The organism is Pseudomonas sp. K8 (genome assembly GCF_014889455.1).
Lineage (GTDB): Bacteria > Pseudomonadota > Gammaproteobacteria > Pseudomonadales > Pseudomonadaceae > Aquipseudomonas > Aquipseudomonas veronii.
In genome coordinates this window covers 114661-230003 of sequence record NZ_VJWO01000003.1, presented here as the reverse complement: position 1 = coordinate 230003, position 115343 = coordinate 114661, and the positions used below count along the sequence as shown (strand labels likewise).

The window sequence follows — 115343 nt, the reverse complement described above, 5'->3', positions numbered from 1 at the left end:
TGCAGGCCGAACAGTGCGCCATGGGCGACTTCGACATTCAGCAGCTGCGCTCGGGGCAAACCGCGCGCCCGGGCCAGCAGCAGACGCATCACGCCACCGTGGCTGATCAACAACACACGCTGTCCGGCATAAGCCTGATGCAAGCGTGAGACCGCGCCGAGAACCCGATCGGAAAAGTCGCTGACACGTTCGCCGTCAGGTGGCGTGAAGCTATAGGGGTCGGCCCAGAACGCGCCCAGCCCGTCGGCGTCGGTCTCCATCAACGCCGCCGCGCTCTGCCCTTCCCAGGCGCCGAAGTGCAATTCCTGCAGGGCCTTTTCCAGGCTCACCGGCACGTTGAGTGTTGCGCCCAGTTCTTGCGCGAACCGCGCACACCGTTGCAGCGGCGAACTGATCAATCGGTCCCATGGGCCCTGTCCGGCCACCGCAGCGCGCATCTGCGCCCAGCCGTTTTCAGTGAGCGCATCGTCAAGGCTGCCGCGCAGGCCACCGCCCAACTCGGTTTCGCCGTGGCGCAACAGGTCCAGGTGCAAGGTCATGCCGGGCGGTCCGCCACGGCGGCTTCGGCGAATGTCGCCATCTGCCCGTGCAGCGCGCAGGCCAGGCGCAGCAGCGGCACCGCCAACGCCGCGCCGCTGCCTTCGCCGAGCCGCAGGCCGAGTTCGAGCAACGGTTGCGCGTCGAGGCAGTGCAGCACGTGGCGATGGCCAGGCTCGGCGCCGCGATGGCCGAACACCAGCCACTCCCGGCACGCCGGGTTCAGCCGCGTGGCGACCAACGCGGCGACGCTGCAGATAAAGCCGTCCACCAGCACCACGATGCCGTCCTGGGCGCAGGCCAGATAGGCACCGACCAACGCCGCGATCTCCAACCCGCCGAGGTTGAACAGGGTGTGCAGCGCATCACCGCGTTGTGCGGCATGCACCGCCAGTGCGCGTTCGATGACAGCGACTTTGTGGCTGACACCTTGGGCATCCAAGCCGGTACCCGGCCCGGTCAAATCACTCACCGGGCAATCAAGCAAGGCACACGCCAACGCGCTGGCGGCGGTGGTGTTGCCGATCCCCATCTCGCCGCCGATAAACAGCTGCGCGCCGCTCGCCAACGCACGGCGCGCGCTGTCGCGACCGGCCAGCAGCGCCAGCCGCCCTTGCGCCTCGGTCATCGCCGGGCCGTTGACGAAGTTGGCGGTGCCCGCTGCGATATTCAGGTGACGCACGCCGGGCAGGTTCAGCGACGGCGTCACCGTGCCGAGGTCGATCACTTCCAACTGCGCCGCCAGTTGCTGCGCCAATACGCTGATGGCCGCACCGCCGGCGACAAAGTTATGCAGCATCTGCCCGGTGACTGCCTGGGGATACGCCGACACACCTTCGGCCACCACGCCGTGGTCGCCGGCAAAGATGGCGATCCACACCTGCTCCATCGCCGGTTTGACCCGGCCTTGCAGGCCGGCCAACTGCACCGCCAACGCTTCCAGGCGACCGAGGGAGCCGGCCGGCTTGGTCAATTGCTGTTGGCGCGCCAAGGCATGCTGATACGCCGAAGCGTCGCTGGCCTTGCACGGGTTGAGCCACCAGGTTTCCGTCATAACGCAGTACCTTTCAAAGTCAGGGGCAGGCCGGCAATGGTCAGGACAACGCGCTGACACCGTTCGGCCAAGGCTTGATGCAGCCAACCGGCTTCATCCACATAGCGGCGAGTCAATTCACCCAGCGGCACGACACCCAAACCGGTCTCGTTGCTGACAAACAGGATTTCACCTGGCAATGAGGCCAGGCTTTCGAGCAATTGGTCACGCTCAAAAGCCAGGCGCTCGGGGTTATCGAGCAGCAGCAGGTTGGTCAGCCAGAGCGTGAGGCAATCCACCAGCAGGCAGCGCTCGGGCGCGGCGTTTTCGCGCAGCACCCGTGCCAGTTCGATCGGTTCTTCGATCAGGCCCCAGTGATCCGGGCGGCGCTGGCGATGCAGGGCGACACGCTGGTTCATCTCGCCGTCCAGCGGTTGGCTGGTGGCGATATAAATGACGGGCAACGCGCTGTCGCTGGCGAGCTTTTCCGCCAGGCGGCTCTTGCCGGAACGGGCGCCGCCGAGAATCAGTTGGAGCATGGGATGGCACCTCGGTATTCGAGCCGGGCTCGGTCAACGGTGGGAGCTGGCGGGCCAGCGATGCAGACACCTCGGTGTCTCAGGCAAGCCCTCAAATCCCACACAACCTGCGCAACAGCGCGGTATCCAGATGCTGTTCCACCAGGTCGGCCAACCGTTCGATGTCGCGCTCGCGCAGGGCGTGGTAATCGACCTCCTGCACCGCCTGCACACCGGCCCAGCGCAACAAGGCGCTGCACGCGGCCGGGGTTTCGAACACACCGTGCAGATAAGTCCCGAGGATTTGCCCGTCGGCGCTCTGGGCGCCGTCATGTCGGCCATCGTCCAGATGCACAGCAGGACGTTCCAGAGCCGCGCCGGACGTCACGCCCGCATGGATCTCATACCCACTGACCTCGGCGTCCTCCAGCAACAGGCGCCCACGCACATTGCGCAACTGCTTCTCTTGCGCCAGCGTCGTACTGAACGCCAGCAGCCCCAGACCGTCACTGGAGCCGGCCGGCCCCTCGAGCCCGAGCGGGTCATGCACCTGCTCGCCGAGCATCTGCAACCCGCCGCAAATTCCCAGCACCTTGCCGCCGTAGCGCAAGTGCCGCGCCACCGCGGTGTCCCAGCCATTGGCGCGCAGGTACGCGAGGTCACTGCGCACGCTTTTCGAGCCCGGCAGAATAATCAGGTCGGCGGCGGGAATCGGCTGGCCCGGGCCGACGAACTGCAAGTCCACCTGGGGATGCAGGCGCAGCGGGTCAAAGTCGGTGTGGTTGCTGATGCGCGGCAACACCGGCACGACCACCTTGAGCACCTCGGCCGCCTTGTCGATCTGACGCTGGTCGATGCCGTCTTCGGCCTCCAGGTGCAGGTCCATCACGTAGGGCAATACGCCGACCACCGGTTTGCCGGTGCGCGCTTCCAGCCAATCCAGCCCTGGCTGCAACAAGGCGATATCGCCGCGAAAACGGTTGATGATGAAGCCTTTGACCCGCGCCTGTTCGGTCGGCGAAAGCAATTCAAGGGTGCCCACCAGATGCGCGAACACGCCGCCGCGATTGATGTCGGCGATCAGCAGCACCGGGCAATCCACGGCCTCGGCGAAGCCCATGTTGGCGATGTCATTGGCGCGCAGGTTGATCTCCGCCGGGGAGCCTGCGCCTTCCACCATCACCACCGGGTAGGCGTCGCTCAAACGCGTGTGGGACGCCAGCACCGCCTGCATCGCGATGGCTTTGTAGTCGTGATAGGCCACTGCGTTCATGCTGGTCACGGCGCGGCCATGGATGATCACTTGGGCACCGGTGTCGCTGTTGGGTTTGAGCAGCACCGGGTTCATGTCGGTGTGCGGCGCCAGGTTGGCGGCCTGCGCCTGCACCGCCTGGGCGCGGCCGATTTCGCCGCCTTCGGCCGTCACCGCGCTGTTGAGCGCCATGTTCTGCGGCTTGAACGGCACCACCGCCACGCCCTGGCGCACCAGCCAGCGGCACAAGGCGGTGACCAGGGTGCTTTTACCGGCATCGGACGTCGTGCCTTGCACCATCAGCGTACTCATACCGCGTCCTTGTAGGCGATCAGGGCCTGTTCCAGGCGCTGCCAATCGGCGTCGGTGTCGGGCAGGCCGAAACGCAGGCTGCTGTCGTGAACAAACAGGCGCAGCAGAATGCCGCGCTGGGCCATGAAGTTGTGCATGCGTTCGGCGTGAGGGGTGATCAGCCATTGAAACAGGGCGCAGCCGCCCTGGGGTTGGAAGCCTTGGCGCTCGAGCAAATCGAACAAGCGCTGGCCGGCTTCCAGGCAACGGTTGCGTTGCCGGGTGTGCCCGGCGGTATCGCGCAGACACGCTTGGCCGATCACCCGCGTCGGCCCGCTGACCGCCCACGGCCCGACCTGTTCGGCCAACAGTTTGAGCAACTTGCGCTCCGCCAGCACAAACCCCAGGCGCACACCGGCCAGGCCGAAGAACTTGCCGAACGAACGCAGCACGATCAGGCCGACCTGATGGGCCTGGCCGGCCAGGCTCAGGTGCGGCGTGACGTCCATGAACGCTTCGTCCACCACCAGCCAACCGCCGCGCTGGGCCAGCCGCGCATGCCAGTCGAGCAGCCGTTGCGGGGTCAGGCTCAGGCCCGTGGGGTTATTCGGGTTGACCACCACCAGCACATCCAGGCTGTCGAGAAAGAAGTCGACCTCCTGCTCCTGCACTTCGCGCACCACGTAGCCGGCGCGACGCCAGGCCTCGGCGTGCTCGGCATAGCAAGGTGACAGCACACCGACCTTGCCGCCCCGGCGCAAGCGCGGTAGCAGTTGGATCGCCGCCTGGGAACCCGGCACCGGCAATAAATGCGCGGTGCCGTAGTATTCGCTGGCGGCTTGCTCCAGACCGTCGTCGGTTTCCGGTAGACGCGCCCAGGCGCGCAACGGAATCTCGGGGACCGGCCACGGCCAGGGCGCCAGGCCGCTGGACAGGTCGAGCCATTCGGCCTCGGCAATCCCATATTCAATCGCCGCCTTACGCAGCCGGCCACCGTGCTCAAGCATACAATTGCCCCCCGACGCATAGGATCAGCAGCCACAACCATACGCCGCGCTGCACCAGTTGCCAGCCGCGGTCGATGGCGTCCGCATCCGCCGCCGGGCCTTCGCCCAGTGGCGGACGCTGGTGCAGCTCACCGTGATAGATCGCGGCACCGCCCAACTCGACGCCCAAGGCACCTGCCCCCGCCGCCATCACCGGGCCGGCGTTGGGGCTGTCCCAGGTCGGGCCCTGACGGCGCCAGCATTTGATGGCCAGCCTGGTTTTACCGAGTACGGCGTAGGTCAACGCCACCAGGCGTGCCGGAATATAGTTCAGTACATCGTCGATCCTGGCCGCCGCCCATCCGAAACGCTCGAAGCGTTCGTTGCGATAGCCCCACATGGCGTCGAGGGTGTTGCTCAAGCGGTACAGCACCACGCCCGGCACACCCGCGACGACAAACCAGAACAGTGCGGCAAACACCGCGTCGCTGCCGTTTTCCAGCACCGATTCGGTGGCGGCACGAGCGACTTCAGTGCGATCCAGTTCACTGGTCTGGCGACTCACCAGGTAACTCACGCGCCGCCGGGCTTCGTCCAGGTCATCGCGGCGCAGGGCCTGGGCCACCGGGATCACGTGCTCGCCGAGACTGCGCATGCCGAGGGCACAGTACAACGCGAGGATCTCCAGCACCCAGCCGATGTAAGGCGCCCACGACAACGCGGTGGCCAACAGCGTCAACGGCACCACCGCAATAAACCAGGCGGTCACGCCGTGGCTACGCCAGCCACGGCCACCGCTGTTGAAACGCTGCTCGATGCGCGCGGCGAAGTTGCCGAACGCCACCAGCGGATGCCAGCGCCTGGGTTCGCCCAGCAGCGCATCCAGCGCCACCGCAGCGACACACAGCAAGGCCACACTCATTGACGCACTCCCCAGGTATTTTCATACAACATGTCACTCAGCGGGCGCGGTTCGGCCCAGCCTTCGAGCTGCAACATCGGTGCCGGATAGAACGCTTCGACCGGCCCCAGGCACAACACCGCCAAGGGTTTCGCGCCGGGCGGCAAGCCCAGCAGGTCGGCCAGGGCCTGCGGTTCGAACAGCGACACCCAGCCCATGCCCAGGCCTTCGACCCGCGCGGCCAGCCACAGATTCTGGATCGCGCAGGACAGCGAGGCCATGTCCATTTCCGGCAAGGTACGCCGGCCGAAGATATGTCGCTCGCGCTCATCCATCAGCGCCGCCACCAGCACTTCGGCGCAGTCGTGGATGCCTTCGACCTTGAGTTTCATGAACGTATCGGAACGCTCGCCCAAGGCCTCGGCGGTGCGTATGCGTTCTTCCTCCACCAACTGTTGAATCCGCCCACGCAATGGGCGATCGCTGATGCGGATAAAACGCCACGGCTGCATCAAGCCGACGCTCGGCGCCTGGTGTGCGGCCTGGAGCAAGCGCTGCAGCAGTTCGGGAGCCACGTCACCGCCGCTGAAGTGACGCATGTCGCGGCGTTCGGCGATGGCACGGTAGACGGCGTCGCGCTCGGCCTGGGGGAAAGCGTTGTCGGTCATGAGCCTATCGCGGGCAAGCCCGCTCCCACCGTGGATTCGTGCTGTGGCGCAGCGTGCGGTGCGACTCGCTCAGGCGCAAACAGCGCGGCCACGGCCCGGGGGTTGGAGGGGAAGTAGAAGTGAACGTAGGAAGCGGTCAGCCGCCCCTGTCGATACACCGCCTCGGCCCCGCGCCCGCCATTGGGGCTCACGCCACGGGCAATGGGCACCCAGTCGGTGCTGGTCAGCGAGTGGTGATAGGTGTGCCCACGCAACACGCCCTCGGGCAATTCGACGCTTTGCAGAGCCAGCGCCGCGAGCTTCTTTTGCATCACCGCAGCGCCCTGCAGCAGGCCGACCAGTCCGGCGCGGAGGCCGTCGACATCGGTGAGCGAATCCAGCAGATAGAGCATGCCGCCACACTCGGCGAGCAGCGGTTTGCCGGCAGCGTGATGGGCACGGATCGCCTCCAGCATCGCGGTGTTTTCCGACAGTGCCTGGTGATGCAATTCCGGGTAACCACCGGGCAGATAGAGGCTGTCGGCGTCTGGCAATTGGCGATCATGGATCGGCGAGAAGAAGCTCAACTCGGCGCCCATCGCCCGCAGCAGATCGAGGCTGGCACCGTAAGTGAAGGCGAAGGCTTCGTCACGCGCGACGGCGATCCGCACGCCAGCCAGCAACGGTTCGGTGCGGGTTACCGGCGGTGCGGCAAAGGTGACCGGCGGCGGCAACGCAACCTCGCAACTGCTGCCCAACGCTTGGGCGGCGGCGTCCAGGCGCAGGTCGAGGTCATTCAGTTCGCTGGCTTGCACCAGGCCCAGGTGGCGGCTGGGCAATTCGATAGCAGTCTCGCGGGACAGCGCGCCATACCAGCGCAGGCCTTCGGTGAGGCTGCCTTCGAGCAATTGTGCATGGCGCAGGGTGCCGACGCGGTTGGCCAGCACGCCGGCGAACGGCAAGTCCGGCTGATAGCGTGCCAGGCCGAGGGCCAGGGCGCCGAAGGTCTGCGCCATGGCCGTGCCATCGATCACGCCGAGCACCGGCACACCGAAGTGCCGCGCCAGGTCGGCGCTGGAAGGTGTGCCGTCGAACAGCCCCATCACGCCTTCGATCAGGATCAGGTCCGCCTCCCCCGCCGCTTCCCACAGTAGGCGGCGACTTTCCTGCTCGCCCACCATCCACATGTCCAATTGATACACCGGCGCACCGCTGGCGCGCTCGTGGATCATCGGGTCGAGGAAGTCCGGGCCGCATTTGAACACACGCACCTTGCGCCCCAGGTTGCGGTGCAAGCGCGCCAGCGCGGCGGTGACCGTGGTTTTGCCCTGGCCGGACGCCGGTGCGGCGATCAAGACAGCCGGGCAATGGCGGGGCTGATTCAAAGTTCGACGCCTTTCTGTGCCTTGATACCGGCCTGGAACGCATGCTTGAGCATGCCCCTGTCGGTGACGGTGTCGCCCATTTCGATCAGTTCAGGCTTGGCGCCACGGCCGGTGACCACCACGTGCTGCATCGGCGGGCGGGCCTGCAGGTCGCTGAGGACCTGATCGAGGTCGAGGTAGCCGTGCTTGAGCGCGATGTTCAGCTCATCCAGCACCACCAGGCCGATGCTCGGGTCTTGCAGCAATTGGCGGGACACCGCCCAGGCGGCCTCGGCGGCCGCGATGTCGCGCTGGCGGTCCTGGGTTTCCCAGGTAAAGCCCTCGCCCATTACATGGAAACGCACTTGCTCGGGGAAACGGCGGAAGAACAGTTCTTCGCCGGTGCTGTTGCGCCCCTTGATGAACTGCACCACGCCGCACTGCATGCCGTGGCCCATGGCGCGGGCCAGCATGCCAAACGCCGAGCTACTCTTGCCTTTGCCGTTGCCGGTCAGCACCAGCAGCAAGCCGCATTCGTTCGGGGAATTGGCGATGCGTTCATCGATCACGGCTTTTTTGCGCAGCATGCGCGCCAGATGGCGTTCGTCACGCTCGGGGGAATCGGTCATGGCAGCTCTCCGTTGGGGCTGGACAAAAAACGGCGGGCAGGAAAAAACAACAACAGACAGCCAAGCATCGCCCACCGTGATGCTGTTGGATGATCCAGGCCGGTCTCCGGGCTCATGAGTGGCGCGCTAGAGCGCACGCCGACGGCGCGCCTTCCCATATCGCGAGCGATACAGTGGCAAACAGCACCGTCTTGACTCATTTACCGTTGCGGGGGCAGCGCCGGAATCGCGGCAGCACTGTGTACAAGTGCGCTCACTCACCGGCTTCCCTGTTTCACTCAGTCGACCCGTGGGTCACAGAGCACCTGGAACAAGCGGCGAAGGTTAGTGGGTTGGGGGTGGAGCGTCAATTAAAGCTGGCCTTGCACTTGAACCATCGCCGCATCGGGCGCCTCTACCCTTACAGGCATCCAGGAGAAAACCATGCATAAAACAAGACTCGCCTTACTGATCATGCTCGCGGGCACCCTCGCCGCCTGCGGCGAAAGCTCGACCCTGAAGGTATCCGACGGCACCGGGCCCTCGCCGCAATTGCCGGAGCCGAACAAGACCCTGATCCCCACCGTGAACATCGCCCCGGCCATCGGCTGGCCGGCGGGCACCCAGCCCACGGCCGCCGCCGGCACCCAGGTGGCGGCGTTCGCCGAAGGCCTGGACCACCCGCGCTGGCTGTATGTACTGCCCAATGGCGATGTGCTGGTGGCGGAAACCAACGCGCCGCCCAAGCCGGACGACGCCAAAGGCCTGCGGGGTTGGGTGATGCAGAAAGTCATGGGCCGCGCCGGTGCCGGCGTGCCGAGCCCGAATCGCATCACCCTGCTGCGCGATGCCGACCATGACGGGGTCGCGGAGACCCGCACCGTGTTCCTGGAAAACCTCAACTCGCCCTTCGGCATGACGCTGGTGGGCAATGACCTGTACGTGGCCGATTCGGACAAGCTGTTGCGCTTTCCCTATCAGACCGGCGAAACCGCGATCAAGGCCGCCGGCAGCAAGGTCATCGACCTGCCAGCGGGCAGCATCAACCATCACTGGACGAAAAACGTGGTGGCCAGCAAGGACGGCAGCAAGTTGTATGTGAGCGTCGGCTCCAACAGCAACGTCGCCGAGAACGGCCTGGAAGCGGAACAAGGCCGCGCGGCGATCTGGGAAGTCGACCGCGCCAGCGGCCAGCACCGTCTCTTCGCCTCCGGCCTGCGCAACCCGAACGGCATGGCCTGGGAACCGCAGAGCGGCAAGCTGTGGACGGCAGTGAACGAGCGCGACGAGATCGGCAGCGACCTGGTGCCGGACTACATCACCTCGGTCCAGGATGGCGCCTTTTATGGCTGGCCCTTCAGCTATTACGGGCAGCACGTGGATGTACGCGTCACACCGCAGAACCCGGACCTGGTGGCCAAAGCCATTGCGCCGGACTACGCCGTAGGCCCACATACCGCCTCGCTGGGCCTGACCTTCGCCGAGGGCAGCAAACTCCCGGCGCCCTTTATCAACGGTGCGTTTATCGGCCAGCACGGCTCGTGGAACCGCAAGCCGCACAGCGGCTACAAGGTGATCTTCGTACCGTTCGAGGGCGGCAAGCCGAAGGGGCCGCCAGTGGACGTGCTGACCGGGTTCCTCAACAGTGAAGAACAAGCCATGGGACGACCGGTTGGCGTGGTCATCGACAAGCAGGGCGACTTGCTGGTGGCGGACGATGTGGGGAATAAGGTGTGGCGGGTTTCTGCGGCTAAGTAACTATTACAAATGTGGGAGGGGCGGTGCGACGATTCGACTTGCCCACGATAGCGGCGGGTCAGTCACTGAATGCATGGACTGACACGCCCTCATCGGGAGCAAGCTCCCTCCCACATTTGGATCCTGGTTTGGCTTAGGGGTTGCGGGCCAAGTGCTCAGCCGGCAACACGCGCTTGGCGCTCAGGTAGGCGTTCTGCCAGTAGGCTTTGGACAAGGTGTCCAGCTTCACCGTACCGCCCGTCTGCGGCGCATGCACAAAGCGCCCTTCGCCGACATAGATCCCGGCATGGCTGACCTGCGAGCCGCCACCCGTGGCGAAGAACAGCAGGTCACCGGTTTGCAGGTTCTGTGCGCTGACGTCCTGGGCGCGCATCACGATCAGTTCGCGCGTGGTGCGCGGCAGGGAGATGCCCGCAGCATCACGGTAGACAAACCCGATCAACCCGCTGCAATCGAAACCGGAGTCCGGCGTATTGCCGCCCCAACGATAAGGCGTACCGACCAGGCCCAGCGCGCGGAACAGCACGTCTTCAGCGACCGGCGAACTCTGGCTGGAATAGTTGAACACTGGTTTAGGCTTGGCCGCTACGGGCGCAGGCTGCGGGCGGCTTGCGCAGGCGCTGAGCAGCGCGGCGCAAACAATGAGAATCAGGCGGGCCGAGGTCGACATGTGCAGAACAATCCTGGTCTGGATGCGGCTTTCGCTGCCGAACGCTGAAAACCAGAACGCGCAAGCATGGCTTGCGCGAACGGATTACAACAATGTCCAGAGATTCTAGCGCTTACACGTCAAACTTCAAGTATCACTTTAACTTTACTTGCTAGCGGTAATCGTCGTCGGGGCCATGGCGAGTGCGCGCTTGGCTTCGATGAAGGTTTTGCTCCAGTAGCTGTCGCCCAGGCTGTCGACTCGAACACCACCGCTGCGGCGGCTGCTGGAGTGGATAAACTGGTTATCGCCCAGGTAGATACCGGCGTGACTGACGCGACCGCGGCCACTGGTACTGAAGAAAAGCAGATCCCCAGGCTTGAGGTTGTTACGCGCGACCAACGGTGCATTCACGTTGATCATTTCGCGAGTGGAGCGTGGCAGGTTCATGCCAGCTTCTTCACGAAACAGGTAACCGATAAAACCGCTGCAATCAAAACCGGCTTCAGAGGTACCGCCGAAACGGTAACGGGTCCCGATCAGGGACATGCCGCGTTCGAGGATGCTGTCGGCCAGAACGGGAAGCTGATAAGGCTTGTTGCCAGCGAAGGCGGCCAGTTCTTTTTCGGTTGCCAGCTCTTCCTCATAAACAGTGGAAGACTGCGCAGCAACGAATTTTGCCTGATTTTTATACTGTTGATTGTGCTGCTCGGCCACTTGTTGAGGGTGGGAGGCGCAACCAAACAACAGAGCGACAAGTGCGAGAGGCACGAGGGGTGCGAAGCGATTTAGCATGGGCACGACCGTGGCTGATGTGTAAAGAAGTCGAGACTATGCCTTCTATCACATCGATTTGCAAATTCAATCGTGATCCATGTGACTTACTGTTTGCGTTATGACATCTAAGCCCTTAATACCCTTTGCGCGTGTTTTGCGTGGTCAAGCCGGCCAAAACGCAGGTTTCCTGGCGCCTGAAATTTGCCGAAGCCCCGAAATACAAGGGCCGGCTACCAGCCGAGGGTTTCCTTGAGGAAGGGAATCGTCAGCTTGCGCTGGGCCTGCAAAGAGGCCTGATCGAGCTGCTCGAGCAAATCGAACAATGCGCTCATGCTGCGGGTGCCGCGGGTGAGGATAAAGTGCCCGACCTCGTCGGTGAGGTGCAGGCCGCGACGGGATGCACGCAATTGCAGGGCACGCAATTTGTCCTCGTCGGACAGCGGGCGCATCTGGAAGATCAGCGCCAGGGTCAGGCGCGACTTGAGGTCGGCCAGCTTGACCGGCAACTCACGGGGCGAGGTCGAAGCCGCGATCAACAGGCGGCGCCCGCTGTCGCGCAGGCGGTTGAACAGATGAAACAGCGCCTCTTCCCAATCCGCCTTGCCGGCGACGGCCTGCAGATCATCCAGGCACACCAGTTCGTATTGTTCGAGGTTGTCGAAAATCCCGATCCCGCGGTCCATCAACTCCGCCAACGGCAGGTAAACCGCCGGTTCGCCCATCTGCTCGAAGCGCAGGCACGCGGCCTGCAACAGGTGGGTGCGCCCCACGCCTTGCTTGCCCCACAGGTAGATCAGGCTTTCAGTCCACCCGGCGTCGGCTTCGCAGAGCCGCTCGACATAGCCGAGTGCTGCGGCGTTGGCGCCTGGGTAGTAATTGATAAAGGTGGCGTCGTCACGCAGACGCACACCTAAGGGCAGCTGAATCGGTTTCATGCTGACTGAACGGCTCCGATCGAACCGTTAGTGGCCTCTGTGAAAAGTTTGCAAAGTTTATACCCGTGACGCCGGGCGCACAATGCAGCAGACCATAAGCAAAATCAAAGGTTTGCGTTAACTTGTTGGATTTACGCAAATTGTTTGACGCCACAGCGCCAGAAACAACAAACCCGGCCTGGGCCGGGTTTGTGACACTGCGATTACAAATCGGGGTCTTCAACGCCCCCGTACATATCCGAATCCTTGTACAGATCGTGGACATGACGCACCAGCACCATGATCACCGCCGCCACCGGCAGCGCGAGCAGGATGCCGGTAAAGCCGAACAACTCACCGCCAGCCAGGATCGCAAAGATCACCGCGACCGGGTGCAGGCCGATGCGATCACCCACCAGCAACGGGGTCAGCACCATGCCTTCGAGGGCCTGGCCGACCATGAACACCGCGACAATCCCGAGCATCGGGTACAGGTCACCGCCAAACTGGAACAGCCCGGCCACCAACGCCGCACCGATACCGATCACAAAGCCCATGTACGGCACGATTGCGGCCAGACCGGCAATCAAGCCGATCAACAGGCCCAGCTCCAGGCCGATCGCCATCAAGCCGGCGGCATAGATAATCCCCAGGGCCAGCATCACCAGCAGTTGGCCGCGCACGAACGCCCCCAAGACCTCATGACACTCCCCGGCCAGGGACACGATGCGCGCTTCACGGTCACGCGGCAGCAGGCTGCGGATCTTGGCCATCATGATGTCCCAGTCCCGCAACAGGTAGAACGCCACCACCGGGATCAACACCAGATTGGTCAACCAGCCGATCAGCGCCAGGCTGGATGCCGTGGCCTGGCTGAGAACCACGCCGACGATGTCGGTGGTCTGGCCCATATGCTCGCTGATCGCAGCCTTGACCTTGTCGAACTTCCAGAAGCCATCCGCCAGCCCCAGCTTGGCCTGGGCCCACGGCATCGCCGTGTGCTGCAGCCAGTCGAGCATCTGCGGCGCCAGTTCATACAGACGGAACAGCTGCTTGGCCAGCATCGGTACCAGCACCAGCACCAACGCCGTGATGATCAGCGTAAACAGCGCAAACACCGTGACCACACCCAAAGTCCGCGACAGGCCGGCTTTCTCCAGGCGATCCACCACGGGATCGAACAGATAGGCGAGCAACAGCGCAACCAGGAACGGCGTCAGGATCGAATGCAGCAAGAACACAAAAACGCACAGCAGGACGATCCCGCCAAGCCACACCCAACGACGCGTATCCGCCATACACCACTCCATCTTTTATCGGCTGCTATATAAAGCAGAACATTTACCAGCGAAAACGCAGTTGCGCCTGCGGCTCAGGGGCGACGACCGGCTGCGTGCCGTCCACTGGCGGTTGCGCAGCCAGTGCTTCACCCGCAGGAATCTCCTGCAACCTGGCCAGGCTCAGTTGAGTACGCAACTGATCGGCGCTGCCATTGACGCGATACACAATACGATTGCCATCCACGCGCTGCGGCTGGCCGCCAAACGGCTCGAGCAAGTGGCCCAACGCGGCGTAGCGCTCCAGGGTCATGCCCTGCACTTCGAGCAATTGCTCGGTGCTCGCGCCCGGCTTGACCACAAAGCGCGGCGCCAGTTTCTGGCTGACCGCCAGCATCACGGCATCGGCCACGGCGGCGGTGTCGGCGCCTTGCGCGGTGCCCTGCTCGCTCTTGTCGCCCAACCACAGGCGCCATTTGGCCTGCCATTGGCTGCCTTCCTGGCGCGCATGCACTGCGAGCATCGCATCGGCGCCGTAGCGTTCCGAGGCTGCACGCAACGGCGTGGCGTCCGCGCTTTCGAGGTTGGGCGCGGTGGCGACCACCTGTTCATCCAAATCCCCCAACGGCAGGCGCAGCGGCAAGCCGCGATGTTGCGCCGCACGGCGCAGCGCCTGCGCGACGGTCTGGCCATCCCCGACCAGGTTGCTGCCGTCGGTGGAGTCATTCAGCCACCAACCCAGGATCGACGGCCGATTGCTGCCCCAGATCGACAAGCCGGCCTCACGCAAGGCGCGATCGGTGCTGACGGGGTCGAAATCCACTTGCAGGCTTTCCGGCGGGCCGGCGTCGTAGCCGTATTGCGTGATGATTTGTTGCGGGTCCTTGCGCACCGCCGCCAGGCCGGGGCCTTCGGCGGCCTTGGCGTCGCCAGTGAGGCGGATCACCAGGGTCTGTACGGCGCGCTGGGTCGCCTGGTCGCGTTCTTGCGGTGACTGGCTGCTGACCGGCTCCAGTACTTGATAAAGACCATTGAGGGTTTCGGCATGACTCGCCAGGCTGACCAACGACAAGCAGCCTACAAAAAACACATTACACAGACGCATGGAAGATTCCCGAACGACAAAATTAGCGGCTGGAACAGACCGCGTGATCTCGGTTTGCCAAGGCTGTGACCACAGCAATCGGTAAAACATTCACGGGGTCTCGGTAAGTTTTCCTACTGTCATAACGATAGCGGGTTCAAGGCTATACCTTAATACGGAGCTGGGCAGACCCGATTAGCATTTTTTTAACCGGCTTTTTTATCTATGTGGCTCTGCCCGTCGGCCCGAGGATGGCCGCTGACCCTCAAGCCTGATAAAATCGCGCGCCTTCGCAGACCGTCAATGGCTGGGCCTTTTCACAAGAGCCCTTGCCCAATCGGTCGTTACCCCTGAATCCCCCCTAAAGGCCTGGATCATGAGCAAGCAACCCTCCCTGAGCTACAAGGACGCCGGTGTAGACATCGACGCCGGTGAAGCATTGGTCGAACGCATCAAGAGCGTCGCCAAGCGCACTGCGCGCCCCGAAGTCATGGGTGGCCTGGGCGGTTTTGGCGCCCTCTGTGAAATCCCGGCCGGCTACAAACAGCCCGTGCTGGTTTCCGGCACCGACGGCGTGGGCACCAAACTGCGCCTGGCCCTGAACCTGAACAAACACGACAGCATCGGCATCGACCTGGTCGCCATGTGCGTCAACGACCTGGTGGTGTGCGGCGCCGAGCCGTTGTTCTTCCTGGACTACTACGCCACCGGCAAGCTCAACGTCGAAACCGCGACCCAAGTGGTCACCGGCATCGGCGCCGGCTGCGAATTGTCGGGTTGCTCCCTGGTCGGCGGCGAAACCGCTGAAATGCCAGGCATGTACGAAGGCGAAGACTACGACCTGGCCGGCTTCTGCGTCGGCGTGGTCGAAAAAGCCGAGATCATCGACGGCTCCAAAGTGGCTGCCGGCGACGCCCTGCTCGCCCTGCCGTCGTCCGGCCCGCACTCCAACGGCTACTCGCTGATCCGCAAGATCATCGAAGTGTCCGGTGCCGACATCGAAAACATCCAGCTCGACGGCAAGCCCCTGACCGACCTGCTGATGGCGCCGACACGCATCTACGTCAAGCCACTGCTCAAGCTGATCAAGGACACCGGCGCGGTCAAAGCCATGGCCCACATCACCGGCGGCGGCCTGCTGGACAACATCCCGCGCGTCCTGCCCAAAGGCGCCCAGGCGATTGTCGACGTGGCCAGCTGGCAGCGTCCTGCGGTATTCGACTGGCTGCAAGAGAAAGGCAACGTCAACGAAACCGAAATGCACCGCGTGCTGAACTGCGGCGTGGGCATGGTGATCTGCGTGGCGCAAGAGCACGTGGAAAGCGCGTTGAACGTGCTGCGCGAAGCCGGCGAACAGCCTTGGGTCATCGGCCAGATCGCCGCTGCCGCCGAAGGCGCGGCTCAGGTTGAACTGAAGAACCTTAAGGCGCACTGATGTCTGCAACCTGTGATGTCGTGGTGCTGCTCTCCGGCACCGGCAGTAACTTGCAGGCCCTGATCGACAGCACGCGCACCGGCGACAGCCCGGCGCGCATCGCTGCGGTGATCTCCAACCGCAGCGACGCCTATGGCCTGCAACGCGCCAGGGAGGCAGGCATTGCCACGCGCACCCTGGATCACAAGGCTTTCGAAGGTCGCGAGGCCTTCGACAGCGCCCTGGTCGAACTGATCGACGCCTTCAACCCCAAACTCGTGGTACTGGCCGGCTTCATGCGTATCCTCAGCGCTGATTTCGTGCGGCACTACGCTGGGCGGCTGTTGAATATCCACCCTTCCCTGCTGCCCAAGTACAAAGGCATGCACACCCATCAGCGCGCCCTCGACGCGGGCGACAGCGAGCATGGCTGCAGCGTGCATTTTGTCACCGAGGAACTCGACGGCGGGCCTCTGGTCGTACAGGCAGTGGTTCCGGTAGAGTCTGACGACTCGGCGCAGACGCTTGCGCAACGGGTTCATACACAGGAACACAGGATTTACCCGCTGGCTGTTCGCTGGTTTGCCGAGGGGCGGTTGATTCTTGGTAAACAGGGTGCATTATTGGACGGTCAGTTACTCGCGGCCAGCGGCCACTTGATTCGAACCTAGGAGATTTTATGCGTCGCGCCTTGCTCTTCGCTTTTGCGCTGTTCGCCTTGCCTGCGGTGCAAGCAGCAGATTTACATCCTTTCTCCGCCAGCTACACCGCCGACTGGAAACAGTTGCCCATGAGCGGTTCGGCCGAGCGTAGCCTGACCCACAATGGCGATGGCACCTGGACCTTGAACTTCAAGGCTTCCATGATGATTGCCAGCCTCACCGAAACCAGCGTGATCCAATTCGACAAGGACGCCCTGCAGCCGAAGAGCTACACCTTCGAACGCGGCGGCCTGGGCAAGGCGAAAAGGGTCAACCTGGACTTCGACCAAACCGCCAAGAAAGTCACCGGCTTTGAAAACAAAGACCCGGTCAACGTTGCCCTGCAAAGCGGCATGCTCGACAAGTCGACCTACCAGTTGGCGCTGCAGCGCGATGTCGCGGCCGGCAAGAAGAGCATGAGCTACAACGTGGTTGAAGGCACCGACGTCGACACCTACGACTTTCGCGTGATCGGCCCGGAAAAGGTCCAGACCAAAGCCGGCTCCATCGACGCGATCAAGGTCGAGCGCGTGCGTGACCCGACCCAAAGCAAGCGCATCACCCAGATGTGGTTTGCCAAGGACTGGGGCGGCATCCTGGTTGCCCTGCGTCAGGTGGAAACCGACGGCAAGGAATACAACATCATGCTGCAAGACGGTACGGTTGACGGTAAGTCTGTCAAAGGTAGCTGATTGCGCGGATGAGTCGAAGAAGAGCCTCGCACCACGCGGGGCTTTTTTTCGTCTGGATGTTGGGGAGTCAACGCCTGAGCCCGACGAGAACATGAAGCTTTTGTCATAAAACTCCGACGCCTGCGACGCAATGTCGCGGTTTACGGGGCCTGCGCGACTGTTACATGTTATGCAAAGGACTGTTACATAAACGATCGGTTTACCTAGCAAGCTAACAAAACATATAACAAAAGCCTGCGACGACTTGCCGCAGATCCACCAGAGACTGGAGCAAGCAAATGACTGTAAAAGTGACTGAACGCGACGATGAACATATGTCCCACGAAGCCTTGGGCCATGGGATTCACATCTGGGATGTACACCAACAGGACCTGCTGGTCGGCATGTTTCACAACGAGAGCGACGCTCATAATTATAAAAACGAGCTCGAACACCTTGAGATGAAACGCCAGGCACAAAGCTCCTGAAACGCTGAAATCAAGTAGACGCCAGCCCACGCAACGAGGCTATCTACACACGACAAACCCCGCCAACGAGCGGGGTTTGTCGCTTTCAACCGCGACCGTTTTCTTCTGAACTTCGACGCGTGTATTGAAAAATATACAGTTCACGCCGCGTCGGCCCACCGCCTGCACGCCAGCGGTAATCCGCTGAAGTAGCCTGATCCAGACACCTCCCCACTCTTTGACAGCGCTCTTTGGCCAGGCCGAATCGCACGCGAGCCCCTTCTCCCGCCCCTCCTGAATAAGCCTTTCAGAAAAAAGTAACAACAAATAGACAATTAGTAATGATTCTCTATACCATTCAGCCGCTTTTCATTCCGGTCCACGTATAGGGAATTCCACTAGATGCACGGGCAAAGTCGCACCCCGGAACAATCGTTGCTTGAACGCTGGGGCGAAGCACTCGCTACCCCGCCATTTCAAACTAACCACATCACTCTCGACGCTCTGATCAACACCCTGGCACCCGCTGCCGAGCGTAGCTTCCAACGCCTGATCCAAGCACTGTTTCGTGAAGGCCTGCTGGACCCCAGCACCCGCACCTACGACGAGCGAGGTCAATGCTGGCTGGTGCTGCCTGACCAGAGCCGCCTGCGTTTCGATCACCTGCTCCCCGGTCGCATGGCCAGCTGGGACCTGCGTGGCCGAGTGACGCTGCTGCGCGATGATCATCCTGACCTGAATATTCAATTCCCGTCGCAGTTATTGACGCTGCTCAACCGCCGCCTCGAATCACCTGCCGACCCGGAAGTCTTGGGCCGCCTCAACACAGAAATCGACGACAGCTTTGTCAACGATACGCTGTGCCTTGCCTTCCATGAGCAATGGACACTCAGGCTCCATGCGGCAATGGACCCGTCGCACCAGAGCAACCTGTTGAGCCACCTCAAGCATGACCCCAGCGTGACCAACCCGACTTCCACGCTTGAACAATGGGGCACGCTGGGCCATCCCTGGCACCCCAACTACAAGACCAAACTGGGTTTGAATACCGACCAGGTCATCGATTTCTCGCCTGAATTCGAAGCCCGCTTTCCGGTTTTCCTGTGCGCGTTGCATCGCCAGTTCGCCCATGTCGAAATGCTGGCTGGCACCGCCGATTACTGGCAATGGTGGCAACATCATTTCCCCCAAGCCGCTCGGCAACTGACCGCGCAACTGACCGCGCAGGGCCTTGAAGCCGGCGATTATCTGCCGTTGCCGGCTCACCCTTGGCAGGCGCGCCAAGAATTACCGCAATTGTTTGCCAACGAAATTGGCGACCGGTTGTTGGTACTGACCGATATCGTGGCGTTTACCGCCCACCCGACCATGTCGTTCAGGACCGTGCTACCTGAAGGCCGATGTGACGCACCGATGGTGAAGCTTCCGGTTTCATTGCGCCTGACCAGTGTGCAGCGGACTGTTTCACCGCGTTCTGCGCGCATGGGCCCGCGGATCAGCCACCTACTGCTGGCGATCCTGGAACGTGAGCCGGCGATCCAGCAGATCCTCAGCATCATCCCCGAGCGGATCGGCGTGCATTTCAAGCCGCAACCGGCCAATGATGAACACTCCCGCCACTTGGCCGTCCTGTACCGCGACGCCCCCCAGAGCCTGCTCCAGCCGGGCGAAATGGCCGTGCCAGTCGGCAGCCTGTTCGCCGTCGACCAGCACGGGCAGCCACTGCTGCGCCAATGGGTACGACTGAGCCAGGGCAAGGACGACGAGGACGCCCTGCTCGCCTTCTTTCGGGACTACGCCTCGATTGCCGTACCGGCACTGCTGGGCATGTATCTGCGTTATGGCGTGGCCTTCGAGGCTCATCAGCAGAACTCCTTCATGGTCATGGCCGCGGACGGGCGCCTGAGCCGCCTGCTACTGCGTGATTTCGGTGATATCCGGATCGACCGCAAGACCTTGCACGCCCATGGCCTGGATATCGAATTGCACGACCCTAAAATGACCCTGTACGACGACGCCGGCTTCGTGCGCGACAAGCTGCTGCACACCGTATTCATGTGCCACTTGGGCGAACTGGTGCTGCTCAGCGCACGCCACTTCGACATCCCCCAAGCGCGGCTCTGGAATGAACTGTCGACGCAGGTCAGCCAGTGCTTCGACGACTTGCGCAGCGAGGTCGACCCCCAACGCTGGAAGACCGAACGCGAAGCCTTACTGGAGCAGGACTGGCCCGCCAAGTCGTTTATGCGCATGCGTCTGCTGGAGAGCCATGCCGATATCGTCGGGCGTTTGCCTAACCCACTGAGCGCCGCCGCCAATGCAGGCTAACAACAGCGCACTGCGGCTGCTGGTGGTGATTCAGTTGGTGTCGATGGGCGCCATGGAGATGAGCGGCCCTTTCTGGCCGCTGCAAATCCAGAAGCTGCTCGGCGTCGCCAATGCCCAGTACACCGGCCTGCTGTCCTCGCTGGTGTATGCCGGGCCGATGATGGCGGCAATGATCCTGACGCCCATGTGGGGGCGACTGGGTGACCGCACCGGGCACAAGCCCATGATCATTCGGGCGTTGCTGGCGTTGGCGGTATGCCAGGGCCTGGCCGCCGTTACCTTCGACCCTTGGCTGCTGGTGGCAATCAGGGTTGCACAAGGGGCGCTGGCCGGGTTTATCGCAGCGGCGCAAGCCTATGCGCTGGCCTGCTGCGGCGACGGCGGGCGTGGGCACATTCTGGCTCGACTGCAATCGGCGACTGCCGTGGGCTCGCTGGCCGGACCGGTGTTGGGTGGGTGGTTGATGGATGTCTCGGGGTTCGCACTGCTGTGCTACAGCGCCACCGCAGTGTGCGTGTTGTGCGCAGTGATCAGCCTGTTCTTGCCCAACGACACGCCCCAATCACGCCCAACACACAACGCAAAACCAAGCGCCCTGCCCGAAGGCTGGCTCGGTGCAATGCTGGGGATCATCGTTTTGATCCAGGCAGCCAAGATGATGCCCCAGCCGTTTTATGCCTTGTACGTCGCCGACGTGTTACACGCCCCCGCGTGGCTGATCGGCGCCAGCTATGCCGCCAGCGCACTGACTCTGGCGCTGTCCGCGCCGCTATGGGGGCGCCTGTTCGACCGGCATCAACCGGCTCACACGTTGCGCGTCGTCGAATGGGTCACGTGGTCCTGCGCCTTGACGCTGGCATTTACGGCGCTGGCCAGCGAATGGCTCGGATTCCTCGCCAGCCGGCTGTTATGGGGCGTTTGGCAGGGTGCGTTGCTGCCGGTCGCCTACACGTTGATCGCCAACACCGTTGTGCCCAGCCAGCAGGGCTTTGCCCTGGGCCTGGGCAACAGCGCCGCCAAAGCCGGCGCGCTGTGTGGTGTGCTGATGGGCGGCATCGGCATGGGAGTCGTGGGTCTGGCGCACAGCTTCTGGCTGGTTGCACTCACATATGCATTGGCCGCCCTGGGCATCCGCACCATCCGTTCGTTCACCCGAACACCTGAGACATCCAGTTTTTCTGTCAATACTTCTAATAACTGAAAGGCAAGGTCATGAAAAAAACACAACTGGCAGTTCTGCTGCCACTTCTAGGGTCGATTAGCGCGCCTGCCTGGGCCGATGAGATCGAAGTGACTCAAGCCGCGCCCACCAACCTGCAACTACAGGCAACGGTAGTGTCGGCCACGCGCAGTGAAACCAGCATCGCGGCGATCCCAGGCTCGGTGCAGGTGATCAGCGAAGATCAGATCCGCCAGCAAGCGGGTGCCGGCCGCCGGGTCGCAGACATCCTCGGGCAACTGGTACCGGGCATCTCCCCCTCCAGCGGCGGCATGAGCAACTTCGGCCAGACACTTCGCGGACGCAACACCCTGATCCTGATCGATGGGGTGTCCCAGAACGCCACGCGCGACAACTTCCGCCAGCTCAACAGCGTCGCGCCGGAAAGTATCGAGCGTATCGAAGTCATTTCCGGCGCCAGCAGTGTCTACGGGGCGGGCGCGTCAGGCGGCATCATCAACATCATCACGAAGCGCAACAAAGGTGAAGACCTGGCGTTGAGCAGCAAGATCGGCATGACCACCGGGAACAACTTCAGCCATAAAGGTTTCTCCTACGAAGCGTTCCAAAGCGCCACGGGCCGCAACGGCCCAGTGGATTGGTATCTGTCGGCCAACACCGTGCAACGCAACGACCTGTTCGCCGGCAACGGCAAGCGCATCCCCCAGGACACGTCCCAGGGCAGCAACATGGACACCGACACCTACGACCTGCAGGGTCGCTTCGGCTACAAGCTGGATGACGACAAGAAAATCAATCTGTCGCTGCAAGACTACAAGGACGAGCAAGACACCCGTTACACCAAGAATCCCCGCATCACCAATACCGCAGTCGCTGTAAAAGGCCTGGACCTGGTCGATCAACCGTACACCCACAACCAGGCAGTGAACCTCAACTACGCCGATCAGGATTTCTACGGCCAGGGCTTGCAGGTCGAAAGTTATTGGCGGCGTGCCGACGCGTTGTTCTTCCCCGACCTGTCCCGGGGCCGCGCAGGCGTGTCCGACAACAACAGCGTGCAAGAGGTGTACGGCCTGCGAGCGGCCATCGACACGCAAATGCCGAACATCGGCGCGGCGACCGGCAACCTGGTCTGGGGTGCCGACTACGATCATGAAACCTCGCGTCAGCGTGGCGACCAATACCGGGTCAACGGCCTCACCTACACCAAGACCGGTACCACATTCGAAATGGGACCGGACATCCAGACCACCACCAAAGCCATCTTTGGCCAGTTGTCCTACGACATCGATGATTGGACCTTGCGTGGCGGCGTACGCCGCGAGTGGATCGAAAGCGACATTGCCGACAGCATCGCTTACGGCGAAATCGTCCAGACCGGTAAGCGCGCGACACTGCCAGGCGGCACGCTCAAATACGATGACACCCTCTACAACCTCGGGGCTGTGTATCACCTGAGCGAAAACCAGGATGTATTCTTCAACTTCAGCCAGGGCTTTTCCCTGCCGGACATCCAGCGCTTCCTGCGTGACGTCAACAGCACCTACGACATTCAAAAACTCAATGCCCAGGCCCTGAAGGTCGACAGCTACGAGCTGGGCTGGCGGGGTAATTGGGACAAGTGGCTGGCTAACGTCACCGCGTATGAAAACACCTCGGATGTCACTCAGTTCTACGATGCCAATGATCGTGTATTGCGCCTGGTGAACCAGAAAGAGCGTGTGCGCGGTATCGAAACCAGCCTGACGTACAACGTCACCGACCAATGGTCGGTGGGCGGTACTTATGCTTATGCCAAAGGCGAAACCCGCCAGAACGGCCAATGGATCGACTTGCCGGCGACACGTATCTCCCCCGCCAAGACGACCGCTTTTGTCGGCTATGACCACGGCGACTATAGCCTGCGCTTGCAAGGCATGCGCCTGGCCAACTACGACGCTGCGTTCAAAGACAACAACGGCCGCGATATCCAGGGTTACACGCTGGTCGACCTGCTGGGTTCAGTCCGGCTGCCGGTAGGTCGCCTGGAAGGTGCGGTCTACAACCTCAGTAACCGCAACTACCAGAACATGTTTGCCCAGGCCAACGCCCGCGCGCCCTACCCGAATGCCGAGGGTCGCACCTTCAGCATGAGTTACGCCGTGGATTGGTAACCGCCTGACACTGCCGGCCAAAACAACAAACCCCGCCTTTTGAGCGGGGTTTGTTGTTTTACAGCCTTACCACATCAGATCATCCGGGATCTGGTAGGCGGCGTAAGGATCATCCTCATCCGGCACCTGGCTTTCGGTGAGGATATTGAGCTGGACGATACGCTCCGGTGCGCGCTCCTGGATCTTCAGCGCCGCTTCGCGCGGGATCACCTCGTAACCGCCGGCGTGATGCACGATCGCCAGGGAGCCGTTGCTCAGCTTGTTGCGCATCAGCGTGTTGACCGACAGGCGCTTGACCTTCTTGTCATCCACGAAGTTGTAGTAGTCCTCGGTGGTCAGCTTGGGCAGGCGCGAGGTCTCGATCAGTTGCTTGACCTGGGCCGTGCGGGCCTTGGCCTCGGCTTTCTCCTGCTGCTGGCGGTTCAGCTCCTGATCGCGCTTGACCTTCTCGGCCATGGCTTCCTGGGCCAGGCGTGCCTGGGTGTCATCGGCCTCGGCCTGGCCTTTGTGGACCAGACGTTGATGTTTCTGTTTCTCTTTGCCGACCTGCTTGGCCTGCTTTTGGTTGACCAGACCTGCTTTGAGCAACTGGTCGCGAAGGGAAAGGCTCATGGGCTTACTCACTTAGGCAACTGCTCAACCGCAGCTGGACACGTTCTTTTCCTGGCGTTTGGCTTCGCCCCACAGGGCGTCCAACTCTTCGAGGGTGCAATCTTCCATGGATTGACGCGTATCGCGCAATGCCTGTTCGATAAATCGGAAACGTCGCTCGAATTTGGCATTGGCACCGCGCAAGGCGGTTTCCGGGTCGACCTTGAGGTGACGGGCCAGGTTGACCGCGGCAAACAGCAGGTCACCGACCTCATCGGCGATGGCCACTGCATCGTTATCGGCCATGGCTTCGAGTACTTCATCCAGCTCTTCGCGCACGTTATCCACCACCGGCAACGCAGCGGGCCAGTCGAAACCGACCTGGCTGGCGCGCTTCTGCAATTTGGCGGCACGGGACAGCGACGGCAAGGCGGTGGGCACATCGTCGAGCAGGGACAGTTGCTCGGGGGCGTCGGACTTTTCCGCGCGCTCCTCGGCCTTGATCTGCTCCCAACGCGTCTTGACCTGCTCTTCGCTCAACTGCGGGATATCCAGCGGCGCGTACAGATCGCCGGTGGGGAACACATGGGGATGACGTCGAATCAGCTTGCGGGTGATGCTGTCGATCACCCCGGCAAACTCGAAGCGCCCTTCTTCCTGTGCCAGCTGGCTGTAATACACCACTTGGAACAACAGGTCGCCCAATTCACCTTGCAGGTGATCGAAGTCGCCGCGCTCGATGGCGTCGGCGACTTCGTAGGCCTCTTCCAGGGTGTGCGGGACGATGCTCGCGTAGGTTTGCTTGATGTCCCACGGGCACCCGTATTGCGGGTCGCGCAGGCGATTCATCAGGTGCAGCAGGTCTTCAAGTGAATACATCTTTCTATTCCCGATCAGGTATGAACACCGCCGATCAACTGTGGGAGGGGGCTTGCCCCCGATTGCGGTGGATCAACCAAGAATCTGGTACCTGACACTCCGCTTTCGGGGGCAAGCCCCCTCCCACCTTTCAGACTGTGTTCATCCAGATGCTCATGGGGTACGGTTGCGCCGCGTCTCGATGATGTTCGGCAACTGGGAAATCCGCCCCAGCAACCGCCCCAACGCGTCCAGCCCCGGAATCTCGATGGTCAGGGACATCAACGCGGTGTTGTCCTCCTTGTTCGAGCGGGTGTTGACGGCCAGCACGTTGATCCGTTCGTTGAGCAGCACTTGCGACACGTCGCGCAGCAGACCGGAACGGTCGTAGGCACGGATGATGATGTCCACCGGATAGGTGAGCACCGGCACCGGGCCCCAGCTGACCTGGATGATCCGCTCCGGCTCGCGCCCGCCCAGTTGCAGCACCGAGGCGCAGTCCTGGCGGTGAATGCTCACGCCACGGCCCTGGGTGATGTAGCCGACGATGGCGTCGCCCGGCAGCGGCTGGCAGCAACCGGCCATTTGCGTCATCAGGTTGCCGACGCCCTGGATCTGGATATCGCCACGCTTGCCGGGCTTGTAGCCGGTGGCTTTGCGCGGGATCAGTTCCAGCTGTTCGTTGCCGCGCTCCGGCTCCACCAGTTGCTGGGCCAGGTTGACCAGTTGCGCCAGGCGCAGGTCGCCGGCACCGAGGGCGGCGAACATGTCTTCGGCGATCTTCATGTTGGCCTTTTCGGCCAGCTTGTCGAAGTCCACCTGAGGCAGGCCCAGGCGCGCCAGTTCGCGTTCGAGCAGGCTTTTGCCGGCGGCGACGTTCTGGTCGCGCGCCTGCAACTTGAACCAGTGGACGATCTTCGCCCGCGCCCGCGAGGTGGTGATGTAGCCCAGGTTCGGGTTCAGCCAGTCGCGGCTCGGCGTACCGTGCTTGCTGGTGATGATCTCGACCTGCTCGCCGGTCTGCAGGCTGTAGTTGAGCGGCACGATGCGCCCGTTGATCTTGGCGCCCCGGCAGTTGTGGCCGATTTCGGTGTGTACGCGGTAGGCGAAGTCCAGCGGCGTGGCGCCCTTCGGCAGGTCGATGGCGTGGCCGTCGGGGGTGAAGATGTAGACCCGGTCCGGCTCGATATCCACCCGCAGTTGTTCGGCCAGGCCGCCGATGTCGCCGAGTTCTTCGTGCCATTCCAGCACTTGGCGCAGCCAGGAGATCTTCTCTTCGTACTGGTTGGACCCGGCCTTGACGTCGGTGCCCTTGTAGCGCCAGTGCGCGCACACCCCCAGCTCCGCCTCTTCGTGCATGGCGTGGGTGCGGATCTGCACTTCCAACACCTTGCCCTCGGGGCCGATCACCGCAGTGTGCAGCGAGCGATAGCCGTTTTCCTTGGGGTTGGCGATGTAGTCGTCGAACTCCTTGGGGATGTGCCGCCACAGGGTGTGGACGATACCGAGCGCGGTGTAGCAGTCGCGCATTTCCGGCACCAGCACGCGCACGGCGCGCACGTCGTAGATCTGGCTGAAGGCCAGGCCCTTGCGCTGCATTTTGCGCCAGATCGAATAGATGTGCTTGGCGCGGCCGCTGATGTCGGCGTCGACGCCGGTAGCCTGCAACTCGGCGCGCAGCTGGCCCATCACGTCGGTGATGAAACGCTCGCGGTCGAGCCGGCGCTCATGCAGCAGCGTGGCGATCTGTTTGTATTGGTCGGGTTCGAGGTAGCGGAAGGACAAGTCCTCCAGCTCCCATTTGATATGACCGATGCCCAGGCGGTGCGCCAGCGGTGCGTAGATGTCGAAGACTTCGCGGGCCACGCGGTTGCGCTTTTCGTCGTCGGCGGTTTTCACCGCTCGGATCGCGCAGGTGCGTTCGGCCAGCTTGATCAAGGCGACGCGCACGTCGTCGACCATCGCCACCAGCATCTTGCGCAGGTTTTCCACCTGGCCCTGGGTGCCCAGCACCATGGACTGGCGCGGGCTGAGGCTGGCGCTGATGGCGGCCATGCGCAGCACGCCGTCGATCAGCTTGGCCACCACGGAGCCGAAGCGCTGGCCCACGGTGGCCAACGGGATATGCCCTTCACGCACGCCGCGATAGAGCACGGCAGCGATCAGCGAATCCTGGTCGAGCTTGAGATCGGCGAGGATCTCAGCGATTTCCAAGCCGGTGCGAAAGCTCGAAGTGCCTTCGGCCCACAGGTTCTTGGCCGCATTGTCTTGCTGTTCAGACTCACGAGCGAACTCGCAGGCTGCTTTCAAGGCTTCACGGTCCAGTGCCGGGTCGACACTGATGGCATGATCCAGCCATGCCTCGAGATTGATACTGCCGTCGGTGTTGATCGGCTGGTGTGCTCTCACCTGTACCATCTTGCTTACCTTCCCTACGACGCACCTTCGATGCGCCAAAAATCATCGCTGACCTGCTTTATCACTAAAGCTCACACACTCCCTGGCAGGTCACGGCCCAGGAGAATGCAGGCCAGTCGGATTAAACGGGCATCCTAGCCCGCCTCAAATAACGCCATCGCCTCGACATGCGCGGTTTGCGGAAACATGTCGAGGATCCCGGCACGTTTTAGCCGGTAACCCTGCTTGACCAACTCAACCGTGTCCCGCGCCAACGTCGCCGGATTGCAGGACACGTACACCAGGCGCTTGGCCCCCAGGCTGGCGAGCTTGCGCACAACCTCCTGGGCACCGTCGCGAGGTGGGTCCAAGAGTACCGCAGAAAAGCCCTGTTTGGCCCATTCCGCGTCAGTCAACGACTGGGACAAATCAGCCTGAAAAAACTGCACATTATGCAAATTATTGCTGACGGCATTCAGCGCCGCACGCTCGACCATGGCCTGCACGCCTTCCACCGCGACCACTTCGCGCACCTGGCGCGCAAGTGGCAGGGCGAAATTGCCCAGGCCGCAAAACAGGTCCAGCACGCGCTCATCGGCTTGCGGCGCCAGCCATTCGAGGGCCTGGGCCACCATCGCCGCGTTGACCCCGGCGTTGACCTGGACAAAATCGCCGGGCCGATACGCCAGCTCCAGATCCCACGGTTCCAACCGATAACCCAGGGCCTGGTCAGGCTCGACCGGCTCCGGCTGGCCCTCGCCATGCAGCCACAACTGGGCCTCATGGAAGGCGCAGAATTCTTTGAGGATCAGCAGATCGGCGTCGGACAACGGTGCCATATGGCGCAGCAATACGGCGATGGACGAACCGCTGAACAGCTCCACATGCCCCAATGCCTGCGGTTTGCTCAAGCGCCGCAGCATGTTGGGCAAACGCTGCATGATCGGTTGCAAGGCCTGTACCAGCACCGGGCAATCGTCGATGGCGACGATGTCCTGGCTGGCCACGGCGCGAAAGCCCACTTCCAGGGTCTTGGCCTTGGCGTCCCAGCGCACCGCCACGCGGGCGCGACGCCGATAGCTCAGCTCCGGGCCACTCAACGGTGCCGCCCACGCCTGCGGTTCGACCCCTGCCACACGCGACAGTTGCTCGGCGAGCATGCGCTGTTTCAGGGCAAGTTGTTCAGCATGGGGCAGGTGCTGCACGCTGCAACCGCCGCAACGGCCGAAGTGCGCGCATGGCGCCGGGCGCCGCAGTTCGCTGGGCTTGAACACACGCTCGGTGCGCGCCTCGACCACTTTGCCGTGGGCGCCCAATACCCGCGCTTCGACCTCTTCACCGGCCAGCGCTCCGTTGACGAACCAGGTGCGGCCTTCAAAGAACACGATGCCACGGCCGTCATTGGCCAGGCGCTCGATGGTCAGGCGTTGCTTCTTGCCCACCGGAATCTGTGGGGTACGGCTGCCGCCCGTCGGCTGGAAGCGCAGGCCTCTCTCGTGCTTGGCCATCAGTTGGGTTCGTCGAAAATGCCGGTCGACAAGTAACGGTCGCCACGGTCACAGATGATCGCGACGATCACCGCGTTTTCCACTTCCTTGGACAATCGCAACATGCCGGCCACGGCGCCGCCGGAGGACACACCGCAGAAGATGCCTTCTTCACGGGCCAGGCGGCGCGTGGTGTCTTCGGCTTCACGCTGGGCCATGTCGATGATGCGATCCACGCGCGTGGCGTTGTAGATCTTCGGCAAATACTCTTCGGGCCAGCGGCGAATCCCGGGGATCGACGCGCCTTCCATCGGTTGCAGGCCGACGATCTGGATCGCCGGGTTCTGCTCCTTGAGGTAGCGCGAGTTGCCCATGATGGTGCCGGTGGTGCCCATGGAGCTGACGAAATGAGTAATCGTGCCCTGGGTCTGGCGCCAGATTTCCGGGCCGGTGGTGGTGTAGTGCGCCTCGGGATTGTCGCCGTTGGCGAACTGGTCCAGCACCTGACCACGGCCTTCGGCGGCCATGCGCTCGGCGAGGTCGCGGGCGCCTTCCATGCCTTCTTCCTGGCTGACCAGGACCAATTCGGCACCGTAGGCGGTCATCGCTGCCTTACGCTCGGCGCTGCCATTGTCGGGCATGATCAGCACCATCTTGTAACCCTTGATCGCCGCGGCCATGGCCAGGGCGATCCCGGTGTTACCGGAGGTGGCTTCGATCAGGGTGTCGCCCGGCTTGATCTGCCCGCGCAGCTCGGCGCGCGTGATCATCGACAGCGCCGGACGGTCCTTGACGGAACCGGCCGGGTTGTTCCCTTCGAGCTTGAGCAACAGGGTATTGCTGGTTTCACCCGCCATGCGTTGCAAGCGGACCAGGGGCGTGTTGCCGACGCAATCGGCGATTGTAGGGTACTGCAAGGTCATGGCGTATTCGCAATCCAGACTGCGGGGCGAACATCATACCGGGAAAGCCTGGCGCGCCATATCACGCAAAGTGCGGTGCTTATGGCTTAAAGGCATAAGCACGCAATCAGCCGGTCACGAAGCGGGTCCACTCCTCGCGCGTCAGTTGCTCAATCAATTGCTCCTCGTCGTGCGCCCTCAAGGCTTGCACCTTACGCACCAGCAGCAGGTACGCGCCTTCGCTCATCTCCGCGCTTTCGACTTGCGCCTGCGCACGCTCCATTTCTCGATCGTATTGCCCAAGGCACGCGTCGAACCGCGATCGGTATTTACGCGCCAGAAACTGCCGCCAGTATTCTGCTTGCACCAATAAAGCCGGCCAGTCGAACTGAGCTTCGGCGGCCACGATCATTCCGTGCATCCTGGTGATTGAGTTCGGATTGGGGCCACCCAGTGTCCTGGCCAAACGCTCTTCGAATCCAAGGGGTAAATCCAGGCTGTGTGCCAACGCAATGCGGCTGGCAAGGATCATGCTGCTCACCACATCCCACGTTTGATGGCGGTCGAAACGCAACACCATCTCATCGATGGCCTGCAACCGTTTCAGGGCTCGAAAGTAATTCAAGAGTGGCGCCGCATCACCGTCCGTGTCGCGGGCGAGCAGTTCGATCGGCAGGAACTCAAGCTCCAGCGCATTGAGTGATAACAGCCAGCCATCCACCCCGCGATTGAGCTCGAAGCGGTGCTGAAACAGGATCACGGCCAGTTGCTCGTTATGGGTTGCACTCTCGATCAACTGCCACACGCGGCGCGTCAGGTCTTCTCGCAGCGCCCGAAAGCCGGTGGCGATGAGCGACGGATAGGCCGCGATACATGCCAGCAACTCAAAAAAACGATCAGACATCGGGCGCTGCTGCAGTTGCGCCCAAAGTGCCTGGTAGTGGGGAACCTCAGCGAAAGGCAGCACCGCCAACCATGTGTCGGGGCGTGTGGATGCCGCTGCGGGCTGGGCGCCCAGGCCAAAATCGATATCCGCCTGCCCCGGCCACTCACGGTAGCGGCGCATCATTTGCAGGGAGCCCTGTGAAAGCGGGTTGCCTTGCAAATTCATCGCTCGATGAACATTCGGGTAAATGAACAAATCGAGGCTGGTCAAGATCGATATTCGATTGTCACGCAAATCAAAGACCTCCAGTGATCGCAAGATGGCGGCGCCAAGGGGCAGGCTTTCAATTTGCGTATTGCGCAGGTTAAGCACGCGCAACTTCGTCAACCCATGCAGCTTCAAGCGCTGCCCCAGTCTCAGTGGGTTTGCCGATAAATCCAGTTTCACCAGGCTGGTCATTTCAGCGAGCAGTAGTACGTCCCCCAGTTGAAGCTTGAGCCGATTATTCGAGAGGTTGAGCAGCGATAAATAGCCCAGCTGTGCCAACCCGACGGGAAGGCGCTGCAGATGATTACCGTTGAAAAACACCCAGCGAAGCTGCGGAAAACACCTGAAAAAACTGGTTGGAATGGTTTCCAGCCGATTGTTTTTCAGGCTCAACAGTTTTACATGACCGAAATAGGCGCCCAGCGGCGGCAAATCATTTAATGCCAAGTCATCCAGGATGAGTTCATACGGTACCCCGCGAACGGAGTCTTCTTTAGCCCAGCAGCGCTGAATGCGCGCAGCCGCCTCACGTTGTGCGGGCAAGTCCTCGGGCTTACCCTGTCGGCACCATCGTTCAAGGTTGGCATTCAAGACGGCGCGCTCTCTGAACATGAAGTTGATCGCGCTTTCCCGCTCTCGGACGGAATCACTCAGGCCCTGGAGCAGCGCGAAGGCCTGCTCATCGGTTTTCGCCGGAAACAGCTGCCGCAGCTTGGCGACGTGTTCACGGTCCACCGGCCCCCAATGATCGCCGCCGCTCAACGGGTAACCCATGCGCCCATCCGCCAGGCGCCGTGGCGGGACGTACCAGGGGCGTCGCTGTGGGTCGAACAGGCTGAGGGCGCGTTGCGAACGCTGTTCGATCTCCCGGCGCAGCGCATCGTGGGTGTAGTGCAGCGCTTCACGTTCAGTCGACGGTAATGCGTCCAACAGCACCGCCAGGAACGCCCCGGGACGCCCGGTCGGTTGCCGTTCACCGTTCGCTTGAAGAATGTAGGCCTGATAATCCACGTCGACCGCTTCCAGTATCCGTCTGAGCGCGCCGTCGACCGGGCCGATGCTATCGATCAGGCGACCGCGCTCCCACACCTCGACCCGCAGGTGGTTCGGCCATCCGTCGATGTCCGGCAATGTATGCAGGATCAGTCTCGAGGTGTCTTCACTCGCTGCAGCCGGCAGATACAATCCCTCCAGCGCCCTGATCTTGCGCGCGACGCTCACCCGCCAACGCGCGGCCGACATCAGGCTCAAGGGGATGCGGCCGGCCTGCAGGCTGAGGCGCTCCTGCGCGGTGACGTCGCGCACCAGTTCTTCGGCGAGTGCCGCCGTCAAACTGGGAAAATCGCGCTGCAGCACCTGCGCCAATGGATCGCCCGATGGCTGCTGTTTTTGGCCCAGCGCCTTGAAAAACAGGCGCTCCATGTGGGGCCGGTTGCGCGCGACCTCGGCCTCGAGCACCGCGACTTGCTCGGCGCGGGTGGCCGCCGCCGGCCCCACCAACGTTTCGGTGCTGTCGGCACCGACCTCGCCGAGCAGCCTGTCGAAAAAATCCCGCCCCGTATCCACGCCGGTGTTGATCCGTTGATGCCGCATGAAGCGCTCGACGGTCTCCACCACGATTGCCGGCGCGCGCTCATTGCGCAGATGTATCCGGCGCAGGACGTCCGCTGTCACCCCGCTGATCTGCTGAATCTGCTCGATGGCATCCGCCGGCACTGCGCGGGTAAACGGCCCCAGGCGCTGGAACGCCTTGGCGCCGTCCCACGTCAGCGGGTTTTCCCATTCGTGCCGCCAGGCGCCGGCACCGTTGTGGCTCAACAGCGGGGCATACGCATCGTTCAGGGACGGGTGCAATAGGCGCCATGGCTGCTCCGCCACCTTGAAATAAGCATCGTCCAGCCACAGGTAGCGCTCCGCCCCCAGGTGGTAAAGGCCAAGGGCATCGGGCTCTGCGGCGATACGGGCGGTATCGACGTGACTGACGTAGTGCGCGATCTCGCGCCGGTCGGGATAAAACGCGCCATCCGGCGCACGATGGCGCAACAGGGCGCGAGCGACCTGACGCCGAAAGTCGGCAACGCTGTGCTCCGCGCTCAAGCCGAGTAGACGCCGGTCATCGTCGGACAGCTGGCGCATGACCGCCAGATAGAAACCGTTGGCACCACTCAGCATGGCGCCGGTGCGCGACTCACGGTGGTAATACGGCGAAAATCGCCCTTGGCCCTGATCAATGACCACCACGCTGCGGTCCTGCGCCCCCTGCGAAACATAGGGCAGCGCTTGCGTGGCCGGGCTGACGAGCAACGCCTGGGCGCTGCCGTCGCGCAGTACGCTGTGGGCGAAATGCGCGGCCCAATCCTGGGTTTGCCGGTCAAATCGGCGCGGATGAAAAAGCCCATCGACGATGGCTTCGCGGCGCGTCACCAGGCGTGCGGCGCGCAATGCGTCGTAAAGCGCCTCGGGTTGCAGTTGCGACTGCAGCAGCTGGGTTTGCTGATGCTCCGATAACGGGTGTTCGCGCAACACCTCCAGCAACCGCGCCATGCTCAGTTCGGGGTGCAAGGCCCGTAGTTGGGTAATCACCGCCGGTACGGGCTGGTCGGGGCTGACGCGCTCGGGCAACAATTTGAGTACCGATGCACTGGCGCCCACCGCGTCAGCACGGCAGGTGTCGGCAAACCGCGTGAGCGCGTCAAACAGGTCGATCCCCAAGGCCTTGGCTTTAGTCGCCAATTGCTGGCGAAGCAACTGCGCGTCACCCGAAACAAGCGTCGGCACCAACGCCACAATGGCCTGTGCCACATGGGCGGTGAAGCGGCGCGGCGTGGCATAGGCGAACTCATGATTTTCCAGCGCGGTCAGCGTAACCACTGCCGTTGTCGCACGCGTTGCCTCCTTATTGTAGCGACGCACCTCCAGGCCCTGATGGTCTTCAATGCTCAACGACATTCCCGCCGGCCAACCCTCCAACTGAGTGAGCAGCGGCGCCATGACGTCCAGCGCGTCGACGGGTGCGGGGCGGCTGGGGTCGGCGCCTGCGGCCAGCCAATCGATCAGCCGGTCGGCGCGCAACCGATGCACGGCGTCGACCAAAGACGCCGACGCCGGCGCGCCCTCCCATACCTGGTTCAAGGTCTGTGCCGAGGTCGCGCTCGTTTCGAGCAAAATCTCGATTTGCCGTGGCAATACGTCCTGGCTGCCGAGCATTCTTTCGAGCACCTGCGGGCTCGACAGATGCCGGTGTTCAGGCACGGCGCTGTAGCGCTGGGACAAGCGTTGATACAAGTGCTGATGGCGACGCAACACGCTGCGCCCCAAACGCGTATGCAATCGACCACTGATCAGTAAATCGGCAAGGTCGGCAAACCCCTGGAGCAATTCGGCAGGCTCGCCGAGCAGCGCCTGCCGCCCCCCTTCGACCAACGCTTGCTCCATCGCTATGAACATCGCAAACGCCCTCACCCGCCCCAACCCTTTTAACGCCCCCGGCACCGGGATCAGCAGCACATCAAGGATTTCACCGATCAGGGTCTGGAACAGCTCGATCATGGTGGGCATGAAACCGGGCGTCTGGTGCGCCAATTCCTGCAGATTGGCGCGACTGCGCTCGCGATAGAAATCGTTCAGGCTCAGCGCCGGGGACTTTTGCACGACGTTGCGCACATAGCCGACTTTATCGACGATATTGACGCTCGGAATGACACGGGCCAGCCAGTCGACCAGTTTTTCCAACCCCTCAAGGTCGCGACGCGGCTGCGCGGTTTTACCGATTTGCTTGAGTCGCGCACAGTCACGCAGCCACATGATCTGATACAGCCAATCGACCCGCCCCGCGCGGTAGGCCGCATGAAACTCCGCATGAAACACCTCGCAGGCTTGCCGATGGCTGGCATGATGACGCAGGGACCCGCCGGGGCGATTCGGGATAAAACTGAAAGCCCCCTTGCAACCGCTGACGGAAAAAACGATGTGGGGAATGCTCAAGCTGTCGCCGGGAGGCTGGCCGGCGTAATGCCCGACCAAGCCGATCGATTGGGGCAACCAACTGATGTTGTCCGTCCCATGGGGCACGAAAAGCAGCATTTCCTCTACGCGCTCCCAGCGCGCTTCTCCCGCCAGCGCACGTTTCACCTGCTGATATTTGTCCCGGTCGACGCGGCTGGCTTCGGTGTTTCTCAAGGCCTCGATGAGGGCGAACTCAAACTCGGCATTCGCCAACCGCATGATGCTGCTGCCCAGCGAGGCGTTGGCCTGCAGCGCCTGGTCGAGACGGCGACGCAGTTGCCCGCCGAGATCGAGCCGGCGCACCAGCGCAATGAATTGGCCGGCGGTCGCGTTGATGTTCCTGTCGAGGTAACTGGCATCGGCCAGGCCGGTGCGGCCGGGGTAGCTCCAGCCGGTCAGGCCGTCATAGTTCATACAGGCGGCGTCCCATAAGGTCACGCTAGAGATCTTGATCTCATCGCCTTTCAATTCGCGCCGGACGCGACCGGAGTGCTTGAGGTAGCGGGTATTGATCTTCGCTACCTTGGGGTCGATGTACTGGCCGGTCAGGGTTATCAACGCGCTGCGCAACGACTCCAGGGCATGTAGCTCGAACGCTTCGGTGAGTTGGCGGATGCCCTGCTCCATGGTGTGCTGCGCATCAATCCAGGCCCTTTGCAGGCGCACGTACTCACGTTTTTCGGCAAGATCGAGCCCGCCGAGAAGGCCGTCGAACTCAGCTCTCAAGCCATCCAGGGCTTGCAGGACTGACCACTCCAGGCCGGCCATCAAGGGTGCGCGCTGCTGCGCGATAAAAGCGCTCAGCGTGTCCTGCGGTGTGGGGGTAATCGGCTCGCTCATGGCTCTGCTCCTGAAAAGCTCAGCCTATCGCCTCGCCGTCAGCGTCTCAGGTAGCTATGTAGCGCCATGGATCAGCCGTGGTTCTTGTCGAAAACCGCCGGTCCCATCGCCGCAATCTGGCCCTCGATCAACGCATCGAAGGGTTTGAGTAACGGCTCGAAAGAAGTGGGCGCCTCCAGCACCTGCAACGCCTGCACAATCGCCTCCACCGTCGACAAGGCGCCGGGGCCCGGCGCCTTGCGCAGCCGGTAGCGCGAGACGGCGCCCGCGGCCAGCGTCACCCTGGGCAGCGCCGCCAGCAGCGGGTTGAGGTGCAACAGCTTGCGCGCCTTGCGCCAGGTGCCGTCGGGGACCACCAGCAACAACGGCCCGTCGCTCGGCCCATAAGCCTGCAGCGGCTGGGCATCGTCTGCCGGAAACAAGAGGCGCGCCTGATAGCCGGGCGGGTTCAGCAAGCTCGGCAGATCGTCGAATACCTCGCCCACCACCAACTGCGCATTGTTCAAACCCAACGCCGCCAACCGCGCGGTATTGAGCGCATGGTTGACCTCGCTCGGGTGCTGCAGCAGCAACACGCGGGTGCGGCTGTCGAGGCTGGGGATCAGCGCGCACAGGCAATGGGCGGCGGGCCGCAGGCAACGGGAACACTGGGGTCTGGACATGGTTTTTCAGGCCTGGTTGAGCTGGGTTTTGAGCAAGTCGCGAAACGTCTGGATCAGCGGCTCGCGGCTACGGCCACGGCGCATGATCATCGAGAACGGCGCCTGGTAGCCGAAGGTCGCCGGCAGCAGCACGCGCAGGTCGCCCTTGTCGGCCCAGGCCTGGGCGTAGTGTTCGGGCAGGTAGCCGATGTAGGCGCCGGACAGCACCAGGATCAGTTGCGCCTCCATACTTTCCACGGTGGCGGCGCTGTGCTTGAAGCCGTGGCGCGCCAGCTCCGCCTGGCTCCAGTAGCCGCGCCCGACCATGCGCTGCTGGGTGATCACCTGTTCGGGGATGCGCCGCTCATTGAACAGCGGGTGCCGGGTGCTGCAATACAACCAGTGTTGTTCACGGTACAGCGGCATGTAGATCAGCCCGCTCATGCGGTTGGAGAACGCGCCGATGGCCAGGTCCAGGCGGTTGTCCTGCACGCCCAGTTGCAGTTCGTAAGGGCTCAGCACCGACAAATGCAGGTGCACCGCCGGGTGTTCCAGGCTGTAGGCGCCGATCACCTCGGCGAACGGCAGGGCCTTGTCGCTGACGGTGGAGTCGAGCACGCCGAGCTTGAGCGTGCCGCGCAGCTCGCCTTTGAGCGCGGCGGCGTATTGCTCGAAACCTTCCAGTTCGCCCAGTAGCCGCAGAGTCTCCTGATGGAACAACTCACCCTTGCTGGTCAGGCTGAACCCGCCCCGGCCACGGTGGCACAGCACCAGGCCCAACGCCGATTCGAGCTGGCTCATATAGGTGCTGATCGCCGAGGTCGACAGGTTGAGCTCGTGCTGCGCATTGGCGAACCCCTGGTGACGCACGACGCTGACGAAGATGCGCAGGAGTTTCAGGTCAGGCAAGGCGTTGGCCATGGTCGGCTCCGGGGAGGTGATCGCAGTAGTCTACCTGCCGGCATTAGTTTAGAAAAATCTGAACTAAGTATTTGCCTCTGCCGATTCTTCCCACCCCGGGCTTTTCGCAGAATCGGCCGCTAATAAACACAACACGATGAGGCAATCCCGTGGACAAGATTTTCCACCAACCACTGGGCGGCAACGAAATGCCGCGCTTCGCCGGCATCGCCACCATGATGCGTCTTCCCCATTTGCAATCGGCCAAGGGCCTGGATGCGGCCTTTATCGGCGTGCCGCTGGACATCGGCACCTCGCTGCGCGCCGGCACCCGCTTCGGGCCCCGGGAAATCCGCGCCGAATCGGTGATGATCCGCCCGTACAACATGGCCACCGGTGCCGCGCCGTTCGATTCGCTGTCGGTGGCCGATATCGGCGACGTGGCGATCAACACCTTCAACCTGCTCGACGCCGTGCGGATCATTGAAGAAGCCTACGACGAGATCCTCGAACACAACGTCATCCCCATGACCCTGGGCGGCGACCACACCATCACCCTGCCGATCCTGCGGGCGATCCACAAAAAGCACGGCAAGGTCGGGCTGGTCCACATCGATGCCCATGCCGACGTCAACGACCACATGTTCGGCGAGAAGATCGCCCACGGCACCACCTTCCGCCGTGCGGTGGAAGAAGGCCTGCTCGATTGCGACCGCGTGGTACAGATCGGCCTGCGCGCCCAGGGCTACACCGCCGAAGACTTCAACTGGAGCCGCAAGCAAGGCTTTCGCGTGGTGCAGGCCGAAGAATGCTGGCACCACTCCCTCGCGCCGTTGATGGCCGAAGTGCGCGAAAAAGTCGGTGGCGGCCCGGTGTACCTGAGCTTTGACATCGACGGCATCGACCCGGCCTGGGCGCCCGGCACCGGCACTCCGGAAATCGGCGGGCTGACCACTATCCAGGCGATCGAAATCATCCGTGGCTGCCAGGGCCTCGACCTGATTGGTTGCGATCTGGTAGAAGTTTCGCCGCCTTACGACACCACCGGCAACACCTCGTTGCTGGGCGCCAACCTGCTGTACGAAATGCTCTGCGTACTGCCCGGCGTGGCGCACCGCTGATGAGCACCCATGAGGTGTTGAAAGCGGCGGCCGACCTAGTGTCGGCCTTCGCACGCAACGACCGCGAAGCTTACTTCGGCGCGTTCAGCGCCGATGCCAGCTTCGTGTTCTACACCCTGCCCCAGCCGCTGCTCAGTCGCGATGCCTACCAGGCATTGTGGGACAGCTGGCGCCGGGACGAGGGGTTCGAGGTGCTGTCCTGCGTCTCGAGCAACGCCGTTGTCAGCCTGCAGGGTGATGTGGCGATTTTTATGCATGACGTGGCCACCGAGCTGCGCATGAACGGGGAGCAATTCAATAGCCAGGAACGCGAGACCATTGTCTTCAGACGGCAAGGGTTGGACGTACAACAAAAACAAGGCCTGTGGCTGGCCTGTCACGAACATTTGTCCGCTATGCCGGAAGGGCTGCCGCCCCCTTAGCCAATGTGATCGGAGCTGATCATGAATAATAAAAACAACGAAAACAGTATTCGCAAGATAGAAACCAACGGGGTCGAACAGATCCCGGACCATGAACGTACCGCCGGGCCCAAGGATCTGTTTCGCCTGATCTTCGGCGGTGCCAATACCTTTGCCACAGCGGTGTTGGGTGCCTTTCCGGTGCTGTTCGGCCTGTCGTTCCAGGCCGGTGTCTGGGCGATTGTGCTGGGCGTGCTGGTGGGTGCGCTGATCCTGGCGCCCATGGGCCTGTTCGGGCCGATCAATGGCACCAACAATGCTGTGTCGTCCGGGGCGCACTTCGGTGTCCACGGGCGGATCGTCGGCTCGTTTCTGTCATTGCTGACGGCGATTGCCTTCTTCTCACTGTCGGTGTGGAGTTCGGGCGATGCGCTGGTCGGCGGTGCGAAGCGGCTGATCGGCCTGCCGGAAACCGACCTGACCCTGGGCCTGGCCTACGGCGTGTTTGCCATCCTGGTGCTGACGGTCTGTATCTACGGCTTTCGCTTCATGCTGTGGGTCAACCGCATCGCGGTGTGGGCGGCGAGCCTGCTGTTTCTGTTGGGGATCTTCGCGTTCGCGCCGACCTTCGACAGCCACTTCGCCGGCAGCGTGGCCCTCGGCCAGAGCGGCTTCTGGGCCGCGTTTATCGGTGCGGCGCTAGTGGCCATGAGCAACCCGATCTCCTTCGGCGCGTTCCTCGGTGACTGGTCGCGCTACATCCCGCGTGAAACGCCGAAAATTCGCATCATGCTGGCGGTGGTCGCGGCACAGATCGCCACCTTGATCCCGTTCCTGTTCGGCTTGGCCACCGCGACCATCGTCGCGGTCAGGGCACCGGACTACATCGCGGCCAACAACTACGTCGGCGGCCTGCTGGCGGTGGCGCCGAGCTGGTTCTTCCTGCCGGTGTGCCTGATCGCGGTGATCGGCGGCATGTCCACCGGCACCACGTCGCTGTATGGCACGGGGTTGGACATGTCCAGCGTGTTCCCGCGCCTGCTGTCGCGGGTCAAGGCCACGCTGCTGATCGGGGTGATGTCTATCGCCTTCATCTTTATCGGACGTTTCGCCGCCAACCTGGTGCAGAGCGTGTCGACCTTCGCGGTGCTGATCATCACCTGCACCACCCCGTGGATGGTGATGATGATCATCGGCCTGATCGTGCGTCGCGGCTTCTACTGCCCGGACGACCTGCAGGTATTTACCCGCGGCGAACGCGGCGGGCGCTACTGGTTCAGCCATGGCTGGAACTGGCGCGGCCTGGGGGCCTGGATTCCGAGCGCGTGGGTGGGGCTGTGCTTCGTCAACCTGCCGGGGCAGTTTGTCGGGCCATTGGGCAACCTCGCCGAGGGCATCGATATCAGCCTGCCGGTGACATTGGGGCTGGCCTCGGTGGTGTACCTGAGCTTGCTGCGCCTGTTCCCGGAACCGGCTGCCGTGTACGGCCCTACCGATCCACGCAGCGAACGCACGGACGTGCGCGCTGAACCGGCGCTGCAAAAAGCCGCCTGACTTCCATAAAAAAATAATCGGAGACCCGCCGTCATGGCTTTGGATTTATTCGTCGTCCTCATCTACGCCGCCGGCATGCTCGTGCTCGGCTATTACGGCATGCGCCGCGCCAAGACCCACGAAGACTACCTGGTCGCCGGGCGCAATCTCGGCCCGTCGCTGTACATGGGCACCATGGCCGCCACGGTATTGGGCGGCGCGTCCACCGTCGGCACCGTGCGCCTGGGGTATGTCCACGGCATCTCCGGCTTCTGGCTGTGCGCCGCGCTGGGCATGGGGATCATCGCGCTGAACCTGTTCCTGGCCAAGCCGTTGCTCAAGCTGAAAATCTTCACCGTCACCCAGGTCCTGGAAAAACGCTACAACCCCATGGCCCGCCAGGCGAGCGCAGTGATCATGCTGGCCTACGCGCTGATGATCGGTGTGACCTCGATCCTGGCCATCGGCACCGTGCTGCAGGTGCTGTTCGGCCTGCCCTTCTGGATTTCGGTGCTGCTCGGCGGTGGCGTGGTGGTGATGTACTCGACCATCGGCGGCATGTGGTCGCTGACCCTGACCGACATCGTGCAGTTCGTGATCAAGACCGTCGGCCTGATGTTTATCCTGCTGCCGATCTGCCTGTACCGCGTCGGCGGCTGGGACGAACTGGTGGCCAAGCTGCCGGCGTCGAACTTCAGCTTCACCGCGATCGGCTGGGACACGATCATCACCTACTTCATGATCTACTTTTTCGGCATCCTGATCGGCCAGGACATCTGGCAACGGGTGTTCACCGCCCGTGACGAAAAGGTCGCCCAGTACGCAGGCACTTTCGCCGGTTTCTACTGCATTCTCTACGGCCTGGCCTGTGCGTTGATCGGCATGGCGGCCCATGTGCTGATTCCCGATCTGGATAACGTCAACAACGCGTTCGCCGCGATCGTCAAAGTGTCGCTGCCCGATGGCATTCGTGGGTTGGTGATTGCGGCGGCGTTGGCGGCGATGATGTCGACGGCCAGCGCCGGCTTGCTGGCGGCGTCCACCGTGTTGACCGAGGACCTGCTGCCACGTTTGCGCGGCGGCAAGCAGTCGAGCCTGAACATCAACCGCCTGTTCACCCTGCTGACCGGTATCGCGGTGCTGGGCATCGCGCTGGTGGTGAACGATGTGATCAGTGCCCTGACCCTGGCTTACAACCTGTTGGTGGGGGGCATGCTGATCCCGCTGATCGGGGCGATTTTCTGGAAGCGCGCGACGACTTCGGGGGCGATTACGTCCATGACCCTAGGCTTCGTGACGGCGTTGGTGTTCATGTTCAAGGACGGCTTGGACGCGAACACGCCGATCTACTACAGCCTGGCGGTGGCGTTGGTGAGTTTTGTCGGGGTGAGCCTGTTGTCGCGCCGACCTGAAACGGAACCGGCGCGAGCCGCCTGAACAAGCACGCGGGAAATCAGGTTTTCTTCAGCGGGTGCGACGTCGGATGTCGCACTCGTTTTTTTTGCGTGGCGTACCACGCATCGCGAGGGCGGGTTTGCTTGCTCCCACACAAGCCCGTTCCTACATAGATTCTGCGGTGTTCCGACGACTGCGGTTCAACGCCGACGTGGACGACGCTGCTCATCATCCGTGCGAATGGGCACCGGCTGCAGCGGGGGCTCGATCAGGCCCAGCGCAACGCCAAGGTCGTGGAGCCAGGTTTGGATTTTCTCTTTCATGATTGCCCCCTTTGAGGGTAGTGCGGGTCGGCGGAAATTCTTTCGCCTCTTCCTACAAATAATAGCCCTAACTCCTACACATTGCATGAACGAAACCACAACGAACTATTACCAAATTCATGCAAATACGACAGATCGGTCAGGCGATCGCCCGGCTATCTTGCAGGAACCCTGCCTGGCCTTCGCGCTGCAGTTCGATCCATGCGTTGAGATTAGCGCCGAGCATACCCTTTCGCCACATCAGCCAGGTGGTCGCAGTGGCAAAAGGCTCAGATAGGGGATGAACGGACACGCTGTCCTTGCCTGGCAGGCTGTCGAGCATGGATTCGGACATCAAGGCCACGCCGGAACCGGCGATCACGCAGGCGAGCATGCCTTGATAAGACTCGATCTCAATGGCACGGCCCATCGCCACGTGCTCGTGGGAAAACCACGTCTCCAAACGTCGGCGATAGGAACAACTGCGTCGGAAGGTGAACACTGCGCGGCCGGCAACATCCTGAGGGCCGAGTACTGGCGGGTGGTCGGCTTCGCAAATCAGCATCAGCTTTTCGTCGCACAAGGGCACACCGTCCAGGGACGCGATAGTCAGCGGGCCGTCGACCAGCGCCGCGTCGAGACGCCCGGTGATCAAGCCTTCGAGCAGCTCGCCGCTGGGCGCCGATTGCACCTGCAGATTCACCATCGGATACGCCTTGTGATAGCGCGCCAACAGTTTCGGTAAGTGAATCGCGGCGGTGCTGTACATGCTGCCCAGCACAAAGTCACCGGCCGGTTGCCCGCCTTGCACGGCACCGTGGGCTTCGTCGTGCAGCGCCAGCAGACGGGTGCTGTAGTCCAGCAACACTTTGCCCGCAGGGGAAAGCTGCAGGCGTTGGCGTTCACGAACGAACAACTCGACGCCCAGTTGCTCCTCCATCTGCTTGAGCCGGGTCGACAGGTTCGATGGCACGCGGTGCAAGCGCTCGGCAGCGCGGGTGATGGAGCCCTCTTCCGCCACGGCCTGGAAAATGCGCAATTGACTGAACTCCATACCTTTCTCCAAAACTGAACAAGTTGCTCACTATTATTCATTTTTACAGAAAGTCAATCCACCTTAGCCTGCACGTCATTCGCTTTCCCGCAGGAAACCTTGCACATGTCGCCGTTGACTCGCCTCCTCGCCAGCTTTATCGCCCTGATGATGGCCATGGGCATTGGCCGCTTCGCCCTCACCCCGCAAATGCCACATCTGCTCAGCGAGGGGCAGATTGATCTGACCGGTGCCGGGCTGATCGCCGCCGCCAACTACCTGGGCTACTTCGTCGGCGCGGTGGATTCGATTTTCGCGCGCAGCCATCACCATGTACGCGGTCGCTTGTACGGCGGGTTGTGGTTGTGCGTGCTGCTGACCCTGGCGTCGTATTGGGCCCACGGGTTCTGGCCGCACCTGCTGTTGCGCTTCGGCACCGGCGTGGCCAGCGCCTGGGCGCTGGTGATGATCACCAGCCTCAGCCAACCGCTGGCGATTGCCGCCGGGCGGCCGCGCTTGGGCGCCCTGGTGTTTGCCGGGCCGGGGCTGGGGATTCTGTTGACCGGCCTGCTCGCGCTGGGTTCGAACCTGCTGGGACAAAGCTCCGCAACACTGTGGCTGGTCTACGGCGGGGTGGCGCTGCTGATGCTGCTGGCGATCCTGCCTTTCCTGCCTCAACCGAGCGTCACTGACACGCCCGTCAGCGACGCGAGCAGCAATGCGAGCATCGCGCACCTGGGTTGGGTTTATTTCCTCTACGGCCTCGGCTACATCATCCCGGCGACCTTTCTGTCCCAGATGGCCAGCGCGCAGTTCAAGGGCGCCTGGCAGGCAGACCTGTTCTGGCCATGCTTTGGCCTGGCGGCTGCGCTCGGGGTGGTCGTGGCGAGCCTGCGCCGCAAGGCCGCGAACACAACCCGCCGCTGGCTGATGACAACCTTATGGTTGCAAGCGGCGGGCGTATTTACCTGCTTGCTCGGCAACGGCTGGGGCCTGGCGCTGGGCGTGTTGCTCTGCGGCGCACCGTTTCTGGCGTGTATGCAGTTGGTGATGGCACGCTTGCGCGAGGTGGCGCCCCACGGCTACCAGCGCAGCACTGGGGTGCTGACCGCGAGCTTTGCCATCGGACAACTGAGCGGCCCATTGCTCGCGTCGGTGAGCAGCCACCTGAGCGGCGGCCTGCAACCGGCGCTGGTGATCGCCGGTTGCGGGTTGTTATTGGCCGGCGCGCTGTTGCTGCGCCCGGCTGCGGCAGTCAGCCAGCCATCAGCGGCGTTGGCACGCGAGCCTGTTCGCGCCGAGCGAGCACCAGGAAAAACAGCCCACCCAGGAAACAGCCGGTGAACCAGGCGAAGTTGGCCATGCCCTGCAAGGCCGGGGTGAACGTGATCGCGACACCCACCAGCGTCGCCGGCAACAGAGCCTTGACCGCCGTCCAGTTCACGCCGCCGTCGAAGTAATAACGCCCGCTCGGGCTGTCATCGAACAGCGCATCCACGTCGATCTGCTGTTTTTTGATCAGGTAGAAGTCCACCAGCAAAATCCCGAACAACGGCCCGATAAACGCGGCGAGGATGTCCAGGGTGTAGTGGATCATCAGCGGGTTGTTGAACAGGTTCCACGGGGTGATAAAGACTGAAGCCACCGCTGCAATCATGCCGCCGGCGCGCCAGCTGATTTTGCTCGGCGCAACGTTGGCGAAGTCGAACGCCGGGGACACGAAGTTGGCGACGATATTGATGCCGATCGTGGCCGTGACAAAGGCAAAGGCGCCCAGCAACACGGCCATGCTGTTGTCGATACGCGACACGGTGGCGATCGGATCGTGGAGCATTTCACCGAATACCGGCAAGGTGCCCGAGACGATCACCACGGTCACCAGGGAGAACGCCAGGAAATTCACCGGCAGCCCCCAGAAATTACCGCGACGCACATCCTGCATGCTGCGGCAGTAGCGGCTGAAATCGCCGAAGTTCAGCGTCGGCCCGGAAAAGTACGACACCACCAACGCCGTCGCCACAATCACCTGGCCGAAAGCCTGCCAGCCCGACAAGGACTTTTCCGCCAGGGTAAAGCTGATATTCGCCCAGCCCGCCTTCCACACGATCCAGCCGGCCAGGGCGAACATCACCGCGTAGACCACCGGCCCGGCCCAGTCGATAAAGCGCCGGATAGACTCCATGCCCGCCCAGAATACGGCCGCCTGCACCACCCACAAGCTGAGGAAACCAAACCAGCCCAGGTAGGACAGGCCCGCGAAGTGCGGCTCTGCATACACGGCCATCTGTGGGAAAAAGCGCAGCACCACGATGATCAGCGCACTCGACGCCAGATACGTCTGAATCCCGTACCACGCCACCGCGATCAAGCCACGTATCACCGCCGGAATATTCGCACCGAACACACCAAACGCCAGTCGGCAGATCACCGGGTACGGTACGGCCGCTTGCTGGCTCGGCCTGGCCACCAGGTTAGCGATCAATTGCACGATGCAAATGCCCGCGAGCAACGCAATCAGCACCTGCCAACTGGCCAGCCCGAGGGCGAACAGGCTGGCGGCGAAGACATAGCCGCCGACGCTGTGTACGTCGCTCATCCAGAAGGCAAAGATGTTGTACCAGGTCCACTTCTGCGGCAGTGGGCCCAGGTCCTGGTTGTACAGGCGCGGGCTGTAGCCTTTGGGCAATTGTTCGGTCATCGCTTGGCTCCTCGAAATACCCGCCTGCGCTGCCGTAACGGGATGCATACGGAAGGCGGCACGGTTTGTATACGAAAGAGTCAGCAGAATGCGTGCCAATGGCACACAATCCCCACGGGCCGGGGTGCCAAAGGATGTATCGAGAGTTAGACCGGTGTATACCGCTCAGCAACGGTGCACGCCTTAATCCTGTACACAATCACTTGCACACCCGTTGTGCACACAGGTACCTGACTGCGCAGCAAGCGGCGCTGAGGAATGTGGCCAAGTTGCTCAGGTCATCTGCGCCGTAGGCCGACAGAACAAGGATTTACGGGGCATCGGCACAGCCTCTGTAGGAGCGATTCGCTCCTACAGAAGAGCAAACCGCACTCAGCTCAGTTCAATGCGATCGGCATGAATCACAATCTGGCCCTGCTTGTAGAGCGCACCAATGGCCTTCTTGAAGTTGCCTTTGCTGACGCCGAACAAGTTGCTGATCACCGCCGGGTCGCTTTTATCGCTGACCGGCAGGCTGCCGTTGTTTTCGCGCAACTTGGCGAGGATCTTCGAGTTGAGGCTGGAAGCCGCTTCCTGGCCGACCGGTTGCAGGCTCAGGCTGATATTGCCGTCGGCGCGGATTTCCTTGATAAAGCCCTTCTCTTCCTTGCCCGGACGCAGGAACTTGAACACTTCGTTCTTGTGGATCAGGCCCCAGTGCTTGTTGTTGATGATCGCCTTGAAGCCCATGTCCGTGGCCTCGGCCACCAGCAGGTCGACTTCCTGGCCAACCTGGTAGTTGGCGGGCGTCTTGTCCAGGTAGCGGTCAAGGCGCGCGGTGGCGGTGATGCGCTTGGTGTGCTTGTCGAGATAGACATGCACCACGCAATATTCGCCAGCGGTCAATTGACGCTTTTCTTCCGAATACGGCAGCAACAGATCCTTGGGCAAACCCCAATCGAGGAAGACACCGATGCTGTTGACTTCCACAACTTTCAAACTGGCAAATTCGCCGACTTGAACTTTTGGTTTTTCAGTGGTGGCGATAAGTTTGTCATCGCTGTCCAGGTAAATGAATACGTTAAGCCAGTCTTCATCTTCACTAGGAATATCTTTGGGGATATACCGATTAGGCAAGAGGATTTCACCGTCTTGCGCACCATCCAGGTACAAACCAAAGTTAGTGTGTTTAACCACTTGCAAGCTGTTGTAGCGCCCGACTAAAGCCATTTCCAATACCCTCATTGCGTGGGCGGCATTCTACCCGAGTTGCGTCCGGCACGCGCGCACGCCTGAAAATTCGCGGGTTCGCATGGCATTCTACTGGCACCGCCCCACTCGTCTGATCAATCGGCTGAATTCCGCCGCGCCAGCGGCGCCCGACAGACCGCGTGGTTTCGAGTTAAAACAGTAAGTTAGAGGCTTATTTCGACGACGAACTTCGCTGGTTTCAGCCAGCGCACTAAATACAAGGGGATATTTACCAAGCAATTGTCAAGCATTTCCTGTACGATGCCTGGCCAAGTTAATTTTCTACAGGTTAGTGGCCGCCATGCGCGTAAAAGCATCCAACAGCAAAGCAAAGCCAGCTCCCGCCGTCGAAACCAGCGAGTCGATCAACAGCCAGATCGCTGCGTTCCTCAAGTCCGGTGGCGAAATCCAGCAGATTGCCAAGGGCGTGAGCGGCCAGACTTTCGGCCCGTCCAAGCAGATCAGCCTGGGCAAGAAGTAAGCTGACCGCGCAACACACCTGGTCCCTAAGCGTCTTGCCAGCAAGGCGCTAGGACTAGAGCCCGAAACACCCCATTGCTTCTCCCTGCAACACAAAATCGACCAACGGGCCTCACCGCCCGGCATTCGCCGGTATGCTTGCACACGTCTAGCACGGGCATCTGCACGATTCCTTCCATTACTGCTCCTCGCTTTTCATGGAGTGAAGCATGCTCAAACCCTGTATTTTCCTGCTCGCCGCCCTCGCCGCCAGCCCTTTGGCCGAAGCGCAGATTTTCCAGCGCGAATTGGGCGACTTCGATCTGAAACTGGGCACCACGCCCAGCCGCAGCATGGCCCAGGGCCTGGTCAAGCCGACATCGCCGGGCAGCGACGCCTTCCACGGCGGCCTCGACCTGAGCCACGACAGCGGCCTGTACATCGGCCAGTTCTCACCGAACATGGGCCTGTCTTCGGCGAGCAACCTTGAAATCGACTCGTACATGGGGTTCAAACACCCCTTCGACCAGACGCTCGGCTACGAAGTGGGGTTGATCCACTACAGCTATCCCTCGCTCAGCCCCCTTGACAGCCAGGAGTTCTATGGCGGCCTGAACCTGCTGGGCAATCGCTTCGGCGCGTCCTTCAGCAACGACCCCGACCGCCAGGACAGCACCCTGTTCGCCGACCTTGGCGGCACACAGCCGTTCGGCATCGGCGTCAGCATGAAGTACACCACGCATCAACTGGGCAGCCCGGTCTCGGTGGACGGCGGTTCGATCCGCAGTTTCAGCGACTGGTCGGTGCAATTCTCACGGGCGTGGATGGGCGTTGACCTTGACCTGATCTACAGCGACTCCAGCCTCAACGGCGGCGACTGCTCGGCCTACTCCGGACACAATTCGCAATGCGATGGGCTGTTGACCTTGAAGGCAGCGCGGACGTTTTATTGATGGGCTGAACTGTCGCACCCAGCGCGGGTTCACATGCATTAACCCCCTCTGCGCAAGGACCCGCCCATGCTGAGCCGGCTCAAATTTCTGCTGCCATTCGTGATCCTGAGCCTGGTGCTTGGCGGCTGCAACCGCGTGGGTTTGGCCTACCGCAATCTCGACGTGATCATCCCGTGGACCCTCAGTGACTACCTGGACATGAACGCCGGGCAGAAACGCTGGTTCAACGACACCCTCCAGCAACACCTGACCTGGCATTGCACCACGCAGTTACCGGGTTATCTGGACTGGCTCGACCGCCTGCAACAGATGGTCGACAACCATCAGGTCAGCGACAACGCCTTGCAGAGCCGTACCGACGAAGCCAAACAGGCGGTGAGCGAGATCGCGCGCGCGATCGCGCCGTCGGCGGTCCACTTGCTGCGCGGGCTGGACGACCAGCAGGTCAAGGACATGAACGACGCCCTGGCCAAAGACCTGCGCAAGCGCCAGGACGAATACCTGAAACCGCCCCTGCCGCGACAGATCCAGGCGCGTGCCGAGCGCATGAGCAAGCGCCTCCATGCGTGGATCGGGCCGCTCAGCGCCAGCCAGCAGCAACGGGTGGTGGCCTGGTCTGCGGAGCTGGGTGACCAGAACCAACAGTGGATCGACAACCGCGCCCGCTGGCAGGCGCAGTTCATCGACGCTGTGCAACAACGCCACGCCCCTGACTTTGCGCAGAAAATGCAACAATTGTTGGTGGACCGCGAACGCGCATGGACCCCGGAATATCGGCAGGCCGATGCCCAGACGGAAACAGCGGCGCGCAGCCTGATCGTGGATCTAATGGCGCAAAGCAGCGTACAACAACGCCAGAAACTGACGCACAAAATCGCGGGCGTGCGCAGCGATTTCAAGGCGCTCAAATGCCTCAACGCCGCCGCAGACTAGAACGTGGGAGCAACATCGCGCCCGCGCAGGCCCTTCAGGCAATCGCCGCCTTGGACGCCACGTCGTCGAACGTCGCCGGTTCCAGCGCATCCGCCTGCTCATCGAGCACCTGACGCGGGTGAGCGTGGCCCGGTATCGAGCTGTCGATCAACGCCAGCAATTGGGCCCCTCGTGGCGTCAGGATAAAGTTTTCACCACTACCACCCTCGTCCTCGGGCCGCGACTCGATAAACCCGCGCTTGAGCAACAGCGCCTCGTAATCCGCAGCGGTTGTTTTCAACACATCCAGATTGCCGGTGGACTCGCCCGCCATGACCTTCTCGGCGGCCTCCTGCTCGGCGTACTTACGCGGGGCAAAGCTGCCCTCGCCATTCTGCACTTCATGCAACAGCCGTTCGATCAGATCCCAGTTGTAAGTCGTCATCCTGATTCCTCCTGCGGGCCAAAAGGAAAAGCAGCCCGTTCAGAGTTGGGACACGTCTCGTCAGCGGCCGTTCAGCCGAATGGACAGGCGTCACTTCTGTGTACTTTCCAGACGTTCGCCGCCTCAACTGGGCGGAAAGAAGCTGCGGCCAAAGCAAAAAATCGCAGGCAAAAAAAACCGGACAGCGTCCGGTTTTTTTATCGCGGCCCAGCCTTATTCGGCAGCCGGTGCTTCTGGCTTGCGGCGCTTGAGCGGCGCCATGCCGTCCTTGCTGACCAACGACAGGTTGTCGGTCTTCGGCCGGTTGGCGATCTTGCGCTTGGTCGGCGACTTGGCGCCGGCCTTCTTCTTGTCACCCTTGCCGTCGACTTTCTTCTTCTTCACGCCTACGGCCTTGCCCGAAGCCTTGACCTTCTTCGGCCCGGTGTAGGTGCCTTTGACTTCCTTGATGGTGCGGCGCTCGAACGACTGCTTGAGATAGCGCTCGATGCTCGACATCAGGTTCCAGTCGCCGTGGCAGATCAGTGAGATCGCCAGGCCATCGTTGCCAGCACGCCCGGTGCGACCGATACGGTGAACGTATTCGTCGCCGCTGCGAGGCATGTCGAAGTTGATGACCATGTCCAGGCCGTCGACGTCCAGGCCGCGCGCGGCGACGTCGGTGGCGACCAGGATCTTCACCCCGCCTTGCTTGAGGCGGTCGATTGCCAGCTTGCGGTCCTTCTGGTCTTTCTCGCCGTGCAGGACGAACGCCTTGTAGTCCTGCGCCACCAGGCGGCCGTAGATGCGATCAGCCGCAGCGCGGGTGTTGGTGAACACGATGGCCTTCTGATAGGTCTCGTTGGCCAACAGCCAGTTGAGGATCTGCTCTTTGTGGACGTTATGGTCAGCGGTGATGATCTGCTGGCGCGTGGTCGCGTTCAGGTCGCTGACGTTGTTGACCTGCAGGTGCTCGGGGTTGTTCAGGACCTTGGCAACCATGTCGCGCAGGGTCGAACCGCCGGTGGTGGCGGAGAACAGCATGGTCTGCTGACGATTCACGCACTCGGCCACCAGGCGCTGCACGTCATCGGCAAAGCCCATGTCGAGCATGCGGTCGGCTTCGTCGAGCACCAGCACTTCGACTTCCTTGAGGTCGAGGTTGCCGGCGTTGAGTTGCTCGATCATGCGGCCCGGGGTGCCGATGAGGATGTCCGGGACCTTGCGCAGCATGGCGGCCTGGACCTTGAAGTCTTCGCCGCCGGTGATCAGGCCGGACTTGATGAAGGTGAACTGCGAGAAACGTTCGACTTCTTTCAGGGTCTGCTGGGCCAGCTCGCGGGTCGGCAGCAGGATCAGGGTCTTGATGCTGACGCGGACTTTGGCCGGGCCGATCAGGCGGTTAAGAATAGGCAGGACGAAAGCGGCCGTCTTGCCACTCCCGGTTTGAGCCGTCACCCGCAGGTCACGCCCTTCGAGCGCGAGCGGGATGGCCGCTGCCTGCACAGGCGTAGGCTCGACAAATTTAAGCTCGGCCACGGCTTTGAGCAGGCGTTCGTGCAGGGCGAATTGGGAAAACACGGGTGCTACCTCGAAGAAATACAAAATATCAGCTGCATAGGGTAACGGTTTCGAGCGTCCAAACCGAGTTTCTTTACGCGAACAGGGCTAATCAGCTGCTTTTTTGTTAAGGCGTTTGTCTGTAACGCCAATGTAGCTGCTCTTAAATGCTCTAATCGACCGGTCTTGTCTTACAGAAGAATCGGTTTCACCCATGGATATCAAACAGCTCTGGCTCAACGTCAAAGACCTTTGGAACGCCCTCGATGAACACCCGCTGCTGCATTCCAGCCTGGGCTTGCTGGTGTTGTTGGTGGTGGCGCTGTTGCTCGGACGGGTGGCGCGTTACCTCATCCTGCATGCGGTCAAATTGCTCGGCCGGCAACCGGCCCTGCACTGGCTCAACGACTTGCGCCACAACAAAGTCTTCCACCGCCTGGCGCAGATGACGCCGTCGCTGGTGATCCAGTTCGGCCTGCACCTGGTGCCGGACCTGAGCAAGACCGCAACGCTGTTCATCGGCAACGTGGCGTTGGCGTTCACCATCCTGTTCGTGGTGCTGGCCATCAGTGCGCTGCTCAACGCCCTGCTGGACATCTATGCGCGCACCGAACATGCACGTACCCGCTCGATCAAGGGCTATGTGCAGTTGGCGAAGATGATTCTGTTCGTGTTTGGCGCGATCATCATCGTCGCCACCCTGATCGACCGCTCGCCGCTGTTGCTGCTGTCCGGCCTGGGTGCGATGTCGGCGGTTATCTTGTTGGTCTACAAGGACACCTTGTTGTCGTTCGTCGCCAGCGTGCAGTTGACCAGCAACGACATGCTGCGGGTCGGCGACTGGATCGAAATGCCCCAGGTCGGCGCGGACGGTGACGTGGTGGACATCACCTTGCACACGGTCAAGGTGCAGAATTTCGACAAGACCATCGTCTCGATTCCGACCTGGCGCCTGATGTCCGAGTCGTTCAAGAACTGGCGCGGCATGCAGGCGTCAGGCGGGCGTCGGATCAAGCGCAGCCTGTTTATCGATGCCAGTGCCGTGCGCTTCCTGCGCGACGATGAAGAAGTCCGCATGACCCAGGTCCACCTGCTCACCGACTACATCAGCCGCAAGCAGGCCGAACTCAAGGCCTGGAACGAAGCCCAGGGCCAAAGCGCGCAGTTGTCGGCCAACCGCCGGCGCATGACCAACCTCGGCACCTTCCGCGCGTATGCCCTGGCTTACCTGAAAAGCCACCCGGACATCCAGCCGAACATGACCTGCATGGTGCGTCAGATGCAAACCACCGCCCAGGGCGTGCCGCTGGAAATCTACTGCTTCACCCGCACCACGGCATGGTCGGATTACGAGCGGATTCAAGGGGATATCTTCGACTACCTGCTGGCGGTGCTGCCGGAATTCGGCTTGAGCCTGTATCAACAGCCGAGCGGCACGGACCTGCGCAGCGGGCTGTTCGCAATGACGCAGAACACCACGACCGCCCAAGCGCTGGAGCGCTGACAAGGCAGACGGCGCGGGGCTCGCGTGCCCCTCGCCGGTCGAATCACCACACGCCCCCGCGCCCAGTCAGGCCTTGCGTTACAGGCCAGGCCAACTCGGTAAATAACCGAGGAACATGTCTAGTTGCCGCACGCGGCAAAATCAAACCGACGCCGCAACTAAGAAAACTCTACCTATACGTTTAGTGAATTTCACTATTCAGGCACCCGGTTTTTAATCTGTTTTTAGAAAAACCAAAGCTATAGCATCTGGCCATCGAACAACTCTGTGAGAAGGCGTTACTTATGTTATGGACAACTAAGCTTTCAGATGATGCGGCACACTTTGTATTAAGTTCGGATGCGGAAGCATTGACTCATTACTGCGGTGCAACTGCCTTTTCTCAACCTCGCGACTTTTATACCGACAGCCCCTACCAGCGGCCTTCAAGGCCGCAGGACGTGACCGATTCGATTATCAGCAGTTGCCTGACAAGCGAGCAACTCTCACACAGCCAGCATCTTTTGGCGCAACGTTTATTATTGAATATCTATGAGCAAGACTTGGTCTTTTTACCCAAGCCGCCCATGGCGCTGGACCTCAAGGTATTCAAGGACTTTTATGACCCATTGCATGCCGCGTCGGGTAAAAAGATTCGTCCGTTATTGGAGCACTACCTCTACAACTGGCTCAAGGAAGAGGTGCACATCAACGGCCCCTGGTGCCTGGACGCCTTTGTCGCCCACACCGACAAGGTCTTGGACGATGTGGCCCGCTCCGACTCAACACTCCATGAGGTCCTGACCACCAGCCGCCATCCCGAACGTGCCGCGCGGTTCTTCATGACGCAATGCGCCGGCGACTTCCTCAGTGAAGCCTCGGCCATGGCGCGCAATGTGCTGGGCAACAGCGGCGTGTACACCAGCGAGCTGTTCAAGATCCTGATCGACGAATACGGCTACGGCATCGACAAGAAAAAGCACAGCACCATTTTTGAAGACATGCTCAAAGACATGGACATGTCCCCTCACGTGCATCACTACTGGCAGTTCTATACCCCGGCCTCGCTGTCGCTCACCAACTACTTCCACTACGTGTCGGCCAACCATGGCGAGCTGTTCCGCTATATCGGCGCCATGTACTACACCGAAGCCACGCTGGCCCTGACCACCCAGCATCAGTCGCGCGCCATCAAGACCATCTTCAACGGCACGGTCTCCACCGAATACTTCGACGAGCACTCACACATCGATGTGCATCACGGAAGAATGGCCCTGCAACGCCTGATCCTGCCGATGATCAAGCAGTTCGGCAACGCGATCATCCCCGACCTTATCCGCGGTTTCGAGGAGTTCCGCTTACTGCAGGACATCGCCGACGAAGAGCTGTATGCCCATATCAAGTGGCATGACGAGCTGGACGAACACCGTGCCCAAGCCAGCGCCCTCCAAGGCCGCAAGCCGGTGGACCTGACGATCACCGAGCCTGAACACGAGCTTTCGGTGCTGCACACCCACCCCAACGACGAGCTGTTCTGGGTCGAGTCCGGCGAGCTGGATTTCGTCGCCAGCCCAGAACTGAGCGTGCGCCTCAAGGCCGGGGAAGGCGTGGTGATTCCCAAGGGCATGCTGCATGGCACCCGCATCGTCAGCCCGTCCTGCACTTACACCGTCACGGCCATTTGAGGACGCCGCCCCATGAAAGCCATCAGCCTGAACCTCAGCCACACCCACTATGTGGCGGTGGAAGGGAAAACCTACTTTCTCAAGCGCCATGCACATTCGACTCAACTGCTGCCGACCGCCTGCCCCCATCGCGGCGGCCCACTGCACATGGGGGAAGTGACGGGTGACGGGCAAAGCGTGATCTGCCCCTGGCACGACAACGCCTACAAGGTCTGCAACCTGGAAAAGAAGTCGCTGCCCACCGTTCGCGTCAGAAACCAGATCAGCACCGTTATTGGTGACACCGAGCGGTGCGTGCCTCTCCTTAAACTCTCTCGTTACGACTGATGGTGCCCATGAATAATAAATCGACCCTTGCTGCGTTTTACTCGATCGTGACCCTCTTCACCGGCCTGGACATGGCGATTGTGATTGCCATGGTCTGGTTCGGCCTGGAGACCACCGGCTCGACCTTCCTGGTGGGCGCCACCTTATGCGTGGCGACCGTGGTGCCGTATCTGTGCGAGCAGTACATCGGCCGGTTCTTCACCATTGAACTGAGCATGAAACGGCTGTTGTACATTCGCCTGACCGCGTTCGCCGCCGTGCTGGGGCTGTCGTTTACCGACGCGGCGCTGTTGCCGATCGGTTTCCTGGCGATTGCCTTCGTGGTGGGGGTCACCGACTACTTCACCATCAGTACCCTGGAATCGAAAAACACCAAGCTGGTGCTGGCCGGGCTGACCAACAGCGACACCTCGGCGCGCTTGATGCAAACCTCCATCCAGATCGGGGCCTTTGGCGGTGCGCTGCTGGGCGGGGTGATTGTGGATGTGTTCACGGTCAACCAGACCCTGCAGATCATCAGCCTGGGGGCGATCCTGTCGTTGGCGGCGATTCTTTTTGTCGCGGCCACGCCCACCGCCGACGCCACCGAGCAAGTCGCCGACACCCACACGGCGCAGTCTCTACAGTTGCCGCGCAACCTGTACATCCTGATCATCGTGTTGAGCATGATCGGCTTCCATATCGGCGCCTTCAACAGCCTGGTGCCGATCGTGTTCCAGAAGCTCAACGAATGGAACGCCACCCTGTTTGGCGTCGCCAGCGGCCTGGCGGGCCTCGGTGCGTTCATTGCCGCGGTGCTGCCACGGATCAAGCTCAACAGCTACAGCGCGATCCTGCTGGTGCTCCTGGCCGACGTGGCAATCGTCTATTTCCATAACCTCTACGTGATGATGGCCGCCGCTTTCCTGCTGGGTTTCTGCATCAACAGCCTGCGCATCCAATTGCGTAAAACCCTGATCGAGTCGGCGCCCAACGCACGGATCGCCGACGTGATCGCCGCCAAAAGCTCGCTCTACTACCTGCTGGTCAGTGGCTCGGCGCCGATGATCCTGACGTTCTTCACCACCACAGGCTTCCTCGGCCTCGAAGGTGCGCGCGTGCTGATGATCGTCTCCGCCGCGCTGTTGGCCGCTGCCGTACTGGCATGGAACCTCACCCCTGCCGTCGCGGCCACCGCCACCACAAAATAGGAGTACCTGCTTTGGAAACCGTACTGATCGTTGACCCGTTCTCCACAGGTAAACTCTACGCGCCCTTGCTCAAGGCTCAGGGCGTGAGGTGCTTTGCCGTGATTTCCACCGACAGCTTGCCCGCGCATTTCACCGATGACCTGATCAGGGAAAACTTCGAGGCGGTCTACCACTGGGAAGAGGGTTTGCTGGAGATCCTCGAACCGCTGTCACTGAGCGCCGTGATCGCCGGTTGCGAAACCGCGATCTACCTGACCGACTACCTCACCGAAGTCCTGCGCGTTCCCGGCAACAGCCGCGTCACCAGCGACCTGCGTCGCAACAAGTTTTCCATGCAGCACGCCCTGAAAAAACACGGGCTGGCGAACATCGAATCGCAACTGCTGAGCTCGCCGACGCGCATTGCAGAGGTGGTTGCCACGCTGGATGACAAGACCACCTACGTGGTCAAGCCGCTCAATTCCGCCGCCACCGAAGGCGTGGTGTTTGCCCAAGGCCGGGCCGGCGTCAAGAGCGCCTTGGACACTGCGGCCTGGCAGCGCAAAAACGACCTGGGGGAAATCAACCTCGGTTTCATCGTGCAGCCGTTCGTGTCGGGCCCGGAATATGTGGTGGATATGGTCGCCTTTGACGGCGTGTACATCATTGCCTCGGTGTGCAGGTACACCAAGGTCCAGAGAAACGGCAGCATGTTTGTCTACGAAAGCCTGGACACCCTCGACCCCCGCGCCGAAGACCTGCAACCGCTGACCGACTATGCCCGCCAGGCGGCCGCGGCGCTGAGCATCGAGGTCGGCCCGATTCATATGGAGATCATCTGGTCTGCCCACGGCCCGGTGATGATTGAAGCCGGCGGCCGCTTGCATGGCGGCATCGCACCGCTGCTGTTTCAACAGGTGTATCACCCGGATTTGCTCTCGCTGGCCATCGACAGCTACCTCGGCCGCCCACGCCCGCGCGCCGATGCAGTCAGCCAGATCAGCCACGGTCGGATCGGGTTCTTCTGCTCCGACGAACAACGCACCTTCGCCACGCCCTCGCCGCAGGCCCTGCAGAGCGTAATGGAGGACGAGGCCTATTGCGGCCACCGCTACTTCATCCGCCCGGGCGACACCACGCCGGTCACGATCGATTTTGCCACCTGCCCGGGGCTGTTCTGGCTGCAACACCTCTCGGCGCCGCAACTGGACATCAGCAGCGCCAATCTACGTAAACAGCTGTGGTGTTAAGACCATGAAAAGTCGTTTGATCATCCGAAAGTCAGCCAGTGATCTGGGCATCAACAACGCGTGCGCGGCGGTTATCGAAGACATTACCGTGTCGGACGACCAGAGCTTCGTCAGTGTCCTGCAAAGCAACCTGAATCACGTTGCGTCCCACCTCAACGAGCTGGACTCCAACGTCATTTACGAAGGCTTTGCCAAGCAACTCAAGAAGCTCGGCTACGAAAACACCGTCAGCGCCAACGAGAAACTGTTGCGGCGCTTCATCGCCAAGGGCGTATACCCCATCAACAACATCGTCGATGCCTATAACGCCGTGGCGATCCGGCATGGGGTCAGCATCGGCGTACACACCTACCATCGGCGGGATGACATCTACGTCATGCGCTCGGAGGCGCCCAGGGCTTTCCGCCCGCTGTTCGCCAAGAAGGAGATTACGATTCCAGCGGGCGATATCGTCTATACCTGCGGTGACGTGCCCCTGGCGAGCATCGGCAAGGTCGACGCCGACGCCCATGACTTCAGGCTGACGAAGGACTCGTCGAGCCTGCTGGTGGTGGTGCTGGGTCACGACGATACGCCGTTGGCCTTCAACCAGGCCGTCATCGAAGAGTTCGTCGACACCCTGCGCCAGCGAATGCCGGCCTTGAGTCATCACTTTCTCGAGACCGTACACGATCACGCCTGAGGCTGGAACCGCGTCGCCGCTGCCGGAACAGCAGCGGCTACCGCCAGGCCTTGAGCACCGGGTTGACCACCACCTCGCGCACATGCTCGATCTTCAGCAGGTTGTCCTTGAACACCATCAGCTCTTCAAAGTTGCGGTATTTGACCTCGAGCATCATGTCGACGTCGCCGAACAGCGAATAAGCCTGAACCACTTCACGGAACTGGTAGATCTTCGGAAACACCAGGTGGCAGTTGCTGCCATTGAGCGTGAGCATCAAAAACGCCGATTGCTGGGCTTCTTCATCGGCGGCGACGTTGATGGTGAAGCCGAGGATAATGCCCTTCTCGATCAGTTTCTGAACCCGCGATTCCACGGCGGTTCGCGACTTGTGAACTTGTCGCGCCAGCTGCGCCAGGCTGACCCGGGAGTCGTCCTTCAAGGCAGCAATGATCTGTTCGTCAACCTTGTCCACTCTGCCGCCCCCACACTTTTCTCTTCTATAACAGACTTTCATTCCCGCTCACGCCTGCCCTGGGCCTATCACCTCGCAGACTGTACGCCAGGCCCGGGCTTTATGCCCAACCGACTGATCCACACTGCCGCCAGAATCACCAAACCGCCCAGGGCCAGACGGCCCAACGGCTCGTGCTGGTTCCAGATCAACAGGTTCAATAACAGCCCCACCGGCACATGCAGGTTGTTCATCACTGCCAGGGTTCCGCCGTTGACCAGGCACGCGCCCTTGTTCCACCAGTACATGCCCAGGGCCGTGCTGACCAGCCCGAGGAACACCAGCACGCCCCATTGCAGCGGCGCTTCGGGGAGCAAATCAGCCTTGCCGAACACCAGGAATGCCGGCAACACCACCAGCAGCGCACCGAGGTAGAAATAACCGAAGCGCCGGTAGTGCGGCAGATCACTGGGGTAGCGCGCCACCAACTGCTTGTACATGACTTGCCCGGCGGCGTAGGTGAAGTTGGCCAGTTGCAGCAGCAGGAAGCCCCCAAGGAAGTGCGGGGTGACTTGATCGAAGCGGATGACCGCCGCACCCGCCACCGCGACCAGCGCGGCGACCAGGGCCCAGGGGTTGAAGCGTCGGTTGAGGGCGTCTTCGATCAGGGTCACATGCAGCGGCGTGAGGATAGTGAACAGCAGCACCTCGGGCACCGTGAGCACGCGAAAGCTCAGGTACAGGCAAACGTAGGTCACGCCAAATTGCAGCGCACCGATGACCAGCATGCCGCGCATGAAGGTCGGCTGCACCGAACGCCAGCGCGTCAGCGGAATGAACACCAGCCCGGCCAGCAGCACGCGCACCAGCACCGCGAAGTAGCTGTCGACGTGACCGGCAAGGTATTCGCCGATCAAGCTGAAGGAAAATGCCTGTATCAGGGTGACAACCAGTAAGTAGCCCATGCGCGCCTCGTATCGAATGGGCGGGACATTAAAGGTTTTCGGCGGCTCACGAAACTCGGCGCAAAAAAAACCCGACCTCGCGATAGCGGCAGTCGGGCAGGAGCACTCAGGAGCAACAAGTGCAAAGGGAGGTTTTTACGCGGACTTGAAGGGTTTGCGTGGTGAGATATAAACACCGCGCGATTATGTGACGATTAAAGGATCACGCGACTTGCGCCAGCAACGCCTTGGCGTGGTTGATGCCTTTTTCCTGGAAGTCGCCGCTCAGGTTCACCCCTTCGGCGTGAATGAACGTCACGTCATGAATCCCGATGAATGCCATCACCTGACGCAGGTAAGGTTCCTGGTGATCGGAGCTTGCGCCGGTGTGAATCCCGCCCCGGGCGGTGAGCACGATGGCCCGCTTACCGATCAACAAACCCTGGGGGCCGGTGGCGGTGTACTTGAAGCTCACACCTGCGCGCAACACGTGATCCAGCCAGGCTTTGAGGGTGCTGGGGATGGCGAAGTTGTACATCGGCGCCGCCATCACCAACACGTCGGCGGCGAGCAATTCGTCGGTCAAGGTGTTGGAGCGATCCAGGGATGCCTGTTCGCTGGCGCTGCGCTGATCCGCCGGTTTCATCCAGCCGCCGAGCAGGTTGGCGTCCAGGTGCGGAAGCGGGTTGAGCGCCACGTCGCGCACGGTGATCTGATCCGCCGGGTGCGCAGCCTGCCATTGGCTGATGAACTGCCGGGTCAGTTGGCGGGAGATCGAATCCTGCTGGCGGGCGCTGCTTTCGATGATCAGTACGTTGGACATGGCTGCGTAGGCTCCATCTGTAATTGCTGTAAGTCGATGGAGAAAAGATTAACCAGAGCCAATTCGATAAAAAAGCGCAAAAAACTGCTACAACCCATCTAGAAATTTGTTTATAAGCGGAGTATTGCTGTAGGCATGCTCCGCTGTCGCTTTATTTCGGTGCACATTCCAGTGCGATACGCATCTTGATGATCGCGCGGTTGAACTTGACGGTGGTGTTGGTGCTTTTGCCCGCCGGCACGCTGACAGTACGGCGACGGGGTGATTCCGGGCCATTGGTGAAAGTCACCGAACACAGCGCGTCGCGCGTGCCGTAGTTGTTCAGTTGGATCGAACTGATGTCACCGTCCACGTCGGACGCGGTGTAATCCACGCTCACGCCGTCGATCTTTTTTGTCACATCGATGGGGTAGGCAAACGCACTGAGCGGCAGCAGTGCCAGCACCACACAACACAATTTTCTCATTCGGCAGTCTCCAATAAGGACTGTCAGCTTAGGACAAGAGGAGCTCATCTTGAAAGCGCCCCGCGTTACCCTCGATCAATGGCGCACGCTGCAAGCCGTGGTCGACCATGGCGGCTTCGCCCAGGCGGCCGAAGCGCTGCACCGTTCGCAGTCCTCGGTGAGCTACACCGTGGCCCGCATGCAAGACCAGCTCGGGGTGCCGCTGCTGCGCATCGACGGGCGCAAGGCCGTGCTCACCGACGCTGGCGAAGTGCTGTTGCGCCGCTCCCGGCAGTTGGTGAAAAACGCCAGCCAACTCGAAGACCTCGCCCACCATATGGAACAGGGCTGGGAAGCCGAAGTACGCCTGGTGGTCGATGCCGCCTACCCGAATGCACGCCTGGTGCGCGCCCTGACCGCCTTTATGCCGCAAAGTCGCGGCTGCCGCGTGCGCCTGCGCGAAGAGGTGTTGTCGGGGGTTGAAGAGCTGTTGATCGAAGGCGTGGCCGACCTGGCGATCAGCAGCTTCAACATCCCCGGCTATCTCGGCACGGAGATGAGCAACGTGGAGTTTATCGCCGTCGCTCACCCCGAGCATGCCCTGCACCGCATGAACCGCGAACTGAGCTTCCAGGACCTGGAAAGCCAGATGCAAGTGGTGATCCGCGACTCCGGGCGCCAGCAGCCGCGCGATGTCGGCTGGCTCGGCGCCGAACAGCGCTGGACCGTCGGCAGCCTCGCCACGGCCGCCAGTTTCGTCGGCAGCGGCCTGGGCTTTGCCTGGTTGCCCCGGCACATGATCGAGCGCGAACTCGCCGAAGGCGTGCTCAAGCAGCTACCCTTGGAGCAGGGTGGCAGCCGTCACCCTACGTTCTACCTGTACTCGAACAAGGACAAACCCTTGGGGCCAGCGACGCAGATCCTCGTGGAGCTGCTGCGCACATTTGACACCGCCCCCCTGGATGCGCCTTTCGCCGCACCGCAGCAAGCCTGAAACGGAGTTCATGCATGGCCTGGTTCGAACATGAAGGGTGCAGCCTGCATTACGAGGAATATGGCCACGGCACCCCGCTGATTCTGATCCACGGCCTGGGCTCCAGCAGCCAGGATTGGGAACTGCAGATTCCGGTGCTGGCCCGGCATTACCGCCTGATCGTGGTGGATGTGCGCGGCCACGGGCGCTCCGACAAACCCCGGGAGCGCTACAGCATCAAAGGTTTCACCCTCGACCTGATCGCCCTGATCGAACACCTGGACCTGCCCGCCGCGCATGTGGTGGGTTTGTCCATGGGCGGCATGATCGCGTTTCAACTGGCGGTGGACGAACCGGCGCGGGTCAAGAGCCTGTGTATCGTCAACAGCGCGCCCGAGGTCAAGGTGCGCAGCGCCGACGATTACTGGCAATGGGCCAAGCGCTGGACCCTGGCACGCGTCCTCAGCCTGGCCACCATCGGCAAGGCCCTGGGCGACCGGCTGTTTCCCAAACCGCAGCAAGCCGACCTGCGCCGCAAGATGGCCGAGCGCTGGGCAAAAAACGACAAACATGCTTATCTCGCCAGCTTCGACGCAATTGTGGGCTGGGGCGTGCAGGAACGACTTTGCAGAATTGCCTGTCCAACCCTGGTCATCAGCGCCGACCACGACTACACCCCTGTGGCGCACAAAGAAATCTATGTAAAACTGCTGCCCGATGCGCGGCTGGTGGTCATCGAAGATTCCCGCCATGCCACACCCTTGGATCAACCCGATGTCTTTAACGCTACCCTGCTCGATTTTCTAAAGACAGTCGAAACCACTACCCAGGATCACTGACCCATGCTGAAAAAAATCGCCTTCTTTGCCGGTTCCGTTCTGTTCGCTGCCAACCTGATGGCCGCCGAGCCCGCCAAGGCGCCCCACGTATTGATCTCCACCACCAACGGCGACATTGAAATCGAACTGGACCCGGTCAAGGCGCCGATCAGTAGCAAGAACTTCCTGGCCTACGTCGACAAGGGCTTCTACACCAACACGATTTTCCACCGTGTGATCCCGGGCTTCATGGTCCAGGGCGGCGGGTTCACTGCGCAGATGGCGCAAAAAGACACCAACCCACCGATCAAGAACGAAGCCAGCAACGGCCTGCATAACGTGCGTGGCACGCTGTCGATGGCCCGCACCTCGAACCCGGATTCGGCCACCAGCCAATTCTTCATCAACGTCGCGGACAATGCCTTCCTCGATCCAGGCCGCGATGCCGGTTATGCCGTGTTCGCCAAAGTGGTCAAAGGCATGGACGTGGTCGACATCATCGTCAACTCGCAGACCACCACCAAACAAGGCATGCAGAACGTGCCAATCGATCCTGTCCTGATCAAGTCGGCCAAGCGCATCGACTGAGGTCCGCAGGTAGTTCCGCGCGGCGCTCACAAGGCGTCGCGCGCCTTTGAACAGGAGAGCCCGCCGGGCGGGCGTCAACCCTAATGCTCTATCGTCGTTTCGAACAACTGATCGATATTTTCCGCGACGCGCCCAGCGCCGCCCCTCCCGATAAAGTCCTGCCCTTCTACCTCTACTACCTGCGTCAGGTGTGGCCGTGTTTCGCCGCGCTGTTGGTGGTGGGCCTGATCGGCGCACTGATCGAAGTCGCGCTGTTCAGCTACCTGAGCCGCATCATCGACCTGGCCCAGGGCACGCCGCCCGCGAACTTTTTCCAGATCCACAGCACCGAGCTGATCTGGATGGGCGTGGTCGCCCTGCTGCTGCGCCCGATCTTCGGCGCCCTGCATGACCTGCTGGTCCACCAGACCATCAGCCCCGGCATGACCAGCCTGATCCGTTGGCAAAACCACAGCTACGTGCTCAAGCAGAGCCTGAACTTCTTCCAGAACGACTTCGCCGGGCGCATCGCCCAGCGCATCATGCAAACCGGCAACTCCCTGCGCGATTCCGCCGTGGCGGCCGTGGATGCGATCTGGCACGTGGCGATCTACGCCATCAGTTCCCTGGTGCTGTTTGCCGAGGCCGACTGGCGCCTGATGATCCCGCTGGTGACCTGGATCGTCTGCTACAGCCTGGCATTGCGCTACTTCGTGCCGCGGGTGAAAGCGCGTTCGGTGATTTCCTCCGAAGCGCGCTCCAAGTTGATGGGCCGCATCGTCGATGGCTACACCAACATCACCACCTTGAAGCTGTTCGCGCATACCCAATCCGAGCAGGAATACGCCAAGGAAGCGATCATCGAGCAGACCGAAAAAACCCAGTTGGCCAGCCGCGTGGTGACCAGCATGGACGTGGTGATCACCACCATGAACGGCCTGCTGATCGTCACCACCACCGGCCTGGCCCTGTGGTTGTGGACCCATTCGCTGATTTCCGTGGGCGCGATTGCCCTGGCGACCGGCCTGGTGATTCGCATCGTCAACATGTCCGGCTGGATCATGTGGGTGGTCAATGGCATTTTCGAAAACATCGGCATGGTGCAGGACGGCCTGAAAACCATCGCCCAGCCGCTGGCCGTGGTCGACCGCGACAACGCTCCACGCCTGACCGTACCCCATGGCGAAGTGCGCTTCGAGCAGGTGGATTTCCACTACGGCAAGAAGAGCGGGATCATTGGCGGCCTGAACCTGACCATCGAGGCCGGTGAAAAAATCGGCCTGATCGGCCCCTCCGGCGCAGGCAAATCGACCCTGGTCAACCTGCTGCTGCGCCTGTACGACCTGCAAGGCGGGCGCATCCTGATCGACGGTCAGAACATCGCCGAGGTCGCCCAGGAAAGCCTGCGCGAACAGATCGGCATGATCACGCAGGACACGTCGCTGCTGCACCGCTCGATCCGCGAGAACCTGTTGTATGGCAAACCGGACGCCAGCGACGAAGAACTCTGGGCGGCCATACGCAAGGCGCGTGCCGATGAGTTCATCCCGCAGCTGTCGGACGCCGAAGGCCGCACCGGGCTGGATGCCCATGTGGGCGAGCGCGGCGTGAAACTGTCCGGCGGGCAACGCCAGCGCATCGCCATCGCGCGGGTGCTGCTCAAGGATGCGCCGATCCTGATCATGGACGAAGCCACCTCGGCGCTGGATTCGGAAGTCGAAGCGGCGATCCAGGAAAGCCTGGAAACCCTGATGCAAGGCAAGACGGTGATTGCGATTGCGCACCGCTTGTCGACCATTGCGCGGATGGACCGCCTGGTGGTGCTGGAGAAAGGCCAGATCGCCGAGACCGGCAGCCATGCCCAGTTGCTCGCCCACGGCGGGCTGTATGCGCGGCTGTGGCAGCACCAGACCGGGGGCTTCGTCGGCATCGACTGAAACTGCCGGGCCTATACAACTCAAAAGGTGGGAGGGGCTTGCTCCCACATGGGTGTCCTGGATTTGTGCCGCAACCGTGCTGTACTCAGTGCAGTGCCAAGACGGGCGCTGAAGTAAATCGCAGGGAGCATCACTGATTTACTGATTCGGTAGAGCGATCTATCAAGGACGGGTACATGTCTTTGTTCAAGCGTTCAGTCACAGAAGGTTTAGGTACGTTTTGGCTGGTGCTGGGCGGTTGCGGGAGTGCGGTGTTGGCCGCGGCGTTTCCCGCAGTCGGCATCGGGTTGTTGGGGGTGGCCCTGGCCTTCGGGCTCACGGTACTGACCATGGCGGTCGCCATCGGGCACATCAGCGGTTGTCACCTCAACCCGGCGGTATCGGTGGGGCTGGTCGTGGGCGGCAGGTTTCCGGCCAGGGAGTTACCGGCGTACATCGTTGCCCAGGTCATTGGCGGCATTATCGCCGCTGCGCTGTTGTATGTGATCGCCAGCGGCAAACCGGGGTTCGAACTGGCGTCAGGCCTGGCCTCCAACGGCTATGGCGAGCATTCGCCTGGCGGCTATTCAATGGCAGCGGGGTTTGTCTGTGAGCTGGTGATGACAGCGATGTTCGTGCTGATCATCCTCGGCGCCACCGACCCGCGTGCCCCGAAGGGCCTCGCCCCCATCGCCATCGGCCTGGCGCTGACCTTGATCCACCTGATCTCGATTCCCGTGACCAACACCTCGGTCAACCCGGCCCGCAGTACGGGACCGGCACTGATCGTGGGCGGGTGGGCGATCCAGCAATTGTGGATGTTCTGGCTCGCGCCGATCCTCGGCGCGGTGATCGGCGGCGTGGCCTATCGATGGTTGGGCAAGGAGGAGCCGGCCTGAGGCAAAACGGGTTCAGCCCTGCTGATACGGCAGGGCTGCCCTCGCCTCTTCGGCATACGCCAGAATCCCCACCCGCTCGCGCTCCAGGAAGTCTTCGACGGCCGTCTTCAACCCTGGATGACGCAGGTAGTGCCACGACCGGGTGATCACCGGCTCGAACCCGCGAATCAATTTATGCTCGCCCTGGGCACCGGCATCGAAGCGCTGCAAGCCGTGGGCGATGGCGTAATCCATGCCTTGGTAGAAGCAGGTTTCGAAATGCAGGCGGTCGAATTCCGCCAGGCAGCCCCAGTAACGCCCAAAGAAGCTGTCGCCGCCGATCAAGCTGAACGCCATCGCGACCGGGCGTGTGCCTTGTTTGGCCAGCACCACGCGGATCGCTTCGGGCATGCGTTCGGCTAGCAGGCTGAAAAACGCACGGGTCAGGTACGGCGCCTGGCGGCGCACCGCGTAGGTGTTGGCGTAGCAGGCGTAGACGAAATCCCACTGCGCCTCGCTCAGTTCATGGCCTTGCAACCATTCGAACTCGATGCCCTGCCCCGCCACCTGTTCGCGTTCCTTGCGCATCTGTTTGCGCTTGCGCGAACTCAAGGCGTCAAGGAAGTCCTGGAAATCCCGGTAGCCGCGGTTCTGCCAGTGAAACTGACAGCCCAGGCGCAGCAACCAGCCCGGCTGTCGGGCCAGGGCGTCATCCGCCAGCGGGTCGGTGAAGTTGATATGGGCGCTGGAGAGCCCTTCGATTTCCAGGTAACCGGGCAGGCTGCCGAGCAACTCGAAACCGTCTTCGGCGCTGGCGGCCAACAGGCGCGGGCCGCTGACCGGGCTGAACGGCACGGCGACCAACAGCTTGGGGTAGTAATCGATACCGGCCCGCTCGCAGGCCTGCGCCCAGCCGTGGTCGAAGACGTACTCGCCAGAGGAATGCCATTTGCGATAACCGGGCAATGCCGCCACCAGCCGATCACCGTCCCAGTGCAGTAAATGCTCAGGCTGCCAACCCGAATGCGGGCCGAGGCTGGCGCTGTCTTCCAGCGCGCTCAGGAACGCATGTCGCACAAAGGGCTGGGCCTGCGGCACCAGGGCGTCCCAGGCCTGCGGGGCGATTTCGGACAGGCTGTCCAGGCGTTGCAGCGGCATCGGCATCCTCACTACTTCAGGGCGTGAAAGCCTCGCGAGTATCGCTTATCGCCGCTCCCGACACACCTCCAAATCGCCGGACAAGGCTCTAAACCAATAGTTCCGTTCATAAATAATTTGTCATCTACCTGACATCAGTTCGCCACTGCGCCGTCATAAACGATCGCGATACTGACGCCTGTTTTTAGCGCGCCTGGTTCTACCCCGGCAGTTATTTTTCCGTCCGTCATCGGTCGGTTGTGTCCTGGATGGTTTGCCATCCCTCCTCACTTTCGGAGATTGATATGCGTCTTGCTTCCACTAAAACTGCGGCGGCCCTTTGTGGCGGCTTGCTGCTGGCCCTGAGCGTTCCGGCCAGCGCTGCAGTCGACGCTAAATTGCTCGACATGCTCAAGGCCAACGGTCAAATCTCGGCATCGCAGTACACTGAACTGCAAGCTGAGCTGGCCAAGGATCAGAAAGAAAAGCAGATCGCACAGCAAGCTCAACAAGAGACCAACGAACAGATCGCGGCCACCGCGAAAAAAGCCAACGACCTGAGCGTGTTCGACCAGAAACTTGCCTGGGCCGCCAAGACCCAGTTCAAGGGTGACGTGCGCTTCCGTCAGGAAACCGTGAAGATCCAGGGCGAATCCAACAACGGTGGCCGTGACAAGGACCGTCAGCGTATCCGTGCCCGTCTCGGCGCCTACACCCAGATCAACGACCAGGTCGACACCGGCATTCGTATCGCCACCGGCAGCAGCGACGATGCACGCTCCACCAACCAGGACCAGGACAACTACTTCGACAAGAAGTCGATCTGGCTGGACCTCGGCTACATCGACTACCACCCGAAGCAGATCAAGAACCTGCACGTCATCGGCGGCAAGATGCTCCAGCCATGGGTGAACATGGGCGACGTGATCTGGGATAGCGATATCAACCCGGAAGGTCTGGCCCTGACCTACAAATACCCGCTGGGTAGCAGCGCCGAGCTGTTCGGCAGCCTCGGTAACTACAACCTCAAGGACAACGTCGACGGCGACGGCGTGCAATTCCGCCACGACCTGCGCCTGACTTCCGGCCAGTTGGGCACGCGTTTCTCGGTGACCGACAACCTGAAAATGACCCTGGGCGGCAGTATCTACGCCTACCAGAACGACGAAAACAGCACCTGTACGAGCAGCACCACGCCTTGCGCACTGGCGGTCAACGGCAACTCGGCGAACGAACAGTTCCGTCTGTACGAAGGTTTTGCCCAAGCCGACATCGGTGGCCTGGCCGTGCCGCTGGCGTTCTACGGTCAGTACGTGAAGAACAACGATGCTTCCACCGATCAGGACACCGCCTGGTTGCTGGGTGCCAAGTCCAAGGTGTTCGGTTTCAACCTGGACTACAACTACCGCGATACACAACGTAACGCTGTGGTAGGCGCCTTCACCGATTCGGACTTCGCCAACGGCACCACCGGTTCGCGCGGTCATAAGATGAAGGTCAGCTACGACATCGACAAGAACTTCGCTGTCGGCGCCACGTACTTCCTGACCAAGGCTGACTACGCCAGCCGCACGCAGCGTGATGCCAACACCAACACCCTGCAGTTGGATGCTGAAGCCAAGTTCTAAATGTAAGTGCGACACGCCTTGGGCCAGGATGGCCCGGGGTGGCTGTAACAGCCTGGCGTGGGTGAATCGGTCCCCATCATCCGTCCGATTCCCCCATGCGAGTCTGCCTTCCCCCCGCCGTTACTGATCCTTGCGCCGCTCGGCGGCCAGCCGTTCAGCCAAGGCATCCACATCCTGTACCGGCGCCTGCGGCATGATCCGCAATGTCGCCTGCAGCAAGCGCATCTGACGGATAAAACGCCGGCAATTAGGGCAGAACATCAAGTGATGACGCACCAGCAGCCGCTCGCGAAAGGTCAACTGACCATCGAGAAAGTCACTGGAACGCGCCACTTGCTCTTTACACGTCAACATTCGCCGGTTTCCTCAAAATGCTCCACCGTGGCGAAGACTTTAAGCCGTGCGCGATGCAACAGCACCCGCACATTGGAGAGCGAAAGCGTCAGAAGATTACAAATCTCCTCCAACTCCAGGCCCTGGCGTTCACGCAGCACCAGTACGCTGCTTTGCAGTTCCGACAAACTCAGCAACGTATGTTCCAGGCATTTGCGCAGTTCGTCCTCCGTGAGCAGGGCTTCCGGGGTGTCCTGGTGCCAGGCAAAAGGGGCGACAGCCCAGTGACCGTCATCCGCGCTGAAACGCTCATCGCCGATCGTGCCGTGGGGCGAGGGCAAATCATCGAGTAACACTTCGCGACGATTCTGTTTGTAGCGGCTCTTGGCGGCATTGGCGGTGATGGTCAGCAGCCAGGTCTTGAGGCTGGAGCGCCCTTCGAACTTTGGCAGGTTGCGTACCACCGACAGCCAGGCGTCCTGTACCACTTCGTCGGCATGACGCTGACCGGCAATCGCATAGGCCACCGCGCGCATGGCGCTTTGGTATTGGCTGACCAATTCCTTGTAGGCCCGCTGCTCGCCCTTGAGCAAGCGTTCAAGCAGGTGCGCGTCGTCCGCTACTGCCATTCGAGACCTCGGTTTCCAAGTGAGAACGCGATCGGTGTGGGGGCTGGCTTGCCAGCGCCCACATTTGACCGCGGCGAGCCGCGGAATCAGCGTTTGCGCAGGATCACGCTGCCGATCGAATAGCCGGCGCCAAACGAACTGAGTACCGCCACGGCGCCTTTGGGCAGGTCGTCCTGGTAAGTGTGGAACGCGATCACCGAACCCGCCGAGCTGGTGTTGGCGTAGGTGTCGAGAATCACCGGTGCTTCTTCCACCGTGGCTTCACGCCCCAGCAGCTTCTTCACGATCAGGTGGTTCATGCTCAGGTTGGCCTGGTGCAACCAGAAGCGCTTCACGTCGTTCACATTCAACTGGTTTTCCGCCAGGTGCGTGCCGATCAACTCAGCGACCATCGGGCAGACATCCCGGAAGACTTTACGGCCTTCCTGCACGAACAGCTTGTCGGGCGCGCCGATGCCCTCTTCCGCCGCGCGGTTGAGGAAGCCGAAGTTGTTGCGGATGGTATTCGAGAACTTGGTCAGCAGCTTGGTGCTCACCACGTCGAACTGGTGCTCGGAGGTCGCCAGGTCAGCGCGCTCGAGGATCACCGCAGTGGCCGCGTCACCGAAAATGAAGTGGCTGTCGCGGTCGCGGAAGTTCAAGTGGCCGGTGCAGACTTCCGGGTTGACCATCAGGATCGCCCGGGCCTGGCCCAGCTTGATGCTGTTGGCGGCGTTCTGGATGCCAAAGGTCGCCGAGGAACACGCCACGTTCATGTCGAAGCCGAAACCGGCGATGCCCAGGGCTTCCTGGACTTCGATGGCGATGGCCGGGTAGGCGCGTTGCAGGTTGGAGCAGGCGACGATCACCCCGTCGATGTCGGCGGCGGTCTTGCCGGCGCGCTGCAGGGCCTGTTCGGCGGCGCCGATGGCCATCTGGCAGAGCACCGACCATTCGTCGTTGCTGCGCTCGGGCAGGCGCGGGGTCATGCGCTGCGGGTCCAGGATGCCGTCCTTGTCCATCACAAAACGGCTCTTGATGCCCGACGCCTTCTCGATGAAGGCTGCGCTGGACTCCGTCAGCGCCTGCACGTCACCGCGTTCGATGGCGGCGGCGTTCTCCGTGTTGAACTGCTGCACATAGGTATTGAAAGACTGCACCAGCTCTTCGTTGGAGATGCTGTTGGCCGGGGTGTACAGGCCAGTGCCGCTGATGACGACGTTATGCACGGTCGTTCCTCTAAATCTGTCAGGCAGAAGATATTGGTACCGTCGTACCAAACTGTAAGTCGTTTGATTCCGTCCAGCGGGCATCAAACTGGCAACGCTTTATTCCATCGCGCCGCGGCTGCACACCAGCCCATCACGACGCTCCCGGCATTTATAACCGCGAAGTTTGCCACAAACCTGGGGATTTGGCGCCATATCCCGGATAAGCGCCATTGCCCATTGGGGTGATCACGCTTCGACCAGGCTCCATTGCTTGCTCAGGCGCTTGTCGGAAATCGGCACCCGGGTGCCCAACTGCTGGGCAAACAACGACACCCGATATTCCTCCAACCACCAGCGATAGAGCGCTAGCTGGGGGTCGTGCTTGCCTTCCTGGGCATGCTTGTTCAAACGGTTCTGGTACTGCGCCCACAGGCCCGCCAGCTCGCCGCTCCACACCCGATCTTTTTGCACCTGGCTGGGCAGTTTTTCCAGACGCAGCTCGATCGCCTTGAGGAAACGCGGCAACTCCTTGAACCACTGCGCCGGAGTTTCGCGCACAAAGCCGGGATAAACCAGATTGCTCAGTTGCAGCTTGATATCGTTCAAGGCCACCGCCTGGGCCAGGTCGATCTTGCCTTTGAAGCGCTTTTGCAGGCCGTGCCAGAGTTTCAACACGTCCAGGGTCAAGCGCGCCAGGCGCTCGGCGTGTTCGGTCCAACCGCCACGCTTGCGCTCGGCCAGCGCCGCCAGCCCGGCGCCGTCACGCGGCAGGCTGGCTTCGCCTTCCAGCACGCAGCTGTCGAGGCTGGCCAGCAAAATATCTTCCACCAGCGCCTCGATGCGCCCCAGTTCGCGGTACATCAGGCCCAGCTCGGTCAGGCCGGGCAATTTGCCGCGCAGGAATTTTGCCGGTTCGGCCAATTGCTGCATCAGCAGGCGCTGCAAGGCCCGACGGTGCTGGAACTCGGCCTCGGCGGCGGTGGAGAAACGTCCTTCCTTGACCGTACCGTTTTCTTCCACCAGCGCCGGGTACACCGTCATCGACAGCCCGGCGATCTTTTGCTGGGTCTTCTCGGCCACCGCCGCGAACACCTTGGCTTCCACCGGCTGTTGGCTTTTTGCCGTTTGCGGCACGGCCAACGCGGCCTGGCTGGCCTCGGCAAAGCGCGCGGTCAGTTCGGCCAGGTCGCGGCCTTCGCCGAGAAACTTGCCCTGGCCGTCGACCACTTCCAGGTTCATCTTCAGGTGGCTTTCCAACTGTTGCGCGGCCTCGGCCCAGGCTTCATCGCTGACGCGCGCGCCGGTCATGCGCAGCAGTTCGCGCCCCAGCGCCTGGGGCAGCGAGCCCTGGGCGAATTCGATACGTTGCAGGGCGGCCCTGACGAAGTCCGGCACCGGCACGAAATTCTTGCGCAGGGCCTTGGGCAGGTTGCGCACCAGGGCGATGCACTTGGCTTCGATCACCCCGGGCACCAGCCATTCCAGGCGTTCGGCGGGCAACGCCGGCAACAGCGGCGCCGGCACGCGCAAGGTCACGCCGTCACGCGGGTGGTTGGGTTCGAAGTGGTAACTCAAGGCCAGCGCCAGATCGCCCAGGTGCAGGGTGTCCGGGTAATGCGCGGCGGTGACTTCGCTGGCGTCGCGGGCCAGCACGTCTTCCTCGCGCATGATCAACAATTGCGGGTCTTTCTGGCTGTTGACCTTGTACCAGCTGTCGAACGTCGCGGTCTGGTGGATCTCCGCCGGCAAGCGCGCATCGTAGAACGCGTACAGCGTCTCTTCGTCGGCCAGGATGTCGCGCCGACGCGCCTTGGCTTCCAGCTCGTCGAGCTGCTCCAGCAACTGCTGATTGGCGGTCAGGCACTTGGCCCGGGACTGAATCTCGCCGCGCACCAGGCCTTCGCGGATAAACAGCTCACGCGACACCACCGGGTCGACCGGCCCGTAATGCACCGGCCGGCGCCCGACCACGATCAGCCCGAACAGGGTGATCTGCTCGAACGCCACCACTTGGCCGCGCTTCTTCTCCCAATGCGGTTCGAAGTGGTTTTTCTTGATCAGGTGCCCGGCCAGCGGTTCGATCCAGTCGGCATCGATCTTCGCCACCATGCGTGCGTACAGCTTGGTGGTTTCGACCAGCTCGGCGGTCATCAGCCACTGCGGACGTTTCTTGCCGATGCCCGACGACGGGTGAATCCAGAAGCGCCGCTGACGCGCACCGAGGTAATCGCCGTCTTCGGTTTTCTGCCCGATCTGACTGAGCAGGCCCGACAGTACGGCTTTGTGCAGTTTCGCGAAGTCGGCCGGTTCCTTGTTGACGGTCAGCTGCATGTCGCGGCAGATCAGGCTCAACTGGCGATGGGAATCGCGCCACTCGCGCAGGCGCAGGTAGTTGAGGAAGTTCTTGCGACACCAGTTGCGCAGCGGGCTGGCGGTCAGTGCCTGGCGTTGCTCTTCAAAGCCACGCCACAGATTGACCAACCCGGCGAAGTCCGAATCGGCGTCCTTCCATTGTGCGTGGGCCTGGTCGGCGGCCTGTTGGCGTTCCGGCGGGCGCTCGCGCGGGTCCTGGATCGACATGGCGCTGGCCACGATCAGCACTTCCTGCAGGCTGCCCAGCTTGGCGGCTTCGAGCAGCATGCGGCCCATGCGCGGGTCCACCGGCAGGCGCGCCAACTGGCGGCCCAGCGGGGTCAGTTGGCTGTTGCGGTCGACCGCCGACAGTTCTTGCAGCAGGTTGAAACCATCGCTGATGGCCTTGCCGTCCGGCGGTTCGATAAACGGGAAGTCGCTGATTTCGCCCAGGCGCAGGTGCAGCATCTGCAGGATCACAGCCGCCAGGTTGGTGCGCAGGATCTCCGGGTCGGTAAATTCCGGGCGGCCGATAAAGTCTTCTTCGCTGTACAGGCGGATGCAAATCCCCGGCTCGACCCGGCCGCAGCGGCCTTTACGCTGGTTGGCGCTGGCCTGGGAGATCGCCTCGATGGGCAGACGCTGCACCTTGGCGCGGTAGCTGTAGCGGCTGATGCGCGCGGTGCCGCTGTCGATCACATAGCGAATGCCCGGCACGGTCAGCGAGGTTTCGGCGACGTTGGTCGCCAGCACCACGCGCCGGCCGGGGTGGGACTGGAAAATGCGCTGCTGCTCGGCCGGTGACAGGCGCGCATACAGCGGCAAAATCTCGGTGTGCTTGAGCTGGGCCTTGCGCAGCATGTCGGCGGCATCGCGAATCTCGCGCTCGCCCGGCAGGAACACCAGCACGTCGCCAGGGCTGCGCCGCTCGCTGCGCTCGTAGGCGGCGATTTCATCGAGGGTGGCGAGGATCGCCTGGTCGACGGTCAAGTCGTCCTCGACGCGGTTGCCCTCCTCGTCCTGTTCCAGGGTCAGCGGGCGATACCAAGTGTCCACCGGGAAGGTGCGGCCCGACACTTCGACAATCGGCGCATCGTCGAAATGCTTGGAGAAGCGCTCCAGGTCGATGGTCGCCGAGGTGATGATGACTTTCAGGTCCGGGCGACGCGGCAACAGGGTTTTCAGGTAGCCGAGCAGGAAGTCGATGTTCAGGCTGCGTTCGTGGGCTTCGTCGACGATGATCGTGTCGTAGCGTTCGAGGTAGCGGTCGTTCTGGGTTTCCGCCAGCAGGATGCCGTCGGTCATCAGCTTGATCAGGGTGTTGGAATCACTCTGGTCTTCGAAGCGCACCTGATAACCGACCAGTGCGCCGAGCGGCGTGGCCAACTCTTCGGCAACCCGGCTGGCGACGCTGCGCGCTGCGATCCGACGCGGCTGGGTGTGGCCGATCAGGCCGTATTGGCCGCGACCGATCTCCAGGCAGATTTTCGGCAACTGGGTGGTCTTACCCGAACCGGTCTCGCCGGCGATGATCAGCACCTGATGCTTGAGCAACGCCGCCTTGATTTCGTCGCGCTTGGCGGCGATCGGCAGGCTGTCGTCGTAGCGGATCAGCGGCAGGCTGGCGCGCCGCGCCGTGACCTGGGCGCAGGACGCCTGCATGCGCGTCACCCACTGCGCCAGCTTCTCCTCATCGGGCTTCTTGCGCAGCTCGAGCAACTGCCGCCGCAAACGGTGGCGGTCGGCGAGCATGGCGTGATCGAGGTTTTTCAACAGTTGGTCGATAGCGGGCGCTTGGTCAGTCATCAGGTGCGTTTTGGTCGTCTATTTATGCAGGGGGCGGATTGTCGCAGAAAACCGCCGGCATGCGCGCCCCTCATTCGTTCTCACGTTCCTTGCGCCGGTACGGAAACACATCGATGACCTTTCCGGCGCGAATCGCGTCCTGCAGGCCCTTCCAGTAGTCGGCATCGTACAACTCGCCGTGCAGTTGATCGAACAGCTTGCGCTGGCCGGCGTCGGCGAACAGGAACGGCGGGAACTCTTCGGGGAACACATCCAGCGGGCCGATGGAGTACCAGGGCTCCGAGGCCATTTCATCCTCCGGCGTGCGGGGCGCGGGGATGTGGCGGAAGTTGGCTTCGGTGAGGTAGCAGATCTCGTCGTAGTCGTAGAACACCACGCGGCCGTGGCGGGTGACGCCGAAGTTCTTCAGCAGCATGTCGCCGGGGAAAATGTTCGCCGCCGCCAGTTGCTTGATCGCCAGGCCATAGTCTTCCAGGGCTTCGCGTTCCTGGGCGGGGCTGGCGTTGTCGAGGTAGAGGTTGAGCGGGGTCATGCGCCGTTCGGTCCAGCAGTGGCGGATCAGCACGGTGTCGCCTTCGACGGCAACGGTGCTGGCGGCCACGTCGAGCAATTCGGCCAGGCACTCGGGCTCGAACTTGCTCAACGGAAAGCGAAAATCGGCGAACTCCTGGGTATCGGCCATGCGCCCGACGCGGTCGACGCTTTTGACCAGGCGGTACTTCTCGATCACGGTGGCGCGGCTGACGTTTTTCGACGGCGAGAAGCGGTCCTTGATGATCTTGAACACCGTGTTGAAGCCCGGCAACGTAAACACGCTCATGACCATGCCGCGGATACCGGGAGCCATGATGAACTGATCGTCGGTGGTGGCCAGGTGGTTGATCAGGGCGCGATAGAATTCCGACTTGCCGTGCTTGTAGAAGCCGATCGAGGTGTACAGCTCGGCAATGTGCTTGCCCGGCAGGATGCGCTTGAGGAAGCCGATGAACTCCGCCGGCACCGGCACGTCGACCATGAAGTAGGAGCGGGTGAAGGAGAAAATGATCGACACATCGGCTTCGTCGGTGATCAGCGCGTCGATCTGGATGCCCTGCCCTTCGCGGTGCAGCAGCGGGATTACGAGGGGCCACTGCTCGTCGCGGGTGTAGATGCGCCCGACAAGGTAGGCCCCCTTGTTGCGGTAGAGCACCGAGGAAAACAGCTCGACCTTCAGTTCAGGGTCCTTGCACACCCAGTCCGGCAGGTTCTCGCGCAGTTGCACTTCGAGGCGGCGCAGGTCGGCCGGCAGGTCCGCGTAGGGCTCGCTGAAGCTGTAATCAGCGAAAATCTGCGCCAGCATGTCGGAAATTTTGCCGACTGGGGTGTAGACCCGGGTTTGCGCCGCCCTCGCCCGGCGCAGGCTCGGCCGCGTGGTGTGGACGAACATGCAGCCGTCACTGATCAGGTCATGGCTGAACAGGCCACAGAAGATCGAGTTGTACCAGGTCTCGGACAGCTCATCGTCAAAGCGCAGGTCGATCAGGCCGATGTAGGCGCTTTTCACCAACGGCCAGGCCTCGATGTCCATCAGGGTGGCGTCATCGAAGCTCGCCCGCAGGCGGCTCGTCACTTCGCTGACTTTCTCCTCATACAGGTTGATACGCGCCGCCGAAGCCGCCTGGCCCTGCTGCCACTGGGCCTTTTCGAAACGTTCACGGGCACCATCGGTGATCTGGCGGAAGTGCTCGCGGTAATCGTCGAAGCCATCGAGGATCATCTGGGCGATAGCGAGGGCGGGTGTGCGCTGCGACATGCGGGAAACCTCGGACGGGTATCTGGAAGCCCAGAGCTTAGCCAGTCAAGGGAGCCAGGAGAAGCAGTCATTTAGCATGCTAGTTTGTGGACTTTCGTTCATTTCGCAGATTTATGGGCGTTATTGGAAACACTCACTGCGGCCAATGCATAAATCGGCCAACACAGCCGATGACGCGGGTTGTCCTGTAATCAGCGATTGTGTCGAGCCAGTCGCTGGGCAACACTCGCCGCCTTATTGATGTAGGAGTTTTCCGTGAGACCTGTCGACACCCTATACCTGCTGGGGCTGGCCGCGATCTGGGGCGCGAGTTTCCTGTTCATGCGTATTATCGCCCCGGAAATCGGCACGCTGCCGACCGCGTTTTTCCGCGTGTCGATTGCCGCCGCCGGGTTGCTGGTGATGCTCGCGGTGATGCGCGTGAACTGGGACTTCCAAGGCAAGTTCAAGACCATCCTGCTGCTGGGCGTGATCAACTCCGGCATACCCGCGACCCTGTACTCCGTGGCGGCCCAGGTGTTGCCGGCGGGTTACTCGGCGATCTTCAATGCCACCACGCCGTTAATGGGCGTGCTGATTGGCGGATTGTTTTTCAGCGAACGCCTGACGCCATCGAAAGTCGCCGGGGTGTGCCTGGGCCTGTTTGGCGTGGGCGTGCTGACCCGCGCCGGGCCGGTGGCGTTTGACCTGGAATTGTTGATGGGCGCGTTGGCCTGCCTGTTGGCCACCACTTGCTACGGTTTTGCCGGGTTTCTCGCGCGCCGCTGGCTGGATCAGCGCGGCGGGCTCGACAGTCGGCTCGCGGCCCTGGGCAGCATGCTCGGCGCGACCTTGTTCCTGCTGCCGCTGTTTGCCTACAGCGCCATCGTTCATCCGCCGGCAAGCTGGGGCGGCTGGCACGTGTGGTTGTCGTTGCTCGGGTTGGGGCTGATGTGTACGGCGTTTGCCTACGTCCTGTACTTTCGCCTGCTGACAGCCATTGGCCCGGTGCGATCGATGACCACCACCTTCCTGATCCCGCCGTTCGGGGTGCTGTGGGGTGCGTTGCTGCTGGATGAGCCGCTGTCGATGGCGCATCTGTATGGCGGGATATTGATCGCGGGGGCGTTGTGGTTGGTGTTGCGGCCAGGGAAATTGGCCAAAGCGCTGTAGGAGCATGCCTGCCCCTACAGCGTGTCCGCTGGTTAGCGTTTACGGAACACAAAGACCAGGCCAATGATGATCAACCCCATCCCCAGCAGGCTCAACCACGCGAGCCGATTGCCGAAGATCAGGTAATCCATCACCGCCGTCACCGCCGGCACCAGGTAGAACAGGCTGGTGACATTGACCAGGTTGCCGCGGGCGATCAGGCGGTACAGCAACAGCGTCGCCAGCAGCGACACCACCAGGCCCATCCACAGCACCGGCAGGTAAAAACCGGCGGTGTGTTCAAAGTGGAACGGCTGGAACGGCACGAACACCGAGCACAACACCAACCCGGCCAGGTATTGCACGGGCAGCGTGCCCAACGGGTTATCGGTGATGCGCTTCTGCATGATCGAGCCGAAGGTCATGCTTGCCAGGGCCAGCAAACCGAACAGCATCCCGGCCAGGGACATCCGCGACAGCCCGATGCCCTGGTACACCACCATGATCAAGCCGGCCAACCCCAGGCCCAGGCCGAACATCCGGCGCCAGGAACGCTGGCGCTCCATCAGCACCACGGTCAGGATCGGCTGCACACCCATGATGGTCGCCATCATCCCCGGCGTGACGTTGAGGTCCAGGGCCAGCAGATAGAAAATCTGGTACGCCCCCAACAACACCAGCCCCGTCGTCGCCGCATACCACAGCGGCTTGCCGGGTTGTGGCAGTTTCAGCTTGAGGATCGGTACCAGCATCACCAGCCCCGCCAGGGCGATGGCAAAACGGATCAGCAAAAAGGCAAAGGGTGACGCATGGGCCAGGCCCAACTTGGAGAAAATCGCCCCGCTGCTCCACAGCAATACGAACAGGCTCGTCGAGGCCGCCGCGGCCACGGATTGTTTCGACATAACAGACATGGTTACCACCTGTAATCAGGCAAAAAAAGCCGATTCAGCCAAGCAAGGCTGAAACTCAGTAGGTTTTTTTCAGGCGGGCATAGGGCAACAGCAATCAGCTGATCAGCCCGAAATGCCAACACCCGGCGGTGATACGACTGCGTACACCGGCGTGCTACTGACAGGTGGGGGGTAGTGGCTGATCTGCGCAGGCTGCAGGTTCCCGCACGGCACGACCACAGCGCTGGACGCTGAATCGACTACCGCTATGCACAGGAATGCAGGCATGGGCTGATCTTTTGAGGAGGTGAAGACGCGGCGACTATAACCAACCGCCGACATATTTTGCAATCGCTCCGACATCGCCCTTTTCGCGTGACGGCATTTTCATTTTGGCGCCGGAACCCACTCGCTATACTACCGAGCAGTTTTTTCCAAGGATGTCACATGAGCGCATTGCCCTGGGTGTATCTCGTCCTCCTGTCCATCGGCTATGCACTGGCGTTGGTCTACGGCCAACTGGGTGTGCTCGCGGCCATCTCCGTGGCGCTGTTGTTGATCGCCGGGTATGCGGTACGCCAACAACGTACCCCGTGGGCGCGCTACGTCGGCCACGGGTTGTTCATCGTCTTGGCCTTGGGCCTGGCGATGCACTGGCTACCGGGGTTCTATAACGGGCGCGGTATCGCCCCCCAGCGTTTCAGCGCCGATGCCGTGCCCTTCTCGATGTACCTCAACCAGGACAAACCACTGATCGGTTTCTGGCTGCTGCTGGCCTGCCCGTGGATTGTGGCGCGGTGTTCATTGCGCCTGTCGATCTGCGTCACCGCCCTGGCGCTGGCGCTGACGGCCATCGCAGCCCTGGGCGGCGCGGCGTTGCTGGGAATCATCAGTTGGGCGCCGAAGTGGCCGGAGCAGGCGTGGCTGTGGGTGCTGAATAACCTGTTGCTGGTGACGCTGGTGGAAGAAGCGCTGTTTCGCGGCTACATTCAGGGCGGCCTGAGCCAGCGCCTCAAACACTTGCCCTACGGCGAAAACCTCGCATTGCTGCTGGCCTCGCTGCTGTTCGGCCTGGCGCACCTGAGCGCGGGCTGGCAGTGGGTGCTGCTGGCCAGCATCGCCGGGGCCGGTTATGGCCTTGCTTATCGTTTTGGCGGCCTGGGTGCGGCAATTGCCACGCATTTCGGCCTGAATTTGCTGCATTTCGGACTGTTTTCCTATCCAATGCTCGCCGGCTGATTATTACGAAAATAAGTTAAATAAATGATCGCCATCGCCGATACCCCTTGAAAGCCTTGCGGATTGAATAACCATGCGTAATAACCAACCCGTTACCCAGCGCGAACGTACTTTCCCCGCTCAGCAACGGTTGATCTCCACCACAGATGCCAAGGGTGTCATCACTTATTGCAACGACGCTTTCGTCGAAATCAGTGGTTTCTCCCGCGACGAACTGGTACGTGCCCCGCATAACCTGGTACGCCACCCGGACGTTCCGGCGGCTGTGTTCGCACACATGTGGTCCACGCTCAAGCAAGGCTTGCCATGGATGGGCATCGTCAAGAACCGCTGCAAAACCGGCGATCACTACTGGGTCAACGCCTATGTGACGCCAGTGTTCGATGGCAACCAGGTGGTCGGCTATGAATCGGTGCGCGTCAAGCCCACCGCCGAGCAGGTCCGCCGGGCCGAAGCGCTCTACCACCGCATCAATCAGGGCAAGCCCGCCATTCCCCGGCGGGACAAGTGGCTGCCGGTGCTGCAGGACTGGCTGCCATTTATTCTGGTCAGCCAGTTGAGCTTCATGATTGGCGCATCGCTCAATTCTCAATGGGGCTTTGCCCTCGCGGCAGGGTTGTCGGTGCCGCTGGGCCTGCTGGGCCTGAGCTGGCAACAGCGCGGCCTCAAGCGTCTGCTGCGCCTGGCCGAACAGACCACCTCCGACCCGTTGATCGCGCAGATGTATACCGACAGCCGTGGCGCCCAGGCGCGACTGGAAATGTCGATCCTAAGCCAAGAGGCACGTCTGAAGACCTGTCTCACGCGCTTGCAGGACACCGCCGAACACCTCAACGAGCAGGCGGCGCAGTCCAACACCCTGGCGCACAATAGCTCCAGCGGCCTGGAACGCCAGCGTGTGGAAACCGAACAAGTGGCTACCGCGGTCAACCAGATGGCGGCGACCACCCAGGAAGTCGCCAGCCATGTGCAGCGCACGGCCGATGCCACCCAGGAAGCCAATCGCCTGACCGGGCGCGGCCGCGATATCGCCGGGGAAACCCGCGAGGCGATTCAGCGGCTGGCGGCCGCGGTTGGCGAGACCGGCGTGACGGTCACCCAACTGGCCAAGGACAGCGATGAAATCGGCGGCGTGGTCGACGTGATCAAAGGCATCGCCGACCAGACCAACCTGCTGGCCTTGAACGCCGCGATCGAAGCAGCGCGTGCCGGTGAGATGGGCCGTGGTTTTGCGGTGGTTGCCGATGAAGTCCGCCAATTGGCGCAGCGTACCGCTGAATCGACCGGGCAGATCCACACCCTGATCGCCAAGCTGCAGCAGACCGCCGCCGCTGCCGTACAAACCATGGACGCCGGGCATCGCCAGGCCGAAGAAGGCGTGGCGCGGGTGATGGAAGCGGACCAGGCACTGGTGGGCATCAGCGAAGCGGTGGCCAACATCACCGACATGACCACACAGATCGCCGCCGCCACGGAAGAGCAAAGTTCGGTGGCCGAAGAGATCAGCCGCAATATCAGCACCATCGCGCTGTTGGCGGACCAGACCTCGGAACAGGCATTGAACTCGGCGCAGTTGAGTGAAGAGCTTACTGTTACCGCCAATACCCAGTATTCGCTGGTAGAGCGTTTTAACCGTTAAACCGCTATCGGGGGCAAGTCGAATCGTCGCACCGCCCCTCCCACATTTAACCGCGTACACGCCTTGGAATGCAGTCGAATGTGGGAGAGGGCTTGTTTCCTCCCACATTTAACCGCGTACACCTCATGTGGGAGGGGGCTTGCCCCCGATAGGGCCCTAACAGGCGCCGATAAACTGAGCCACTCGCACCGCCGCCGCCTCCAAATGCTGCTCATGGCTGAACCCTGAAGCCTTCAACGGTTTCAAATCATGATCCCCCGCCGCCAGCCACAGCACCTCGATGCTCGGTGACAAGTCGTACCCCTGCACCGCGGCCCGATTACCCAAGGCATCGCGTTCGCCCTGCACAATCAATGCCGGCGTGTTCAACCCGGCCAAATGCGCGACTCGCGGCTTTTCCGGCTTGCCCACCGCATAGAACGGATAGCCCAGGCACACCAAGGCATCGGCCTCCAATTCATCGGCGAGCAAACTGGCCATGCGCCCGCCCATGGACTTGCCACCGATGGCCAGTTTCCCAGCGGCATGGCGTCGCACCTCGGCATACACCTCGCGCCAGCTTTCCAGCAGTTTCGGCACGGGGTTGGGCGGGCGCTTGCCCCCGTCCAACCGGCGCTGGGCCATGTAGGGAAACTCAAAGCGCACCACATTGACGCCATGCCTGGCAAGGCGCGCAGCCATGTCGTTCATGAAAGATGAGTCCATCGGTGCGCCGGCGCCGTGGGCCAGGATCAGCGTCACAGGCGTATGCGCTGACGCACCCGAGGCGATATCCCACAGCCAGCCATGCTCCTGCACACACCGTGCCCATTGATCCCCGTCAATACTGGCCTTGTGCTCTTTGCCCATGCTTACCTCGCTTTTTAGTCTGCCTATAACTCCAGCCCAAGTGTCGCATCTGCTTGGGTTGAACCGTGGATGGGGAACCATGAACACTACTTTAAGTACCGCCTATAACTACAAGGTGGTCCGCCAATTCGCGATTATGACGGTGGTGTGGGGCATCGTCGGCATGGGGCTCGGGGTTTTTCTCGCGGCTCAATTGGTGTGGCCTGCACTCAACTTCGACTTGCCTTGGACCAGCTTCGGCCGCTTGCGCCCGCTGCACACCAACGCGGTGATCTTCGCCTTCGGGGGTTGTGCGCTGTTTGCCAGCTCCTTCTACTCGGTGCAGCGCACCTGCCAAACCCAGCTGTTCGCGCCGAAAGTCGCGCAGTTCTGCTTTTGGGGCTGGCAACTGGTCATTGTCCTGGCAGCGATCACCTTGCCACTGGGTTACACCAGTTCCAAGGAATACGCCGAGCTGGAATGGCCGATCGACATCCTGATCACTATCGTCTGGGTGGCTTATGCCATTGTGTTCTTCGGCACTGTGGCCAAGCGCAATACCAAGCACATCTATGTCGGTAACTGGTTCTTCGGTGCGTTCATCATCACCGTGGCAATCCTGCATATCGTCAACAACCTGGAAATCCCGGTCAGCCTGACCAAGTCCTACTCGCTGTACGGCGGTGCGACGGATGCCATGGTGCAGTGGTGGTATGGGCATAACGCAGTAGGTTTCTTCCTGACTGCCGGCTTCCTCGGGATGATGTACTACTTCGTACCCAAGCAAGCCGAACGTCCGGTGTATTCCTATCGCCTGTCCATCGTCCACTTCTGGGCGCTGATCACCCTGTACATCTGGGCCGGTCCGCACCACCTGCACTACACCGCGTTGCCGGACTGGGCACAGTCGTTGGGCATGGTGATGTCCCTGGTGCTGCTGGCACCAAGCTGGGGCGGCATGATCAACGGCATGATGACCCTCTCGGGCGCCTGGCATAAGCTGCGCAGCGACCCGATCCTGCGCTTCCTGGTCGTCTCGCTGGCGTTCTACGGCATGTCGACGTTCGAAGGGCCGATGATGGCCATCAAGACCGTCAACTCGCTGTCGCACTACACCGACTGGACCATCGGCCACGTACACGCCGGCGCGCTCGGCTGGGTGGCGATGATCTCCATCGGCGCGCTGTATCACATGATCCCGAAAGTCTTCGGCCGCGAGCAGATGTACAGCGTCGGCCTGATCAACGCGCACTTCTGGCTGGCCACCATCGGCACCGTGCTCTACATCGCCTCGATGTGGGTCAACGGCATCGCCCAGGGCCTGATGTGGCGTGCGATCAACGAAGACGGCACCTTGACCTACTCCTTCGTCGAAACCCTGGTGGCCAGCCACCCTGGCTTCGTCGTGCGACTGGTGGGCGGTGCGGTGTTCCTCAGCGGCATGTTGCTGATGGCTTACAACACATGGCGCACCGTGCGCTCGGCACAACCTGTCGAAGCCACCCCTGCCGCGCAGACGGCCTGAGGAGTCAGTGATGAAACACGAAACGATTGAAAAGAACGTCGGCCTGCTGATGCTGCTGATGGTGCTTGCCGTGAGCATCGGCGGCCTGACCCAGATCGTCCCGCTGTTCTTCCAGGACGTGACCAACAAACCGGTGGAAGGCATGAAGCCCTACACCGCGCTGCAACTGGAAGGCCGCGACATCTACATCCGCGAAGGTTGCGTACAGTGCCACTCGCAGATGATCCGTCCGTTCCGTGCCGAGACCGAGCGCTACGGGCACTACTCGGTTGCGGGCGAAAGCGTCTGGGATCACCCGTTCCTGTGGGGCTCCAAGCGTACCGGGCCAGACCTGGCGCGCGTCGGCGCACGCTACTCGGACGACTGGCACCGCGCGCACTTGTACAACCCGCGCAACGTAGTGCCTGAGTCGAAAATGCCGGCCTACCCATGGCTGGTGACGGCACCGCTCGACAGCAGCCACACCGAAGCCAAGCTCAAAGTGATGCGTACCCTCGGCGTGCCCTACACCGACGACGACATCAACGGCGCAGTGGCCAGCCTCAAGGGCAAGACCGAGATCGACGCGCTGGTTTCGTACCTGCAAGTCCTCGGCACCGCCATCAAGAGCAAGAGGTGAGCCATGGGATTTGAATTCGATGCGGGCACCATCCGCGGCCTCGGCACGCTAGTCGTCGCCATCGCCTTTATCGGCCTCTCGCTGTGGGTATTCAACAACCGACGCAATGCGGAATTCGAGCAGGCACGCCTGCTGCCGTTTGCCGACGAACCCACCGCCACCCCATCCGACGCTCAAGAAGCGCCTGCAACAAGGAGCAATCGGCCATGACTACCTTCTGGAGTACATGGATCTGCGTACTGACCATCGGCAGCCTGATCGGCCTGACCTGGCTGCTGTTCGGCACCCGCAAGGGCGAGACCAAGGGCAGTGTCGACCAGACCATGGGCCACGCCTTCGACGGCATTGAGGAATACGACAACCCGCTGCCTCAGTGGTGGTTCATGCTGTTCGCCGGCACCCTGCTGTTCGCCGTCGGCTACTTGATCCTCTACCCGGGCCTGGGCAACTGGAAAGGCGTCCTGCCGGGCTATGAAGGTGGCTGGACCTCGACCAAGGAATGGGACAAGGAAATGGCCAAGGCCGACGCCAAGTTCGGGCCGATCTTCGCCAAATTCTCGGCCATGCCAGTGGAAGAAGTCGCTAAAGACCCACAAGCGCTGAAAATGGGCGGGCGCCTGTTCGCCTCCAACTGCGCGGTGTGCCACGGCTCGGATGCCAAGGGCGCGTATGGCTTCCCGAACCTGGCGGACAATAACTGGCGCTGGGGCGGCTCCGCCGAGGCGATCAAGACCACCATCATGGGCGGTCGCCACGCGGCGATGCCGGCCTGGGGCGAAGTGCTGGGCGAAGACGGTGTGAAAAACGTCGCCGCCTATGTGCGTCACGACCTGGCCAAGCTGCCACTGCCAGCCGACAGCGGCGCCGACCTGGTCGCCGGCCAAGCCACGTTCAACACCACCTGCGTGGCCTGCCACGGTCCGCAAGGCCACGGTGTCGAAGCCATGGGCGCGCCGAACCTGACCGCGCCAAGCGGCTTTATCTACGGCACCAGCCTGGCGCAGTTGCAGCAAACCATTCGCCACGGCCGCCAAGGCCAGATGCCGGCGCAGGAAGTGCTGCAAGGCAATGACAAGGTTCACCTGCTCGCCGCTTATGTTTACAGCCTCTCCCACAACGCTGACGGCGCAACGCCGCAACGCCAGGCAGAGTAACGCTCCACCCCTGAACTGCCGCCCCTGATCCGGGGGCGGTAGCTCAACCTTCCTACGCGACCAAGTGTCGCACCCTTCCAAAGCACTGCTTTCCCCTCCTGCCATTCGGGTCTACGCTTGTCTGCACAGCGGATCGGTACAGACCGGTCGACGGTCGACTTGCACGCGCTGGGTTGCACACTTCTGCAGAGATGACAGGCGCAAAGGCTGGCAGCGACCGGCTGTCGTGCCACTGACCGTTCATCGCTTCAGCAGCGTGTCGACACACAGCGAGTCACCCGCCGACGCGTCACGCAAAAATTCCTGTCCGATCGATCAGTTTTTGATTTCGGATTTTGTCCTTACATCAAACATGGAAAGGGCGCAGAATCTGGCGTGGCACGCATTGACACAGGTCACCCTTGCGTTGCAATGGCACCTCGGTTTCTACATACTTGCGACCGATTTTTACCTATAAAAAAACCTAAACCGTGGAACCTTAGAATGAGCACAGCAATCAGTCCGACTGCTTATAACTATAAGGTAGTCCGCCAGTTCGCCATCATGACGGTGGTCTGGGGGATCCTTGGCATGGGGCTCGGGGTCTTCATCGCCTCGCAACTGGTCTGGCCGGAATTGAATTTCGGCCTGCCATGGACGACCTTTGGCCGCCTACGCCCGCTGCACACTAACCTGGTGATTTTCGCCTTCGGCGGATGTGCATTATTTGCCACCTCCTACTATGTCGTGCAGCGAACCTGCCAGACGCGACTGATTTCCGATGGCCTCGCCGCCTTCACCTTCTGGGGATGGCAAGCCGTGATCGTCGGGGCCGGCATCTCGTTGCCGCTGGGCTACACCACCACCAAGGAATACGCCGAGCTGGAATGGCCCATCGCCATTTTGCTCGCGATTGTCTGGGTGATCTACGCGGTGGTGTTCTTCGGCACCATCGCCAAGCGCAAGACCAAGCACATCTATGTGGGTAACTGGTTCTACGGTGCCTTCATCCTGGTGACGGCGATGCTGCACATCGTCAACCATGCGTCGTTGCCGGTCACCCTGTTCAAGTCCTATTCAGCCTACGCCGGAGCGACGGATGCGATGATCCAGTGGTGGTACGGCCACAACGCCGTGGGGTTCTTCCTCACCACCGGTTTCCTGGGGATGATGTACTACTTCGTGCCGAAACAGGCCGAACGTCCCATCTACTCTTACCGTCTGTCCATCGTCCACTTCTGGGCGCTGATCACCCTGTACATCTGGGCCGGTCCGCACCACCTGCACTACACCGCACTGCCGGATTGGGCACAGTCGTTGGGCATGGCGATGTCGATCATCCTGCTGGCGCCAAGCTGGGGCGGCATGATCAACGGCATGATGACCCTCTCGGGCGCCTGGCATAAGCTGCGCACCGACCCGATCCTGCGCTTCCTGGTGGTTTCGCTGGCGTTCTACGGCATGTCGACCTTCGAAGGGCCGATGATGGCGATCAAGACCGTCAACTCGCTGTCGCACTACACCGACTGGACCATCGGCCACGTACACGCCGGCGCGCTCGGCTGGGTAGCGATGATCTCCATCGGCGCGCTGTACCACATGATCCCGAAAATCTTCGGGCGTGCGCAGATGCACAGCGTTGGGTTGATCAATACGCACTTCTGGCTGGCCACCATCGGCACCGTGCTCTACATCGCCTCGATGTGGGTCAACGGCATTACCCAAGGCCTGATGTGGCGTGCGATCAACGATGACGGCACCCTCACCTACTCCTTCGTCGAAGCGCTGCAAGCCAGCCACCCGGGCTACATCGTCCGTGCCCTGGGCGGCGCGTTCTTTGCCTCCGGCATGCTGTTCATGGCCTACAACGTCTGGCGCACCGTGCGTGCCTCCGACCCAGCAGAAGCCGAAGCCGCCGCCAAGATCGCCGTTGTGGGAGCCCACTGATGAAGCACGAAGTAGTCGAGAAGAATATCGGCCTGCTGGCCTTCTTCATGGTCATCGCCGTGAGTATCGGCGGCCTGACCCAGATCGTTCCGCTGTTCTTCCAGGACGTGACCAACAAGCCGGTCGAAGGCATGAAGCCGCGTACCGCCCTTGAACTGGAAGGCCGCGACATCTACATCGCCAACGGCTGTGTCGGCTGCCACTCGCAGATGATCCGTCCGTTCCGCGCTGAAACCGAACGTTATGGCCACTACTCCGTGGCCGGTGAAAGCGTGTGGGACCACCCGTTCCTGTGGGGTTCCAAGCGCACCGGGCCGGACCTGGCCCGTGTCGGCGGACGCTACTCCGATGACTGGCAACGCGCGCACTTGTACAACCCGCGCAACGTTGTGCCTGAGTCGAAAATGCCGGCGTACCCGTTCCTCGTGGAAAACAAGCTCGACGGCAAGGACACCGCGAAGAAGATGGAAGTCTTGCGCACCCTGGGCGTGCCCTACACCGACGAAGACATCGCCGGTGCAGCCGCAGCCGTGAAGGGCAAGACCGAAATGGACGCATTGGTGGCCTACCTGCAAGGCCTTGGCACCATCATCAAAAGCAAACGGTGATTCTTCATGGATATCGGGATGATTCGTGGCCTGGGCACCGTTGTCGTGATGGTGGCCTTTATCGGCCTGGCGCTGTGGGTGTTCAGCCCCAAGCGCAAGTCGGAGTTTGACGACGCAACCATGCTGCCCTTTGCGGATGACCCCGAAGCCATCAAGCACGTCGAGCAAGCTTCTAGGAGTAACAAAGAATGACTACGTTCTGGAGTCTGTACGTCACAGTCCTCAGTCTGGGTACCATTTTCGCCCTGACCTGGCTGCTGCTGTCGACCCGCAAGGGCCAGCGCGCCGAGCAAACGGACGAGACCGTCGGCCACTCGTTCGACGGTATCGAGGAGTACGACAACCCACTGCCGAAATGGTGGTTCATGCTGTTCGTCGGCACCATCGTCTTCGCCCTCGGCTACCTGGTGCTATACCCCGGCCTGGGCAATTGGAAAGGCCTGCTGCCGGGCTACAACTACCTCGACAACGACAAGCAGACCGCCTTCGCCAACGGCCAGACCGGCTGGACCGGCGTGCATGAGTGGGAAAAGGAAATGGCCAGGTCGGACGCCAAGTTCGGGCCGATCTTCGCCAAATTCGCCGCGATGCCGATTGAAGAGGTTGCCAAAGACCCGCAGGCCCTGAAGATGGGCGGCCGTCTGTTCGCCTCCAACTGCTCGGTATGCCACGGTTCGGACGCCAAGGGAGCCTACGGCTTCCCCAACCTGACCGACGCCGACTGGCGCTGGGGCGGCGAGCCCGCGACCATCAAGGAAACCATCATGAAAGGCCGCCACGCGGTGATGCCGGCCTGGGCCGAAGTCATCGGCGAACAAGGCGTGGCCGACGTGGCGGGCTTCGTGGTGACCAACCTTGACGGCCGCAAACTGCCGGAAGGCGCCAAGGCCGACGTGGCCAACGGCGGGAAACTCTTCGCCGCCAACTGCGTGGCCTGCCACGGCCCGGCCGGTAAAGGCACACCCGCCATGGGCGCACCCGACCTGACTCACCCGGGCGCGTTCATCTACGGTTCAAGCTTCGCCCAACTGCAGCAGACCATCCGCTACGGCCGCCAGGGCCAGATGCCTGCACAGGAACTACTGCAAGGTAACGACAAGGTGCATTTACTGGCCGCATATGTTTACAGCTTGTCCCATGGGGATAAGAAGGCTCAAGAGCAGTAAGCTTCATCAGAAACACAAAAGCCCCGTACAGTACAAACTGGCGGGGCTTTTTTCTGGCAGCTATACGGGCCAATGAAATCGATGCGTTGATCGCCGCTACTGCTCTGGTTCATGGGTTAACCCATGGGACGAATGACCGCTCCACGCGCAAAAACCGTCCATACTTCACAAGTCAATTGATCCACGTCACCTACACCATCAATTGATTTCCCCCAACGCGACCAAAGGTCGCACCCTTTGCGCGTCATCGGGGGCGTATCATTACGCCACTGCAAGACCCTTCATTTGACCCCGACCGGCACGTACTGGCCGAGGCAAATCTCCACCGCCGTGGGATGCAATGATGAGCAAGCAAATACCGGTACAAGACGTTACTCCACCTGCCAAAAACTCCAACAACGGTGTCGACCTCTACGCGTCGCGAGAGAAAATCTACACCCGCGCCTTCACGGGCCTGTTCCGCAACCTGCGCATGCTTGGCGGCGCCGGTCTGTTCCTGCTCTACTTCGGCACGGTGTGGCTGAACTGGGGTGGCCACCAGGCCGTGTGGTGGGACCTGCCGGAACGTAAGTTCTTCATTTTCGGTGCGACCTTCTGGCCCCAGGACTTCATCCTCCTCTCGGGCATCCTGATCGTCGCGGCCTTTGGCCTGTTCTTCATCACGGTGTACGCCGGGCGCATCTGGTGCGGGTATACCTGCCCGCAAAGCGTGTGGACGTGGATCTTCATGTGGTGCGAAAAAGTCACCGAAGGCGACCGTAACCAGCGCATCAAGCTGGACAAGGCGCCGATGGGCGCCAACAAGTTCCTGCGCAAGTTCAGCAAACACACGCTGTGGCTGCTGATCGGTTTTGTCACCGGCATGACCTTCGTCGGTTATTTCTCGCCGATCCGCGAACTGGTGTTCGACTTCTTCACCGGCCAGGCCGATGGCTGGTCGTATTTCTGGGTCGGTTTCTTCACCCTCGCCACCTACGGCAACGCCGGCTGGCTGCGCGAGCAGGTGTGCATCTACATGTGCCCCTATGCGCGCTTCCAAAGCGTGATGTTCGACAAAGACACCCTGATCGTCTCCTACGACCCACGTCGTGGCGAAGTGCGTGGCCCGCGTAAAAAAGGCGCCGACTACAAAGCCCAGGGCCTCGGCGATTGCATCGATTGCACAATGTGCGTGCAGGTGTGCCCGACCGGCATCGACATCCGCGATGGCCTGCAGATCGAATGCATCGGCTGCGCCGCGTGTATCGACGCCTGCGACAACATCATGGACAAGATGGATTACCCGCGCGGCCTGATCAGCTACACCACCGAGCACAACCTGTCGGGGCAGAAAACCCACAAGCTGCGTCCGCGCCTGATCGGCTATGCGCTGGTATTGCTGGCGATGATGAGCCTGTTGGCCACGGCATTTTTCATGCGTCCGCTGGTGGGTTTCGACGTCAGCAAAGACCGTGTGCTGTACCGCGAAAACGCTGAAGGACGGATCGAGAACGTCTACAGCCTGAAGATCATGAACAAAGACCAGCGCGACCACACGTATGTGCTTGATGCTGCCGGGCTGCCGGACCTCAAGCTGCAAGGCCGCCGCGAAATCAAGGTGGCTGCCGGCGACATCGTCAGCATGCCGGTCGAACTGTCGAGTGCGCCGGAACAATTGCCGTCGAGCACCAACGAGGTGAAATTCATCCTCAAGGATGCCGATGACGCCAGCGTCCACATTGAAGCCAAGAGCCGATTCATCGGCCCACAAGTTCGTTAACGAGAGAGCTGAACAATGCCCGTAGCCACTGCCGCAAGCCCCTGGTACAAGCACCTCTGGCCCTGGATCATCATTGGTATCCTGGCTTGCTCGGTGACCTTGACCTTGTCCATGGTGACCATTGCAGTGAACAACCCGGACAACCTGGTCAACGACAACTACTACGAGGCCGGTAAAGGCATCAACCGCTCCCTGGACCGCGAACGCCTGGCCCAGACCCTGCAACTGCGCGCCAAGGTGCATCTGGATGAGCTGACCGGTGAAGTCGAACTGCACCTCACCGGCTACAGCAACCCGAGCACCCTGGAACTGAACCTGATTTCGCCGACTCAGCCCGAGAAGGACCGCAAGATCAACCTGGCCCGCAGCGACAGCGAACCCAGTCGCTACATCGGCCAGGTCACCGACAAGGTCGAAGGTCGGCGCTTCGTCGAACTGCTCGGCGTGGAAGGCGACAGGACCTGGCGCTTGTTCGAAGAAGAACAGGTCAACCACGACAAGGACTTGCTGCTCGGGGATGAACCGCTGCAGGGTGCTGAAGACCTGAAGAAGTAAACAGGCTGCGCTTCACGCATCGCGGGCAAGCCCGCTCCCACATGGACACCGCGATCCACTGTGGGAGCGGGCTTGCCCGCGATGAGGCCCTACCCGCCACCAAAGATCTAACGCCATGACCACCCCAACCCCCTGCTACCACTGCGCCCTGCCCGTTCCACCCGGTAGCCGCTTCACCGCCGTGATCCTTGGCGAGCGCCGCGAACTCTGCTGCCCGGGCTGCCAGGCCGTGGCCGAAGCGATCGTGGCGGGCGGGTTGGAAAGCTATTACCAGCACCGCAGCGAAGCCTCGGCCAACCCCGAGGCACTGCCGGTGCAATTGGTCGACGAACTGGCGCTGTACGACCGCGCCGATGTGCAAAAACCCTTCGTGCGCCACGATGGCGAACTGGCCGAAGCCACGCTGTTGATGGAAGGCATCAGTTGCGCGGCCTGTGGCTGGCTGATCGAAAAACACCTGCGCAGCCTGCCCGCCGTGGCGGAGGCGCGCCTGAACCTGTCCAACCATCGCTTGCAGGTACGCTGGGCCGACGGGCAACTGCCGCTGAGCCAACTGCTCAGTGAGCTGCGCCATATCGGTTACGCCGCCCACCCCTATCAGGCAGACCGCGCCGCCGAGCAATTGGCCGGCGAAAACCGTCTGGCCTTGCGCCAACTCGGGGTTGCCGGGTTGCTGTGGTTCCAGGCGATGATGGCGACCATGGCCACCTGGCCGGAATTCAATATCGACCTCAGCGCCGAACTGCACGTCATCCTGCGCTGGGTCGCGATGTTTCTGACCACGCCCATCGTGTTCTACAGCTGTGCGCCGTTTTTCAAGGGCGCCATGCGCGACCTGCGCACCCGTCACCTGACCATGGACGTGTCGGTATCCCTGGCCATTGGCGGGGCTTACCTGGCCGGCATCTGGACCGCGATCACCGGCGTCGGTGAACTGTATTTCGATGCGGTGGGCATGTTCGCGCTGTTCCTGCTGGCCGGCCGCTACCTGGAGCGGCGGGCCCGCGAACGCACGGCCGCCGCTACCGCGCAGTTGGTCAACCTGCTGCCTGCCTCATGCCTGCGTTTGAACGCTGAAGGCCAGAGCGAACGCATCCTGCTCCCCGAGCTGGCCCTGGGCGACCGCGTGCTGGTTCATCCCGGTGCCGTGCTGCCGGCGGACGGGGTGATTCTCGACGGCCAGTCGAGCATCGACGAATCCCTGCTCACCGGCGAATACCTGCCGCAACCGCGTCAAGTCGGCGATGCGGTAACGGCCGGCACCCTCAACGTCGAGGGCGCGCTGACCGTCGAAGTGCGCGCCCTGGGCCATGACACGCGCCTGTCCGCCATCGTGCGCCTGCTGGAGCGGGCCCAGGCCGAGAAACCGCACCTGGCGCAAATCGCCGATCGCGCCGCACAGTGGTTCCTGCTCGGCTCGCTGGTCGCCGCCGTGCTGATCGGCCTGTTGTGGTGGCAGTTGGACGCGTCGCGGGCGTTCTGGATCGTCCTGGCAATGCTGGTGGCGACCTGCCCGTGCGCGCTGTCGCTGGCCACGCCGACCGCCCTGACGGCCGCCACCGGCACCCTGCACAAACTCGGCCTGCTGCTGACCCGCGGCCATGTGCTGGAAGGCCTGAACCAGATCGACACGGTGATTTTCGACAAGACCGGCACCCTCACCGAAGGGCGCCTGGCGCTGCGTGCGATCCGCCCCCTGGGAGCGTTGAACAGCGACCAGTGCCTGGGCCTCGCCGCCGCCCTGGAAAATCGCTCAGAACACCCGATCGCCCGCGCCTTCGGGCGCGCGCCCCTGGCCGCCGACGAAGTGCTCAGTGCCCCCGGCCTCGGCCTGGAAGGCTGGGTGGGCGAACGTCAACTGCGCATCGGCCAACCGGGCTATGTGTGTGAACTCAGCGGCTGCCCGATCCCCGCCGCGCCGGATGAAGCCGGGCAATGGCTGCTGTTGGGCGACCGCGACGGCGCCCTCGCCTGGTTCGTCCTGGATGACCGCCTGCGCAGCGACGCCCCGGCCCTGCTGGCGGCCTGCAAGGCACGCGGTTGGCGCACGCTGCTGCTGTCGGGCGACAGTTCGCCGATGGTCGCCAGCGTCGCCGCCGAACTGGGCATCGACGAAGCCCACGGCGGCCTGCGCCCCGATGACAAGCTGCAAGTGCTGCAACAACTGCACAAAGAAGGGCGCAAAGTGCTGATGCTCGGCGACGGGGTGAACGATGTGCCGGTGCTGGCCGCCGCCGATATCAGCGTGGCCATGGGCTCGGCCACCGACCTGGCAAAAACCAGCGCCGACGCGGTGCTGCTGTCCAACCGCCTCGACGCCCTGGTGCAAGCGTTTACCTTGGCGCGGCGCACCCGTCGGGTGATCATGGAGAATCTGCTGTGGGCCGGGCTGTACAATGGCCTTATGCTGCCGTTTGCCGCGCTCGGCTGGATCACGCCGATCTGGGCCGCGGTCGGCATGTCCCTCAGTTCGTTGACCGTGGTGCTCAACGCCCTGCGCCTGACTCGCCTGCCGAGCGCGCCGACCGCCAGCACCCCCTCAGTAACCCGCCCGTTGCCGGCTTGAGCCGCGCGGGCATGGAGTGCAGATGCCAGCTTTATACGTGATGATTCCGGCGGCGCTGCTGATTGTGGCCATCGCCATCTACATCTTCTTCTGGGCGGTGGACAGCGGCCAGTACGACGACCTCGACGGCCCGGCCCACAGCGTGCTGTTCGACGATCAGGACCCAAACCACCTGGCCGCCGTCGACGAGGCCAACAGCCCCGAGCCCCCGGCCGCCCCGAAAGATCCGCCCCATGCTTGATCTGGCGCCGCTGCTGGTCTCCGCGCTGATCCTTGGCCTGCTGGGGGGCGGCCATTGCCTGGGCATGTGCGGCGGCCTGATGGGTGCGCTGACGCTGGCGATCCCCAAGGAACAACGCAGCCGCAGGTTCCGCCTGCTGCTCGCGTACAACCTGGGGCGCATCCTCAGCTACGCCACCGCCGGCCTGCTGATCGGCCTGGCCGGCTGGGCCGTGGCCAACAGCCCGGCGGCGATGTTCATGCGCGTGCTGGCCGGCCTGCTGCTGATCAGCATGGGCCTGTACCTGGCCGGCTGGTGGAGCGGCCTCACCCGCATCGAAAGCCTCGGTCGCGGCCTGTGGCGGCACATCCAGCCGGTTGCCAACCGTTTGCTGCCGGTGTCCAGCCTGCCCCGCGCCCTGCTGTTGGGCGCGCTGTGGGGCTGGTTGCCGTGCGGGTTGGTCTACAGCACCCTGCTGTGGGCCGCCAGCCAAGGTAATGCGCTGGACAGTGCGGTGCTGATGCTGGCGTTCGGCCTGGGTACCTGGCCAGTGCTGCTGGCGACCGGGCTGGCCGCCGAACGCGTCACGGCATTGTTGCGCAAACGCAGTGTGCGTACCGCCGGCGGCGTGCTGGTGATTCTGTTCGGTATCTGGACCTTGCCCGGCCCCCATCAGCACTGGCTAATGGGCCACTAAAAGGCCATGTGGCATAGCGCCGCTCCCCGTTGACGCAAATCAAGATGCCATATCCGCCACGCCCCTAGACTCGGCCGACTAGTCTATCCGGGGGAACGCCCGCATGCTCGACGCCATTCGTTGGGACAGCAACCTGATTCATCGCTACGATTTGGCGGGGCCACGCTACACGTCCTACCCCACCGCAGTGCAATTCGACAGCCAGGTCGGCTCCTTCGACCTGCTCCACGCCCTGCGCGACAGCCGCAAGGCTGCACGCCCGTTGTCGCTGTATGTGCACGTGCCGTTCTGCGCCAACATCTGCTACTACTGCGCCTGCAACAAAGTCATCACCAAGGACCGCGGCCGCGCCCAGCCCTACCTGCAGCGCCTGGAACAAGAGATCCAACTGATCGCCTGCCACCTCGATCCGAAACAGACCGTGGAGCAACTGCATTTCGGCGGTGGTACCCCGACTTTTCTCAGCCATGACGAACTGCGCCAGGTGATGGCCTGCCTGCGCAAGCATTTCAACCTGCTCGATGACGATTCCGGCGACTACAGCATCGAGATCGACCCGCGCGAAGCCGACTGGGCAACCATGGGCCTGCTGCGCGAGCTGGGCTTCAACCGCGTCAGTATCGGCCTGCAAGACCTCGACCCGGAAGTGCAACGGGCGGTCAATCGCCTGCAAAGCCTGGAAGAAACCCGCGCCGTGATTGATGCCGCGCGCACCTTGCAGTACCGCTCGATCAATATCGACCTGATCTACGGCCTGCCCAAGCAAACCCCGATCAACTTCGCGCGCACCGTGGAAGAAGTGATCAAGTTGCAACCGGATCGCCTGTCGGTGTTCAACTACGCGCACTTGCCGGAACGCTTCATGCCTCAGCGGCGGATCAACGCCGATGACCTGCCGTCCCCGGCGGCAAAACTGCAGATGCTGCAAACCACCATCGAACAGTTGACCGACGCCGGCTACCGCTACATCGGCATGGACCACTTCGCGCTACCGGACGACGAATTGGCCATTGCCCAGGAAGAAGGCACCCTGCAACGCAACTTCCAGGGCTACACCACCCACGGCCATTGCGACCTGATCGGGCTCGGGGTGTCAGCCATCAGCCAGATCGGCGATCTGTATTGCCAGAACACCAGCGACCTCAATAGCTACCAGAACGCCCTGGCCGACGCGCAACTGGCGACCAACCGCGGCCTGGTCTGCACCACGGACGATCGGTTGCGGCGGGAAGTGATTCAGCAATTGATCTGTAATTTCAGCCTGACATTCGAGCAGATCGAACAGGCGTTCAATATCGATTTTCGCGGCTACTTCGACGAGATCTGGCCGCAACTCGAAACGATGGCCGACGACGGCCTGATCGAACTGGACGCACAAGGCATTCGCGTTCTACCGGCCGGGCGGCTGCTGGTGCGCTCGGTGTGCATGGTGTTCGATGCCTACCTGGAACATCAGAACCGGCAGCGCTTTTCGCGGGTGATCTGAAGGTTCTATGCCATCGCCAGGGAGGCCGCCTTCATGGCGTCTTCGCTGCTCAGGCCTTTCATGGCTTTGGCCAGCGAGGCTTGCGCGGTCACCAGGCTCGCCTGCAGTGCGCTGAGTGAGGCTTGCAGGTTGCTGGCCTTGACCCGCGCCTGGTCAGGCGTCAGGCTCGTGTCCGCCATCACTGCAGCCAGCTCGGCCTGTTTCTTGGCGATCTGCTCCTTGATCTGACGGATCATTTTCAGCGTCTGCTGAATGTTATCCGGCAAGCCACTCTCTTCGATATCGCTGTTGGCTTTCTTCGCGGTACCCGCAGCCTTCAATGCCGCTCCGGAAATAGTCACGGTCACGCCCTCGACCGCCTTGGCCGGACGCAGCGGCGCCGACGTGGCGTCCTCAAGTGCTTTGGCTGCCTTGGCTTCTTTAGCCTCCGCCACCAGGTCCTTGGGCTCGCGAACCGCCGGAACCGGCAGCTTGGCAGCAGAGTTTTCACCAATGGAAAGCATGATGTGAGCCTCCAGGCTCTAAGGGACACTGACTTGTATCGGCATCGATACAATAATCTTTATCCCGGCATCGGTTTTTCGTCCATGCTGGCCTCTTCTACCCACAGTGCGTTACCCTTATGTCTTATGTGTGTTTTCCCACAAGGATTTAAGAAATGTCCGAGCCCGTTAAGCTGCGCGCTAACAGCCAGGCCCATTGCAAGGATTGCAGCCTGGCCCCCCTCTGCTTACCACTTTCATTGAATCTGGAAGACATGGATGCGCTGGACGAAATCGTTAAACGTGGACGCCCACTGAAAAAAGGCGAGTTTCTATATCGCCAGGGCGACAAGTTCGATTCTGTCTATGCAGTACGTTCGGGTGCATTGAAGACCTTCAGCCTGAGCGACAGTGGCGAAGAGCAGATCACCGGCTTCCACCTGCCGAGCGAGCTGGTCGGGTTGTCGGGGATGGACACCGAGATTCATCCGGTGTCGGCTCAGGCACTGGAGACCACATCGGTGTGCGAAATTCCTTTCGAACGCCTGGACGAACTGGCCCTGCAATTGCCGCAACTGCGCCGCCAACTGATGCGTGTCATGAGCCGCGAGATCCGGGACGACCAGCAAATGATGCTGCTGTTGTCGAAGAAAACCGCCGACGAGCGCATCGCCACCTTCCTGGTCAACCTGTCGGCGCGGTTCCGTGCCCGTGGTTTCTCGGCCAACCAGTTCCGCCTGAGCATGTCGCGCAATGAAATCGGCAATTACCTGGGCCTGGCGGTGGAAACCGTGTCCCGGGTATTTACCCGTTTCCAGCAGAACGAACTGCTTGCCGCCGAAGGCAAGGAAGTACACATCCTCGACCCGATCCAGCTGTGTGCGTTGGCGGGCGGCTCCCTGGAGGGCTGATCCAGAGACTTGCGGCCGCGCCAATCGGCCAGGCCGCAAGGTATACTTCGAGTCCGTTTTCCGCCCCTGGACTCTGCGACGATGACCTTCGATTCGTTCGACATCAAATCCCTGATCCGCCCTGTCATCGACTTCCCCAAGCCTGGGGTGATCTTTCGTGACATCACGCCGCTGTTCCAGTCGCCCAAGGCCCTGCGCCTGGTGGCCGACACCTTCGTCCATCGCTACGTCGAAGCCGATTTCAGCCATATCGGTGCGATGGATGCCCGGGGTTTCCTGATCGGCTCGATCATCGCCTACCAATTGAACAAACCGCTGATCCTGTTCCGCAAACAGGGCAAGCTGCCGGCCGACGTGTTGGCCGAGGGTTACCAGACCGAATACGGCGAAGCCTTCCTCGAAGTGCATGCCGACAGCCTGTGTGAAGGCGACTCGGTGCTGATCTTCGATGACCTGATCGCCACCGGCGGCACGCTGATCGCCGCAGCAAACCTGGTGCGGCGCATGGGCGCGAAGGTGTTCGAAGCGGCGGCGATTATCGACCTGCCGGAACTGGGTGGCACGCAACGCCTGGAAGATATGGAGATTCCGACGTTTTGCCTGACGCAATTTGCGCTGAGCGAGCGTTGAGGATTATCACCGACACCACACAGCCCATGTGGGAGCAAGCCCCCTCCCACACTTTGTCCTGCCGCGTGGCTTAAAGCGCGATGGGTTTGCGACCGGCAAACGAATGCGCCAGGGTGCCGCCGTCCACCAACTCCAGCTCGCCACCCAGCGGCACACCGTGGGCGATCCGCGATGTGATCAGGCCTTTGTTGCTTAGCAGTTGGGCGATGTAATGCGCAGTCGCTTCACCCTCCACGGTCGGGTTGGTGGCCAGGATCACTTCAGTAAACGTGCCCTGCGCTTCGATCCGCGCCACCAGTTGCGGAATGCCGATGGCTTCCGGGCCCAGGCCGTCCAACGGCGACAGATGGCCTTTGAGCACGAAATAGCGCCCGCGATAACCGGTCTGTTCCACCGCGTACACGTCCATCGGCCCTTCCACCACGCATAACAGCGTGTCATCGCGACGCGGGTCGGCGCATTGCGGGCAGAGTTCTTCCTCGGTGAGGGTGCGGCACTGGCGACAGTGACCAACGCCCTCCATGGCCTGGCTCAAGGCCTGGGCCAACCGGGTGCCGCCGCTGCGATCACGCTCCAGCAGTTGCAGCGCCATGCGCTGGGCGGTTTTCTGGCCGACACCGGGCAAAGTGCGCAGGGCGTCGATCAGTTGGCGAATCAGGGGGCTGAAGCTCATGGGCGAAGGGTCCGACAAAACAACGAGACGCGGTTTATACCCGCGCCCCGGATTAGCGTCAAATGCTCAATCCTGCGCGACGCGCACCACCAACTTGCCGAAGTTGCGTCCTTCGAGCAAACCGATAAAGGCTTGAGGCGCGTGTTCCAGGCCGTCGACCATGTCTTCGCGGAACTTGATCTTGCCGTCGCGTACCCACGGCGCCATGGCGCTGAGGAATTCCGGCTGGCGATCGCCGTAGTCATCGAACACGATAAAGCCCTGGATACGCACGCGCTTGGTCAGCAAGGTGCGTTGCAGCGCCGGCAGTCGATCAGGGCCGCTGGGCGCTTCATGGGCGTTATAGCCGGCGATCAGCCCGCATAGCGGGATCCGCGCCTTGGGGTTGAGCAGCGGCAGCACGGCATCGAACACCTTGCCGCCGACGTTTTCAAAGTAGATATCCACGCCCTTGAAACAGGCCAGGGCCAATTCATTGGCGAAGTTCTCGCTTTTGTGGTCGATGCAGGCATCAAAGCCCAGCTCATCCACCACGTAACGGCACTTGTCGGCCCCGCCCGCGACACCCACCACGCGCAGGCCCTTGAGCTTGGCCACCTGGCCCACCACCGAGCCCACCGCACCGGACGCGGCCGCCACCACCAGGGTTTCGCCGGCCTTGGGCTGGCCGATGTCCATCAGGCCCATGTAGGCGGTCATGCCCGGCATGCCCAGCACGCCCAACGCCATCGACGGGCTGGCCAGACCGTTGGGCACCGGCATCAGGTTGCGACCGTCGCTAATGCTGTGGCTTTGCCAGCCGGTGGAGCCGACCACCAGGTCGCCCGCTTCGAATTTCGGGTTGCGCGACTGCTCGATACGGCTGACAGCGCCACCCGTCATCACTTCGTCGATTTCCACCGGAGCGGCGTAGGACGGTGCATCACTCATGCGCCCGCGCATGTAGGGGTCGAGGGACAGGTACAGCGTCTTCAACAGGACTTGGCCGTCTGCCAGTTCCGGCAGGGTCACACGTTCGAGGCGGAAGTTTTCCGCGGTTGGCGCGCCGTGAGGGCGCGAGACCAGGACAATGCGCTGGTTAAGCATCGGTTCTTGAGGCATCGGGGGGCTCCGTTATCGAGGGTCGAATTCAATGGCATCAAGTGCAGACACTGGCCAAGGCACCGAGGTTCGACAAAGTTACCCTTGCGTAGCCGCTACGCAGGGGAAAACAGCCAAAAAAAATGCCAGGCGCGATGCCTGGCATTCCAGTCTAGCTAAGGCTGGCCGATCAGAACGGCAGTTTCATGCCCGGTGGCAGTTGCATGCCAGCGGTCACGCCGGACATTTTGTCCTGGCTGTTGGCTTCGATCTTGCGCACTGCGTCATTGACGGCCGCGGCGAACAGATCTTCCAGCACTTCACGGTCGTCATCGCTGACGCCTTCGAGCAGGCTCGGGTCGATGCTCACGCGCTTGATGTCGTGACGACCGGTCATCACCACGCTGACCATATCGCCACCGGCTTTACCGGTGACTTCGGCGTTGGCCAGCTCTTCCTGCATCTTGGCCATCTTTTCCTGCATCTGCTGTGCCTGCTTCATCAGGCCGGCCATGCCACCTTTCATCATGGGAATCACCTCAAAAGTACGTGGATCAATAAGTAGCCCGGTGTCATGACGCCTGGGGCACCGGGGCTTCGACAGGTTCAATAGTATCGTGACGGACGACCGCGCCGAACTGTTGCATCAATTGTTGGATGAGCGGGTCACCGTGGATCGACTCCTCGGCCTCGCGCTGGCGATTGAGGCGTCGGCGGGTCGCGGCCTGGGCCGGGGTTTCCTGCTCGGGCTTGATCAACTCGATGGTGATGCTCAGCGTGCGCTCATGATACTGGTTGAGGGCATCGTTGAGCCGGCGCTGCTGGGTCGCGTTGAACAGGGCGCTGTGGGCCGGGTCCAGGTGCAGCAACCAGTGGTCGCCCTCGATGGCGATCAGGGTGCAGTTGGCGGCGATGCTGCCGGTCATGCCGGAAATCGGCAGTTTCGGGAACAGCTCCAGCCATTGCAGGGCCAGGCCGGTGGCCGGCGCGGCAGCGGGTTCCGCTTCGGGCTCGGGGGCCGGCTCGGCGGTGTGTTCGCTGTCCAGTTCGTCCAGGTAGCTGTAGGCCGAATCGATGTCCGGCTCGATGTAGTCTTCGTCCAGCGGCGGTTCGTCGTCCAGGTCGATGCCGGGCGTTGCGGCGTCCACCTGGGCGACGGTCGGCTCGGGGACGGGCGCACTGACCCATTCCGGCGCATCCGGCACCACGCTGTCCGGCATTGGCGTAGGCATCGGCGTCAGCTCGGGCTGCTCGCCGGCGGTTTCCAGCACGGGCTCCACGGCGGGCTGCAGCTCGACCTCGGGTTCAGCCTCTGCCGGGGCATTCCAGGGCAGGTCGACCACCGGGGCCGGTTCGGGCTCGACAACCGGCACCGGCGCGATCACCGGCGCGACAACCACCGGCTCAGGCACCGGCGCAACCGGCGCAGGCGCAGCAACCGCTGGCGCGACCACCGCCGCGCCAGCCACTGATTTGGCGGAATCAACTGTGGCCTGGCTGATCCCCACTGGCTTTAGCGGCTGTCTCGGCGCGTCCGTCGCATCGGCGGGGCGGAAGGCCAGCATGCGCAGCAGGACCATTTCGAAGCCGCCACGCGGGTCTGGTGCGAGGGGCAAGTCCCGGCGACCGATCAGGCCCATCTGGTAGTAGAACTGCACGTCTTCGGCCGGCAACGCCTGGGCCAGGGCCAACACGCGATCGCGGTCGCCGTGGCCGTTGTCGACACCTTCCGGCAATGCCTGGGCGATGGCGACGCGGTGCAGCACGTTGAGGATTTCCGAGAGCACACCGTTCCAGTCCGGGCCCTGTTCCGACAAGTGGCGCACGGCTTCGAGCAACGCCTTGGCGTCGCCTTCGATCAGCGCGTGCAGCACGTCGAACACCTGGCCGTGGTCGAGGGTGCCGAGCATGGCACGCACATCGGCGGCCATGACCTTGCCTTCACCAAAGGCAATGGCCTGGTCGGTGAGGCTCATGGCGTCACGCATCGAACCATCGGCGGCACGGCCGAGCAGCCACAGCGCGTCGTCTTCGAACGGTACGTTTTCGACACCCAGCACGTGGGTCAAGTGCTCGACCACGCGCTCCGGGGTCATATTTTTCAGGGAGAACTGCAGGCACCGCGACAAAATCGTTGCAGGGAGTTTCTGCGGGTCGGTGGTCGCCAGGATGAATTTGACGTAGGGCGGAGGCTCTTCCAGGGTTTTCAACAATGCGTTGAACGAATGACTGGAAAGCATGTGGACTTCGTCGATCAGGTAGACCTTGAAGCGGCCACGGCTCGGCGCGTACTGCACGTTATCGAGCAGCTCGCGGGTGTCTTCGACCTTGGTGCGGCTCGCGGCGTCGATCTCGATCAGGTCGACGAAACGCCCTTCGTCGATCTCGCGGCATACCGAGCAGGTACCGCAGGGCGTCGAGGTGATGCCCGTCTCACAGTTCAGGCACTTGGCAATGATTCGGGCAATGGTAGTCTTGCCGACACCGCGAGTACCGGTAAACAGGTAGGCGTGGTGCAGCCGTTGGCTGTCCAAGGCATTGATCAGAGCCTTGAGCACATGGGTCTGGCCGACCATTTCGCGGAACGAGCGCGGGCGCCATTTACGTGCAAGAACCTGATAACTCATCGAAAACCGTCGCAACTGAGAAGCGGAAGCCGGTAATGCTAGCGGAGCAAGGGGGAAATTGCATCCGGCACGCTTGCCTTATCTGCCTAAGATTGCCTGAGCGGCCCCGAAAAGGCCTGAACCCGGAGAGTGTATGCGCGTAGTCCTGGGCGCCTTATGGATGCTCACCACCGCCAGCCTTGCGGCGCCCGCGCCGTTGCGCTTCTCGGTTTCCGACAGTTGGGCGATGCCTATGGTGCAAGTGGAGGACGGCCAGCCCACCCAGGGTATTTTGTATGACCTGATGTCGAGCCTGGCCACCCAGGTCGGCCGCCCGGCCGAGTTCCACGTACTGGCGCGGGCACGCATTGCCGCGGCCATGGCCCATGGCGACATCGATGTGCGCTGTTATGTCGCCCAGGCCTGGCTCGACAACCTGTCTGGCGACTACCTCTGGAGCCTGCCGTTGCTGGTCCAGCGCAACGTATTGGTCAGCGTCCGCAACCAGCCGGTGCAATTGGCCCGGCTGGCGCCGCAGTCGATCGGAACGGTGCTCAATTACCGCTACTCCACGCTCGACCCATTGTTCGCCAAAGGCCAACTGAGGCGCGACGACGCCCGCAGCGAAGAACAAGTGCTGCACAAACTGGTGGCCGGGCGCTTCAAGTATGCGGTGAGCAATGAATGGATCGTCGACCGCTTCAACCAGCACCTGCCGATGGAACAGCGACTGCACAAAGTCGCCATCATCGAGGAGCAAAGCCTGGGCTGCGCCGTGCGCAACGACCCGGACCTGCCGGTGCAACAAATCCTGCGCACCCTGCTGCGGATGAAGATGTCAGGCGAAATCGACGACATCATCCAACTGTACACCGGCGAAGACGCCGTGCCCCCGCACGCTCCTGACAAGAACTGACAGCGCCGTCTTTTAGACTGGGCTCAACCACCCCGTCCTCAAGGAGCCTCCATGAATACCGTCGCCCATTACTTCCTGCTGTATGTCGACAGCCCCGCCACCAGCGCCAACTTCTACAGCCGCCTGCTGGACAAACCACCGGTTGAATTGAACCCGACCTTTGCCCTGTTCATTCTCGATAATGGCGTCAAGCTCGGCCTGTGGTCGCGCCACAGCGTAGAGCCAGCGGCCCAGGCCACGGGCGGCGGCGGCGAAGTGGGCTTCGCCCTGCCCGACCAGGCCGCCGTGGATGCTCTGCACGACCAATGGCTGGAACGTGGCGCCACGATCATCCAGTCACCGACCGTCGTGGACTTTGGCTACACCTTTGTCGCCCAGGACCTCGACGGTCATCGGTTGCGCGCGTTCTGCATGGGCGGCTGAGCTGCGCCGCCAGCGGCCTTCCAGGCTGATGGCCGCCACACTGGCGAGTACGATCATCGCGCCGAGCATCACCTGCCCGGCGACGTGCTCGCCCAGCAATATCGCCGCCATCGCCATGGCCACCGGCGGAATCAAGTACATCGCCACCGATGCACGGCTGACCTCGACATGCTTCAACACATAAGCCCAGGCCAGGTACGCCAAGGCACTGGGGAAAATGCCCAGCACCAGCACCGCCAGGTTTTCCGGCCAGGGCGCCTGCGCCACGGCAGCGGGCAGGCCTGGCAGGTTCACGCAGAGCATCAAGGTGCCCGACCACACCATGTAGCACGCCAGGGTCAGCGGGCTGTAGCGGTGGGCACAGTGTTTCTGGATGGCGAAATACACGCTCCATGACACCGCCGCCAGCAGGATCAACAGGCCACGCGGGTCGATGTCACCCACGCCCTGCTCACCCCAGATCACCACCAGCACGCCAAGCAACCCCAGCAATACACAGCTCCAGCGCCAGACACTGACCCGCTCCCTCAAGCAAAAAAACGCGATCAGCACACTGAACAGCGGCGCCGACTGCGCCAATACACTGGACGCCGCCGCCGTGACCCATTGCTGCCCATAGTTGAGGCAAGTGTGATGCAGGAACACCCCGAAAAAACCCAGCACCAGCAACCACGGCACATCTCGCAGGCGCGGCCGACCGATATCCAGCACCAACGCGACGCCGCCCATAAACACCGAGGCGATCAAAAATCGCAGCAACGCCAGTTGACCCGGACTGTAGCTGCGCAGCCCCATGTGTACGCCAATCGGCGAATAGGCCCAGCAGAGGATCACGCTGGCGATGACTAGCGTAAGCTTTAGGCGTGACGGGGAATTCATCAACGGCATCCAGAAACAGAGAAGGAATGCCGCCAGTCTTGGCCGGGTCACGCCGTAGGACAATTAAGCGTTTCTGACTTCTGAAATCAGTGGAACTGAGCAATGGAAATGGCCCAACTGAAGATGGTGCGAGCCGTGGCGCAAACCGGCAGCGTGGCTCAGGCCGCGGCGCAATTGCATTGCGTGCCGTCGAACATCACCACGCGCATCAAACAGCTGGAAAGCGAATTGGGCACGCCACTGTTCATCCGTGCCGGACGCGGGCTGGCGATCAGCGCCGCCGGTAAAATCTTCCTCGATTACTGCGAACGCATCCTGGCCCTGGTGGACGAATCCAAACGCGCGGTGGACGCCAACGCTATCCCGCGGGGCACCTTGCGGATCGGCGCGGTAGAGTCCAGCGCCAGCGGCCGCCTGCCACCGCTGCTGGCGGAATACCATCGACGCTACCCCGACGTCAGTCTCGAACTGGTGACCGGCGCCTGGGGCCAACTGCTCGACGACCTGCAACACCACCGCCTGGACGTGGCGCTGGTGGCCGCCGGCAACAAACGCTCCAAGCTCGAACACAGCGTGGTCTACAGCGAACGCCTGGTGCTGATCGCCAGCGCCTGCAGCGCACCGATCAAGCGTGCCGAGGACCTGGCAGGGCGTACCCTGCTCGTCTGGCCGCCTGGCTGCCCTTATCGCGCCGCCTTGGAAAACTGGGTCAAGCCCCATGACTTCAAGCCGACCATCGCCAGCTATGCCAGTTGGGGCACGATCATCGGCTGCGTCAGCGCAGGGATCGGCGTGGCGCTGGCGCCGGAGGGCATTCTGGCGCGCTATGAGCAGGCCAATCAGCTGGCGTCATACCGGTTCGAAGAACTGGCGGCCGTGGATAACCTGCTGTTCTGGCACAAAGACACCCAGCGACATCTGGCCCGGGACGCATTCGCCGGGCTGCTGCGCGAAACCTTCGGCCAACCCTGAGCGAACATCAGCTTTTCGGGGCAGCCAATCGCGCGTACTGATCCTGGCTGATCCAGCCGATGAACGACCGATCCTGAGCATTGACGAACTCGACCTGAGCCCAGCCGTCCTTGAACGCCAGCACGCCGACCACATCCCCTTTGACGATATACGCACGCTTGGCCGCCTTGGCGCGCGGGGTCTTCAGCAAGTAGGCCTTGTCGGCGGACACGGTCACCAGGCCGATCCATGGTTTGTTGGCAGTCTGGCTCAGGTCCAGGCCGGTGGCGATTTCCGGCATCAACACACTGATGCAACCGGGATGCTGGCGACCCTGTTCGACGGTCAGGGTCACGCCGTCGGACGAAGGCGCCACGCTGCCGGGGTAGGCATCGTCAAGCCAGGTGGTCAACGCGTCGGGCTGGCCTTGCAGGTAGAACGCGCAACCACGGGTCACGCCCTCGCCCAGTTCTTCGGCGTAGAAACCTTCGACCTGATGCTCGGGCGTCACCGCCAGCATCAACCCTTCGTACTTGCCCGAATGCAACACAGCGGAACCGGCGAATACCGGCGCCACCGCACACCACGACAACACACCCATCGCGAGATAACGGATCATCTTATTTTTTCCTCTCAAGTGCGTCGTAGGCTTTTTTCATGAGGTCGTCATAGTTGCCGTAGTCCTCGCCGTTATAGTTACGGGCCATGGCGGTAAAGTCTTTGGCTTTCATGGCTTTCATCAATGCCGGGCTGTGGCTGCACAAGGCGAGGAAAGCCTTTAGTTGATTACCGGCATTAACTTTTAATGCGGCAACGAACTCAAATACGCTTGTGTAACCGCATGCCGCGAAATTGAACCCCATGATCTGAAACATGCCCCATGACGCCGACATCAAGGCAGCTTCCTGATTCAGCGCAAATGCGGTGGCCATGGTTTCCCAGGCCTTGATCTGATCCTTGTTATTGACCTGCCACTGCGGCCCCGCCTTTCTGACGTAGGGGTACGACAGCAGCGGGTGCGCCTGGTCGTAGATACGCTTGGTGTACTTGCGAAACTGGTGCCCCTCAAAGGCGATCACCGGCAACTTGGCCGGGCCAAACCCGGAACGCCCACCCGATTCCACGGTGGCGAAGGCCCTGATGATATTGACGGAAATACCATTGCCCAGCTGCGTAGCGGCGTTCTGGAAGTCGCTATCGCTCAGGGTCATGCCCCCGTCGCACGTGGCCTGAAGTATCAACTGCCGATTGCGCTGCTCGGCCTCGACCATCGCGCGCATGCGGTCCAGGTACACATTGACCGTGGCCTGCACCGCATCGCCGCTGTTGTTGCCGAACACATTGAGAAAGCTCGGGATACGCATCGTCGGGAAGGCCTTCACCGGCACCTTCACCGCTTCCTCGATCAGGCTGTTGAACGTGCGACCGGTGGGGTCGATCACGCCATCGGGATGGGCGTACTTGAGATGACGGAACTGATACTGGCTGATGCACTGCACCAATTGGCCGTCGCACTTACCGTTTTCAGCCAACGGAAACCCCATCTTGGGGATGATCAAATTGAATAAATACTGAATGCACTGAACATCGGCAGGCAAGTTACGGGCTTTACCGGGCGAGCCAACTGAAGCACTGATAAGACGGGGTAACCCTTGCAGGCTTTTCATCACAGACATCCTTGTTAGTTAAAGAAGTGATAGCACTTCAATATCAAATCAGCGCCATTGTTATACTCTGAAACAAGTGGCCGGCGGAAACTAACAAGGTGGTTTGAGGTTGTCCAGCAGGGCTTTTTAACGGTGTGAAATAGCCGTCATACGCTGCGCAGTAAAACAACGGCAGATGACTGAAAAGAAGCTGGAAGGATGCGAAACAGAAGAGGTACGGCAAGGAGGAGCGTTATGGAGGCAACCCCACCAGCCACACCCCGGCACACAATGTTCCCGCTGTGGCTGCTGCCTTCCGGCTCTGACCAGGTTCACGGGTAATCGTTGCGGGGGGGACCGATGGGGTCAGGGTAACAGGCTTTTGAGATTGCCTCTAACCTTCCGTGCCAATACCCGGTGCGGACAGTTAGAAATCGGGGGTGTAGCCAGCACTGTCACACACAGCTGTCACACATCGGTGTCACACATATGGCCTACATAATCCGTCGCGGGGCTTTCTACTATCTGAATCTGCGACTACCTAAGCACCTCTTCCCAAGGTGTCACACTTTACGTCTGAGCCTGAACATCCGGCACCGGCAAAGCGCATTGTTCCTTGCTGCATTTCTGGCCCAGCGGGTGCATAAGCACTTATCAGAACACCCCCTGGATGGCTTTCAAACGCTGCGTAGGCTGTGTTCGGAGTGGCGTGATTCAGCACCCATGCCGACCATCCAAAATGCCTCACGGAAGGCTCCAGCCATCACCGTGAAGTGCAATGTGGACGGACCTACACTGACCACCCTGTCCAAGCTGTATATCGAAGAAGGAAAACGTGGTGGCACGTGGCGTGAGGTCAGCACACACGAAGTTGAACGTGCATTACGAGATTTGTTCGAGCTGATGGGCGATATGCCTGCATTTGAGTTCGATGTGCATCAGGCCCGTCTGTTGAAGGATCGTCTGAGCCGTTGCCCCCAATACTTCGCTCTGCTCCCCCAGTTCAAGGGCAAGACGCTAACTCAAGTGATTGACTCTGGCGGCACGTACAAAACCATCACCGCCGTAACCGTAAACAACCGTCTACGTAAACTCTCGGCATTTATGAATTGGTGCAAATCCAATGGTTACGTTACCGACAATCCATTGTCGGGACTCAAGATGATGACGGGTTCGGCGAAAGATGCACGACTGTCGTTTGATCAACGCGACTTGAGTATCCTTCTCGACCTAAATGCACTCAAGGAAGAATCACGTAAGCATCCATGGAGGTTCTGGCTCCCATTGCTTGGTAGGTTCACCGGCGCCCGACTGGAAGAGCTTTGCCAGTTGCACGTTACCGATTTCGTCACGCTGCAAGGATTCGAGTGCATTCGGATTGACGATGGTCACCAAGCCCAAAGCCTGAAGAACAGTAGCAGTCGCCGAACTCTCCCAATCCATCCAACGCTGATTCAGCTTGGACTGCTTGATCACCTGAATAATCTGCGTATTCAGGGGTCTGATCGTTTATTCCCAGAGCTGGAGCCTGTTCGCGGAAAGCTAGGCCACGCGCCGTCGAAGTGGTTTAGTCGATACAGGATTAGAATGGGTGTCGCCGACCCAAAGAAAACCTTTCACAGCTTCCGCCACACAATGATCGATGATCTTAGGGATGCTGGAGTACAAGACTCCTTGATCAAGCGTATTGCTGGGCATGAAGACAACAGTATTACCTTTTGCGTTTATGGAAGCAGGATACCGATAAAAGCAATGCTAAAAGCCCTGATCCACATACAGTGATGAACGCCGCGTGAAAACCGCCGTGATCTGACTGAATATCGTCGTCGGATTCTTACTATGCTTCATCCATAGCGATGCGCAATGGGTGAAGCAACTCGACAGATTAATTTTATAAAATCGTCAAAAACAACCAATTAACCAACCTCGCAAACCATCTGGCCTTTATATCATTTACCAGATCATTTACATCAAAAATTTCAAACGCAACCAGTACCCCCCACTATTAAGCTTGAAATCCACAACCATAAAAGTCGATCCAACTTTATTCAGATTGAATGTTTAGAATGGCGCCCCCGTATTGTAGAGTTGCCTCATCGAATGAGTAACAAGCACACCAAACATTCGAACGCACATTCGACAATGAAAGCCATCCTACAACCGAAACAAATCACTGGAAAACCAATGAACAGTAAAATCATTCACGTATCTATTGCAGCACCTGGCACAGGTAAAACTATGGCGGCAATTTCCGCCATCCCTGGAATGCTTGGTCATGGGAAAAAAATTCTCTACGTAGCACCAACACTTGCACTGGCAGATCAAGTTTTTAAAGACATCCGCAGAATTTGTAGTTCTCTTGAACCGATTATTATTGATTCACGATGTGAAGGATCAGCAGAGGCAAACCTGAACAAAATGCTGAACCCAAAAGAAAGTTCGCATTTAATTATCTGCCAGCATATCACCTTCCAAAAGTGCTCGACAAAACACTTGCGCGACTGGACGATCATCATTGATGAGCTGCCTATGCCCATCAGTCTTCGTCATATGGCCTTCGACCAAGTACAACTCAAGCGCTTGGACCTTATTGAGATCATTGACAACCAAATCAAAATCAAAAAAAACAAATACGAAGACATCAAAAATGAAGTAGCCACATTCAACAAATCCAAAAGCCAGAAATACAATCAAATCGATACTACATTGTCCCCTGCCGCGCAAGATATTTATAACGCGGTTTTGAGCAAGCTTCCCGTGTTCGCTGACGCATATCACTCAGCCAATGAAAAAATCGTGATTCGGATCATTGAGGAATATGGATTTTTCGAACGATTTCATATGGCACAAGAAGTACATCTTTTGTCAGCAACACTCAAGGGCTCATTGTTTGATTGGTTTGCGAGAGCCAATGGGTTTACGTATGCCCACTCAAACTTCGCCCAAAGCACCACCGACAATGTAAAAGATGTAACTATTTATCCAATGCTTTCCGACAAAAACCACTGTTCACGTGGAGTACTGGATTCAGTGGACGGCGCTTCCAATGACGGGTGCAAAGTCTTGCAATCAATGGCAAATTTGATTGACCAACAATTGACCAACCAAGAATACTGCCTGATGTTTGCGTACAAATGGGGCAAAAACACTCATAGCAGAAAATTCATTCAGTGCAAAATTGATAGCCGTGGACTTAATAGCTTTACAGACACACATTGCGCATTCACAGCATTCCATGGAAATCCTAATCCACTCGCATACAAATCTTTTGAATACATTGCAAAAAACTATAACAGATCAACAGACGAACTGCAAAACGCATGGAAATTCACATACAAACTGGAAATGACTTTGCAAAATGTTTTTCGGACGTCGTTGCGAAGCAAAACAATTGACAAGCCGGTAAAACTGTACGTTCAAGATAATGAGGTCGCCAACTTTTTGAAAAACATGTATCTTCCAAATGCAAAAATTGACGACAGCTTGGCCAAAACCTACAAAGAAAAGAAAAAACCTGGACCAACACCACATCCAGAACGTGAAAAAGCTATTACCATGCTCCAAGCCGGTATGAAACAGGCAGTAGTTGCACGGGCGACCAAACTGGATAAGATGACCATCTGCAATTATGCGAAAGCTATTCGACAGATCAAAGCTGGGGAAAACAGTGCAAGCTCTACCCATACCCTTGAGCAGTGGTTGTAAGTCCGAAACCTAATCCCGTAAAAAGTAAATAATCTCCTTATAACTATAAGGTATCCAGTTACAAAACCACCCACACCGCAGGTGTTTCCGAAGCAAAGCGAGGAAGAGATAGGAAACGTTTAGAAACGGCAATTCGACTTGAATTACTGAGCTTTATGCTCGCCTACCGGCTTCGCATGAACTGCGTTCCCGCTACAGTTTTTTTGGGTATCTTATCTTAATCTGGAAGATTACAACTTTGATCAGGTCAACTTGAAACTGTGAATATGTATTACCTCAATACATATTCACATAGATTATGAGTTTTTATCAAACCCTAACCGTTCAAGATAACCCTGCAAGTTTCAATTAAACCTCTGGACTTTTACTTTTCCCTACCATATAAACCTTGCTTCTTTTACTGTTCACATCCTTTAGAGGTCCATAACCCAATGGGACGAACCGTATTACAAGCTTAAGTCATCCGGTGTAAATAACATGCGAAACAATCGATATCTGGCTATATCTTCTGCCTTCATCCCCTGCATTTCAGCCAGTCGGCCAATATTTTTGACTGCCGCCACTGCTGATCTATCAAATGGTTCATCGCCACTAGTTTTAGCTATGTTGACTGATCTAACAGTACCGTCTGGCGCCATACCGATTTCCAATTCAACGACCATTCCCTTTCTTACTGACGGTACGCGTGTCCAGCCTTCAGCGGAGCGAGCTTTGATCAGTTCGTCAAAGTTTGCCCCCATGTCAACTTCATTGATCAACTCAGGAGCAGAACGCGAAGTCGCTACACTCGGTGGAAATACCAGGCAGTTTCTTAGATATATGCCAAGCCCAAACTCAACCCTTCGACATTGAAAGTACAGTTCCTGTCCTATATCGAAGTTGGCGGCAAATTCATTGAGGGATTGAATTCCTGTGATTTCCGATTTCCCCCCGGAAACCTTCCAAGGCCAAGCCTGATACCCGGACATAAATACCGTTACAGCAGTATTTTTTCCTTGATCAATTATGAAGAAAGCTCCCTGATCATCCATCATTATCTTACTGATACGCCCGTGATAAATGCCGGGCATGCTATATTTAATTTGTGCCCTTGCCTGATTGGATTGTAAATCTTTTGTAATCTGTTTGGTGTCAACAGCTTGGCGAAATTCCCAACCTGTCGTGTCAAACATTTCATGCATGCGCGTATTGAATTGATCCCATTCTACGGAATCAGCCGCATCTGCATGGGTAACAGATGCCATTGTGAATAAAAGTACTACCAATGGAAGTTTCATTGAAAACCCCTTTGTTTAGATTGATGATTTGAACTCAACAGGCACATGTCAATAGCCATAATTAGATTTGTAACTGTCCAAACCCAAAAAAGATGTTCTTGAGAACTGCGCATTAGAATTGCCAGAATCAGCGCCCCACCGAAAATACCCGCGAACCAACGGCCCATGTACAGGTAGCCAGCCCCAGGAAGCAGTACATTCAACCCCACTGCGGCTGTCCTGCTTTTTAATTTCGGCCTACTGACTGCGTACTCTTTAACTCCTGGTTTTCGCATCGCCATTCATCCTTGAAATCAGTTCGTATTGATCGGTGCGCGCAAACGCCGCAAAGTCGAGGGCACCCCTGCCAGGAACAAAGTCAAGGCCACCAGCAGCATCACAGAGCCCACCAGGACGCCAACGCCCAGTGCTTGCCGGAAGCTGGAAACGTATCCGAATTCCAATGAACAGATTCCGGTAATACTGGCTACCGGCATGCTGGTTGCGGCGATAAATATGGATATGTAGAGCTTCATACTGACCTCGGTTTAAGTGAATTTTGCCTCAATATTCACAGTATACTGTGAGGACGTATCCACAGCCATCACCGACAGTGACCCGTCTTTGAGACCGGACTGTAAAAGTGGATATTGGCGTAGCTTTCGGAAAGGTCCTTCGTCAGAAGCGTAAGGATGCCGGACTGACCCAGGAACAGCTTGCCCATGAGGCTGATGTGCAACGTAATTATGTCAGCTTGATCGAGCGAGGAATTCACCATCCTACCATTGCGATAGTTTTCAAGCTTGCCCACGCGCTGCACTGCCCGCCATCCGTTCTGATATCAGAACTGGAAATAGAGCTGAGTCGCCACCAGTGATTACTGCTCCCTCTGCTTCGTCCCTAACTGCAAATACATGCACACCTTTCGCCGTTCACACTTGTAAAGACCTCAAGCGTTCCGCAACAATTTCAAGGCACTTTCGTCGCAAATTATCGCGATCCACAGCATAGTGCGCTTGACGATGGGCATCAGCGGAAAGTGCTATGACATTTTCGATTGTGTCGGCACCACCCTCCGAAAGAGGAACAATATGGTGCGTTTCCAAATAGGTGCCGCCGTTTGCCATTTTGAAACCTGGAGCCATTGTCAGTTCACATACTCCCTTCGATCTTGCCAGTACAAGCGCACGCACTTTCGGGTCTCGGTACCTATGAACACCATTGTACGTATAAGCCTCAGAGCGGTTTTGCTCCTGAAACTGATCGCTCACTACCTGCCCATCTACAACGGCAAGACCTGCGGCACCTTCCTCAAGTCCCGCTTGTACTAATGGCTGATCAGAACTACAGCCGCGAATCAGGACGAAAGCACCAGTGCCTTTATCAAAACGCTCCACTGTCCAAGATTCGCTATCCAAGTAACGACCAACAGCACGATCATTCCCAGAATCAATGTCTTCTATCTCACGAACAGGTCCTGACACGATAACCACACGCACAGGAACCGAGTTTATGTAGGCAAGCTGAACCGTCGAGTTGAAATGCTGCGCACGACTGATACGCGGGTCTTTGATAGTGCGGGCTCTATTTTTGGGGTCTTTTTCGAGCTGCCTGATCAACGTATCGGCGTATGCGGCTAGGTTGCCCGGAAAGTTAATTCTCCCCTGGTCATCAACTCGTAGCTCTTCGAACCAGACGCATAACAAAAATATACGACCGTTATCGCTGCGAAACGACCATTCGTAGCAGTACCCACCATTGGATTGGGGCAAAGCCACCGGTTGACCGTCTTTCTTTCTGAAACTCCATGCTCTGACATCGATACCCGCTTCTTGCACGCAATCGATTATCATCCATTTGCCCGTAGGCCTTAAAGCATTTAGTGAAACAGCCATTTTTCACCCAATTATTGAATAATCTGCGTTTTTAGGTGTACTGGTGCAGGAATTTTTCAAATATCGTCGGGGTTTACAGAAGCACCAATATCACCAGCGATCTGATAGAGATCATATAACACCCCAAACCTACTTCAAGCTAATGTCAGCCTAGCGCCAGTGAGTGGTTCGATATTGAGCAACCGTCCATCTTCAGTCGCCCAGATGTAATTACGACCGTGGCTAGCCTCGGCGTTGTAGTAGAAGACATTGGCCTCTGCATGAGGAGTTAAAGCATTCGTAACGGCATAGATGACGTACATACTTCTGTGTTCGGATGAGAGCATTTGCTTGTATTCGTTCGGGGTCAGCTCTACGCATAACGCGCTTCCCGATAGACCTTTGACTTCAACCTTGAGTGTTACGTCGCCGCCCGTAACCGTTAAATCCCATCCAACATTGTCGCGTTCCACTGAATTTACGATGCGGTTACCGCCCTCACGAGACGTGTAGTAGGCGATTGCATGGCGTACAGCAGCGAGCTCGACGAGCTTTCGCGTTTCGGCATCCTGCTGTTTTGGTGTCCCTCGTCCTTTTCCTTCAGTGGGAGCTTTTATAACTCCATCGTTTTTCAGGTATGCGCGGATTCGTGCCACGTATTCAGCATTTCCATACCAGACTGGACTTTGCCCAAGATTTCCTTTCACTTTGGCCGTAGGTACCTTCTGCGTCCGC

At 60.9% G+C, this 115343-nt stretch carries 104 protein-coding genes, 1 other RNA gene, 1 pseudogene and 1 riboswitch (2 of these 107 only partly in view); of the genes and pseudogenes, 53 read left to right on the top strand and 53 right to left on the bottom strand.

Features of this window, described 5'->3' with window-relative positions; all coding sequences use genetic code 11:
- From cobC to cobO, 9 genes are all read right to left on the bottom strand, one after another.
- Positions 1-539 carry the 5' portion of an alpha-ribazole phosphatase family protein gene (gene cobC, locus INT12_RS03800; protein ID WP_193040615.1) on the bottom strand. The gene continues 37 nt to the left of window position 1, outside the view, so the window shows 539 of its 576 coding nt (coding positions 1-539); it begins with the start codon at positions 537-539; its stop codon lies beyond the left edge, outside the window.
- A complete protein-coding gene (gene cobT, locus INT12_RS03795) occupies positions 536-1591 on the bottom strand; it encodes a nicotinate-nucleotide--dimethylbenzimidazole phosphoribosyltransferase (protein WP_104902698.1) in 1056 nt (351 codons plus the stop codon). The genes cobC and cobT overlap by 4 nt, the downstream gene beginning before the upstream one ends.
- Positions 1588-2109 (bottom strand): bifunctional adenosylcobinamide kinase/adenosylcobinamide-phosphate guanylyltransferase, encoded by a 522-nt coding sequence (cobU, locus tag INT12_RS03790; protein WP_193040616.1) that lies wholly within the window; start codon positions 2107-2109, stop codon positions 1588-1590. The genes cobT and cobU overlap by 4 nt, the downstream gene beginning before the upstream one ends.
- 91 nt (positions 2110-2200) lie before the next feature.
- Positions 2201-3652 (bottom strand): cobyric acid synthase, encoded by a 1452-nt coding sequence (locus INT12_RS03785; RefSeq protein WP_141123264.1) that lies wholly within the window; start codon positions 3650-3652, stop codon positions 2201-2203.
- Positions 3649-4638 (bottom strand): threonine-phosphate decarboxylase CobD, encoded by a 990-nt coding sequence (cobD, locus tag INT12_RS03780; protein ID WP_017845329.1) that lies wholly within the window; start codon positions 4636-4638, stop codon positions 3649-3651. The genes INT12_RS03785 and cobD overlap by 4 nt, the downstream gene beginning before the upstream one ends.
- On the bottom strand, positions 4631-5539 hold the full coding sequence (gene cbiB, locus INT12_RS03775) for an adenosylcobinamide-phosphate synthase CbiB (protein WP_046382488.1): 909 nt from the start codon (positions 5537-5539) through the stop codon (positions 4631-4633). The genes cobD and cbiB overlap by 8 nt, the downstream gene beginning before the upstream one ends.
- Complete coding sequence (gene bluB / locus INT12_RS03770) at positions 5536-6186, bottom strand: 5,6-dimethylbenzimidazole synthase (RefSeq protein ID WP_046382487.1); 651 nt, start codon at positions 6184-6186, stop codon at positions 5536-5538. The genes cbiB and bluB overlap by 4 nt, the downstream gene beginning before the upstream one ends.
- Positions 6183-7550 carry a cobyrinate a,c-diamide synthase gene (locus tag INT12_RS03765; RefSeq protein ID WP_017845326.1) on the bottom strand — a complete coding sequence of 456 codons (1368 nt, stop codon included), beginning with the start codon at positions 7548-7550 and terminating at the stop codon, positions 6183-6185. Before INT12_RS03765 ends, bluB begins: the two co-directional genes overlap by 4 nt.
- The gene (gene cobO, locus INT12_RS03760; RefSeq protein ID WP_193058763.1) at positions 7547-8158 is read right to left on the bottom strand and encodes a cob(I)yrinic acid a,c-diamide adenosyltransferase; all 612 of its coding nucleotides are present in this window, start codon (positions 8156-8158) and stop codon (positions 7547-7549) included. The genes INT12_RS03765 and cobO overlap by 4 nt, the downstream gene beginning before the upstream one ends.
- A 79-nt stretch (positions 8159-8237) precedes the next feature.
- Positions 8238-8482: riboswitch (cobalamin riboswitch) on the bottom strand.
- 99 nt (positions 8483-8581) lie between these two features.
- Between cobO and INT12_RS03755 the strand changes: the two genes are divergently transcribed.
- Positions 8582-9895 (top strand): PQQ-dependent sugar dehydrogenase, encoded by a 1314-nt coding sequence (locus INT12_RS03755; RefSeq protein WP_102618095.1) that lies wholly within the window; start codon positions 8582-8584, stop codon positions 9893-9895.
- A 133-nt stretch (positions 9896-10028) separates the two neighbouring features.
- Here INT12_RS03755 and INT12_RS03750 read toward each other — a convergent pair whose 3' ends face one another.
- The 5 genes from INT12_RS03750 to INT12_RS03730 all read right to left on the bottom strand — a co-directional run bounded on the left by INT12_RS03750 (position 10029) and on the right by INT12_RS03730 (position 14617).
- Positions 10029-10565, bottom strand: a complete 537-nt coding sequence (locus tag INT12_RS03750) for a C40 family peptidase (RefSeq protein ID WP_017845323.1) — start codon at positions 10563-10565, stop codon at positions 10029-10031.
- Positions 10566-10709: 144 nt separating this feature from the next.
- Positions 10710-11339, bottom strand: coding sequence for a C40 family peptidase (locus INT12_RS03745; RefSeq protein ID WP_046382483.1), 630 nt, complete (start codon positions 11337-11339; stop codon positions 10710-10712).
- A 212-nt stretch (positions 11340-11551) separates the two neighbouring features.
- Positions 11552-12256: a DnaA regulatory inactivator Hda gene (hda, locus tag INT12_RS03740; protein WP_017845321.1), complete on the bottom strand. Its 705-nt coding sequence runs from the start codon at positions 12254-12256 to the stop codon at positions 11552-11554.
- Positions 12257-12459: 203 nt separating this feature from the next.
- The gene (locus INT12_RS03735) at positions 12460-13533 is read right to left on the bottom strand and encodes an AI-2E family transporter (protein ID WP_046488315.1); all 1074 of its coding nucleotides are present in this window, start codon (positions 13531-13533) and stop codon (positions 12460-12462) included.
- Between the two features lie 43 nt (positions 13534-13576).
- Positions 13577-14617 carry a DUF2066 domain-containing protein gene (locus tag INT12_RS03730; RefSeq protein ID WP_102618094.1) on the bottom strand — a complete coding sequence of 347 codons (1041 nt, stop codon included), beginning with the start codon at positions 14615-14617 and terminating at the stop codon, positions 13577-13579.
- A gap of 355 nt (positions 14618-14972) precedes the next feature.
- On the opposite strand from INT12_RS03730, the gene purM reads away from it, so the two are divergent.
- The 7 genes from purM (at position 14973) to INT12_RS03695 (ending at position 23510) form a co-directional block, all read left to right on the top strand.
- Positions 14973-16031 (top strand): phosphoribosylformylglycinamidine cyclo-ligase, encoded by a 1059-nt coding sequence (purM, locus tag INT12_RS03725; protein ID WP_017845318.1) that lies wholly within the window; start codon positions 14973-14975, stop codon positions 16029-16031.
- Complete coding sequence (gene purN, locus INT12_RS03720) at positions 16031-16681, top strand: phosphoribosylglycinamide formyltransferase (RefSeq protein ID WP_017845317.1); 651 nt, start codon at positions 16031-16033, stop codon at positions 16679-16681. The genes purM and purN overlap by 1 nt, the downstream gene beginning before the upstream one ends.
- Before the next feature lie 8 nt (positions 16682-16689).
- Positions 16690-17403, top strand: a complete 714-nt coding sequence (locus tag INT12_RS03715; RefSeq protein WP_017845316.1) for a DUF3108 domain-containing protein — start codon at positions 16690-16692, stop codon at positions 17401-17403.
- Between the two features lie 278 nt (positions 17404-17681).
- Complete coding sequence (locus INT12_RS03710) at positions 17682-17870, top strand: hypothetical protein (RefSeq protein ID WP_104902692.1); 189 nt, start codon at positions 17682-17684, stop codon at positions 17868-17870.
- A gap of 381 nt (positions 17871-18251) precedes the next feature.
- Positions 18252-20177, top strand: coding sequence for an IucA/IucC family protein (locus INT12_RS03705; protein ID WP_017845313.1), 1926 nt, complete (start codon positions 18252-18254; stop codon positions 20175-20177).
- Entirely contained in the window at positions 20167-21378 is a 1212-nt protein-coding gene (locus tag INT12_RS03700) for an MFS transporter (protein ID WP_193039550.1), read from the top strand. The genes INT12_RS03705 and INT12_RS03700 overlap by 11 nt, the downstream gene beginning before the upstream one ends.
- A gap of 11 nt (positions 21379-21389) precedes the next feature.
- The gene (locus INT12_RS03695; protein WP_141123261.1) at positions 21390-23510 is read left to right on the top strand and encodes a TonB-dependent receptor; all 2121 of its coding nucleotides are present in this window, start codon (positions 21390-21392) and stop codon (positions 23508-23510) included.
- A gap of 66 nt (positions 23511-23576) precedes the next feature.
- On the opposite strand, the gene INT12_RS03690 is transcribed toward INT12_RS03695, so the two are convergent.
- From INT12_RS03690 to INT12_RS03655, 8 genes are all read right to left on the bottom strand, one after another.
- Positions 23577-24122, bottom strand: a complete 546-nt coding sequence (locus INT12_RS03690) for a DUF2058 domain-containing protein (protein ID WP_017845310.1) — start codon at positions 24120-24122, stop codon at positions 23577-23579.
- Between the two features lie 24 nt (positions 24123-24146).
- A complete protein-coding gene (gene mazG / locus INT12_RS03685) occupies positions 24147-24980 on the bottom strand; it encodes a nucleoside triphosphate pyrophosphohydrolase (protein WP_017845309.1) in 834 nt (277 codons plus the stop codon).
- 153 nt (positions 24981-25133) lie between these two features.
- Positions 25134-27377: a GTP diphosphokinase gene (gene relA / locus INT12_RS03680; RefSeq protein ID WP_017845308.1), complete on the bottom strand. Its 2244-nt coding sequence runs from the start codon at positions 27375-27377 to the stop codon at positions 25134-25136.
- Between the two features lie 134 nt (positions 27378-27511).
- Positions 27512-28864: a 23S rRNA (uracil(1939)-C(5))-methyltransferase RlmD gene (rlmD, locus tag INT12_RS03675; protein WP_193039551.1), complete on the bottom strand. Its 1353-nt coding sequence runs from the start codon at positions 28862-28864 to the stop codon at positions 27512-27514.
- Positions 28864-29766, bottom strand: a complete 903-nt coding sequence (cysM, locus tag INT12_RS03670) for a cysteine synthase CysM (RefSeq protein WP_017845306.1) — start codon at positions 29764-29766, stop codon at positions 28864-28866. The genes rlmD and cysM overlap by 1 nt, the downstream gene beginning before the upstream one ends.
- Before the next feature lie 106 nt (positions 29767-29872).
- Complete coding sequence (locus INT12_RS03665; protein WP_193039552.1) at positions 29873-35743, bottom strand: NEL-type E3 ubiquitin ligase domain-containing protein; 5871 nt, start codon at positions 35741-35743, stop codon at positions 29873-29875.
- 71 nt (positions 35744-35814) lie between these two features.
- Entirely contained in the window at positions 35815-36405 is a 591-nt protein-coding gene (locus INT12_RS03660; RefSeq protein ID WP_169886426.1) for a tRNA-uridine aminocarboxypropyltransferase, read from the bottom strand.
- Between the two features lie 6 nt (positions 36406-36411).
- The gene (locus tag INT12_RS03655) at positions 36412-37305 is read right to left on the bottom strand and encodes a LysR family transcriptional regulator (protein ID WP_017845303.1); all 894 of its coding nucleotides are present in this window, start codon (positions 37303-37305) and stop codon (positions 36412-36414) included.
- A 149-nt stretch (positions 37306-37454) separates the two neighbouring features.
- On the opposite strand from INT12_RS03655, the gene speB reads away from it, so the two are divergent.
- From speB to INT12_RS03635, 4 genes are read left to right on the top strand one after another with little or no spacing between them, the layout of a single operon-like run.
- A complete protein-coding gene (gene speB, locus INT12_RS03650) occupies positions 37455-38405 on the top strand; it encodes an agmatinase (protein WP_017845302.1) in 951 nt (316 codons plus the stop codon).
- Complete coding sequence (locus INT12_RS03645; RefSeq protein ID WP_057003843.1) at positions 38405-38827, top strand: YybH family protein; 423 nt, start codon at positions 38405-38407, stop codon at positions 38825-38827. Before speB ends, INT12_RS03645 begins: the two co-directional genes overlap by 1 nt.
- 21 nt (positions 38828-38848) lie before the next feature.
- Positions 38849-40360, top strand: coding sequence for a purine-cytosine permease family protein (locus tag INT12_RS03640; protein ID WP_193039553.1), 1512 nt, complete (start codon positions 38849-38851; stop codon positions 40358-40360).
- Between the two features lie 33 nt (positions 40361-40393).
- Positions 40394-41776, top strand: coding sequence for a sodium:solute symporter (locus tag INT12_RS03635; protein ID WP_017845299.1), 1383 nt, complete (start codon positions 40394-40396; stop codon positions 41774-41776).
- A 158-nt stretch (positions 41777-41934) separates the two neighbouring features.
- Here INT12_RS03635 and INT12_RS31610 read toward each other — a convergent pair whose 3' ends face one another.
- Together INT12_RS31610 and ptrR are read right to left on the bottom strand one after the other, a co-directional pair.
- Entirely contained in the window at positions 41935-42057 is a 123-nt protein-coding gene (locus INT12_RS31610) for a PA1414 family protein (protein WP_017737772.1), read from the bottom strand.
- A gap of 139 nt (positions 42058-42196) precedes the next feature.
- Positions 42197-43090: a putrescine utilization regulator PtrR gene (ptrR, locus tag INT12_RS03630; protein ID WP_046382475.1), complete on the bottom strand. Its 894-nt coding sequence runs from the start codon at positions 43088-43090 to the stop codon at positions 42197-42199.
- Between the two features lie 105 nt (positions 43091-43195).
- Between ptrR and INT12_RS03625 the strand changes: the two genes are divergently transcribed.
- Positions 43196-44413, top strand: a complete 1218-nt coding sequence (locus INT12_RS03625) for a YbfB/YjiJ family MFS transporter (RefSeq protein WP_193039554.1) — start codon at positions 43196-43198, stop codon at positions 44411-44413.
- Here INT12_RS03625 and INT12_RS03620 read toward each other — a convergent pair.
- Together INT12_RS03620 and INT12_RS03615 are read right to left on the bottom strand one after the other, a co-directional pair.
- Positions 44325-45767 (bottom strand): NCS1 family nucleobase:cation symporter-1, encoded by a 1443-nt coding sequence (locus INT12_RS03620; protein ID WP_017845296.1) that lies wholly within the window; start codon positions 45765-45767, stop codon positions 44325-44327. The genes INT12_RS03625 and INT12_RS03620 overlap by 89 nt on opposite strands.
- 372 nt (positions 45768-46139) lie before the next feature.
- Positions 46140-46976 (bottom strand): S1 RNA-binding domain-containing protein, encoded by an 837-nt coding sequence (locus INT12_RS03615; protein WP_028617391.1) that lies wholly within the window; start codon positions 46974-46976, stop codon positions 46140-46142.
- A gap of 322 nt (positions 46977-47298) precedes the next feature.
- Here INT12_RS03615 and INT12_RS03610 point away from each other — a divergent pair, with 322 nt between their 5' ends.
- The 3 genes from INT12_RS03610 (at position 47299) to INT12_RS03600 (ending at position 49342) form a co-directional block, all read left to right on the top strand.
- Positions 47299-47478 carry a hypothetical protein gene (locus tag INT12_RS03610; protein WP_003193095.1) on the top strand — a complete coding sequence of 60 codons (180 nt, stop codon included), beginning with the start codon at positions 47299-47301 and terminating at the stop codon, positions 47476-47478.
- A 208-nt stretch (positions 47479-47686) separates the two neighbouring features.
- Entirely contained in the window at positions 47687-48409 is a 723-nt protein-coding gene (locus INT12_RS03605) for a TorF family putative porin (RefSeq protein ID WP_017845294.1), read from the top strand.
- 66 nt (positions 48410-48475) lie between these two features.
- Positions 48476-49342 (top strand): DUF6279 family lipoprotein, encoded by an 867-nt coding sequence (locus INT12_RS03600; RefSeq protein WP_193039555.1) that lies wholly within the window; start codon positions 48476-48478, stop codon positions 49340-49342.
- 34 nt (positions 49343-49376) lie between these two features.
- Here INT12_RS03600 and INT12_RS03595 read toward each other — a convergent pair whose 3' ends face one another.
- Both INT12_RS03595 and INT12_RS03590 read right to left on the bottom strand, forming a co-directional pair.
- Positions 49377-49766: a transcriptional regulator gene (locus INT12_RS03595; protein ID WP_126585485.1), complete on the bottom strand. Its 390-nt coding sequence runs from the start codon at positions 49764-49766 to the stop codon at positions 49377-49379.
- Positions 49767-49979: 213 nt separating this feature from the next.
- A complete protein-coding gene (locus INT12_RS03590) occupies positions 49980-51326 on the bottom strand; it encodes a DEAD/DEAH box helicase (RefSeq protein ID WP_017845291.1) in 1347 nt (448 codons plus the stop codon).
- A gap of 193 nt (positions 51327-51519) precedes the next feature.
- On the opposite strand from INT12_RS03590, the gene INT12_RS03585 reads away from it, so the two are divergent.
- The 6 genes from INT12_RS03585 (at position 51520) to INT12_RS03560 (ending at position 57901) form a co-directional block, all read left to right on the top strand.
- Complete coding sequence (locus INT12_RS03585) at positions 51520-52809, top strand: mechanosensitive ion channel family protein (RefSeq protein WP_046382470.1); 1290 nt, start codon at positions 51520-51522, stop codon at positions 52807-52809.
- A 440-nt stretch (positions 52810-53249) separates the two neighbouring features.
- Complete coding sequence (locus INT12_RS03580) at positions 53250-54473, top strand: iron-containing redox enzyme family protein (protein WP_238560658.1); 1224 nt, start codon at positions 53250-53252, stop codon at positions 54471-54473.
- 12 nt (positions 54474-54485) lie between these two features.
- Positions 54486-54800: a Rieske 2Fe-2S domain-containing protein gene (locus INT12_RS03575; RefSeq protein ID WP_017845288.1), complete on the top strand. Its 315-nt coding sequence runs from the start codon at positions 54486-54488 to the stop codon at positions 54798-54800.
- Between the two features lie 8 nt (positions 54801-54808).
- A complete protein-coding gene (locus INT12_RS03570) occupies positions 54809-55990 on the top strand; it encodes a hypothetical protein (RefSeq protein WP_193058762.1) in 1182 nt (393 codons plus the stop codon).
- Between the two features lie 11 nt (positions 55991-56001).
- Entirely contained in the window at positions 56002-57219 is a 1218-nt protein-coding gene (locus INT12_RS03565; protein ID WP_079444485.1) for an ATP-grasp domain-containing protein, read from the top strand.
- Positions 57220-57223: 4 nt separating this feature from the next.
- On the top strand, positions 57224-57901 hold the full coding sequence (locus INT12_RS03560; RefSeq protein ID WP_017845285.1) for a phenylalanine--tRNA ligase beta subunit-related protein: 678 nt from the start codon (positions 57224-57226) through the stop codon (positions 57899-57901).
- A gap of 37 nt (positions 57902-57938) precedes the next feature.
- Here INT12_RS03560 and INT12_RS03555 read toward each other — a convergent pair whose 3' ends face one another.
- The 4 genes from INT12_RS03555 to INT12_RS03540 form a co-directional block, all read right to left on the bottom strand.
- The gene (locus tag INT12_RS03555) at positions 57939-58355 is read right to left on the bottom strand and encodes an Lrp/AsnC family transcriptional regulator (RefSeq protein ID WP_017845284.1); all 417 of its coding nucleotides are present in this window, start codon (positions 58353-58355) and stop codon (positions 57939-57941) included.
- A 68-nt stretch (positions 58356-58423) separates the two neighbouring features.
- Positions 58424-59299 (bottom strand): carboxylate/amino acid/amine transporter, encoded by an 876-nt coding sequence (locus tag INT12_RS03550; protein WP_193039556.1) that lies wholly within the window; start codon positions 59297-59299, stop codon positions 58424-58426.
- A 202-nt stretch (positions 59300-59501) separates the two neighbouring features.
- Positions 59502-60101 (bottom strand): FMN-dependent NADH-azoreductase, encoded by a 600-nt coding sequence (locus tag INT12_RS03545; protein WP_046489439.1) that lies wholly within the window; start codon positions 60099-60101, stop codon positions 59502-59504.
- A gap of 151 nt (positions 60102-60252) precedes the next feature.
- On the bottom strand, positions 60253-60567 hold the full coding sequence (locus INT12_RS03540) for a hypothetical protein (RefSeq protein ID WP_026139816.1): 315 nt from the start codon (positions 60565-60567) through the stop codon (positions 60253-60255).
- A 49-nt stretch (positions 60568-60616) separates the two neighbouring features.
- Here INT12_RS03540 and INT12_RS03535 point away from each other — a divergent pair, with 49 nt between their 5' ends.
- The 5 genes from INT12_RS03535 (at position 60617) to aqpZ (ending at position 65719) form a co-directional block, all read left to right on the top strand.
- A complete protein-coding gene (locus INT12_RS03535; protein ID WP_193039557.1) occupies positions 60617-61540 on the top strand; it encodes a LysR family transcriptional regulator in 924 nt (307 codons plus the stop codon).
- Between the two features lie 14 nt (positions 61541-61554).
- Positions 61555-62358, top strand: a complete 804-nt coding sequence (locus tag INT12_RS03530; protein WP_046382465.1) for an alpha/beta fold hydrolase — start codon at positions 61555-61557, stop codon at positions 62356-62358.
- Positions 62359-62361: 3 nt separating this feature from the next.
- The gene (locus tag INT12_RS03525) at positions 62362-62925 is read left to right on the top strand and encodes a peptidylprolyl isomerase A (protein WP_017845278.1); all 564 of its coding nucleotides are present in this window, start codon (positions 62362-62364) and stop codon (positions 62923-62925) included.
- Between the two features lie 83 nt (positions 62926-63008).
- Positions 63009-64841, top strand: a complete 1833-nt coding sequence (locus INT12_RS03520; protein ID WP_046382464.1) for an ABC transporter ATP-binding protein — start codon at positions 63009-63011, stop codon at positions 64839-64841.
- Between the two features lie 176 nt (positions 64842-65017).
- Complete coding sequence (gene aqpZ, locus INT12_RS03515) at positions 65018-65719, top strand: aquaporin Z (RefSeq protein ID WP_046489436.1); 702 nt, start codon at positions 65018-65020, stop codon at positions 65717-65719.
- A gap of 12 nt (positions 65720-65731) precedes the next feature.
- On the opposite strand, the gene INT12_RS03510 is transcribed toward aqpZ, so the two are convergent.
- On the bottom strand, positions 65732-66856 hold the full coding sequence (locus INT12_RS03510) for a GNAT family N-acetyltransferase (protein WP_193039559.1): 1125 nt from the start codon (positions 66854-66856) through the stop codon (positions 65732-65734).
- Positions 66857-67140: 284 nt separating this feature from the next.
- On the opposite strand from INT12_RS03510, the gene INT12_RS03505 reads away from it, so the two are divergent.
- Entirely contained in the window at positions 67141-68463 is a 1323-nt protein-coding gene (locus tag INT12_RS03505; RefSeq protein ID WP_141123255.1) for a putative porin, read from the top strand.
- A gap of 120 nt (positions 68464-68583) precedes the next feature.
- On the opposite strand, the gene INT12_RS03500 is transcribed toward INT12_RS03505, so the two are convergent.
- From INT12_RS03500 to aceK, 5 genes are all read right to left on the bottom strand, one after another.
- Entirely contained in the window at positions 68584-68817 is a 234-nt protein-coding gene (locus INT12_RS03500; RefSeq protein ID WP_017845273.1) for an anti-sigma factor family protein, read from the bottom strand.
- Positions 68811-69425 carry an RNA polymerase sigma factor gene (locus tag INT12_RS03495; RefSeq protein WP_017845272.1) on the bottom strand — a complete coding sequence of 205 codons (615 nt, stop codon included), beginning with the start codon at positions 69423-69425 and terminating at the stop codon, positions 68811-68813. Before INT12_RS03495 ends, INT12_RS03500 begins: the two co-directional genes overlap by 7 nt.
- 86 nt (positions 69426-69511) lie before the next feature.
- A complete protein-coding gene (locus INT12_RS03490; RefSeq protein ID WP_017845271.1) occupies positions 69512-70633 on the bottom strand; it encodes a beta-ketoacyl-ACP synthase III in 1122 nt (373 codons plus the stop codon).
- Between the two features lie 228 nt (positions 70634-70861).
- Complete coding sequence (gene hrpA / locus INT12_RS03485) at positions 70862-74773, bottom strand: ATP-dependent RNA helicase HrpA (protein WP_193039560.1); 3912 nt, start codon at positions 74771-74773, stop codon at positions 70862-70864.
- A 70-nt stretch (positions 74774-74843) separates the two neighbouring features.
- The gene (aceK, locus tag INT12_RS03480) at positions 74844-76565 is read right to left on the bottom strand and encodes a bifunctional isocitrate dehydrogenase kinase/phosphatase (protein ID WP_046489433.1); all 1722 of its coding nucleotides are present in this window, start codon (positions 76563-76565) and stop codon (positions 74844-74846) included.
- 255 nt (positions 76566-76820) lie between these two features.
- Between aceK and INT12_RS03475 the strand changes: the two genes are divergently transcribed.
- Positions 76821-77717, top strand: a complete 897-nt coding sequence (locus INT12_RS03475) for a DMT family transporter (protein ID WP_017845268.1) — start codon at positions 76821-76823, stop codon at positions 77715-77717.
- Between the two features lie 32 nt (positions 77718-77749).
- Here the strand turns inward: INT12_RS03475 and INT12_RS03470 are convergent, their stop codons facing one another.
- On the bottom strand, positions 77750-78610 hold the full coding sequence (locus INT12_RS03470; protein WP_193039561.1) for a DMT family transporter: 861 nt from the start codon (positions 78608-78610) through the stop codon (positions 77750-77752).
- 426 nt (positions 78611-79036) lie between these two features.
- Here INT12_RS03470 and INT12_RS03465 point away from each other — a divergent pair, with 426 nt between their 5' ends.
- A complete protein-coding gene (locus INT12_RS03465; RefSeq protein ID WP_193039562.1) occupies positions 79037-79828 on the top strand; it encodes a CPBP family intramembrane glutamic endopeptidase in 792 nt (263 codons plus the stop codon).
- 73 nt (positions 79829-79901) lie between these two features.
- The gene (locus INT12_RS03460; RefSeq protein WP_193058761.1) at positions 79902-81467 is read left to right on the top strand and encodes a methyl-accepting chemotaxis protein; all 1566 of its coding nucleotides are present in this window, start codon (positions 79902-79904) and stop codon (positions 81465-81467) included.
- A 156-nt stretch (positions 81468-81623) separates the two neighbouring features.
- Here INT12_RS03460 and INT12_RS03455 read toward each other — a convergent pair whose 3' ends face one another.
- The gene (locus tag INT12_RS03455) at positions 81624-82316 is read right to left on the bottom strand and encodes an alpha/beta family hydrolase (protein ID WP_193039563.1); all 693 of its coding nucleotides are present in this window, start codon (positions 82314-82316) and stop codon (positions 81624-81626) included.
- 79 nt (positions 82317-82395) lie between these two features.
- Here INT12_RS03455 and ccoN (INT12_RS03450) point away from each other — a divergent pair, with 79 nt between their 5' ends.
- The 14 genes from ccoN (INT12_RS03450) to hemN all read left to right on the top strand — a co-directional run bounded on the left by ccoN (INT12_RS03450) (position 82396) and on the right by hemN (position 96576).
- Entirely contained in the window at positions 82396-83820 is a 1425-nt protein-coding gene (gene ccoN, locus INT12_RS03450) for a cytochrome-c oxidase, cbb3-type subunit I (RefSeq protein WP_017845263.1), read from the top strand.
- A gap of 10 nt (positions 83821-83830) precedes the next feature.
- Positions 83831-84439 carry a cytochrome-c oxidase, cbb3-type subunit II gene (gene ccoO, locus INT12_RS03445; RefSeq protein WP_017845262.1) on the top strand — a complete coding sequence of 203 codons (609 nt, stop codon included), beginning with the start codon at positions 83831-83833 and terminating at the stop codon, positions 84437-84439.
- A gap of 3 nt (positions 84440-84442) precedes the next feature.
- Positions 84443-84649 (top strand): cbb3-type cytochrome oxidase subunit 3, encoded by a 207-nt coding sequence (locus tag INT12_RS03440; RefSeq protein ID WP_017845261.1) that lies wholly within the window; start codon positions 84443-84445, stop codon positions 84647-84649.
- Positions 84646-85593: a cytochrome-c oxidase, cbb3-type subunit III gene (ccoP, locus tag INT12_RS03435; RefSeq protein ID WP_017845260.1), complete on the top strand. Its 948-nt coding sequence runs from the start codon at positions 84646-84648 to the stop codon at positions 85591-85593. Before INT12_RS03440 ends, ccoP (INT12_RS03435) begins: the two co-directional genes overlap by 4 nt.
- Positions 85594-86076: 483 nt before the next feature.
- Positions 86077-87519, top strand: a complete 1443-nt coding sequence (ccoN, locus tag INT12_RS03430) for a cytochrome-c oxidase, cbb3-type subunit I (RefSeq protein ID WP_017845259.1) — start codon at positions 86077-86079, stop codon at positions 87517-87519.
- Entirely contained in the window at positions 87519-88127 is a 609-nt protein-coding gene (gene ccoO, locus INT12_RS03425; protein WP_017845258.1) for a cytochrome-c oxidase, cbb3-type subunit II, read from the top strand. Before ccoN (INT12_RS03430) ends, ccoO (INT12_RS03425) begins: the two co-directional genes overlap by 1 nt.
- 6 nt (positions 88128-88133) lie before the next feature.
- A complete protein-coding gene (locus INT12_RS03420; RefSeq protein ID WP_016775513.1) occupies positions 88134-88319 on the top strand; it encodes a CcoQ/FixQ family Cbb3-type cytochrome c oxidase assembly chaperone in 186 nt (61 codons plus the stop codon).
- Positions 88316-89293, top strand: a complete 978-nt coding sequence (gene ccoP / locus INT12_RS03415; RefSeq protein ID WP_017845257.1) for a cytochrome-c oxidase, cbb3-type subunit III — start codon at positions 88316-88318, stop codon at positions 89291-89293. The genes INT12_RS03420 and ccoP (INT12_RS03415) overlap by 4 nt, the downstream gene beginning before the upstream one ends.
- A 343-nt stretch (positions 89294-89636) precedes the next feature.
- Positions 89637-91052, top strand: coding sequence for a cytochrome c oxidase accessory protein CcoG (ccoG, locus tag INT12_RS03410; protein ID WP_017845256.1), 1416 nt, complete (start codon positions 89637-89639; stop codon positions 91050-91052).
- 15 nt (positions 91053-91067) lie between these two features.
- Positions 91068-91607 (top strand): FixH family protein, encoded by a 540-nt coding sequence (locus tag INT12_RS03405; protein WP_046489429.1) that lies wholly within the window; start codon positions 91068-91070, stop codon positions 91605-91607.
- A 115-nt stretch (positions 91608-91722) separates the two neighbouring features.
- Positions 91723-94173, top strand: a complete 2451-nt coding sequence (locus INT12_RS03400; protein WP_079444493.1) for a heavy metal translocating P-type ATPase — start codon at positions 91723-91725, stop codon at positions 94171-94173.
- A 22-nt stretch (positions 94174-94195) separates the two neighbouring features.
- Positions 94196-94414: a cbb3-type cytochrome oxidase assembly protein CcoS gene (gene ccoS / locus INT12_RS03395; RefSeq protein ID WP_017845253.1), complete on the top strand. Its 219-nt coding sequence runs from the start codon at positions 94196-94198 to the stop codon at positions 94412-94414.
- Positions 94407-95090 carry a sulfite exporter TauE/SafE family protein gene (locus INT12_RS03390; protein WP_046382455.1) on the top strand — a complete coding sequence of 228 codons (684 nt, stop codon included), beginning with the start codon at positions 94407-94409 and terminating at the stop codon, positions 95088-95090. Before ccoS ends, INT12_RS03390 begins: the two co-directional genes overlap by 8 nt.
- A 103-nt stretch (positions 95091-95193) precedes the next feature.
- The gene (gene hemN / locus INT12_RS03385; RefSeq protein ID WP_017845251.1) at positions 95194-96576 is read left to right on the top strand and encodes an oxygen-independent coproporphyrinogen III oxidase; all 1383 of its coding nucleotides are present in this window, start codon (positions 95194-95196) and stop codon (positions 96574-96576) included.
- Positions 96577-96581: 5 nt separating this feature from the next.
- On the opposite strand, the gene INT12_RS03380 is transcribed toward hemN, so the two are convergent.
- Complete coding sequence (locus INT12_RS03380) at positions 96582-97079, bottom strand: hypothetical protein (protein ID WP_193039565.1); 498 nt, start codon at positions 97077-97079, stop codon at positions 96582-96584.
- A 155-nt stretch (positions 97080-97234) separates the two neighbouring features.
- Here INT12_RS03380 and fnr point away from each other — a divergent pair, with 155 nt between their 5' ends.
- Both fnr and INT12_RS03370 read left to right on the top strand, forming a co-directional pair.
- The gene (fnr, locus tag INT12_RS03375) at positions 97235-97969 is read left to right on the top strand and encodes a fumarate/nitrate reduction transcriptional regulator Fnr (RefSeq protein WP_017845249.1); all 735 of its coding nucleotides are present in this window, start codon (positions 97235-97237) and stop codon (positions 97967-97969) included.
- A gap of 81 nt (positions 97970-98050) precedes the next feature.
- Positions 98051-98599 (top strand): adenine phosphoribosyltransferase, encoded by a 549-nt coding sequence (locus INT12_RS03370; RefSeq protein WP_017845248.1) that lies wholly within the window; start codon positions 98051-98053, stop codon positions 98597-98599.
- 70 nt (positions 98600-98669) lie between these two features.
- On the opposite strand, the gene recR is transcribed toward INT12_RS03370, so the two are convergent.
- From recR to dnaX, 4 genes are all read right to left on the bottom strand, one after another.
- Entirely contained in the window at positions 98670-99272 is a 603-nt protein-coding gene (gene recR / locus INT12_RS03365) for a recombination mediator RecR (RefSeq protein ID WP_046489425.1), read from the bottom strand.
- A 66-nt stretch (positions 99273-99338) separates the two neighbouring features.
- Entirely contained in the window at positions 99339-100373 is a 1035-nt protein-coding gene (locus INT12_RS03360; protein WP_046489424.1) for an NADP-dependent oxidoreductase, read from the bottom strand.
- Positions 100374-100542: 169 nt separating this feature from the next.
- Positions 100543-100881 (bottom strand): YbaB/EbfC family nucleoid-associated protein, encoded by a 339-nt coding sequence (locus INT12_RS03355; protein ID WP_017527493.1) that lies wholly within the window; start codon positions 100879-100881, stop codon positions 100543-100545.
- A 43-nt stretch (positions 100882-100924) separates the two neighbouring features.
- Positions 100925-102979, bottom strand: coding sequence for a DNA polymerase III subunit gamma/tau (gene dnaX / locus INT12_RS03350; RefSeq protein WP_193058760.1), 2055 nt, complete (start codon positions 102977-102979; stop codon positions 100925-100927).
- Between the two features lie 133 nt (positions 102980-103112).
- Here dnaX and INT12_RS03345 point away from each other — a divergent pair, with 133 nt between their 5' ends.
- Positions 103113-103874, top strand: a complete 762-nt coding sequence (locus tag INT12_RS03345) for a substrate-binding periplasmic protein (RefSeq protein WP_193039566.1) — start codon at positions 103113-103115, stop codon at positions 103872-103874.
- Positions 103875-103925: 51 nt separating this feature from the next.
- A complete protein-coding gene (locus tag INT12_RS03340; RefSeq protein ID WP_046489421.1) occupies positions 103926-104297 on the top strand; it encodes a VOC family protein in 372 nt (123 codons plus the stop codon).
- On the opposite strand, the gene INT12_RS03335 is transcribed toward INT12_RS03340, so the two are convergent.
- Entirely contained in the window at positions 104211-105176 is a 966-nt protein-coding gene (locus INT12_RS03335; RefSeq protein WP_193039567.1) for a DMT family transporter, read from the bottom strand. The two genes, INT12_RS03340 and INT12_RS03335, sit on opposite strands and share 87 nt — an antisense overlap.
- A gap of 102 nt (positions 105177-105278) precedes the next feature.
- Between INT12_RS03335 and INT12_RS03330 the strand changes: the two genes are divergently transcribed.
- The gene (locus INT12_RS03330; protein WP_046489419.1) at positions 105279-106148 is read left to right on the top strand and encodes a LysR family transcriptional regulator; all 870 of its coding nucleotides are present in this window, start codon (positions 105279-105281) and stop codon (positions 106146-106148) included.
- Positions 106149-106155: 7 nt separating this feature from the next.
- Here the strand turns inward: INT12_RS03330 and INT12_RS03325 are convergent, their stop codons facing one another.
- From INT12_RS03325 to ffs, 3 genes are all read right to left on the bottom strand, one after another.
- The gene (locus tag INT12_RS03325; protein ID WP_104902651.1) at positions 106156-106746 is read right to left on the bottom strand and encodes a hypothetical protein; all 591 of its coding nucleotides are present in this window, start codon (positions 106744-106746) and stop codon (positions 106156-106158) included.
- A 1-nt stretch (position 106747) separates the two neighbouring features.
- On the bottom strand, positions 106748-107794 hold the full coding sequence (locus INT12_RS03320; protein ID WP_193039569.1) for an N-acetylmuramidase family protein: 1047 nt from the start codon (positions 107792-107794) through the stop codon (positions 106748-106750).
- A gap of 244 nt (positions 107795-108038) precedes the next feature.
- Positions 108039-108136: signal recognition particle sRNA small type (ffs, locus tag INT12_RS03315), an RNA gene on the bottom strand.
- 126 nt (positions 108137-108262) lie between these two features.
- Between ffs and INT12_RS03310 the strand changes: the two genes are divergently transcribed.
- Complete coding sequence (locus INT12_RS03310) at positions 108263-109555, top strand: site-specific integrase (RefSeq protein WP_102617629.1); 1293 nt, start codon at positions 108263-108265, stop codon at positions 109553-109555.
- A gap of 402 nt (positions 109556-109957) precedes the next feature.
- Complete coding sequence (locus INT12_RS03305; protein ID WP_193058759.1) at positions 109958-111478, top strand: DEAD/DEAH box helicase; 1521 nt, start codon at positions 109958-109960, stop codon at positions 111476-111478.
- 446 nt (positions 111479-111924) lie between these two features.
- Here INT12_RS03305 and INT12_RS31135 read toward each other — a convergent pair.
- Positions 111925-112206 (bottom strand): annotated as a pseudogene (locus tag INT12_RS31135) (TonB family protein); the annotation flags it as partial.
- An 842-nt stretch (positions 112207-113048) separates the two neighbouring features.
- The gene (locus tag INT12_RS03295) at positions 113049-113270 is read right to left on the bottom strand and encodes a hypothetical protein (RefSeq protein WP_102617626.1); all 222 of its coding nucleotides are present in this window, start codon (positions 113268-113270) and stop codon (positions 113049-113051) included.
- Between the two features lie 107 nt (positions 113271-113377).
- Here INT12_RS03295 and INT12_RS03290 point away from each other — a divergent pair, with 107 nt between their 5' ends.
- A complete protein-coding gene (locus INT12_RS03290; protein ID WP_102617625.1) occupies positions 113378-113611 on the top strand; it encodes a helix-turn-helix domain-containing protein in 234 nt (77 codons plus the stop codon).
- Between the two features lie 55 nt (positions 113612-113666).
- On the opposite strand, the gene INT12_RS03285 is transcribed toward INT12_RS03290, so the two are convergent.
- Positions 113667-114629 (bottom strand): HNH endonuclease signature motif containing protein, encoded by a 963-nt coding sequence (locus INT12_RS03285; protein WP_102617624.1) that lies wholly within the window; start codon positions 114627-114629, stop codon positions 113667-113669.
- 134 nt (positions 114630-114763) lie between these two features.
- Positions 114764-115343: the 3' portion of a protein NO VEIN domain-containing protein gene (locus INT12_RS03280; RefSeq protein WP_102617623.1), read on the bottom strand. Its footprint extends 410 nt past the window's final position; 580 of the gene's 990 nt are visible here — the last part of the coding sequence; its start codon lies beyond the right edge, outside the window — the gene reads right to left on this strand; its stop codon occupies positions 114764-114766.

What these genes read in the sequence shown, in the direction of transcription:
- cobT (WP_104902698.1), bottom strand. Translation starts at nt 1,591, where the DNA reads ATGACGGAAACCTGGTGGCTCAACCCGTGCAAGGCCAGCGACGCTTCG.
- cobU (WP_193040616.1), bottom strand. Translation starts at nt 2,109, where the DNA reads ATGCTCCAACTGATTCTCGGCGGCGCCCGTTCCGGCAAGAGCCGCCTG.
- INT12_RS03785 (WP_141123264.1), bottom strand. Translation starts at nt 3,652, where the DNA reads ATGAGTACGCTGATGGTGCAAGGCACGACGTCCGATGCCGGTAAAAGC.
- cobD (WP_017845329.1), bottom strand. Translation starts at nt 4,638, where the DNA reads ATGCTTGAGCACGGTGGCCGGCTGCGTAAGGCGGCGATTGAATATGGG.
- cbiB (WP_046382488.1), bottom strand. Translation starts at nt 5,539, where the DNA reads ATGAGTGTGGCCTTGCTGTGTGTCGCTGCGGTGGCGCTGGATGCGCTG.
- bluB (WP_046382487.1), bottom strand. Translation starts at nt 6,186, where the DNA reads ATGACCGACAACGCTTTCCCCCAGGCCGAGCGCGACGCCGTCTACCGT.
- cobO (WP_193058763.1), bottom strand. Translation starts at nt 8,158, where the DNA reads ATGACCGATTCCCCCGAGCGTGACGAACGCCATCTGGCGCGCATGCTG.
- INT12_RS03755 (WP_102618095.1), top strand. Translation starts at nt 8,582, where the DNA reads ATGCATAAAACAAGACTCGCCTTACTGATCATGCTCGCGGGCACCCTC.
- INT12_RS03750 (WP_017845323.1), bottom strand. Translation starts at nt 10,565, where the DNA reads ATGTCGACCTCGGCCCGCCTGATTCTCATTGTTTGCGCCGCGCTGCTC.
- INT12_RS03745 (WP_046382483.1), bottom strand. Translation starts at nt 11,339, where the DNA reads ATGCTAAATCGCTTCGCACCCCTCGTGCCTCTCGCACTTGTCGCTCTG.
- hda (WP_017845321.1), bottom strand. Translation starts at nt 12,256, where the DNA reads ATGAAACCGATTCAGCTGCCCTTAGGTGTGCGTCTGCGTGACGACGCC.
- INT12_RS03735 (WP_046488315.1), bottom strand. Translation starts at nt 13,533, where the DNA reads ATGGCGGATACGCGTCGTTGGGTGTGGCTTGGCGGGATCGTCCTGCTG.
- INT12_RS03730 (WP_102618094.1), bottom strand. Translation starts at nt 14,617, where the DNA reads ATGCGTCTGTGTAATGTGTTTTTTGTAGGCTGCTTGTCGTTGGTCAGC.
- purM (WP_017845318.1), top strand. Translation starts at nt 14,973, where the DNA reads ATGAGCAAGCAACCCTCCCTGAGCTACAAGGACGCCGGTGTAGACATC.
- purN (WP_017845317.1), top strand. Translation starts at nt 16,031, where the DNA reads ATGTCTGCAACCTGTGATGTCGTGGTGCTGCTCTCCGGCACCGGCAGT.
- INT12_RS03715 (WP_017845316.1), top strand. Translation starts at nt 16,690, where the DNA reads ATGCGTCGCGCCTTGCTCTTCGCTTTTGCGCTGTTCGCCTTGCCTGCG.
- INT12_RS03710 (WP_104902692.1), top strand. Translation starts at nt 17,682, where the DNA reads ATGACTGTAAAAGTGACTGAACGCGACGATGAACATATGTCCCACGAA.
- INT12_RS03705 (WP_017845313.1), top strand. Translation starts at nt 18,252, where the DNA reads ATGCACGGGCAAAGTCGCACCCCGGAACAATCGTTGCTTGAACGCTGG.
- INT12_RS03700 (WP_193039550.1), top strand. Translation starts at nt 20,167, where the DNA reads ATGCAGGCTAACAACAGCGCACTGCGGCTGCTGGTGGTGATTCAGTTG.
- INT12_RS03695 (WP_141123261.1), top strand. Translation starts at nt 21,390, where the DNA reads ATGAAAAAAACACAACTGGCAGTTCTGCTGCCACTTCTAGGGTCGATT.
- INT12_RS03690 (WP_017845310.1), bottom strand. Translation starts at nt 24,122, where the DNA reads ATGAGCCTTTCCCTTCGCGACCAGTTGCTCAAAGCAGGTCTGGTCAAC.
- mazG (WP_017845309.1), bottom strand. Translation starts at nt 24,980, where the DNA reads ATGTATTCACTTGAAGACCTGCTGCACCTGATGAATCGCCTGCGCGAC.
- relA (WP_017845308.1), bottom strand. Translation starts at nt 27,377, where the DNA reads ATGGTACAGGTGAGAGCACACCAGCCGATCAACACCGACGGCAGTATC.
- rlmD (WP_193039551.1), bottom strand. Translation starts at nt 28,864, where the DNA reads ATGGCCAAGCACGAGAGAGGCCTGCGCTTCCAGCCGACGGGCGGCAGC.
- cysM (WP_017845306.1), bottom strand. Translation starts at nt 29,766, where the DNA reads ATGACCTTGCAGTACCCTACAATCGCCGATTGCGTCGGCAACACGCCC.
- INT12_RS03665 (WP_193039552.1), bottom strand. Translation starts at nt 35,743, where the DNA reads ATGAGCGAGCCGATTACCCCCACACCGCAGGACACGCTGAGCGCTTTT.
- INT12_RS03660 (WP_169886426.1), bottom strand. Translation starts at nt 36,405, where the DNA reads ATGTCCAGACCCCAGTGTTCCCGTTGCCTGCGGCCCGCCGCCCATTGC.
- INT12_RS03655 (WP_017845303.1), bottom strand. Translation starts at nt 37,305, where the DNA reads ATGGCCAACGCCTTGCCTGACCTGAAACTCCTGCGCATCTTCGTCAGC.
- INT12_RS03645 (WP_057003843.1), top strand. Translation starts at nt 38,405, where the DNA reads ATGAGCACCCATGAGGTGTTGAAAGCGGCGGCCGACCTAGTGTCGGCC.
- INT12_RS03640 (WP_193039553.1), top strand. Translation starts at nt 38,849, where the DNA reads ATGAATAATAAAAACAACGAAAACAGTATTCGCAAGATAGAAACCAAC.
- INT12_RS03635 (WP_017845299.1), top strand. Translation starts at nt 40,394, where the DNA reads ATGGCTTTGGATTTATTCGTCGTCCTCATCTACGCCGCCGGCATGCTC.
- INT12_RS31610 (WP_017737772.1), bottom strand. Translation starts at nt 42,057, where the DNA reads ATGAAAGAGAAAATCCAAACCTGGCTCCACGACCTTGGCGTTGCGCTG.
- ptrR (WP_046382475.1), bottom strand. Translation starts at nt 43,090, where the DNA reads ATGGAGTTCAGTCAATTGCGCATTTTCCAGGCCGTGGCGGAAGAGGGC.
- INT12_RS03625 (WP_193039554.1), top strand. Translation starts at nt 43,196, where the DNA reads ATGTCGCCGTTGACTCGCCTCCTCGCCAGCTTTATCGCCCTGATGATG.
- INT12_RS03620 (WP_017845296.1), bottom strand. Translation starts at nt 45,767, where the DNA reads ATGACCGAACAATTGCCCAAAGGCTACAGCCCGCGCCTGTACAACCAG.
- INT12_RS03615 (WP_028617391.1), bottom strand. Translation starts at nt 46,976, where the DNA reads ATGGCTTTAGTCGGGCGCTACAACAGCTTGCAAGTGGTTAAACACACT.
- INT12_RS03610 (WP_003193095.1), top strand. Translation starts at nt 47,299, where the DNA reads ATGCGCGTAAAAGCATCCAACAGCAAAGCAAAGCCAGCTCCCGCCGTC.
- INT12_RS03605 (WP_017845294.1), top strand. Translation starts at nt 47,687, where the DNA reads ATGCTCAAACCCTGTATTTTCCTGCTCGCCGCCCTCGCCGCCAGCCCT.
- INT12_RS03600 (WP_193039555.1), top strand. Translation starts at nt 48,476, where the DNA reads ATGCTGAGCCGGCTCAAATTTCTGCTGCCATTCGTGATCCTGAGCCTG.
- INT12_RS03595 (WP_126585485.1), bottom strand. Translation starts at nt 49,766, where the DNA reads ATGACGACTTACAACTGGGATCTGATCGAACGGCTGTTGCATGAAGTG.
- INT12_RS03585 (WP_046382470.1), top strand. Translation starts at nt 51,520, where the DNA reads ATGGATATCAAACAGCTCTGGCTCAACGTCAAAGACCTTTGGAACGCC.
- INT12_RS03575 (WP_017845288.1), top strand. Translation starts at nt 54,486, where the DNA reads ATGAAAGCCATCAGCCTGAACCTCAGCCACACCCACTATGTGGCGGTG.
- INT12_RS03570 (WP_193058762.1), top strand. Translation starts at nt 54,809, where the DNA reads ATGAATAATAAATCGACCCTTGCTGCGTTTTACTCGATCGTGACCCTC.
- INT12_RS03560 (WP_017845285.1), top strand. Translation starts at nt 57,224, where the DNA reads ATGAAAAGTCGTTTGATCATCCGAAAGTCAGCCAGTGATCTGGGCATC.
- INT12_RS03550 (WP_193039556.1), bottom strand. Translation starts at nt 59,299, where the DNA reads ATGGGCTACTTACTGGTTGTCACCCTGATACAGGCATTTTCCTTCAGC.
- INT12_RS03545 (WP_046489439.1), bottom strand. Translation starts at nt 60,101, where the DNA reads ATGTCCAACGTACTGATCATCGAAAGCAGCGCCCGCCAGCAGGATTCG.
- INT12_RS03540 (WP_026139816.1), bottom strand. Translation starts at nt 60,567, where the DNA reads ATGAGAAAATTGTGTTGTGTGGTGCTGGCACTGCTGCCGCTCAGTGCG.
- INT12_RS03530 (WP_046382465.1), top strand. Translation starts at nt 61,555, where the DNA reads ATGGCCTGGTTCGAACATGAAGGGTGCAGCCTGCATTACGAGGAATAT.
- INT12_RS03525 (WP_017845278.1), top strand. Translation starts at nt 62,362, where the DNA reads ATGCTGAAAAAAATCGCCTTCTTTGCCGGTTCCGTTCTGTTCGCTGCC.
- INT12_RS03520 (WP_046382464.1), top strand. Translation starts at nt 63,009, where the DNA reads ATGCTCTATCGTCGTTTCGAACAACTGATCGATATTTTCCGCGACGCG.
- aqpZ (WP_046489436.1), top strand. Translation starts at nt 65,018, where the DNA reads ATGTCTTTGTTCAAGCGTTCAGTCACAGAAGGTTTAGGTACGTTTTGG.
- INT12_RS03510 (WP_193039559.1), bottom strand. Translation starts at nt 66,856, where the DNA reads ATGCCGCTGCAACGCCTGGACAGCCTGTCCGAAATCGCCCCGCAGGCC.
- INT12_RS03505 (WP_141123255.1), top strand. Translation starts at nt 67,141, where the DNA reads ATGCGTCTTGCTTCCACTAAAACTGCGGCGGCCCTTTGTGGCGGCTTG.
- INT12_RS03500 (WP_017845273.1), bottom strand. Translation starts at nt 68,817, where the DNA reads ATGTTGACGTGTAAAGAGCAAGTGGCGCGTTCCAGTGACTTTCTCGAT.
- INT12_RS03495 (WP_017845272.1), bottom strand. Translation starts at nt 69,425, where the DNA reads ATGGCAGTAGCGGACGACGCGCACCTGCTTGAACGCTTGCTCAAGGGC.
- hrpA (WP_193039560.1), bottom strand. Translation starts at nt 74,773, where the DNA reads ATGACTGACCAAGCGCCCGCTATCGACCAACTGTTGAAAAACCTCGAT.
- aceK (WP_046489433.1), bottom strand. Translation starts at nt 76,565, where the DNA reads ATGTCGCAGCGCACACCCGCCCTCGCTATCGCCCAGATGATCCTCGAT.
- INT12_RS03470 (WP_193039561.1), bottom strand. Translation starts at nt 78,610, where the DNA reads ATGTCTGTTATGTCGAAACAATCCGTGGCCGCGGCGGCCTCGACGAGC.
- INT12_RS03465 (WP_193039562.1), top strand. Translation starts at nt 79,037, where the DNA reads ATGAGCGCATTGCCCTGGGTGTATCTCGTCCTCCTGTCCATCGGCTAT.
- INT12_RS03460 (WP_193058761.1), top strand. Translation starts at nt 79,902, where the DNA reads ATGCGTAATAACCAACCCGTTACCCAGCGCGAACGTACTTTCCCCGCT.
- INT12_RS03455 (WP_193039563.1), bottom strand. Translation starts at nt 82,316, where the DNA reads ATGGGCAAAGAGCACAAGGCCAGTATTGACGGGGATCAATGGGCACGG.
- ccoN (WP_017845263.1), top strand. Translation starts at nt 82,396, where the DNA reads ATGAACACTACTTTAAGTACCGCCTATAACTACAAGGTGGTCCGCCAA.
- ccoO (WP_017845262.1), top strand. Translation starts at nt 83,831, where the DNA reads ATGAAACACGAAACGATTGAAAAGAACGTCGGCCTGCTGATGCTGCTG.
- INT12_RS03440 (WP_017845261.1), top strand. Translation starts at nt 84,443, where the DNA reads ATGGGATTTGAATTCGATGCGGGCACCATCCGCGGCCTCGGCACGCTA.
- ccoP (WP_017845260.1), top strand. Translation starts at nt 84,646, where the DNA reads ATGACTACCTTCTGGAGTACATGGATCTGCGTACTGACCATCGGCAGC.
- ccoN (WP_017845259.1), top strand. Translation starts at nt 86,077, where the DNA reads ATGAGCACAGCAATCAGTCCGACTGCTTATAACTATAAGGTAGTCCGC.
- ccoO (WP_017845258.1), top strand. Translation starts at nt 87,519, where the DNA reads ATGAAGCACGAAGTAGTCGAGAAGAATATCGGCCTGCTGGCCTTCTTC.
- INT12_RS03420 (WP_016775513.1), top strand. Translation starts at nt 88,134, where the DNA reads ATGGATATCGGGATGATTCGTGGCCTGGGCACCGTTGTCGTGATGGTG.
- ccoP (WP_017845257.1), top strand. Translation starts at nt 88,316, where the DNA reads ATGACTACGTTCTGGAGTCTGTACGTCACAGTCCTCAGTCTGGGTACC.
- ccoG (WP_017845256.1), top strand. Translation starts at nt 89,637, where the DNA reads ATGAGCAAGCAAATACCGGTACAAGACGTTACTCCACCTGCCAAAAAC.
- INT12_RS03405 (WP_046489429.1), top strand. Translation starts at nt 91,068, where the DNA reads ATGCCCGTAGCCACTGCCGCAAGCCCCTGGTACAAGCACCTCTGGCCC.
- INT12_RS03400 (WP_079444493.1), top strand. Translation starts at nt 91,723, where the DNA reads ATGACCACCCCAACCCCCTGCTACCACTGCGCCCTGCCCGTTCCACCC.
- ccoS (WP_017845253.1), top strand. Translation starts at nt 94,196, where the DNA reads ATGCCAGCTTTATACGTGATGATTCCGGCGGCGCTGCTGATTGTGGCC.
- INT12_RS03390 (WP_046382455.1), top strand. Translation starts at nt 94,407, where the DNA reads ATGCTTGATCTGGCGCCGCTGCTGGTCTCCGCGCTGATCCTTGGCCTG.
- hemN (WP_017845251.1), top strand. Translation starts at nt 95,194, where the DNA reads ATGCTCGACGCCATTCGTTGGGACAGCAACCTGATTCATCGCTACGAT.
- INT12_RS03380 (WP_193039565.1), bottom strand. Translation starts at nt 97,079, where the DNA reads ATGCTTTCCATTGGTGAAAACTCTGCTGCCAAGCTGCCGGTTCCGGCG.
- fnr (WP_017845249.1), top strand. Translation starts at nt 97,235, where the DNA reads ATGTCCGAGCCCGTTAAGCTGCGCGCTAACAGCCAGGCCCATTGCAAG.
- INT12_RS03370 (WP_017845248.1), top strand. Translation starts at nt 98,051, where the DNA reads ATGACCTTCGATTCGTTCGACATCAAATCCCTGATCCGCCCTGTCATC.
- recR (WP_046489425.1), bottom strand. Translation starts at nt 99,272, where the DNA reads ATGAGCTTCAGCCCCCTGATTCGCCAACTGATCGACGCCCTGCGCACT.
- INT12_RS03360 (WP_046489424.1), bottom strand. Translation starts at nt 100,373, where the DNA reads ATGCCTCAAGAACCGATGCTTAACCAGCGCATTGTCCTGGTCTCGCGC.
- INT12_RS03355 (WP_017527493.1), bottom strand. Translation starts at nt 100,881, where the DNA reads ATGATGAAAGGTGGCATGGCCGGCCTGATGAAGCAGGCACAGCAGATG.
- dnaX (WP_193058760.1), bottom strand. Translation starts at nt 102,979, where the DNA reads ATGAGTTATCAGGTTCTTGCACGTAAATGGCGCCCGCGCTCGTTCCGC.
- INT12_RS03345 (WP_193039566.1), top strand. Translation starts at nt 103,113, where the DNA reads ATGCGCGTAGTCCTGGGCGCCTTATGGATGCTCACCACCGCCAGCCTT.
- INT12_RS03340 (WP_046489421.1), top strand. Translation starts at nt 103,926, where the DNA reads ATGAATACCGTCGCCCATTACTTCCTGCTGTATGTCGACAGCCCCGCC.
- INT12_RS03335 (WP_193039567.1), bottom strand. Translation starts at nt 105,176, where the DNA reads ATGAATTCCCCGTCACGCCTAAAGCTTACGCTAGTCATCGCCAGCGTG.
- INT12_RS03330 (WP_046489419.1), top strand. Translation starts at nt 105,279, where the DNA reads ATGGAAATGGCCCAACTGAAGATGGTGCGAGCCGTGGCGCAAACCGGC.
- INT12_RS03325 (WP_104902651.1), bottom strand. Translation starts at nt 106,746, where the DNA reads ATGATCCGTTATCTCGCGATGGGTGTGTTGTCGTGGTGTGCGGTGGCG.
- INT12_RS03320 (WP_193039569.1), bottom strand. Translation starts at nt 107,794, where the DNA reads ATGAAAAGCCTGCAAGGGTTACCCCGTCTTATCAGTGCTTCAGTTGGC.
- INT12_RS03310 (WP_102617629.1), top strand. Translation starts at nt 108,263, where the DNA reads ATGGCCTACATAATCCGTCGCGGGGCTTTCTACTATCTGAATCTGCGA.
- INT12_RS03305 (WP_193058759.1), top strand. Translation starts at nt 109,958, where the DNA reads ATGAACAGTAAAATCATTCACGTATCTATTGCAGCACCTGGCACAGGT.
- INT12_RS03295 (WP_102617626.1), bottom strand. Translation starts at nt 113,270, where the DNA reads ATGAAGCTCTACATATCCATATTTATCGCCGCAACCAGCATGCCGGTA.
- INT12_RS03285 (WP_102617624.1), bottom strand. Translation starts at nt 114,629, where the DNA reads ATGGCTGTTTCACTAAATGCTTTAAGGCCTACGGGCAAATGGATGATA.